Origin of the sequence: Gimesia sp. (genome assembly GCF_048260065.1) — a bacterium.
Taxonomy (GTDB): domain Bacteria; phylum Planctomycetota; class Planctomycetia; order Planctomycetales; family Planctomycetaceae; genus Gimesia.
In genome coordinates, this window is sequence record NZ_JBLXHC010000003.1 from 57,672 (window position 1) to 173,014 (window position 115,343).

The following is a 115,343-nucleotide window of genomic DNA, read 5'->3' on the forward strand; positions in this document are numbered from 1 at the left end:
TGTTTGCTCCCCATCAAGCTGCCGAGACTGAATGACACACCAGGAACAAGATTAAGAGACTGTTGTCCGAGGTAATTCGCAATAGATTCAAATTTAGCTCGTCGACTTGGTCCCGACCTAAAAGAAGCGAGTAATTGTTCAAGTCGGTTCTGAACATGGGGTGCTTGATCGCTATAGGCGAGAGCGATGCAGTCATTGAAGTTAGTCCAACTACGTTCGAGCCAAACCTCGCTTGATGAGACAGTATCTCTATCATGTTCATTAAGGTCTGTTAGAGTCAGGGCGTCTCCTTTGACATGCTCAACCCGCCCAACAAGTGAGAGCTTTGGTCGAATTCGTGAGTCTGAAGCGGGCTTGTGTACTCCAACGTAGCGTCCTATCAGATTTAGACCATCATCAATAAGTAGATTGCAATTACGATCTATTCTCTTCTTCGTCCGAACTCCAATGGCAACGCCTAACAACTGCCTGTCACGTTCAAACCCAAACTTTCTTACCGACAATTCAAATGAAGGACAGACGCCCAACCAATCGGGGCATACGATCCCGTTTGGAGTAGATTGCGCAAGAAAATTCTCTTTTTCAAAATCCGCAAGAAAGCAAAGTGGTTCAAACCGAAAGACCTCTCTCGGTAGTTTAAGAAGCATTTGCAGCAAGGCATTTTGAACAAGATTCGCCGCAAACCAAAGATGTTCACTCAAGCAGATTTCCCGTGTTGAATCACCGAGTGGCTGTTCTCCGTCGATGAAGGGGATCGACCATATCTCAGTTCCACCGGCTCGCCGAAATACGTGCGTATTACTGTATGACGAGCGAAGAGAGGCAAGTTGTTCTCGGTCCTCGTAAGGAAGCACACCAACATTGACTTTGGCGTCATCGAAGATTACAGGCAGTACATTGAGCGATAACTGAGACGTCACTACGATACTCCATCAGAAGGTAGGCGAGCGAATGTGCCTGATGAAATCAGACGTGTGAATTGCTGTTCAACTCTTTTGGGCATCGATCCACCTCGAACTAATGTTCCCAATTCCATGTTGATCGTGAAAGCTTGCTGAGTAAGGTTGGCTGATGACAGAAACAGCCACTCGCCGTCTGCTACGGCGCACTTGACATGCAGGATGCCGGGCTTGTTTTTCTCACTGAGCTTTCGCTTCTCCTTCGGCCAGTAATACACCGAGGAGCAAGCTTCAACTTGTGCCCCCAAGGCTCGTAGGGTGCTGTACTCGTTCTCACCACCCAGTTTGTCTGGCGTTTCGACGATTACGGTGAGCTTCACGCCACGCTGGGCCGCTTTAACAAGAGCCTTGGCTATGTTTGGGATCGAGTAGACGGCGAAGCTGACGAGCGTAATCCTCTCTTGGGCTGAATCCAAAAGTTGTAATATCGCCTGCTCAGTTCGACGGAACGGAATATCACCATCGTCTGGACCAGTCCAAACTAGTTCGACAGTCTGTGAGTCTCGATGCTTCTGCTCCGAAAGAGCCGCTGTCTGTAGGGCAATGGCAACAACACTCTTATCGAGATCAGGAGCCTCGTATTGCCAGCAATCGATAAAGGACAATGCTCGGTCCCGATGTTGATGGTGCGGAATTCGCTTGGTGACTGCCGCCTTCAGGCTCGTTGTGCCGGACGAGAAAATCGCCGCCGCAACGGTTTCAACCGTACTGGTTGGTAAGCTACTCGCAAGAGCCGTTGCAGCTTCAACGATAATATGATGTGAGTTCATAGATTATCCAAAAAAAGCTACGTCTGTTCGTTCCATCGTAGGGGTCAGGGAAGCACGGTCCAGATACTTGTTTCCTCGTTCGCAAGACGTTTCCGGCAGGAATGAACAAGCATGACATGAAGCTCCATGAAGCGTGTCACCTCCACCGACTTCATGCTCGGAACACAATGGGTCAGAGGAACACAAGCTAACTTTCTCCAATGCCCGCTTGATGTGTCTGTTGAGCTTTTCGGGTTCACCCAGGGCACATAGACCACCTAAGGTTCCCTCGCTGTCAGGAGCAGATGTGTAGATCAAAACGCCTGCCATAGCCTCGCCGTCGTCTGGATTGCGAGAGTAAATCCGTTCCGAAATTGACGCTGACGTGTAGCCGCATTCGATGGAAAGCTGACGAATCAGGGCGTGAGCAAAGGAATGCAACAAGACGAAGCGAATACCAGGATACCCACTATCAGGGTTCGGGATATTCTTCGATGCTTTCCAGCCGGTGTGTGCCCGCTCAAACTCACGTTCATACACGTGATTCTTCTTAACCCACTTCCGTATCATCTCCTCACTGAACTGAAAGAAGATACCCTCGCCCCGAGTTTCACTGGCAGGCAACCACGACGGCTTCTTTCGTGAGATATCGGCCCGACGATCTTGAGGGACATCCTTCGGATTATCAAAGTCTCGTGGAGACATCAGCCGTGTGAAACCAACCAACGACCGAACTTCCCGTAGTTTCTCTACTAGAACAATTTTATCGAAGTAGGACGTAAAGTCTTCTGGTGGATCAACCGTGCGAAGCTTGAAGGAACGCCCCTCTTTGGCTTTTGATGGGTTGATGAAGACCTTCCACTCGGGGGCTTTCAAGTCGTCTGGGTCTTCTTCCTCCCTGCCTGTGCCAGCCTTCTTTTCTTCGAGCTTTTGCCAAATCTGCTCATCGGTATATTTGCTGAGATCTTTTAATTGGCCAATGTCTCGAAACGCCTTCAAGACTTCAATGGTAGCTGCCTTCTCTAAGACGGCCCAGTTGTCTTCAATTAAACGTCCCAGATCATCAGCCGCTTGTGGCACCGACAACGCCGAAATCACAACTGGAAACCAGAGGTTGGATGCACCAAGGGCAATGGGTCGCACGCTATCACAATCGCACCCATTCGGGTCGTTATCACGCAGATGAGGACGACGTGCTTTGCAACTAGTCATGTTCTTTGACCCAACCGGCCCGATAGCTTCAGCCATCCTGCGACGACTTTCACACTTATCACAGACAATGGTGACATCGGCCATCTCACCGGATGGCCCAAACTCGAACATTCTCAGCGGCCCATTGCAATCTGTTGTCCCACGATGAACGAACTCCAACCACGGGAAATCATCAAGGTGTCCATGATCACATGTCACCAAAAAGCGTGCAGGAACAACCATCGGAGGACGGCCCTGTGTCGTGCAGTTGTGAACGTAACACGCTTTGTCTGGGCGATAGGGTGGTTGTTTCGGCTCGAATAGTCCTGAACTCAGCGGTGCGAGTAGTCGGCATTGTGACCGAGTACAAACCATCCAGCGTGGGAAAGGTGCGACAGGAACTCCGATCTGACGAGACTCATCAAACCAGTTGGTCTGCGTACCCACAGATTCAGGGCCACGAGGAGGTGTCAGGAATCGAGTGACCTGTGGTCCTAGAATTGACTGTGCGGACCGCAGCAAACGCTCTTCAGCGATTTCGGACGAGTGTGAGATCGGCCAATCGTCCAGTCCCATTACAATCACAGACATATTAGGCAGATCGACCAACGATCCAATACCATAAGTCGTTAGTATTTGACTGGGGCGTACTTCGCCGACTTCCGACCGTCGCATTTGGGATGATATGGTACTCATTGTTCGATCTCCGGTTGGTCGGTAGTTTCAATTTCTTCATTGTCATCAGAGTCACGACCATCAAGTCCTCCATCACTGAGGATGAACTTCACTGGTGGTTCTACTTCACGTAAAGAATTCAAACAAGTAAATTCTTCCCAGCGTTCCAACCCTGGACTGTGGAGCAAGTTGACCGTCGTGCCTTTTTTCGATCCTTCTCCAAAGGGTTCTCGGTAGGTCAAAGTACGACCACCTGTAGTATTCTGAGCTTCAGCTTGCCAGAGGTCCGCTTTCTTCAGAAGTTCTGCTCGACAGAAATCTCCTGTCACAGTTCCATCGCCTATCAATTCAGCTCGTTTGGCAATTGTGTCAATCGCATCCTGAATGTATGGGTTGCTCGTTGTGATTCGAGCTGCTGACTCATTTGGGTTGAACTCTGTCCCACGCAAGCGAACCATCGACACGAGCAGCCCGGCAAGTCCACGTTGTAATGAACCGGGTGAGAATGGAGTTACCGACAATGGCTCTACGTGCTTGTAGAATGTCGAGTGGTAATGCTCGAAGGTTTCATAGTGGGACATATCCCGTGGCCGTGCCCAATTGAAGACGGTGCAAACAAAACCAGGGAAAGCACGACCGACACGACTGGTCGCTTGGATGTACTCGGCTGTCGCCTTGGGCTGACCGCCAACTACCATCAGTCCCAATCGGCTCACGTCCACACCGACCGAGATCATGTTCGTGGCAAGCAGAACATCGAGTGGTTTCTTGGGGACATTTTTATAGTCCTTCTTTTTGAACGCCTGTCTGCGTTGTTCTTCAGCCTCAGGATCAAAGATCGCTTCCAACTTGTCGAGAATCTGAGGGATTTCTTCTGACCGCATTCGACTCGTCAATTCAGCCAGATAGTCACCGCTAAGATACCGCTTAGCCAAGCCTCGTCGATCCTGTTTGCGGGCACGGGTATTGATCGAGTCGTCAACAAGACGCCGCATTCCACCCAGTTCTCGCATCGAATTGAAATATCCCACTACTGTCATCCAGGGATCAACTGCCTTGCCATACTTTTCATATAGGGCCTGTGCGGAGCAAAGCATCGAGACATATACCTGAATCAGTACGGCTTTGAGGCGACGGCCCGGTGAACAGACTCCGATGTATAATCGCCCGAAGTCTTCGTCGGTTGGTTCTCGCTGCACTGAAAAGAAGTTGTCACGCACATCAAGGCCGGGAGGTGGAAAGACGTTAACCGTTCTTAGAAACAGACTGTGTACTTGTACGTCGGCATTCTTAATTGTCGCCGTCGATGCGATTACTTTGGGACGAACCGGCTTGCCATCCACTTCCCAAGTGCAGAGCTTGTCTATGGCCGTCTCGTAAAGGCCGACCAGTGTACCCAGCGGCCCACTGATGAGGTGTAATTCATCCTGGATGATGAGGTCAGGTGGTCGTAGCGGCGTATGCTCCAGCAACTTCGCAGAAGGGAGGCCCGCTTTGGAGCGTGGATGGGAAGTAGAGTCCTCAATCTCGGGTGATTTGAAGCCGTGACGCTCACAGACACCGTTAACCTGACCGAACAACATCTGAACTTCGCCCTTCCACGGCATCTGGGCGAACTTGTCTACAGTGGCGATTAACAGTGTTGGCAAACGCCGATAAATCTCTTCGTCCACCACGACGACCGGCAATCCTTCGTCCGGTGCTTGGCGACGACTGAATAGGCATTGACCGAACTTATCACCGCAGTAGGTCAATGTTCGAGCCGAACCATGCGGATAAGGCTTGGCGTCGAGATGTTTGCCACCTTCGATGGCACTCCCACACCACGGACAAGCAGTCAACTGATATGGCGAACCGATTCCAGCACCGCCGTACTGATTACCACGAAGTTGCTTGATCGCTTCGGCAGCGTCATCAGTACGGTTGGGTGTCGTGCGACGACCGACCCAGAGGCCAATGCGAAATGGTGTCTTGCCCCAACGAGAATCGCCTTTTTCCAACGACTTGCGGCGGATATCCTCACAAGCACAGATCAAAGCTGTGGCTCGTTGGAACTGTTGGATAGTCAAAAGCCGTAGCGTGTACCGCATCAAGACAGCCATACCTTCATCGCCAACTCGTCCTGCAATTGTACCTTGCAGTCTTCGTAGTCCCATTGTGTAGGCAGAGAGGCCGAGGTAGGCTTCTGTCTTACCACCACCTGTGGGAAAGAAGAGTAAGTCGGCGATAGCGTCCGCACCCTCGCCTCGTTCGGTATGGTCGAGTATGGTGACGCCGGGAATGTTCAGCAGGATGAAAGCAATCTGGAAAGTACGCCAGCTTCGATTCCTGGGAATGTCAAAGTCGTCATAATGAGCTTCCGAACCACGACGAACTGCATTGGCAAAAATCGATTTTGTTCGCTGAAGCCACATGGCCCGGTTCATGAATTGGAAGGCTTCAAACGCCTTCTCGTCCTGTTGCAAAAGTTGTAACCCCGCTTCAATCCGCTCCAGCGTCAGACGACAGTTTTTGATAGCAACTTCAGGAGCAACACCGAATTGAGATAAGCCTTCGTCGGGATCGTTCAGTTTCTTCTCTTCACCATCGATCCATTCACGATAAGAAGTGATCAGCGGACCGAGCATCTTCGGCATTTTCTTATTGTCCGCCTCGGCCAGTTCCTTCATGTCGAGAACCAGCCCCTTCAGCTTGCCGAATGCTGAGTTCTTGTCGGCATCATCTTCGGTTGGAGGAGCAGTACGGGGAAGTTCGTGGCGGGGAATGAACTCAGTTCGGATCAGCGTAGCTCGGTCAGCAGATTCATCAGAAACTTCCGCATGAACGCTCACTCCGTGGCCGACAGCAAATTCAACCTGATTCCGGTACAGCATCGCCATCAAGTGCTCTTCGAGGTCATCGTTCGAGCCAACGGTCATCCGCTTGCAGAAAACAGGCTTACTATCGACTCCCTTAACTGTGACGACTGGCTGAAAGATATGGAACTCGTCTTTCGGTTTGCCTTCTTCCTGTGCGTTAATCAGAAACAGCGTGATAACCCAATGCGAATTTCGCTTACGGATTCGTCCTTGCAGATATATATCGTCGAACTGAGCGTCTGGAGCGATTGCTTTGATCGGACCTTCCTTGAGCGAAATTTCTTTCACACCACCCCGAGCATACCGCTGCCAGACTCGAATCGGCTTGCCGGTGCGTTCGTCGATCTGTTCTTCCCGAACCTCCCTTTTGTATTGCCCCCATGAAGCCGAGACTTTGATCGCTTTGGCATCACCCTCAACCGAGAATGTCATGCCGATAGATGGGGGTAGATGACCTGATGGAACGGGCACATCCTTGTCCGTCGTTCCATCGTCAGCAGTGTCGCTCCCACCTTCGGCTAGTTCATCGGGGATGAGGGGAATATCTTCGTCCTCTTCCTCCGATGGTGTGCCAAGGGGCTGATCGCCTGCTCGACTGGGAGCAAGTACGCCGACGATGTAGCGATCACGCACTGTGCGTTCTGTGAGTTCTTCGCTCTCGCCACCGGCAGGGCCGAGTAAATCACCGATAACCATCGCTTCGAGTTCGGCTCGAATTTCACTCTGATTGGGAATTTTGCTTAGGGCTGGTTCAACAGTCATTGTTACACGCCTTGAATCCTATGTGTGGCTAATGAGATCGAGAAGGAATCGCTCTGTGGATTTGATGAGAGTTTCCCAATCTTCAATGTTGAAATCAATTTCGTTCCCTTCATTACCACTACACATGTCAACAAACTCTGAATTCACCTTGCCTTCATTGTGCTTGAAGCAGTTCCCCAGCAGACGAACTCTCGTTACCTGCTCAATCCCCGTAAGATCGTCGCACGAGATTCCGAGATCGGTTTCGAGCCTTTGCCTTTTCTCCCCCCATCCCGCCCGATTGCCCAGCTGAATGTTTCGATCTTCACAGAGTGCGCCGAAGAAATTCTCGACGGACGAAGCTATTGTGACTGCAAGGCTTCCTAGCATAGACTGCTTGGTGACGTGCATCATGTAGGCTTGGTCGTTGAAATGGTCTGCTGCCCAATCCGCCTGCAAATCGCTCATTTGTGTCGTATCGGGCCGACTGGCTTGCCATTCTCGCACGGCAAGGTCTTCCCAGCTTTCAATGGCACTATAAACCGAATGGAGTTTCGAGCATTCGTCACGTACTATACATTGATTGAAAAACTTGTCGTCCATCATTCTCTGTGACATATTTATTCACCTTCTTTCATATCGAAGAGAGTTGGCTGTTCCATCTCTTTACTCTTCACTTCAAGCTGCCTACCAAAAAGAGAGCCATCTCCACTGCTCAATTGATGTAGAGTAATAGATTTACATAGTTTTTTCGGTGGTGATGTAGTTGTGGTAACAATATATTGATATGGGATATCGTCACCAATGCGAGCTTCTTGCATGAGTGAATGAGCAAGCTCCAAAAACTTCTCATAGATGCGATAATTCAAGTCGGCTTCTCGTGGACTGTCATGCAATAGGAATCCTGGGTGAGCGACTTCCGTCCGAGAACTCTCGATCATCAGTGCAATGTCTGCCAACAATACTGCAAGCGTCTCGTATGCTTCCCCAAACAGTAGATTACCTCTGTTGACACGAAAACCGATACTATCTTCTTCGATCAAAACAGCTCCATTGAATTCGGCAGTGATCGCTCCTTGTACAATTTTGTTGAAACGTTGAGCAAATGACTCCGCACGAATCCGCTGTTCTTCGACAACTTTGTGTAAACTTTCCTTCGTCGTCGCAAAATCATCTATTATCTTTTTCTCAGTTTCCTGAAGCGATTCTTGTTCTTCGTACTTAACGGTTCCGCTGAGAATTCCATCCCATTTCAGCAAATCATCAATTACGTTTGGAAGCCGCTTAATCAGTTCATTAAGCACACCACGTCGTTCCAGGAGCTTGTCTCTTTCGGCATTAAATTCTTCGAGTCGCTCACGCATTGAGTCGAGTGGTCTTTGCTGCTTTTCAGCTTTAGCAGTGAGTTCTACAGCCACTTGCTCTCGTTGAATGATCTCTGGGCTGGTCTCGGCTTGGTATTCTTCCAGTTGCTTGTTTAAGTCAGTCAATTTTGCCTTCACAATCGAACAGGCGCCAACCATGATTTGCGCAGGCTTGCACAAAACTCCTTCCATATCCTCAATACGCTGCTTCTGCTTCCTGAACTTGTCCACTTCATCTAGCATAACTTCCGTGCTCTCAGAGGTGACATCGCTTGCTGAAGATGTTTGCTCGCTCATCTCGGACTGCTCGAGATACGATGCAGATGCGAGGCTAATCTTCATGTTCAAGCTAGGAATCCGCTCATTGATTGTGTTGAGTTCGTTATTTAATTCTGCTTGCTTTTGTTTTGCTGATTGTATGAGCCCAAACATCTTCCCAGTATCGATAGGGCTATTGAGCGCATCCTGAACCTCATAAGTGTTTGCAAGGATTTGTCTGATACTATCAATGTAAAACCGTGGTTCGTCTTTCTTTCTCTCAATCTCGGCACGAATTTTAGGAAGATCAGCTTCAAGTTTTTCAAGTACCGCACGCAACTCACGTTCATTCGGATCAAAAAATCCAAGGATCGTTCGCACGCACAGGCCCGCATCAACCTTGGGTTTTGCGAACTTTGGTGTCGATGACTCACTGCGTGAATGTCGCCAATTCCAGAATCGGTCGTAACGACTCTCTTGATCTCGGCTGCACATCGCAAGTAGGTGAAGCCATTGAATTTGCTGCCCATTGGAAAGCACATCTCTCTTCGGCACCTTTTTGAGCAATGCTTCCTCAATTGCCAAAACAAAACTCTCATACTTCGATGTCTTGTCAGACTCGACGAGTTCCTGAATTGTGACGTTCTGCTGAGTAATATGTTTCCGTCGATTCCCCAATGGACGTAGGACTGCCCATTGGGAACCATCAAGTTCAATCAGAGCACCAACATACCCATCAGCAAAACAACTATTCACCTCTTCCATGATGTGAGACTGCCCGAACGTCTTCTCCCCCAAGCAGTAACGAATCAATCGACACAATGTCGTCTTACCAATACCATGACCAGACTCAAAGGCTTGGTCAGAGTCGTTCGATTCCCCCTGAATAATGTTCAACCCCATTGTGAATAGTAGGGGAGGTCGAATCTCCTCAAGAGGATCAATTGTCTTGTACAATCTAATCTCTTTCACCCATACAAGCGGGCGATTTCGATGGTTACTTGATTTTGGGATCGTTATTGAGTTCATGCAGTCCCCCCGACCAGTGTTTTCTGATGTTGCTGATGATCTGCCAACAACGCTTCTTTCTCTGGGGGAATTGGTGTGGCAGATTCCTGAAGCCCTCGTAATTCTGATGCTGCTTTGAGAACTAGCGAAATCAGTTCTCCATTGATGTGTGGATAGTCTTCACGTATGGAATTCCACTCTTCGCCACATTGCAGAGACTTGTTATCCTTTTTTACAATCGCCTTACGCAGTGAAAGCAACTCTATGAGATCATTCCACAGGAGCCGCTCGGGAGCTTGGATTTGCCGATTGGGAACTTGCCGACAAAGCTCAATCAATTTTATATTATCATCCCCAACCAATAGTTTGCTATGTCGCTCGAAGCCGAGAACGATGATGAGTGCGTCAAGATAAGCGGAGAGACGCAGCCCCGATTGTGCGGCGACTAGATCACATAGAAGACCACACAGGAACTTGTCGCTGTCGTTGACTGGAAATGTCGTGTCATCCCCATCCATGTCGAACAGTGTCTTGGCGACAATTGGTGTTGTTTTTTTCTTAGTCTTTTGCTTCCCTTTGGTTGTTCGCTTGGCCTTCTTATTTTTGTCGTGGAGACCCTGATTGACTTCTTCCTCATACCGCTGGTGGTTCAGCATGAGGAGTCTGTGTAACACCTCACGACGAGCTTCTTCGCTGATCGTGAAACGCAGTCCATCCGACGTTTGCACGAATCTATGGTCAAGTTCAATGTCTTGCCATCCGTATAAGGCTCCCATCTCCTCATCTATTCTCACCTGCAATTTACGACATAAACATACATCCCTTGAATTGTCTTTCGGATCGTGGATGCGATTAAGAAATGATGTTAGTCCTTCCATCCTTTCTCTCATGGAACTCTGACGATGTGAGAAATACTCGGACGATATTACAGAAAGCTCCCTGAGCACAGATGGTTCTTCGTAATCCCGCTGTATCGGTGAGATATCAAAAGGGAATGGAAATGTGCCGAATACATCTGCAACAGAGTATGAGATTGTGGTACCCAGTGTGCCACCAAATTGATTTGTCCACGCAAAATGAAAACTTGATGTTAGAACACCGAACACCGAGAACCACTCAAAAGAAATCACGACCGCCTTCTGGTCGAACATGATGTTCGCTCTCTGACGAGCGCAAGCTGCATATTTGCTTGTTTGTGCGATTATCCAAACGTATGATAGATCAGATATCGCTTCATAAAGTGGCTTCGCCTGTGCATCGTATCGCCACCAGAATTGTGCACGTCTTGCGCCAATCGCATTTCGTATGCCAGCCTTCTCCCTAGCAGGTTTTACCTTTACACGTACAATTTCTAGACAATGGGGATATTTCTCAGCCTGTTCCAGAGTCCAATCGAAGAAATTGATTGCCCACCGGTTCGGAGAACAATCGATAGTGCGTGCTATGTCTGCCCCGCCAAGATATGGGAATAGAATTTCGCTATACCTGGAATCACTTTCAATAATTCGATTAGCCTCCTCGGGGGTCATTAAGAATCCAACTCCTTGTAGGGATGTTCCCTTAAAAGCAATACCTCGATTTGAAGCCAATCTATGTGGAGTCCCTAATTCGGCGTGCTCGCTTAGTGTCGTTGTGATCGTCGATACCGTTCTTTCATCTAGCAAATACGATCCATCCCAATTGCCACGATAAAACCAAATGACTGAGACATACAACGACGCTGTTCCCGGCCATTTTTTACTAGCAAACGCCGAACGCAGTGATGCTCCACATAATTCAAGTTGGTCTAATCCTACCTGTCGAGTCTCGCCTTCTGCGATGGTATTTGTGGTTATTAGACCCGCTTGACCACAGCTGAGTAAAAGTGAGGTTGCACGAAGCACGAAATAAGCGCACAGATCAGCACTTCCAGTCTGACCAAGAGCCAGATGCTCGACAATGTGCTGGCGGTAATTCTTAGAAATCACATTTGTAATTTTTTGCCCTCCCATGAATGGAGGATTTCCAAAGAACGCATCGAATCCACCTCGTTTTACGATTACCTCAGGAAATTCAAGTGGCCAGTGAAACATCTTCTGTCCTCTTCGTTCCTTTTCAGCTTTTTCCTCGAACTCCTCGGTTGGTCCAGACTCGACGTAGTGCCCGCAGACATTGGCGTAATGCCGTACTCGCTCTTGTTTGTCCCTTACATCTTCGCCCCAGAACTCGCCAGCAACCAGCAAGTCTGCGGCGCACCGAAGTCGAGTAATTTTGTCTTCGGCTTCTTTAAGCAACTTCTCTTGAGCTTCGACATCCTCGACAGTATTCGACGACATGTCTTCCAACTTGATACGTAGCTCAATCGCCTCGGGTACGCCATCCAACCAAGGCCCAGAGAACAATGGCTCGTCGAGATCGTGTGGCCTCAGACTAAAGTGCCGCAATTGTTCGATGCTGTGCAGGCCAATCAACGAGTCACCGCAACGAATCGCATGATCGAGAAATTCAAAAGGCTTGTCTTTTGCCAGAGTCAGCAACCATAGTGACAACTTCGCCATCTCTATTGCCAGCGGGTTGATGTCCACTCCATACAAACATCGCTGAGCTACGACTCGCATGGCATAGGTAGTACATTCAGCGGGATCATCGGGAATGAAAGATTCGTTAGCTTTCCCGGTCGATGGTTGCCCTTCGGGTGTAATGCCAGGCACATCGGGGAATTCTTCTTTGGCTGCGTCCCAAGACTCCATGAGACGCTCCGACATGTAGCGAGCTGCTTGAACAAGAAACGCTCCCGAACCACATGCCATGTCGCAAATCTTGAGGTCGAGCAGTTCCGCTGCTGACTTCAGCTTCCACATTTCCTTCGGTTTCCCTTCAGCAGGACCAACGTAGACCAGTGGTTCCAACGTGTACCGCACGATAGGTTCGGTCAGGCTGCGAGGCGTATAGTGAGTTCCACTGCTGCGTCGATCAGTCCCTTCCGTGACGAACACACTTCCTTTGGGAATAACAACAGGATAGCCAAAGGTGTCATCTCGCAGTAAGCCTGCAAATGGGGATACTCGCTCAAATAACTCTTCGCTGTTACCACAAGCCGTGCGAAGTCTTCGTTCCTGCTGATCTTCAAGTTCTGTATCGAGATACTTCTCCCACTTTCGAGCGCTGCCGCACTCTTTCTTCAGGAATTCGAAGAATGATTTGTCACCTTTCTCTCGTTCCTGTTCCATAAGTTGTAACGCAACTTCGGGCTCCTTCTTCCCGATCAAGCCAAGCATCGGTTCTGCGGCACGTTTGGCAGTGTGATCGAGCAACCCCTCGTAGACGTGACCAATCTGTTCAATGTCCAGAGCACGGAAGCTTAACCTCCGAGCTTCGGCTGGCCCACCCCCTGGCAGTTTGACTTGTAGTAACTGTAAGGCTTCAAGCAGATGCAGTACCGTGCGATTATTGACCGGAAGCGGAGTTGCCTCCGTATCATTCCAGCTTGTTTTCTGCACCCGCCCTTCGAGAAATGGAAATCGGTCGGGATCGAACAATCGACCACCGTAAGCAGGCATGTAAACGTCGTCGTGAGCCAGTCCGCCATAGACCACACGGAAGGCAGAGAGTAACCTAGGCCAGGCATCATACCGACGTTCCAATAGTTCTTCGCCATGCTGATCGGCAATCTCCCGTAGTTGCTTAGAGATCACTGAGACCGAGTAGTTCTGTTCGTAGACAGGAAATGGCTTGGTTGGGATCAGTTCTCGTTCCTCGGCACAAAACAGGAACACCAGCCGCATCATCACATTGAGGGCCGATTCGTAAAGGACGGCCTCACCGACGCCTTCCAGTAATTCCCGTCCGTGGTCTTGATCGGCCTTGTCGAGAGACTGGATCAATACCTCGACGGCTCGCAGAACCTGAAGACCAAGCTGCTCGGTGACTTCCTGCTGGTTGGACGCACTCTTAGTCAGCAGGGTCTCAATTGTCTCGTCATCGGAGACGCCGAAGAACCGAGTCATTGAAAGCAATGTGCGAATTGCTTGCAGCGTGATCTTCTCTTCTCGCCACAATGAAGCGTACCAAGAGGCGTATCCGGTCGTCTCACCCTTTGGAGCATCCACCAGCATCCAGTGTTCGCCATTGGTGACGAGGCCCAGCCGAACGCCAGTAGCGTGCAGAAGGTCAGTCATTCGAGTATCAGGTGACGCCTTCCACCGAGAACCAGCAACATAGCTGGTGAGGTCTTGCGTGCGAGGATACTTCTTAATTAGCATCCGAGCCTTCTTCGTGGCTGGATCGTTCAGCACAATGTCAGGCTTGAGCAATTCGCCATGCTCAGGCACTTCGATGTGCAGCGTCTGCGGAATCGCCTGACCTTCGGCCAGTACACTTTCGTCAAACTCTAACGTTGTCGTCAGGACAAACTTGACCCAAGCATCGTGAACACTTGGATCAAACGATTTTTTCTGAAAGCTGTCGTCCCACTCCTCATAGGCTAGTCGCAGAAGCCGAGCATGTTCCGCATCGTGCGCAATAAGTCCCTGTGGAAACGCTTCCAACAAGACGGGCAGACTCAGGAATGGGCCTGAGACCGGCACAAGCGAAAGCCATTCTGCGTGATGACGTGCGATGGACATTGTCACTCACTTTCCTTGCCTAACCCGGCGTTGAACTGCTCAATTGTTTCGACCATCTCAACCACAGTGGCTCGTGTATGGGTAACTTCTGAAAGAGTGTCAAGCGAAAGGCCATACCGATGAAAATGAAGCGTTAGTGCAAGAACTACGAATCCCCAAACAGCGTCTTCCTCACCTTTAACTGTTGGCTCCAAAGCAGCCAACAGACGTTTCCATGATGGGGGATGGCTGTCTATCACAAACTTCTCACGAAAGGCCAAAGACGTAAACCATAATAGAGCAATGGCAACACCAAGATGCCGAACCAAGTAATCAAACTCATCTGCGACATCTACGCCGAGTATCCATTCGGCAGCAGTAGCATCAGCATCATATTCTTGCTGGATCGAAAGATCACTCTCAACACCGACATGTCCTAACTGGATATGGGCCAGTTCGTGATGGATGATAAATGCGAGTGCGTTCAAAAAAATCGTTTCAGAGCCAACTTGCACTACATTGGCATTGATATTTTCGAACGGTAAGGGGGCGTCTTTGGGAGCGTCTTTCATCACAACAGGAATACCGCTTCCCCCCTGTAAACGAATCTGGATGTCAGACTCAACTGCCCATTCCAAGAAGTCTCCAGCGACTTGAAGTTGATCACTAGAAAGCCCACTATCTGCTCCAGATTGGCGAACTGCATACTCTGTGAACATGCAGTAATAGGCGTAGCAATGTGCCCATAACCGAGCCTGACACCGCATTGTTACCCGCACGAGCTTCAAATTAGAACTGGCATAGAAGCCAATGCCATCTTCGTTCTCGTCTTTGCGGAATGTTACGCCTTCTGTAAGTATATTGAGTTCATTTGATCTCTGAGGCGTTATCTGCCTGAGTAACTCACGAACTTCTTCACCAAAGTCGTCGGCCATTATCCACCTCCATTCTGCTCAGCGTCTTGGCAACCAGATTGAATGTCCGGCAGCGCTGTTTCAACGAGGACTTGCCTCACGAAATCATCTCTCCGTGCAGTTTGATTCCAAACTTCTACCCAGTCATCATGCCATATTGCAGGAAGCACATAGAAACCCTCATGATCGCCGGACGCACCAAACATGGCTGCCTTACCTGCGAGCATCATCGCTCCTTGGAACCCCGCTACAAATGCGCCGATTAGTTCATGTCGAAGCGACAACGGCTGAGATGCCTGGATTCTTGCCGCTTCTGTCCACACTGATTCGTCAATCGTCACTTCGTTGCCCAGAAGCCGTTGCATTTCGGCGGCGTCTTCGCCAAACGCAGGTTGAGTGCCACCATCTGGATAAGTTGTCTCTGGCGGTTGCCTCACAAAGAGATGCGAGAAGAGCCAGTTATCGATTTGCCGGTAGAAGACAGGTTGACCGTTACTGGGAGATCGAGAAGAGATTCGGTCAAGCGGCGTGAAAAGGGTCTGTGTCAGTTTTGGACATACTTCGACACACATTTTATGTCCTATATCGAGGGCGATTCGATCACCCTCGGCAGGAAAAGTTGGCAACGAAAAACCGACCTGATTTATCGCAGTCAAGAATTCCATGGCCTCGCAATAGAGTAGCCAGCCCTGACGAGGAACTCGAATTGACGATGGCTGTGGCCCCCGTCGCCCATTGCTAAACTGGCCACGAGAAAACCTGGATTCGACTTGCCTTCCAACTGCTGGAAGTTCAGGAATCCGAACAGGAGTGATTGGTGCGTCGAGGGTGAGCAGAGAACTCCGGTCAGATATGTTTGACGGCAAGACTTGGTTCGTGAATGCTTCAAGAGTGCTAGTTTGGGATTCCGCAGCTATGCTGATACACGCTGACTTTGAGTCAAGGCGAGTCTCAAATTGTGCGTAACCAAGTGATTCGCCTTGCGCAGCAAAACCGAAGTCGATCCCAAGGGTTCTAAGAACGAGAGATTTGCTTATCACGCACCTCCCGCAAGTTTCTCAGGTACCAAGAACGTCACTGCAACGGGGAACATCCTTGCCTGTGGATTCGCAAATCTGGTTTTGATTGCCTCGGTCTCACGTTCGATTTCGCCGGGAATCTCCTGCGCCCTTGCTCGCATGGAGTTCTTGTTGCGTTCGAACTGATCCCGTTCAGGATCATCGAACAACTGTAATTGCTGGTAGTCGGGTTCGTTCAACTCTGCTTCAATAGCCTTCTTTAGTTCCGTTAGGATAGCCTTGATGTCTTTAGCTTCTTTCTCCGAACGTTCGTTGAGTCGTTTCTCCAGACCGCTGACACGATCCTTCATTCGGGCTTCTAGTGCGGAAGCCAGCGATGATGTAAGAGACGGATATAGTTCCAACAACTTTTCCGTGACTGAAGCAGAAGGCACTTTCTCTGTTCCCGCTATCAGTGCAGATTCGGTTTGTCCAACATTTAGACGACCACCCCATTTTCCTTCCTTAATGAGTCCACCAGCAGCGATGATCTCTTCATGCAGTCGGTAGCTGTCGCCGCCGATCACCACCAGCCGGGCATGGGCAATCATAGCTGGTGTGTCGAGGATGTCGTTTGGCACTATTCGGGCGGTCACACGCTGAAGCTTTGATCGACCTTTTTCTGCCCAGACTTCAGCACGAAGAAGTCTCAGGCACATCTGAGGCAAACGATGATTGAGGTGTACCAGCACCACATTATCTCGTCCCTTGCTTATTGACTCGCTGAATGTAATGGGGCGAATCTCTTTCGTGTGGGGATGCTCAAGACCTTCAGCACACGCTGCCCAGCTTCCACGCAATGGCGGTAACAGGAAGCACGGCTCGCCGTCTTCAGTCTTGGCTTGAATCAGCGCAGGCTGCCCAGCGAGTTGCAGTGCGACCGTTACAACTTTTTGGATATTTTCTGGTGATAGTCGCAGTTCCCGGCGTGTCTCTCGGTATTGCTCCATGAGAGCCTGTACCTGCTTGTGTAGATCACGCTCAAATCGCAGCATCTTGCGGATCGGTTGAGCGTCACGCTCAGCATCCTCGGTTTGCAGAGTTGATCGATGCCCCAACATCGCCTCTTCCACTTGCTGGGCGATGACGGGGCCGACTTTACCGAGGTCTTCACGAATTGTCTCGATCTTTAAGGCCACCCGCATCAGGAATTCAAGGTCAGCATCCAAGTCCGAAGCATGGCCGCTGAATTGCTGGTTGGCTCGTTCGTTGTAGCCCTTGCCGACGAAGTGATAGACCTGAACTTTGTCGGCCTTCTGTCCGTGACGATCCACACGACCATTCCGCTGCTCCATTCGGTTTGGATTCCATGGAATCTCGTAGTGGATTAACCGGGAGCAGAAGTTCTGGAAGTCGAGACCTTCCGAGGCTGCATCCGTGGCCAACAGAATACGAACAGGACTTTTCTCTGGATCAGTTTGAAAGGCAGCTTTGACCGCTTCTCGTTGGTCACTGTCCATGCCACCGTACATGGTCAGCAGTCGGTCGCCGCCACTGAAGCCCTCGGTGGCCAGCACTTCCTGCAACCAATTCTGAGTAGCCCGGTATTCCGTGAAGATGATGACTCGTTCTTTTGACCATTTACCGCCCGGCTTAATAGTCTCATTGAGCCACTGAATCAGGTGCTCTGTTTTGGAATCACGTTGGGCACGGGCACGATTTGCCCACTTCTTCATCTGCTTCAGTAAGGCAGCTTCCTGCTCATTCAATTCGGTAAATAAGCGAGTTGCAGAATCAAGGGCGTCAGTGGTCGCTTCGTCGTACTCGAAATCGTCGGCGTACTCTTCATCCATGCGGTCGAACTCACGTTGAAGCACGCTCATCCTCGGCTTTGAAACTGCTTTTCGCTTTGCTGACCGTAGTGATTCCTCGTGACGCTCCAGAGTGGTAAGGAAAGCCGCAGGACTGGAAAAGAGACGCTTCTTCAGAATTTTCAGAACGAACTCAGTTGCAAACCGTTCTGTGTTATCCGAAGCTCGTCTGGTTCGAAGATTGGTGTACTCACGGAGCGCTTGATGGCATTCACGTTCTTCGTTCGTGTAGGGAACTTCGATGGATTCGAGGACTCGGGGAGGGAAGCGGGAAGTGCCGTCCCACTTCTTTGCAAAAGTTGGATCAGTCTTCAGTCGCCTCACCATGATCGCTTCAAGTTGCTTGCGATCTGGATCTGTACCACGAGAAAACCGTTGGTTGTCCAACAGTTCCAACAACGCACTGAAGCTTTCACGATAGCCATTATGTGGTGTAGCGGTTAGGAACAGCTTGTGTTCGAAGTGCGGGGCAAGTTCACGAAGTGCCTGTGTCCGAAGTGAATCGGTTGCGTATTTTCCTCGACCAGAGGGAGCGCAGTTGTGGGCTTCATCGCAGATCATTAAATCATACTTACGAGGGTAAATCGCCTCGCCTTGTGCAGGCAGAGTCTCTCGGAACAAACGCAGAGGTCGTTCTCGCTTCAGAAAATCGATGCTGGTAATGAGGCGAGGAAAGTGACTCCACGGATTGGCGTGAATGCCACGGCGTCTTCGCAGGTCTCGCATCAATTCCGAATCCACGATGCGAAACTCAAGTCCAAACTTATCCCGCATTTGATCTCGCCACTGAATCTGAAGCGACGAGGGGACAATAATCAGCATCTTTCTGGCTCGATGCCGAATCATCAGTTCGAGAGCGACCATTCCGGCCTCGATAGTTTTACCCAAACCGACATCGTCTGCAATGAGAAGATTGACCCTCGGCATCTGAATCGCACGAACGACAGGATCAAGCTGGTAGTCCTCAATCTCGATTCCGCTACGGAATGGTGATTGGATATTCTTCAAGTCAGCAGTGGAAGCGGCCCCCCAACGAACAGCATCAAGGAAAGCATCGAGCTTATCAGGAGCGTCGAAGCCGGTTGGTTCTGGAAGAGCAACTTTCTCGATGACACGGGCACCGGGTTCGATCTCCCAAACAACCTGAAGCTCTTCACCGAGTCCGTCGTCTTCTACAGAAGAGAGTGTCAGTAAGTTTTGCGGGCCAGTGAATTCAGGCTTTAAAGCGACCGAGGGAAGGCTGCTGGGCTTGACGTTGTTCACCACCCACTGGCGGGAACGGACCTGCACGAGTTGTCCCTGTTCAGGTACGCTCAGCGTGGTGGATGTCATAATCATTAGCCCAAAGTTCGAATGCAACAAGTTGACCAAAAAGTATGACTACTATACAATAAGCCCGGTAGATGAGCAATCAGGAAGGAGCTTGAAATGCAGTTTGGCGAGAGAGTTCGGGAACTCCGTGAGTCTAAGAAGTTCACTCAAAAAGAGTTGGCTTGCCTACTTGGTGTGAGTATTTCCTACATCAGTAAGGTGGAGAACGAGAAGCTGCACTTCGGCGATTACCCGTCTGAGAAGTTTATCTACAAGCTTGCCACGGAACTTGATGCAGACGAAGATGAGTTGTTGTTGCTGGCCGATAAAATACCAGAGTCGATTCGTAAACGCATTCAGGACAACCCTGAAGCGTTCCGGCTATTGGCCACTATGACTGACAATGCTCTTGAGGCTTTTGTTTTGAGTCATCAAAAGTCAACAAAGCCAGCCAAGCGTTGAGGAAAACGAAGCTGATGCCAACGAAACTTCCGCCACATCTAATCGAGCTTCTTTACGACGCTCTCCTACAGTCATTCTGGCGTAAGAAGCCTATTCTTCGGTGGCTGTCAGCGAGGATTCGTTCTCACGAGGTCCATTCTTGCTTCTCGATGCAAGTCAATTGTATTTCGTGCTTGGAAATCTCGGCACGTTTCCCGATGTTCTGCGTCGAGTTTGGCGTCATTCATCACAAGAAGGAAAGGCATATCTATCTGTGTCCGACTTTGGGAAATGATAACGAAACGGAGTATAAACGGTGGAATATGCTGAGGGCGAATTGATGAAAATCCTCTTCCTTCACGGATGGCATAGCGTACCAGGCGGCGTCAAACCAACTTACCTGATGAGTCCCGGTCACACTGTAATAAATCCTGCCCTGGATGACGACGACTTCGACTTTGCCGTCCAAACTGCTCAAGCGGAGTATGACCAACACCACCCGAATGTGATTGTCGGTTCTTCCCGTGGCGGGGCCATTGCCATGAACATTGATAGTGGTGACACGCCTCTTATATTGCTCTGTCCAGCATGGAAGAATTGGGGGACAGTCACATCCACAAAAAGGAAAACAACGATCCTTCACAGTCGAAACGATGATGTCATTCCTTTCAAAGACAGCGAGGTACTTGCTGAAAATAGCAAACTTCGTGAGGGAGCGTTGATTGAGGTTGGCAACGATCATCGACTGGCTGATCCCAACTCCCTTGAGGCAATGCTGGGGGCGGCAATCGAATCATGTATTCCCTCAAGCACTGATGATCCTGAAGAAATGTTGCAACAAGAATGGGCTGGATTGTGCTACACGGCTTCGGTGCGCTGGGTCACCCGTCCTTTGAATTCTGATTGGGTTCTCGTTCATGGTAAGGTGGGACGAGAATCGGTGAGAAAGCGAGTTGACCATGCATGGTGCGAACTCGACGACCAAGTCGTTGATCTGACAATGTCTTTGGGAAATCGACGGTTCGATCGAGAAGAGTATTACCGAATCTTCGAGCCGGAAATCACCAAGATATATTCGTCCGAAGATGCAATGTGGCTGATTATCAAGAATAGGCATGATGGCCCGTGGGACGAATCTGAGCAATTGGATTAAACATGTACCTATCTGTTTCAAAGCAGATTCTTATGCGATTCTACTCACTTCGAGATAAGCCAAACAGCTTTTTGTGCATCATACTTCTTTGGCAAATCAGGGAACCTCGACAATGCAAAATTGGTAGTGGCGTCTCTACAAAGAGCTAGTCAACCATGCCAGATGCCACACTCTAGATCGTTGTTGAAATAATTCCGAAAAAATACCTTCCGAAAACGTGATTTCTAGAAAAGTGAATATCGGTGCGATACTGCCCTCGGTTATGTTTCTACCCCATAGTCATAACTTTACGCAAATCTATTCCAATCCTTGCTATTAGGCTCGATGAATCTATTGAGGATATTTAAGTACAGCAGAAGTTAAAATATTGCGACATGTTTATGTAGATGCATACTTCTTTGTACCATGCAATGAGGTGTATATCCTTGCTCTTCTAGGCATTTAGAATAGGCATAGTAAAGAACCCCCTTTATTGAATATTTATTGTAAGAATGAACAATAAAGCACGGTCTCATGGAAGCTTTATAACCATTATCCTGAACGTTGGCGGTAAAGAGTTTTATGGGTTTGTTCCACCGTAAACCATCTTCAGAATGAGATATATAAAACCCAGACCTATCTGGTAATGATATCCTGTGATTCTTATTTAATTCATTAAGTGCAAGTGTAACGAAGGTCATAATATAGATATCCCAAATTTCGACATATTGAACATTTGGAAGAGAAAAGTCGCAATCCTCTGGCGCATTATCAAATAATTCAACAAGTGGCGAATCAGGTTCAAGACCTTCGACATCAAAGCAGGCATTTTCTGGATTTCCAGATCGCTTGTACCATTTCAAAGGATCTTCTGGATCGCATTTTGCCATACTAATCACGCATTTACCAGGATTTTCAGAATTATCTGAAACACGAGTTAGGTCTGTGTAGTATGCATATAGTTCGCCAGTACGCATTTTGCATACCGATGGATCTCCAAGACCGAAATGATGGTAGTTATTATTTCGATCGCAAGTTTGTAAAACTACTCCCATTCGATCAAACGTTTTTCCATTACATTTCACAAGTCCTATTTTCCAGTCACGTTGTGAAATCTTTTCTCCTTCATATTCATGTTTCTCGCCATGATATAATCCCCACAGATCATTATGGCCATCTCGAAATATTGTGCTAACTCCAGCATAGTCTCGGTCAAAATCAGTTTCAGAATTAGTTTTTCTGAGAACCTTATTGATTTTGTTAATGCGCCCAATACTGTCACCCCGCATGAGATATGTGTTGTCATTTGCGACCATTAGCCATCTCCATTCAGGCTCTTTCTCAAGTACGACAATAGGCTCATCTGGAAAGTGTTCTAGGTGGGGCAAACCGTTATTAAACACTTTTGAATGTCTCGGAGAAATTACTACATTGAACATTATTTTAGGTTCCGTATACAAGAGGCTGAAAGATGTTAATGATCATGTGGTGGAATCATAGTCATTACATTTAGTGTCTAATCTCTTCTACTGATCCAAAAATGTAAAACGAAATATGTCATTTTTTTTACTTTCTGGATTTACCATCAAAGATCCTCCAGTTGATTTGTCCCTATCATGTTCATAATTCCCTTGAAAGAAACATGTCTTATTCTATTTAAATATTGCAAATAAATGTAATTTATTCTGCTTGCATAGTCTGGTGTCAGTTTCTTCATGCTTGTCACATTAACTGGCGGTTGTGGTTACTTTGAAAACTAGTTGGGGATCGTTCTTGGATTTGGTATTCCGATTGTTATCGCTGTGATTGAATACCACGTTATTGAGTTGTTAACGAAAATTCTGAAATCCAAGTCAGTGGCTCTGTACCTTGTGGGGCAGTTTCAATCACCCGCAAGCAGGAAAGAGACCATGACTGATATCAACGATGTGCAACCAACTTCACTGTCCCACCTGATTGGCCAGGAGCATGCCAAAAAGGTTATCGAAGTTGGGCTAAACTATGCTTTCTCTGAGAATCAACCTTTCCCGACTCCAACGCTGTTACTTGGCCCTCCAGGGATCGGCAAGACAGCATTTGCCAATGTCATTGCCCAAGAAATGTGTTCTTCATTCACAGAGACACTCGCTCAAAGTATTCAGTCGCCAGCCGACATGCATGCTGTTCTGTTGAGAGCCAGGGATAAGGATGTGGTGTTCCTGGATGAGTGTCACGAACTCGACAAGAAACTGCAAACGCTCCTTTATCTGGCGATCGACAAGAGACGGATCGTGGTCAATGGAAGTGGGCAGTCTCCGCAATCTATTCCGATTGCCGACTTCACTCTTCTCTTGGCAACTACTGATCCGCAACGGCTTTTACAGCCTTTGAAGGATCGGGCCAAAGTCATCATCAACTGCGATTACTATAAACCTGAGGAACTGGCGCAAATCGTGTGGCACCGCAGCCGGGCATTGGGGTGGGATGTACATGAAGCGGTCTTGCCGCTCATTGCAAAACGATCACGGGGAACGCCCAGAATTGCACTTCGACTGCTCAATTCGTGCTGGCGTTGTTGCCGGTCGGAAGGTGAAAAGAATGTTGACATCAAACATCTGGAGCAGGCGTGCCAGTTGGAGAAGATCGATGAAATTGGTCTCGACTCCACGGAACGCCGCTACCTGATGGCTCTGGGTAAAGGTCCAACTCGCCTGGGGGTTATCGCTTGCATTCTTGGTCTGGAATCGAGGGCGGTCAGTCACCACGTCGAGCCCTTTCTGCTACGGAGTGGTTTGGTCGTCAAAGATAAGAATGGACTGCGGGAATTGACGCAACAGGGGTATGAATACCTGTCGCATAGTCGTCCTGAAACAGACTGATTTGCGTTCGGTTTGTGTCTGATATTTATCTCAATGTGCCGTCGAATCGGTCTCCCCTATCTGTCCGATTCTTGTCGTCTTTTCCCCTGATCTTTGCTGGAGTTATGTCCGATGACTGACCGAAACATGTCTGATTTCAAGGAGTTTGTGAGCGTTTCCGAGATGGCTGCCCTGTGCGACCTGTCTCGACAGCGGTTTCATGAATTGATCGGGATTGTCTTCCCATATCCTGTCTATTTGCTGTCCAATCGGCGTCCGATTTATGACCGGAAACTGCAAGAAGTCTGTTTGAGAGTTCGCAGTACGGGACGATCAATCAATGGCGAACCTGTCCTCTTCTATCGTCGTCGATCGCAACAACCAACGAGAAAACAGCGAAAAGACACCAAGCCACAAAACGGCAACCATGCCGACCTGATCAAGAGCCTGGGGGCGCTGGGGCTGGCCCCACTCGATGATCGTCAGGTAAGTCAGGCTGTACGGGAGGTCTTTCCACAAGGAACTGCCGAAGTAGCTCCCGGCGAATTGATCCGGCAGGTCTTTCTCAAGCTCAAGTGTGAGAGAGATGTCTGATTTGTGGTGATGGATGTGACCGGAAGTTGTCGTTATTTTGTCAGACGATGATCTGGAATTACTTCCACGCTGTCAATCAGTCACGCCGTACCTTCAAGGCCAGCGAATTCAATTTCGCATAATGGTCAGATCACGAAATTCAAACCGGGTTTTCGATCCCAAGAGGCATTCCCCATGACAGAAAACCGCCCCAATGGCGCATCACAAAACGGAAAAGCGAAATCAAACATCATCTCTCAGATCGTGCGGATCATTCGTAAGGCAGGACTGGATTATGAAGACTGGCGTTATGTAGCCAAGCGAGTCCGGCAGGAATGTGAACTGCGACCTGCCAAGCGAAAGCAGAAATTGCCTAAGGTTTTGAACGCCGATGATTTCAGACGCTTTTACCAAATAGTCGATCGGGCGGACAACGTTGAGCACAGCCTGATGTTGCGGTTGTTATTCTATACCGGCGTGCGGGTCTCGGAATTATGCAGCATGGAAGTTGCTGACTTGGACCTGGAGAACTGCAAAATCAGAATCAACGACGGCAAAGGTTCCAAAGACCGATACGTTCTATTCGGAAAGAGTTTCGCCACCGCACTACGGACTCACATCGCTGCTCATTCAGAGAATCGTTGGCTGTTTCAAAGTAGGCGGAATACGAAGTTCTCGACCAGACGCATTCAGCAAATCGTCAAGGAATATGCGGAGGAAACAGGGGTGAAGGCAACACCACATACATTCCGGCATCAGGCTATCACCTGGCTGACCCGCCATTCCGGCATGGCTGATGCGGAACTTCAGTTGATCACGGGCCACTCTCGACGAGAGACGTTAGCTGTCTATCAACACATCGCTCTGGATGGTGAACTCGAAGAGCGATACCAAAAGGCAATGCGGGATGTGGAGTTGTAAACCCGATCTCAGCATGCCCTGCCCGCCACTGGCGGTCGGGGCTCGATCGATCTGTGCAATATCGAAAATTGTCTTCGACAAAAACAGGAACGGATTGATTCTGCTTTGACGGAACGAGGGAAATGGTCAGTAGTACGTAATAAATATTCAAAGATGGCGTCGTTTTGGTTTATTCATCAGTAGATGAACTTATTAGTTGCATCCCGCATTGCGTCAAGTTCCAGTGTCTCTCGTCTTGGCCAGAGCAATTTACAATCCCGTCACGGGCAAACATCACCATCGTAATATGAATCGAGCTTACAAAGTCCGTTGTATTGGTGCTGTAGCCCATCGACAACACTCGATCTGCGATCTCCATTTCACTCGGATTCTTCACTGTTGATTGATTCATCGCCTAGAGGATGAACTTCGACAACGACTCTGAGTTTCGACATCTTGGCTTGAATTGATGTGTATCATTTCCGAGACTGGTTTCAAGTCGTTCGTCAATTTCAGAAAGCGTCAATGCAAATTCTTTGATTAAACGTTCACGCTCACGCAATAGTTTAATAAGTCGCTCTGTCTAATTTTCGGCCTTTAGATACAATAACATCCCAGCATTTGCTTTCCCCATGTCACACAACTCCTTTCATTGTGTCTCACTTTAGAGTAGAGGATTCTGCTCGCTCTTCTACAGCTAACTTCAACGCACAACCTACTGAGTATTGCACCTCCTGCTTGGTGTGGGTTAACTACAATCCTGGACTGGAAACAAGGCCGCCCGTCGAAAGTTAGCGAGTCTTCATTGGAGAAAGAGGTCCAAACGGTGAATGGAGCATTCGCCCTTTGTGTGACAAGTATGCGGCGTTCATCGGCGTGAAGTTCCATCCGCATCTGCTGCAACACACGATGGATCACCTATATCTCGAATCCAATCCTGGTGATATTGTCAGTCTCGCACAAATTTTCGGACACAGTAATCTAAATACGCCGAAACAAAATATGCAACGCAGTGAAGGCGAGTTGCGAGAAGCGGTTGAATCACCCCATTTTTAGTGTATTTTTATCTGTAGGCACCATAAACCAAGCCGTGTTCTTGTAACTCCGTTAGCGGTTCCTCGGTGACGAGAAAAAATAATGCCCCACTCTGCTGAACACTGCGGCGTACGCCTGGATCAGGATGGTGTTGATTCCCTTCTCTCGCAGTAGCAACAAAATATGCTATCCCTCTTTCACAAAGGCTGGTATCGAAATTGTGTTTCGAGCCGTGATGCGGAGTTGTCATCGTCGAACAGAATGGGAAACGATCTTTGTAATGATTGAGAAACTCTTCACGTCTAATTGCGACTGCCAGGGGGGCATCTCCAGTTGCTATCCATCCGACACGTCCGTGATGGTATTCCCCCAAATGACCCAGCCCATGAAAGCTCTGCGGATTCACACTGCTTCGTCTTGCAACAGCATATTTATTCAAGATATTCAAATGACAACACTCGGTTGCCTCATTGAATGCTGGCCCAGAATAAAGACATAGGGTTGTGTAATTGAGATTTTCAAATGCATTCCGATATACGCCCGCAAGTTTGCCACGCTCTATGTTGTTCCTTAGCACAGGTAGAAGAAGGTCCAAGCGAATACTGATTGACCTTCCATCTTGATACTCGAACTGAGGAAAGACTTGAATCAATGCATCTTTGAACTTTTCGATTCTCTCAAGATCTGGATGAATAAAAGTAAGGAACTCCCAATTCATCATCCGACTATTGGTATTTATCAGATTCAGGGGGGTGGTGTGGGGGAGAAAATATACAACTGGTTGTGTTCTTCCATTTCCTGCGGGTACCGGAGTTTCTATTTCCTCAATGTCTTTAAGAGAAAAGCGAATGCCACGTTTATCCTGTGGATCATTCGCTGTTCGCATACCGTCTGCGGGAGGTGGAGATTCATCCCCTCCCGTCGTAACGAAGATCACACGATTAACGCCACGACTTGCTAACCACTCGACGGGATCTGAAATGAACTGAATTTCATCATAGTTTAGGCAGTTTTCCACCGCCTTTTCAGTTATTAGGAGAATTCTCTCAAAGGGAGAGAGATAGGGGATAATCACCGATTCAACCTGCATGCCAGCAAGTAATTGGTTTAGCCCCTGGACATGATCCTTATGAAAGTGCGAGACAAAAAGTGCATCCAACGCATTCTCGTTTTGTTCCGATTCCAAATAACGAGCAATTTCATAGCGTAGGGGTTGGGGATCATTTGAGCCACAGTCGTAAATGTATCGAAATCTCTCATGCTCAACCCTAACAGAGCCAGAGAAAAATGCACCTTGGCCGATGCTGTGCGTTGCACGTTCGAAGAAAATAGTGTTTTCCATTATTGCGTCTCCCTCGGAAGATTGGCTCGTCTCGTCGTTTTTTCAAATGATCGCAAGACGGATTGGAACCGATATCGGCTTGACGATCCATTTCCTACTTGGGGTCTCATTGAGGAACATTGTACCGCAGGCTCACCGACTATGCATCATATAAAACATCGCAGTCCTTTTTATCGAGCCCCACTCCCCCATGAAATTTGTCGAAGGTACATCTTCACCGACTTTATACCGGAATATTTTCCAAAACGGTAAGCATGACATCAGTCACCCCGTACCTTGCAACTGCGACGGTCGCCGACTGTCGGCAGCCAATCGTAAATATGGCACAGGGAGACAAGACATGCCAGCAAACATTTCTTTTCAGAACAGTAAGGCAGAAGCTTTTACTTCATTGAGACCCGCATGGTGGGATCGCAAAGGTGAGTACGTTGCCGACCAACATCTCACCAGCAAGCAAGTATGGGGCAAGAGGGGCGTGCTTAATTATGAGTATGAACTTCGTTCCATATCTGATGCCAAAACCGGCATGAAACTCGACGGCTATCGTCATTGTATCCGCAAAGATACCGGCGTCACAGTCGGTTGCGGAATGACGGACGGGTACCGTATCGTCCAGCCACGACAGGCGTTCGACTTCTTGGATGACCTCATGCGAGATGGCGGAATGCGATATGCTTCCGCCGGTGTTCTTGGAAAGGGAGAAGAGATATGGATACTCGGTGTCATCCCGAATGACGATCAACCGATTTACGGAGAGACCCACAATCGATACGTCCTTTGGACTGATCGATTTGATGGCGGTGGCACGTTGAAATGCTTCCCATGTGTGACCCGTGTCGAATGTGCGAATACTCTGGCCGTGGCTCTTTCCGAGTGGAACGCCAAGTTATTCAAAGGCATCCGTCACAGCGGCGATATGCAAGCCAAACTCGATGCGGCCCGCCAAACCTTGGTTGAAGTCGAATCTGCATTCCAGAAATATAACGCCGACTGTCAGAAGTTGATTTCCGCCCGGTTCAACCGAGATGATGCTCGACATTTTATTGAGACACTTCTCCCGGTGCTGGATGATGACGCCAGTCAGCACTCAAAGTCAATTCGAGAGAGAAAGGTCCAAGCTGTACGGGAAGCTATGCGAGATGAGACGAACAACCTCGGCGAGATGAAAGGAACCTGGTATCAACTCGCCAATGCCGTCACGTTTGCCATTGATCATGGAAACGTACTCCATTTCCGTGGTGACCAGCGAACCAATCGTTTCCGATCACTAATGATGAATGATGGTGCAAATCTCAAACGCAAGGCATTCGACCTTGCCCTGAATATGGCCAGTTAGTCTCCCTGGCCCGCCCCGTTCGGCTGAACTTTTCAGTCGGACGGGGTTTTCATTTATGGAATCAGTGGCTCTCTACCTTGAGTGGCATGAACCTATTCACATGCCACTCTAACCGGGAAGCCTCTCATGCTATTCAGCATTATTTATTCCGTCGATACTCCGCACGACGTGGACGTCGAACTGTTCGCACCGCCAGACGCCGAAGAACTCTGGAACCAAACCGAAGACGACGATCAATTCGAGTATGACTATCTCGAAGGCCGGTGGGAGAACGGCCACCATCGAAAGTGGTGTGCCATCCTGAACCGTCAGCAGTTCGATGAGTTCATTGAACACTGTACCCTAATTGCCGAAGACGTTGAAACGATGGGCAGTCTTGGTGCTCCTGGCTTCGGTATCGGTTGGGCACCAGCAATCAGTTTCAACGGCGACGATCCCGACGCTTTTCAAAACGCATACGTCACACCGATGCCCGAAACCAAACGGGAACAATGTAGCGAAAGAGACTGGCAGCGTGTGCGAGGTGCGGTGCTCGCTGCCTATGGCTAATCGCTTGAAGCCAACAAGGCATTGAAAGTGTCTCTCCCCGTTCCAACATGCCCGCCCCGCTCTGCGGGGCGGGCTCGCTCAACCCGATCAGTGGCTTTGTACCTTGACGGGCAAACTACTTCTCAATTCTTGGAGACCACTATGACCAAGCAATTCATTCATCCTGATGACGCCACACGGCAGGCCGCAAAGTATGCCCAGCTTGTTCAAAATGGGGTCAATCTCCGTGCGATTGTTGCACAGATGCTGAGAGACATCGATGCAATGAGACAAGCCCAGAATCTTGATGGGAATGCGATCAGCAATCATCCGGTCGTGCTGGCGTATGTCAGTAAGTTGGTCAGCCTGACTCGGCTAACCACGGAGCGGGAAGTCGCTGCCCTGGAAGCAGTTGATCGGCTGGCGAACGGCGATGATGTGGAATCAGAGGTGATCCCGTTATGAGTGATGATCAGGCAAAAGATCTACTGACAGAAATACTTGGACATTACACGACTGGCAGTGTTCTGCATCTGCTTGCCGAGTTGTATCGAGAATCTGCGGAGGATTCCCGGCAAGACGGCGATGAACTGGCGTGCGATCGCTTCAAAATAATTGAGCAGGCTTTGTATGTGGTGGGGTTGGGGGTCGATGCGACGAATCCTTCATCTTGATGGACGCCAGGAATCAATTGGGGAAATTCACCTTTCGCTTCGGTTAGCAACAGAATTCGCTAACCATTAGAGCCATCAGTAGCTCCATACCTTGACTTGCAGATCATCACTCTTTCAATCAACGGAGACCACACATGAAGTCTGCAAAATTCTCTCTTGGGCAAGTCGTTGCCACAGCTGGTGCATTGGAAGCAATCGAAAACGCAAGCCAAACACCGACTGAGTTCCTCGTCCAACATGCAGCGGGACATTGGGGTGAACTCTGTGTCGAGGATCAGGAAGCAAATAATGAAGCTCTGAAGACTGGAGCCAGGTTATTGTCTGTGTATCACTTAGCAGACGACACGAAAATCTGGATCATCACTGAAGCTGCCGATGAGAATGGTCAGCGAGAGGCGACGACGATTTTGTTGCCATCAGAGTATTGATCGGTTTAGCTGGCTCACTCTAGCCATCAGGCTAGAGTGAGCGGGTAGTGACAGTGGCTCTGTACCTTGTTCAGAACAAAACGTGTTACATAATAGAAATTCAATCAATTATTGGCATAAGCCATGAGAACTGTGGCTCCAAGCATGTCGTCTGGAGTGATATGCGGTCAACGTTTTCTTGGGACTCCTTTCATTCACCCATTTGTTCTCTGCCACGCTAAGCGTTCGTCTCCTTGGCTTCCGATCTTATCGAGCAAGTTGTCGAGTTCGCTAAAAACTTCCCACTCTTCGTGGCCAGCCTGAGTGGCAATTTGAAAAATCACTTGCCGTTCAAGTTCTCCGAGACGTTCGCCCTTCCAGACACAGTCGCAGAGAGCGACTAGAAGATCTTCTAGTTGCAATTCTTCGTGTGACCAGGAACCATGCGTTCGGGCAAACCGAGCCAAACTCGGCTCAACCCCATGCTCTTCAAGTAATACCGGTCCATCCTCTTCGTGCTGGTGGCCAGGTCCACTGAGTTCGTTCGGATATTTGAGCTTCCCCATGTCATGACTTGCTGCCCCAAAACAAACAGCGTCTCCGTCGAATATCAGATCAGGGAACTTGCGCCGCAATCCCTCGACAAGATCAATTGCGACATCATGAACGAGTGTCAAATGAGCGAGCAATCGAACTGGGACAGCTAGGTCCGTGCAAAGTCGTTGGGCATCTTCGGGAAGCGGTCGAGGGGTGTAGTTCATAAGCAATCCTCTTACCAAGTATCTTCAAAACGCATGTGATCGGGGCCGCTGGTGAATTTAACTGGTGGAGCAATGGAGTATTCATCGTGATAGACACGGCATTCTTGTTCGAGGATCGGTCGAAGCAGGTAGTCACATGCTCGATCCACTTGAGCCATTGCCCAGAAGAAGAATGTCTCATCCTTGTGGAAGATCGAGTGCCAGCGCTTGAGCCACTGGTAATGGTTATATGAGTCGAGGCAGTGTGGCACACCCAAATCTAAGCCGAGAATGTTCATTCCGACCTCGGCAACGAATTCCCGTACAGGCAGGCAGTGCATCCATCCGGTACGAACTTCAGTCCAGTGCATTATTTCGTGCAACATGACCGAGTAGAAATCAGATTTGAAAGGAAAGTAGCGTTCCGATTGCATCAGGATATAATCGCCGTTTCTGTGGTTCGGATGATCGTGAAAAGGCTCGGGCGAAATGTAACCATTCCAATCGGAACCGAACCTCTCATCTCCGACGTCATAACGAATCTCAGGGGCATGATGCTCCAATAATATTCCCATCAGACTGAAGTCCGCTTCGTCGTTCGCAACAATCGCACCGTCAGTCAGCATGACCTGATATTCATCCGCATCATGAACTTGAATTGCGTTGAAGACCAGACAAGGGTCGATCATGCAACCAGCATCACGATATTGAGCAATTACAGTCGGTTCTTCGCCACTCTTGATGGCAGTACCGACTGACGCCCAATCCTCAGCCGTTCCCCACCATTTGTTGCGATACCCTTTTGTCTGATAGGTATCACATAAGAGCAAAGTGTTGACGCTACGGTATCGACCACCAGTTCGGACGTTGCAGGGCAAACCACAATTCGGATCATGTGACACCGGCACTTTCCAGGGAATCCTGCCACGTTGAAGAGCAACTGTTATCCGCTGACTGATGAAGGTGTTGATATCGGGAACACTGGGTGATCTATCCCAGAACTCATCGGGAAGAATCAGGCGTGGGCGGGGTATACGGGATGTCATCGGTGTCTTGGTCATTGTGTTTCAGTATTGCATCCAATGTGAATTCATTCTTTGTACAATTCAGTATCTTCAAGTCATTACTTCATAAATGGATTGTGGACCCACTTTCCACCCTGACCACCGCAATTGGGACAACGGCGTTCATTTGTTGTGCCGATGTTCTGGAAGCCCTTCCCCCTGCAGGACGGACAGTTATCCCATATGGTTCGGCCTCCACTTCCACCTGACGAGCCATTGCTACCGGCCTCTCCACCGCTGGAATTCGAACCACCGGCTGTAGCCATTCCGCCGAGAGCACATAGACCGATCGCAGCTAGTCCGCCAACGAGCAGCCCCGTAGTTTTAATTGCCTTCCAAGTTCCTTGGGCTACATCGCTGGGAACTGAATTTAAAGTTCCACATTCCACACATTCCTGCTGGCGGCTAACAACAGTGGCAGGATGGTGCTGAAGTATTCCGCACTGGCCACAGTAGAAGTTGATGGTCCTTCCATCCTCTGTTTGAGTAAATTTCTCAATATATGGAACCGCTCTGACGACGAGCGGTTCTTCTGAAAGAATTTCTGTCTCGGGCAATCCTCGTATTCTGACCCAATCGATTTTCGATGGATGATCGCTGTTGTAATCTGGAATCTCACACTCAGAATTCAATCTATGTGCCACCTGAAAGTCTTCGAGTGCCTTGGCAAGCTTATTTGCTGAGGCGCTCGCCCTGGCCCACGATTCATATGTCAGGGCTCGATAATAGATCGGTTGAGCATTTTGGGGTTCGCTCTGTACGGCACGATTCAACAGCACGATTGCTTCTTCAAATCGATTTTGAGTTGTCGCTCTTTCGGCTTGCAGACACAATGTAGGTACATGTTTCGGGGCGAGATGGAGTGACTTCTTCAGGTTCTCACTGGCTTTCTTTTCGTTTCCCAGGCACAAGTAGGTCCAGCCCCGAGAAAAGTATGCGTCAGCACATGTGGGCTCAAGTTCAACTATTCTGTCGAGAAGTATCAGTGTCTTGTCATACTGAGCATTGCCAAAGAGGACATCAGCTTCTTCGAATAGATGCGCCACATTGTTGTTTTCGTCAGTGGAACCGGTCTCATGAAGTAGATCCTCACGCAATTCTTTATAGGTCTTCTGGTCAATCTGTCCTTCGAGCAAAGCTTTTTGTAGTTTGATTAGATGTTGTTCGGACATGTTATACTTCACTTACTACGGATTACATTGATTTTGAATAGTTGATCCTTGAACTGTTCCCAAAAAGATCCTGGTTCAATCTGAATTTCGTAATGTCCCGAAGCATCGAAATGTAATGGATGCACAAAGTTCTTATCGATGCGAAAGAAAAAAGGTGCCGAATCTTTGTTTGTTTCGTTTAGCTTGAGAGTGTGGTGACCAGTTGAAGACTCAAAGTCGATGTGAATTCCTGCGACTTCAGAACCAGTTCCGATTAGTTCATCGTCAAGATAAACATCTATTTTCAATTCAGAGGAACCGCCCTTGCCATTCATACAAATCTTACCAGTCACCCAGGGAGACACCTTAGACTCACTATTAGTTTGGGAGATTTCCTGCACCACTGAGTTGGTGCTGTCAGCATTGGATTGTTTACTGGCGTAAAGCAGATCTTGCTTGAGCATATCATACATCTCTTTGTCGATCTGTCCTTCCAGCAGTTTGTCCTGAAGCTCAGTCAGTTGAGAACTAATAACTGCACTTGAATTGGATGGCATCACTTTTGACAACGGTGGTGGCACAGGCCGTTCATGATTTGAGGCATTGAGCAGCCCATCAACTTTTTCGGCTGGTTCCCACTGGGTCATTCCCTCTCGCCAGACGAGCGTAGTTGAAGAAATCTCTCCTGAAAGAACGAGATCCTGCATCTGATCGGCTGGCACTGGTCCAAGTTGCTCTCCATTGTTACTGAAATACCACTCTGCAGTCATTACGGTTCTCCAACTGGATTCACAGCAATCAATACTAAAAATAAAAATCTCATTACTTCCCTCGCATGTCTTCTTCGGTAGCGGGAAAACTCTTAGTGCGACCGAAAAACACACTTGACCACAATACTCCACCGGTGTGACCAGGAGGTGCTTCACCCCGATGGATCTCGACACGATACTCAAACAGACTCTCGGCTTCATCAGCAAGATGGTTAGGCAATCCAGACATCCTCAAGACATCTTCCCAACGTTCCCGAAACTGATGGAGCGGCCCTCCGCAGAACCAATTCCAGTCTGCAACGTAATAGAGAGGATGGTTGCCACGATCGACCCAGTGCTTGATACGGCGAACAGGTTTATCGGAGATCGGTTCCAGGCCGAGGATGTAGAGCATCATTGAGAAATGAGCGAGCACTCCCTGGTTGACAAGAGGCTCCAAACCAAGTGCATTATTGTCTCTGCTAATTTCATCATATAAATCACGGAACCATTCAGTGCTGAGATATTTCTGTAGCTCAGGTGAGGCCGCACGACGGCCCATGATCTGGTCAAGAAGTTGCTTTGGTGTAACATCGCCAGATTGAATCTGGCCGTTTCTCCAGTATCCCTGTTGCTTCAATGGTCCCAGAAAGTCAAAAAGAGTTTTGTATGCACTGCCGGTGTCATAGCCTTCACGAACCATGTTGCGATAACAGTAGACGGCATTGATACCGAATTGTTTTTTCAAATCGTCTTCAACATCTCTGACATATGCCACAGCTTCAGGAGATGGCAGTCCATCGTCCAGGGGAGGTGGAGGAGCAATCTGCTCAGGCGTGAAAGACATCTGTGGATTTCGAGCGTTCTGCCCACTACCACGATGATTATTCGCAATTGCCCCTGCACCGCACAGTCCCAACGCAATAGCGGCTGGACCGGCAGCAACGCCACCAGCCAGCCACATCAAACCGGTGCCAATGGTCATGTAGGAATAAAAATCATTTGCTGGGCCTTTGGACATCAAGGGTGGTCGGAGTGTCATATCAACTTTCATCCTCAATTGACAGAAATGGAATTAAAGATCGGTAGCCTCAGAATCTGATGAAAAATTCTCTCACCAAGGCACAAGGCCACTGATGACACAAATCGAAGAAAAGCCGATTGATGACGCCAACTTTTATGTCACTACATTCCGTCCCGTTAAGGCAGAATTAAATTCTTGATTACACCAAACTGAAAGACGGCTGTCACCTTGATCTTACCTACTTCTGAATCGACCAAAATTACATCGGCTTCATTTTCGGCGGCGATACAAATATTAGCTTCTGTCACAAAAAAAGAAGCGACAATTTGAAGTGAAAGCCCTCGTAGGAAGTTCTGTGACATTTCATATTGCCATTGTGGTTTGCAGAAAAATGGTTCCAACAGCTTTGCATCTAATTGCCAAGAAAGAGACGGAATGCCTCACAACGATGTAACTAGTATACATACTTTTGTGTGTATTGGCAACTAATATTAGATGTGTTTTGCATCTCCAGTTTCAGACGATTGAATAATGGAGGTGCGCTATGGCCAAGAAAAAAACTCAAATCCGACACGCCGAGATCGTTAGCCTATTTGGCGCACGTCTGCGGGAGTTACGTAGAAGCTGTGGTCTGACACAAGCCCAACTCGCCCTGGATGCTCGTCTCACCCCATCGTACGTGGGGCGGCTCGAAGCTGGTGGTGCTTCACCTGGAATCGATATGGTCCAGCGACTGGCCGACGCTTTACATACAACAGTTCACGATCTGTTACCCACCGAGAAATCGCCCAACACAGAGACGGCTTTGAAAAAACGTGCGAAGGATCTTTTCGACGATCTGATGAAATCTGCTGATCGTGAGACGCTTTTGATGTTAGTGCCACTCCTGGCTAGACTGGGCGAATCGCCGACCAGGCGAAAGTAAAATATCAGTTCCCCTGATAGTCATCATGGACTCGATCTGCTGACTCAATCAGAGTTATGTCAGCTATAGGTTCGATCTCAATCGATATCAATAGTTCATTGAGGGGAGGCAAGACTTTCCCAATCCGCATTCTTATTTGGCGAAGCGCCTCCTCATGCTGTTCTTCATTATACATCTCGTCGAAAGTGTATGAGACAGTATCACGAAGCGTCCGAATCACTTCGTCCGCTGGACGTTGCTCAATCAGATTTACGAGTTTTTTTGTCTTACCCTCGTACTTCACCTTCAATTGCAGGTCGTCAAAACGAGCCAGTATGTATTGAAATACATACGCCTTCGTGTTGGGACCGACTTCACCGGGCGGGGGAACGGGCTTCAAATTCAGTTCTTCAATGGCTTCAGGTATTGTTCTTAGGGCCTCAACACCGATCCGGCGAATTTCCAGCAATGCTTCCTGGAGGCCATCGATAAATGGATTTCTTGGAAATGTAAGCGAGAACGATTTCCGTAAGGCAATCAAAACTTCATCAAATAGTGGACACTGAAGCTCATCCAGCAGATTGTTATCAGAATCACCTTCAGGATCTAGATCCCGATCCTCACCTACCGATGCAAGGATTTCCGCTTCGACGATCAGATAGAGTGGTTTGGTTCTATGGCGTCCCATCACAGTGGCTCCATGCGAAGTCTTTTTTTTGCATTCTCCTCATTCCTTTCTTTCGAATCAACTCTGATTTTATTGGATACTCTTGCTTTCATAGGAGTGCGTACCATTCATCCTGAAAAAATGGGGAATTCAATCCATTGTCGGGTTGTGAGCCTGGGAGTTTCGTGATGACTTCGAGAAAATCATTGAGTGCCGATTGATCACTTCGTGTACTGACCACCGAAGCGACAGTCACTGTTGCAGCTTCCAAGTCGTCTTCCGACGTATCCAACAAACTCGGCATCGAAAGCTTGTCTCCATTCTGCTGTGATTTCCTCCACTACTCCTCACAATGAAGTCACCTTCGTGAAAAACTCTCTGCGGCAGGCTACGAAGACGATCGAAAGCATCTAACAAAAGAGATTGCGGAGCCGAGCAGTTAAGTGAGTTTGTTTCGATTCACGTCTATGCAACGCTCTCCGATCTTGGTCAGTATTGTGCTCACGGTATTGATAAAGTAGTTCGAGCCCAGATCCGCCACCAATCCACCAACAACGAGCTTATTCTTGAGAAGTTACACGGTTATCGGTCGGATGTTCAGAAAACGGTGTCCCCTTCGTAAAGGAGAGATTCGAGGATACCGTGCCCTCTTTTAGCAAGTTTGGGTGAATTGCCGACGAAGAAGCGGGGAGAAATGAATGTGGCTTACTTCTTCTTTAAGTCTGCAATTTCATTCCCTTCGTAGTTACACCCTAATATCAAGAACGCTCAATTAAAGAACTACCCCATCACAATGTATGACAGTGGTAGTTACTTGAAAATAGGATTTTACATGTACCACTTTCAGTCACGACTATAGAATCGTGTACCATGAAGCAGTATGGCTTTCAGGTAGGATGCCAAGTGAGCATCGATAGGATAATTACTCCAGCATTCATGATGGGCGCCCCAAATGCGCACAAATTCGTCCTGTTCATCGCCTGCAAGACGACTAACTTCTAATGCATCATCCTTGTCCTCTTGGTCTACATCTTCACACTTCATCAGTGTCACTGCGACAGAACGTAGAAAGCTCTTGAACTGGCTAAGAGACGGCAATTCCTTCATACACTCCCATTTATGTCTCTGGAGAAACGCAATACAACTCTTGAAGAACTCTGAAGCCTCCTCACCTTTCATGTCGACAATCACTTCAGCAGCGCTCTGCTGCTTGAAGTAACGGCGCAGTTGTTTCCAGAGATCATCTGACTGAAAGTAGCTTAGAATCAGGGATCTTTCTCTATCCAACAAACGCAGTGGTGGACTTGCACCATCAGTATTTTCTACTTCATGACGAATAACATCATAGCAAAGACTGCGCAGGATGGTCCACTTCCCTGTTCGATTGACAAAGTCATTATAGGCTTGCTGTTTTGTCGGATTTCCTTCGTCATCTGCGTTCTGAACATCACCATGCACGAAGTTGCATCTGAAAAGATAAAGCCCTTCAATCCAAGTTGAAAGTCCTGGTAGTTCTCCGTAGATGCGGTTAACCCTCCGCCCGAGTTCTTTGCCAATATCCCTCTGGATACTTTCGATCCCGAGAGCAGCTTCAAGGCATGCACAGAAAGCTGAGAGATCCTGCTCGATTGGTGCGAGAAACAAATCCGAAAATTGTGTTCGGAAAAGATGACGACAAGCAACTGCGATTCTGTCATTCGGGTTTGATCTAAACCGTGCAACCAATAGTGAATTGAAGTTTTCACTGAGGTCAATTGACACCTGCCGGTTATTAATCCCTCGAAGGGTTACTGGTGGGGGCAAGCTGAGAGACCGTTCATCCTCAATCAAAGGTACGTGTTTGGTCATTATCGATACGAGTTCTGCCGGTGTATCGGACGCCCAAAATGGATATGCATGGAAAGCTTCGGCGGGCGTATTCCACCGATCCCTTTTCTGCGCTACCGTGAAGAGGACAGCAAGTGCCGTGATAGCATGCTTTTCAAGCCAGTCGTCGTCATTAGCGACTAGAAGAGTTCCTCGAACGGGCAAAGGCGGCTCGTCTCTGGTCAACGGGCCAAAGTCACAGAAAATGTCGAGCCAATTGGGCCTCGGCTTTTCGACAATGGAAGCCCAATTGGTCTTCTCGTCTGGTATGAAGCTTGCCTCGCCAATACGAATCTCTGTGTCACTCGCAGAAGATGAGGTGAGATTCAGTCGAGGTAGAACGTAGACAAGTCTTTTGGTTTCTTTGCTCTCTGTCATTCTAAATATCTTCCACAACCACGCAACTGTGACTGCAACGGCTACGACAATGCAGATAAATAAGGGAAGAAGGTACGATTCGTCATAAAACCTGCACTCTAAAATTATTCCGATTGTCTCAGACTAGACGATACACTACTTATCTACCTCTGGTTCACTAAAGACAAAGAATAGAAGTCGAAGAATCTGCAACTCAATCAGTATCCGAGGGTGCCCACTCAGCATTTAGCTTAGTTGTCAGAACAAAATATCGAACTACAGAATCTATCAGTTCAGCCAATTGGATAATAACTCTAACAGATCCCCCAGTCTCTGAAACCTAACACTTTTTATTATATAACCACTTATAAAACCACACCGAACAAAAACCACTCACATTAACACACACTGATGTTAACGAAAAAATAGATCTAATAATACAATATGGGAAAGAACATGCACAACTTACTCTAAGTGAACTAGTAAATAATGAGATTTGGTACCAACAACTAAATAGATCGTAGCAATGCTGCTAAGTCCCCAACCCAGCAGATGTAGAACTGGACTTCAATTTGCCAATCTGAGATAATTTTCCACATAAACAGAGGATTGTTATTCCTTTTTATCGGTTTCTTTTTTTGTTGAGCCGATCACCATAAGCGAGAAATACTTGGAGGGTTGTCATTATGAAAAAACGAGTTGCTATCACTCCCTCAGGCAAGAGCAACAGGCTCGATTTTGAGATTGAGGTAGTTCCTGGAAAGACCAAAAACCAGCGAAACGTAAAGTTGGCCCCCCAACAAGACGATGGTAGCGAGGAAGAAATCACAGTCGTTGCGTCGAATGATAACGACGCAATTGAAGCAACAAAGAAACACTTGGAGAAGAAGTACGGTGGGAAAGCTACGGTCGTTTCCTCGATCAAAAAGCCTGATTAGTTTGTCAAAGTTTTTTCCAGATCCTTTTTGCTACTTGATTGCAGAGTGTTATACCACAAGTAGCAAATGCCGAACGCCTGTGTCCATTTCTTCGATACCCTGGACGAAAAGTTCTAACTGATTTCTGAAAAGTCGACTTCACTGACAGAATTTGTCAAACAAAACAACAGCCGGCTGCGGTCTCTTCCGCCCGGCTGTTCCCCGTTATACGCAGGTGCACCAGCGCGTCAACAGGAATCACGCCCCCACACTCAGTCAGCCTGCTGCGTTTTCAACCACTCCACGCTCAGATCAGGAAAGTCTGTGCAGACATCATCCACGCCGGCCTGATTGAATAACGCCTCATGCAGCGCTGCTACTGACGGACAGTGCTTCGGTAAATCATCGCGTCTGACAACCCCCGTGACCACACGCAGACCCGCAGCATGAGCCGCCTCGGTGAATTCACTGCACTCTGCCTGCCCGCTCTTGTCCCAGGTCACTACCCGTGGCAGATTCGGAAAAACGCCATCCACAGTTTCAGACAATTGCTTGAGGCCTGCTGCCGTGGCCAGCGCATCGTAATCAGATCCATCCGGCCCAGGCTTACCGCCGGAGAAAATCATCATCAGATTCCCCTTCCAGCCGAACTCATTGCGGAAACGTTTCAGGGTATTCAGTTCAAAACACTGGATCCAGCAGGCAGATTTTTTATCCGCCCCGTAACCGTAGCGGTTCAGAACGTCGAACACCGCTTTTGCAATGTCTCGTCCTTCAGCCTGATGAAAGCTCGGCTTCTTGACTTCCGTGAACAGTCCCACATTCTGGCCCGTGCTCATATTCAGCCCCTGAATGAAACGAATCTCTTCTTCCAGCGTATGCAGTTGATAAGTATATCCGTCCAGCGGAAAGCGTTCGGCATACACGGGTTTGCCGGTCTTGCGACTGAAACGCTGCGTGGCGTTGAGCTGCTTAATCTCATCCAGCGTGAAATCGATGGCATAGTAACGCCCGTCTTTTCGTTTGCGGTCCGGGAACCGACGAGCCACATCCGTAATTCCATCCAGATGCGTATCATGCAACACCAGCGGCACATTATCTTTTGTCAGCACGACGTCCTGCTCCAGGAAATCTGCTCCCTGAGCATAAGCCATCGCCTTCGCAGGCAGACTGTGCTCAGGCAGATACCCACTCGCACCGCGGTGGGCAAACACGTGAGGTTCCTCAGCCCAGAGTGAAGCAGGTAACATCAGCAGAACAAAACAAAGACAATAATATTTCATATTATTAAGAACCAGAGATAGAAGTGATTGAAATTCAGACAAGTCACACACCGTTCACACAGATCTATTTTGTGAGATTTCGATCCGATGTCTGCAGAATGGTATCACTGCCCTAATACTCGATCAACCAACATATCTGGATTCTGAAAATCAGCTTTAATCTTCATGATACGTTCACAAAATCCTCATTTCCTGTTCGATATTTTCTGAAACGCCATCAATGGTCCTACCCGCGAATCAATCATAAAAGGTCTGCATATTTCCAGTGTAACAATGCGTGAAGCATTGAATCACATCGTATTAGAATTCCGAGACAATTCTCATGATCACCTCCAGTGCCCTTAGACCTCTGCCGAGTGGCTGTTAGAATGGATCTCAATAAAACAGGTTTGCTCCTGAATTAAATTAACAACGCGCTACCAAAATGAATCGAAGTCAAATATCGAAGGTTAATACAATGCAGAAACGCATACTCGGCAACAATCTTGAAGTCTCCGCCCTCGGACTGGGCTGCATGGGACTCAGCTTCGGCTATGGTCCTGCCGTCGAAGACCAGGATGGAATCGCCCTGCTCCGTGCCGCCGTCGACAAGGGTGTCACCTTCTTCGACACCGCCGAAGTCTACGGCGCCTTCACTAACGAAGAACTCCTCGGTAAGGCCCTCTCCCCCATCCGCGACAAGGTCGTCATCGCCACCAAGTTCGGCTTCGCCATCGACGACCAGGGCGTACAAACCGGCCTCGACAGCCGCCCCGCACACATCCGCGACGTCGTCGAAGCCTCGCTCAAACGACTGCAGACCGATTATATCGACCTGCTCTACCAGCACCGCGTCGATCCGGAAGTCCCCATCGAAGAAGTCGCCGGCACCGTCAAAGAACTCATCGCGGAAGGGAAAGTCAAACACTTCGGCCTCTCGGAAGCAGGCGTCGATGTCATCCGCCGCGCCCACGCAGTCCAGCCGGTCGCCGCCCTGCAGAGTGAATACTCCCTCTGGTGGCGCGAACCTGAAGAAGCCATCCTTCCCACACTGGAAGAGCTGGGCATCGGCTTTGTCCCTTTCAGCCCCCTGGGTAAAGGCTTCCTCACCGGCAAGATCGACGCCTCAACCACCTTTGACAGTACCGACTTCCGTAACAAGGTCCCCCGCTTCGCCGAAGAAAATCGCCAGGCCAACCTGGCCCTCGTCGACCTGCTCGGCCGGATCGCAGCGGCGAAAAACGCCACCCCGGCACAGATCGCGCTGGCCTGGATCCTGGCTCAGAAACCGTGGATCGTCCCCATCCCGGGCACCACTAAGCTGCACCGCCTCGAAGAAAATATTGCCGCCGCCGACATCGAACTCACATCAGACGATCTCGCCGAAATCGACAGCGCCCTCTCAGAAATCGATGTCCTGGGCGAACGCTACCCCGAAGCGGCCATGAAAATGATCAATCGCTGAATGATAAAAAAAGGGGCTCGTGCGATTTCTAAATCGCAGGCCCCTTTTGTATCAATCTCGTGTTAATCATCGGCTTTCAATCCAACCGCTTTACCGTCCAGTTGCCACTGTGGTTCGACTTTCCCCAACAGATGAGCCAGCGCAGTTGCCGTTACATCTACCAGATAGGCCTGCTCTTGAATGCGACCTGGTTTTACTGAAGGGCCATGCACGATCAGGAAGACCCGGCGAATTTCCGGCACCTCATGCCCTTTACTGTGACTGCGTTTCAGACCGCCATGATCGGTACAGACGATGGTCAGCCAGTCCTCGTTTTCATAATTGGGCCGAGACTGCATTGCTTTGAGAACCGTATTCACGCACGCATCTATATTCTCAATCGCAGAAATGTATTCCGGAACCTCGGGACTGAATCCGATCCCATGCCCTGTCGCATCGGTCTGATGGAAATAGATAAACATCGCTGCCGGGTCTTCTTCCTTTAAGATGCGTGCAGCCTTGGCTGCGATGATTTTGTCGCGTTCCCCTTCCCGCTCCAGCGAACTGGCATTGCGTGGATCGGGTGGCTGAACATAAACTCGTACGGTATTATTTTGGTGCAATTCCAGATTCAATGCCCCTGCTTTTCCGTCATAATTTCCGAATAGAATATTGCGGCCCTGATCCGTGGTTTTAAAACGGGCTTCGATAGTGAAATCGGAGCGGGTGATCTCACGAAACGGTTCAGTCAGTGCAATTCGTAAGCCATGTGTTTTTGATCCTGCAGCAGGCAGATCGAGAGCCTGTGATTCAGAATCGGCTCCCGACGTCACTTCCGGAAATTCTGCAGCGGGGGAAACTGCTTTCGCCGGAAAAGCATTACCAGCTGTATCCAAAAACTGCCTTTTATTGGAATCGTCCTCAGAAGTGGCTTCAAACGTGTACTCAGCCAGCAACCCTTTACGATCTCTAGACTGATCTGCGTTAGCCTTCCCTTTTGCCGATCGCGTGATTTCTTCAGGCGACAATGCCCGCTTCCAGATACGGACGTCATCCAGTTGGCCATGAAAACAGGTCTGCCCTGCACGGGTATCTCGACCAAGATAGAAAAAGTCTCCCCCGAGTGGAAATTCCAGATCCACTCCCGACAGTGAAGCAACCTGTTTCCCATCGAGATACAACTGTAACTGCCCCTGCTTTCGAACAGCCAGCAGATGATGCCATTTGCCATCCCGTGTCTCGATATCGAACTTCGAAGCCGACACACTCAGATCAGCGGTCTGATTTTTTCCCCGAGGTAACGCCTCGACTCCTGCGATATCTGCTTCAGATAAAATGTGATCATGAATCGGCTCCCACGAGACGAACGATACGGTCTGTGCCTCGGGTCGTTCCCGCTTCAGTCGTTTGAAAAAATGCGGAAACAGTTCGTAGTTCTTACCTTTGAAATCGTTGTCATGCACGCCATGCTTGTCGGCCCAGACGCCAGTCAAAATGCTCGACCAGCCAGGACCACTGATCGTATCATTTTTCTGATAGCGTTTCCCTAAGATCTGTGCCTGATCGGTAAACGCACCTTCACGAATCAGCCTGTCAAACGTGGGAGTTTTCGCCTGCAATAACGCATCCGGTCGTGTCCCGTCCATGCCAATGACTAACACGCGTTTGTTCGTGCGATCCTTGTCGGGTTCAGCCGCCAACAATGGTGTATACAGAACAGTTCCCGAGAGAAGCAGACAAAAAATCCAGAAAATCTGTTTCAGGTTGCTCATTGCAATTCTTTCCAGCAGGCGAGTGATCAGGACTGGCTACCTTAAAAGCCACTTCAGCCAGACAAGACTACAGTATAGCGCGTCCTGATAATAATTCTCAACCAGACTAAGATGAATTTGGGATGAAGTTTCTGCTCAGTCTGGAAAGGCCTGCAATGCCAGATCAGCGACTTCACATAATTGTTTCTTCCCCGCTCCGCCGGCAGCCTGTACGGCGATCCCATAGGAAACCGTCGATACATATTTTGCCAGTTGCTGCGCATTGGAATCAGGAGGCAGATCTCCTTCCTCAATCGCCCGCTCAAACCGCTGACACAACAGTTTTTCACATTTGGACCGGCGTTTGGTCATCTCCTTGCGAATAGACTCCGCGGCATCCCCGCAGGCCAGAGCACTTTGCACCAGAAAACAGCCACGTGGATTTTTTGAGTTTGAAATCAGCTCAATATTGCCACTCCAGAGTTTTTTCACGACTGCCCGGGCCGTCGGTTCATCCAGAGAACTGAGTAGATGGCAGGCACGTATCTCCATATAGCGGTCGATGGCTTTTCGGAATAATTCTTCTTTATTCCCAAAGGCGGCATACAAACTGGGACGATTGATACCCATCGCCTCGGTCAGTTCCAGAATGGACGTACCTTCATACCCGTTCCGCCAGAAAACATCTAACGCATCGTCTAATGCCTGATTTGTATCAAATTCGCGCGGTCGTCCAACTGACATCCTGAAGCTCCTTTTCTTACTGAATAGTACACAATCAGACTTGACTCGCCAAGTCGAATGGTATATTTCTTACCTGTCAGTATATAATTCGATTGTATTCAGATACTTCCCGGTTGGGAATCTATCATATCAACATATAAATATTTTTCATTGCCGTTTGGGAATGATTCAGAAATCAGCGCCCCCAGACTGCATTTTCAGCCTCGGAAATGGTATTTGCTCTTTAAAATGCCGCCAGATACTTCAAAGCCGAACCCGTTACCGAAACAGGGGTCTATCCCCCTGAACCCGAAGTAAAATTTCCGGATTCAAAGTGCTCAAGAGATATTGAGACAGGACCTGATTGCCGAAGCTCATTTCGGTAAGCGTAAGGTTCCTCTAAATTCCAGCCAGACTCCATGGAGAACAACTAATGTCGCGAGTGACATTATTCTTTTTTTTAATTCAGACACTGACTTTCACTGCCTGTAACGAGAATGCCGCGCCGCCGGTTGCTCCACCACCTGCCAAAGTCACCACTGCCCGTCCCCTGGTTTTACCCGTCATCGAATGGGATGAATACACTGGACGCCTGGCAGCCATCGACGCTGTTGAAGTCAGAGCACGTGTCAGCGGATATCTGCAATCGACTCATTTTGAAGAAGGTCAATTAATCAAACAGGGGGATCTGCTGGCGATCATCGACCCTCGTCCGTTTGTCGCAGAATTAAATGCCGCCCAGGCAAGATTAGAAGAAGCTTATGCCAGACTGGCTGAATCGAAATCGCTGTTGAAACAGTCCCAGGCGGAACGAGCAGATGCTGCCGCCCTGTTAACACTGGCGGATCAGCGCGTCAGTCGCATTCAGCAACTGGCACGAAAAAACGCCACGACACAGGATGATGTCGACGTGAGTAAAAGCGAAAAGCTGCAGGCAGAAGCAAATCTGGCCGCAGCTGATGCGATGATCGAATCCTCGAATGCCCGTATCAAAACTTCGGAAGCGGCCATCGAAACTGCAAAAGCAAATCTGGAAGCAGCGCAGTTAAATATTCAGTACACGCAGATCCGGGCTCCCATCAGCGGTCGTATCAGTCGGCGTTATGTGACAGAAGGGAACCTGATCAGTGGGGGTTCAGAACAGTCGACGCTCTTAACAAATATCGTGTCGGTTAATCCCATCCATTGTTACTTTGATGCAGACGAACAGGCCTTCCTCAAATACGCCCGACTTTCACGGGAAGGAAAGCGTAAAAGTTCTCGCGATGTGAAAAACCCCGTCTATATGAGATTGATCGATGAAAAGGGATTCCCCCATATCGGTCATATGGATTTCGTAGACAACCGCATTGACCCTAATACAGGGACCATGCGTGGACGGGCCATCTTCCCGAACGATGATGACAGTCTGACTCCCGGTCTGTTCGCGGAAGTCCGTCTGCCGGGAAGCGGTCGTCACGATTCCATACTCATTCCCGATAGTGCTATCGGCAGTGACCAGTCAGAGAAATATGTGTACCTGGTCGATACAAAAAAGCAGATCACACGAAAGGCCGTGGAATTAGGCCCCATCGTCAAAGGGTTAAGAGTGATACGCTCCGGCCTGGACGGATCGGAACTGATCGTGACACATGGGCTGCAGCGTATCTTTCCCGGCAGCACCGTCGATCCTTCTCTGGAAACACTCAAAGCAACCGCTGAATCCGGTCTGCCTGATGATTATCAACCGGTACCGCCAGACAAATGGCTCTCGCGACGCTCTGCACCTGCGCCACCTGGAATTTCATCCAATATTCACCAGGCGGGTGCGCGGACATCGGCTCGCCGGAACGGGGGGCAATAAACGATGAAGTTCCCTCATTTCTTTATCGATCGTCCCATTTTTGCCTCCGTACTCTCGATGGTGGTGCTACTGGTTGGAAGTCTGGCTTACTTCCTGTTACCGGTTGCGCAGTATCCCGAAGTGGCGCTCCCCACAGTGGTCGTCCGCGCCAGCTATCCGGGAGCGACGCCTGATACCATTTCTAAAACAGTCGCCACTCCCCTGGAACAGGAAATTAACGGCGTTGATAATATGGTTTACATGGATTCGCAGGCGACAACTGACGGCTCCATGACCCTGACAGTTTCATTTGCTCTGGGAACCGACGTCGACCAGGCCCAGGTACTCGTACAGAATCGTGTTGCCATTGCCGAGCCAAGTCTTCCTGCCGAAGTACGGCAGATCGGTGTCACCACGCGCAAAAGTTCGCCTGACCTGATGATGGTGATTCACCTCTACTCTCCCGACGATTCTCGGGATCAACTTTATATCAGTAATTATGCCTACCTGCAGATTCGTGATGTCCTGTCACGCCTGGATGGTGTGGGAGACATTCAGGTTTTTGGAGGCACACAATACAGCATGCGAGTCTGGCTGGATGTAGAACGTCTGGCAGCACTCGACCTGACTCCCGGCGATGCCGTACAGGCGATGCGACAGCAGAACATTCAGGTTGCAGCGGGCGTCATCGGACAACCTCCACTTCCTGATACCAAAGAAGCATTCCAGGTGAATGTGAACACTCTCGGACGGTTACAGACCGCTGACGAATTTGGCGAAATCATTCTCAAGACAGGCGAGGATGGCCGTCTCGTGCGGCTCAATGACGTCGCGAGAATTGAGCTGGGTGCCACCGACTATTCCGTACGCAGCTATCTGGGCGACAAAAACGCGGTCGCCCTCGCCATGTTTCAACGCCCCGGTTCCAACGCAGTCGCGACGGCGGAACGCATCATCAATAAAGTGGAAGAACTTGCACAACAGTTTCCCCCCGGACTGAAACACGAAGTCATCTACAACCCGACCGCCTTCGTGGAGGATTCGATCGACGAGGTCTTTTCCACGCTCTGGCAGGCGGGTCTGCTGGTAACGCTCACTGTTTTTGTCTTTCTGCAAAACTGGCGTTCCACCATTGTACCCACGATCGCCATCCCGATTTCTCTGGTCGGCACTTTTGCTGTCATGCAAGCTATCGGCTTCAGCCTGAATAACCTGTCACTGTTTGGACTGGTCCTCGCCATCGGTATCGTCGTGGATGATGCCATCGTGGTCGTAGAGAATGTCGAACGACTGATTGCGACCGGTTTGTCACCACGGGATGCGACCCGCAAGGCAATGGACGAAGTCGGTTCCGCTTTGATCGCTACCACGCTGGTTTTGATTGCGGTCTTCGTACCCACGGCTTTTATCGCTGGAATCAGTGGTCAGTTCTATCGACAGTTCGCGATCACAATTGCAGTTTCAACAGCAATTTCCACGTTTGTCTCTTTAACACTCACACCCGCGATGTGTGCTCTGTTATTACGCCCTCCGAAACAGGCTGCTGACAAAGCAGCTTCCGCCAGCCGCTACCGCTTGATTCGTGGTCTGGTCTATCTGCGAGAACTTCCTTTCTCCCTGTTTAATAAAGTTTTTGATTTCACCAGCGAACTTTATGCAGGCATCGTGGCACGCGTATTACGCTTGAGCTTCCTGATGCTGATTGTGTATGTCGGTCTGCTGGGCTTGACCTGGTTCGGTTTTACAAAAGTTCCCAGTGGTTTTATTCCGGCACAGGATCAGGGTTATCTGATTATTGCTATTCAATTACCTCCCGGTGCCAGCCTGAATCGAACTGATAAGGTTACACGACAGATTACAGATATGGCGCTGGAAGTACCTGGTGTTTCCAATGCGGTTTCGTTTGTCGGATTCTCGGGAGCTACTCGCGCCAACAGTTCCAACTCAGCCGCGATTTTCCCTGTACTCGAAGACGCCAAGCTCCGGGCAACGAAAGGACAATCGGTCGAAACCATTCTGGCAGAACTCCGCAAGCGGGTCAGTGTCATTGAAGACGCCAACGTATTCGTCATCCCTCCACCTCCTGTCCGCGGGATTGGAACCGGAGGCGGGTTCAAAATGCAGATTCAGGATAAGTCCGGCGCCGGTATGATTGCATTACAGGATGCCACGAATGCCGTGATCAACCAGGCCAGACAGGAACCCGGACTGGTCCAGGTTTTTTCAAACTTTACGATCGGGACACCTCAGTATTATGCTGATATTGACCGTACTAAAGTCCGGATGCTTGATGTTCCCATCAGTAATGTATTCGACGCCCTGCAGATTTACCTCGGTTCTTCTTATGTGAACGACTTCAACTTCCTGGGACGTACCTATCGCGTGACGGCACAGGCAGACTATCACTATCGTGATGAACGCGAAGACATTGCCCGGTTGCGCACCCGCAGCAGCACCGGTGCGATAGTTCCACTCGGGTCGATGGTCACACTTCGTGAAACGACGGCCCCCGACCGCATCGTCCGCTACAATCTTTACCCGGCAGCTGACATCAATGGAGATACCAAGACCGGTTTTAGTTCCGGGCAATCCATCGCCGCCATGGAACGCATTGCCCGGGAAACATTACCGCCGGGATTTGGCTTCGAATGGACCGATATCGCGTACCAGCAGAAAGCTGCGGGAAATACCATCGTTTATATCTTCCCGTTATGTGTGCTGTTTGTATTTCTGGCGCTGGCCGCTCAGTACGAAAGCTGGATCCTGCCACTTGCGGTGATCCTCATCGTGCCCCTCTGTCTGCTGTGCGCCATCTTTGGGATCTGGCTGCGAGAGATGGACAATAACATCCTGGTGCAGATTGGCTTTATCGTGTTGATTGGTCTCGCCTGTAAGAATGCGATTTTGATCGTCGAATTTGCCAAAGCGGAAGAGGATGCAGGCAAAAGTCCGTTTCAGGCAGCCGTCGATGCCTGTCGGCTGCGTTTACGGCCGATTCTGATGACCGCCTTTTCCTTTATTCTGGGTGTGATTCCACTCGTGATTGCCACTGGCGCCGGTTCGGAAATGCGACAGGCACTGGGAACGGCAGTCTTCAGCGGCATGCTGGGAGTCACTCTCTTTGGGCTCTTTCTGACCCCTGTGTTTTACGTCGTGCTCCGAAAAATGGTCGCCCGTCGAAATCAGGCCAGACCGGAACAGGAAAGCCTCGATGTAGTTTCTCAGCCTGTACTTGAGAACCAGTCATAAAAGAAAACCTCGGCATCGATGAAGTTTCAATGCCGAGGTTTTTGCGTTTTGCATATCGCTTTTGATCAGGCGACAGTCACTTCCAGAGTGATGTCAGCGTTGAAGAGTTTAGAAACGGGACAGCCGGCTTTCGCCATGCCGGCCAGTTCTTCCACCTTCGCAGCATCGGCACCGGGAACACTGGCTTTCAGGGTCAGGTGAACGGCATTAATCGCAAAACCGCCTTCAACCTGATTCAACGAAACTTGAGCTGACGTTTCCAGCTTATCGGCTGTGAAACCGGCGTCACCCAGAATCTTCGAGAGGGCCATTGAGAAGCAGCCCGCATGCGCTGCTCCCAGCAGCTCTTCAGGATTCGTTCCCTGCTCACCTTCGAAGCGGCTGGAAAAACCATAAGGGAGTTCGCTTAATGCCCCGCTCTCGGTAGAGACGGTCCCTTTGCCATCCTTAAGTCCCCCCTGCCAGACTGCAGAACCTGTTCTTTTAATTGTCATGATCAACTCCTTTATTTTAAATTGAGACTATTAACAACACAGTCTGTTCAGCTTAATCGATTCACCACGGAATGTCACCCATCACCTGATGAGCACATTCGCTCTCTGAATTGAATGGTCAAAATCAACGAGAGGAAGATTCCCACCATTGCCAGTCCCCCGACTGAATGATTACAATCTATCATTCTAAAGAACTTACTAATATCTGATTATCAGAATCAGGCTGAGAGCGAGGGGTATTTATTCATGAATCACTACAAATCATATTCTTATCTATTTGTATTATTTTGTATTTTTAACCTGATTCTCTGCACTGGCGCTCCTGCGGAATCCCGGGTTCCATTAAAACCGGACACTCCGTATCGCGCGAAAAAAAGTGATCCTGTCACTCATGACGTCGAGTTCTCGGTCATTGTGACTCCCCCCTATCATTGCAAAGTGCTCAAAGTCTGGGTTCCGGTTCCTCAATCTGATGCAGCGCAGGAAATTGAAGGCAGTCAATTCACTACATTTCCAGCTCAGGTGAAGCCGCAGCTCTCCAGTGAACCGATCTATGGAAACCGTTTCGCTTATTTTGAATTTCACGATCCTCACGGCGCCCAGATCATCACTCATCGCTTTCAGGCAAAGGTCAGTAATCTGAACTGGGAACTCCAACCGGAAGCCGTCGAACCGGTTTCCAACTGGCCCGATCAGTTTGCTCCTTACCTGAAGCCTCAAACCATCCAGGACCAGCAACAGTTTCAGCAGGTACTGAAGCAGATCGGAAAAGCAACCGAAAACAAAAATCCGGGACTGATGCAGGCAATGAACTGGATCGATCAGAATCTGACCTACGATCACATCAACGCGTCGTTACAGGCAGATGCTAACCATGCCCTGAGTCAACGACGCGGCCACTGCAGTGATTACCATGGTTTATGTGCGACGTTGGGACGAGCCATGGGCTATCCGACACGCGTCACCTATGGGCTGGGCCTTTACCCCAAGAACTCCCCCTCGCATTGTAAAATGGAAGCATTCCTGCCCCCGTACGGCTGGGTCAGTTTTGATATTTCGGAAACACAGAAACTGGTCAAGTCGATTCAGTCTTCGAGCGATTTAGCACCACAGCAAAAACAGAATCTCACTACCGCCGCTCGTCAACGACTCCGTTCCGGATTTCGCGAGAACAGCTGGCTCCTGCTGACAAAAGGCACCGACTACGAGCTTGCGCCTCCCGCCTCAAAACCTGTGCGCATCGTTCGCACTGCCTATGTCGAAGCAGACGGCGTCTCGCTGCCTGAACCCGATCCCGCCAACATCAATCAGCGCGAATTCTCCTGGATGACTGCTCACCGTTATACAGCTGATAAAGCCTTTAAGAAACCATTCAAAGATCTCTCAACACTCAACAGTGATTAACTGATCTGGAATCACTGACATCAGCAATTTCGGATCAACGGTCATTTCAGTGATCGGAAGGGTATCAGCTTCCACAAACGTTTGTCGCGCAGAAACAGACTGAGCCAGACCAGTACGCCAAGTCCCGCCTGAACGACAAAGGGGTCGCCGACCCGCCAATGGATGCAGATGGCCCCTCCCAGATACCCGGTCAATAAAATCGCTCCCAGTACCGACGTCCAGGGAATCAGGTACAGCAGCAGACACGTCAGTTCCAGAATTGCCAGCGGAAAGACGATCGAATCAGGCAGTCCCAGATGGGCCATGCCTTCAGCGAGTTCCGGTCCACCTTTGAGTTTCATCACACCACTCATTCCAAACAGGAATGCCATGGCGGCAGCGATCATACGACCAATCCACAGCAGTGCGGTGTGGGGGCGTTGATCTGGTGTGGAAACAGCGTCGTTCATATTCAGTTCCTTGTTTTGATTCCGAAAGAGAACCGTTACAGCATCAGTATTTTTTCATTATTTCTAACAGCATCAAATCAGTTTAAGATCGAGATGAATCCTCACTCTGCTGCTGCAGGATCCATATAGAATACTTCCCAGATATGACCATCCGGATCCTGGAAGCCATGTCCATACATAAAGCCATGGTCCTGAGGCTCATTATAAGTACTTCCCCCCGCAGCGACAGCTTTCTTTACCATTTCGTCAACCTGCTCTCGATTCTCACAGGATAGCGCCACCAGGACTTCTGTACTTTTTGTAGCATCACAGATCTCCTTGGGAGTAAACATCTGAAACTTGGGATAAGTCAGCAGCATGGCATAAATTTCCTCGCTGATCACCACACTCGCTGCCGTCTCGTCTGTCCATTTTTCGTTAATCGAATACCCGAGCGCCTTATAGAATGTCATCGACTTTTCGAGGTCTTTGACCGGCAGGTTTATGAATACTTTTTTCGACATCTCAACTCCAGAATCCAATGTGAGTACTAATTATTTTCTCGTTCGCTGAAATACAAATCTCGGGAACCTCAAAATTATCCAGTCGAGTTTAATCGTTCTGCGGCTTCCCGGATACGATCTTCCTGTGCCTGCAATTCCGGAGTAAATTCTTCGCCAAAATCTTCTGGCCCAAAGATGGGACGAATTTCTATATCTGACTCCTCAGACATCGGATTGGGGCAACGCTTCACCCACTCGATCGCTTCTTCCATGGATTCCACCTGCCAGATCCAGAACCCGGCGATCAACTCTTTGGTCTCTGCAAACGGGCCATCGATCACAGTACGGCTGGTACCGGAAAATCGAACGCGGGCACCGCGCGAACTGGGGTGCAGGCCATCTCCGGCCAGCATGATCCCGGCTTTCACCAGTTCCTCATTGAAGTTTCCCATGTCTGTCAGTAACTGTTCGCTCGGCATTTCCCCGGCTTCTGAACTGGGAGTCGCTTTGACGATTACCATGACTTTCATTTGCTTATCCTTATCTAATGACTTCTGTACTGCTGTAAAATCCCGCCTGCTGCCAATTGTCGAACAGGCATTGCTGGACTCGACAATGCGGCTTATTTTTTGACGGGAATTTCCGGTAACTCAAAAACGGGGCGAATTTCCACAGTCCCTTTTTTTGCCGGTGGAATTCGACTGGCAATCGCAATCGCTTCGTCCAGATGATCAACGTCGATAATATAGTATCCCCCCAGTTGTTCGGTGGTCTCTGCAAAGGGACCATCGGTGACGATCCGGCGATCCTCCCGAACCCGCACACTGGTGGCCGTCGAAACAGGATGCAAAGGGGAAGCGGCAAGAAACTGTCCCTTCTCATTCAGCTCATGGCAAATCTGCGTTGATTTTTCCATGCAGGTTGACCGCTCCTCTTCTGTCCAGTTTCCTTCCTCACTATAAATAAGCAGCATATATTTCATCGGTTTCACCTTTAATGCTTTATTTAAAAATCAGTAAACCAAGTCAAATTGAATCGTGTATTATGATTTTGATTCAGGGAGATTATCGAGTTCGACTATCGGACGCACCTCAACCGTACCGACTCTCGCTCCGGGAATGCGACGTGCGACCGCAATTGCAGCCTCAATATTATCCACATCCACTAAAAAATAGCCTCCCAGATGTTCCGTCGTTTCTGCAAAGGGACCATCGGTAATGAATGCTTCGCCTTCGCGAACGCGCACACTGACAGAAGTCGTCACCGGCTGAAGAGGGGCAGCGGAACAATACTCGCCTTCTGCGTCCAGTTCGTAACACAATGCAATAGACTCTTTCATCGCCTGCTTGCGTGCCTCTGCTTCCCAGGCATCCGCTTCTGCATAAACCAGTAACATAAATTTCATAACCAGACTGCTCCCGTTAAGTTTTCCGACGGTAGTGGGAAGTCACAATCTGCTGCCAGTTCCCCTCATCGGTCAGGATTTCACTATTGAGGATCCAATGTGAATCATCGACCAGTTGAATGATGTCCTTATAAAACGTCATGCCTTCTCCGTGAAAATTCGGCCCCTCAGTCTCCAGGATCAGCTTCTTACCTTCCGAAACCACGCCCTTCCTGTAGTACCAGAGATGCGTCATCATGGACCCGACGAACGTTCCCGTGTAACAACTCTTTTTCGAATCGTAGCCTAAAGTCATCAACGTCGACCAGTGTCCCCCCTCGGGTTCCTCTCCACTCCCTTCCAGCAGATACCACATTCCTTCCATCGAGCGACATGTAGTTTCGCCCGTTGATTTATGAATTGGCTCGTCAGGTCCCATCTGACATTCCGCATCCATTATCCAGTCTCCCAGCAATGGTTCCAGCCAGCTGTGTTCCGCTTGGGGTTTCTCAAACATTGACTTTTCCTTTTTTATCAGAAAGAGAATTCTACTGTATCCAGTTTTACTGTAGCGTCTCCAGGGCCATTGGGGCCGAGCATATTAGATTGAGCGATGCTATGGTAAAATGTGTTGCGCTCAAGAACACTGTTTCAGTGACTCATGAATTCTTGACGGCGGCATCACGAGCTTTGATCAGAGCGTTGATTTCGTCGTTTACCGGTCGAATTTCAAATGGACCGAAACGAACTCCTGGATGCTTCGACATCAGCGCGATCGCATGATTCAAATCCCGGGCTTCCAGGAACAGTAAGCCACCAATCTGTTCTTTCGTTTCCGCAAAGGGTCCATCGGTCACATCAACCTGCCCCCCCTTCATCCGCAGAGTTACCGCAGCTTCCGCACGCTGTAATGCTTCGCCTCCCACAAAATGTCCGCCACGTCGCAATTCATCATCGTAGACGAAACATTCTTCCATGAAGCCTGCCATTTCCGCTTCGGTTTTTCCTTCCATTGTTGCATCATCGTAGTAGCCTAGACAGACAAATTTCATCTTTCGCTCCTCAAAATGTATATGATCTGGTTTTGATATAAGTTGAATTACTCACCAGCTGCTGCCCGCTGCAGGCGTGCGATATCCAGTTTGGTCATCTGCATCAATTCCTGCATCACGCGTCCGGGGACTGCCGGATCGGGATCTGACATCAACACAGGCAGTATACTCGGCACAATCTGCCAGGAAAGTCCGAATTGATCTTTCAACCAGCCACACTGTCCCGGCTCTCCATCTGCAGATAATTTTTCCCAGAGCTCATCAATTTCGTCCTGGGTTTCACAGTTCACTGCAAATGAGATCGCTTCATTAAATTGAAACATGGGGCCGCCATTCAACGCCAGAAATTCCTGGCCTTCCAGTTCAAAAGCGGCGATCATCACCGATCCCTCTGGAGCGGGGGCTCCTGCACCATACCGGTTCACTTTCAGTTTCTTCGAGTTTTGAAATACCGACAGATAAAAATCCATCGCCTGCTCGGCATTATCATCAAACCAGAGAAACGGAGTAATTTTATTTCTCTTCGACATGTTCTTGATCTCTTTAGACTTGAGTATTGGAACAGCAAGAAGCAGACAGAAAAGTGAATCAGCACTGGCCAAACATCGCCTGCATGCCTTCCTGAATTTCTTCCATACTCAGATCACGCACATGTGTCGCAATGGCCCAGCAATGTCCGAATGGATCTACCACTTGCCCGTAACGATCACCCCAGAACATATCGGTCACCGGCATTTTCAATGTGGCTCCCGCAGCAACCGCTTGCTCAACCAACGCGTCTACGTCTTCCACCTGCAGATGCAGTGTCACGGGGGAACCGCTCAATTCTTTGGGCCCTTGAATGCCACAATCACTGTTTGCATCCACCAGCATCACTTGTGAGTCACCAATTTTAATACAGCCATGCATCAGTCTTCCATTGGGACCGGGCAGTCTCATCTGTTCGACGGCACCAAAAGCCTTTTCATAAAAGGCGATCGCATCAGCCGCTCCGTCACAGACCAGATGCGGTGTGACCGTGTGCATGCCTTCGGGAACGGGTTTGATATCTGTGTTCTGCTTTGCTGAATTCATGAGTTCGCTCCACTGAGAAATTGAAGAGTAAGAAACGGTATCTGCTTCTGCTGACAACCAGATACCTTATTTACTCTGTAGTCGAACCTGACCCGGCAGAATCGACACCAAGTCAGAAATATTTTTCATTTTGCGGAACACAAACTTGCCCGCTGAAAAGAGCCCCCACATAAGCCTTGTAACAGAAGATACTTACGCAAGAACATTCTTAGCGAGATTGAGCCTGAATCTGTGCCAGTTCCTGCAGACGTTTTTCCAGAAATCGAGATTCTGCGGTCTGATTCGTCAGGGAGAGCGCTTTCTCATAGGCAGATCGTGCATCCTCAATCTGCCCCAGTCGTCTGCAGAGATCGGCTCGTGCTGCATAGATCAGATGGTACTCCTTGAGGTCCCCGCGAGTCAGAATCGCATCAATGAGCTGCAACCCGGCTTCTGCTCCGTCACGCATGGCAATCGCCACAGCACGATTCAATTCAATGATCGGCGTCGGGTTGGCCTGCAGCAGCAGATTGTACCAGGATATGATTCGGGACCAGTCCGTGTCTGCACCGCGTTGGGCTCCCGCATGGACCGCAGCGATCGCCGCCTGAATCGTAAAACTGCCCACTTCCCCAGATGCAATCGCCTGCTCCACCAGTTCTGTGCCCTCTCTGATCTTCTCCTGATCCCATAACGCACGATCCTGATCCTCCAGTAGAATCAGGTCACCGTCTGCGGTCGAACGGGCTTCACGACGCGATTCGTGAATCAGCATCAAGGCCAGCAGGCCTTTCACTTCCGGATCATCCAGCAGATCCAGCAACAGGCGTCCCAGACGTATTGCTTCTTCCGATAAATCTTTCCGCGTCAATGAATCGCCTGATGAAGCGGAATACCCTTCATTGAACACCAGGTACACGACCGTCAATACCGCATCCAGCCGCTCAGGCAGATCTGCCCGATCGGGAACGACATAGGGAATGCCTGCATCACGAATCTTTGACTTTCCCCGCACAATTCGCTGTGCCATGGTGGAAGGCGAAGTCAGAAACGCGCTTGCGATTTCTTCCGTAGACAAGCCACACACTTCGCGTAAAGTCAGTGGAATCTGTACCTGGGGTGCAATCGCCGGGTGACAGCAGGTAAAAATCAACCTCAGGCGGTCATCCTCGACCTCGCTGTCCGACCTGTCGGCATTCAGTCCGGCGATGCCTTCCAGTCTCTGTGACACTTCAAGTTGTGCCTCATCAAAGCGAACACGCCGACGAATATGATCAATGGCTTTGAAACGCCCCGTTGAAACCAGCCACGACCGGGGATTCGCGGGGATTCCATCACGGTGCCACTGTTCTACTGCTGCAGCAAAGGCTTCATGCATCGCCTCCTCAGCCAGATCGAAATCACCAATCAATCGGATTAACGTCGCGAAAACACGACGCGATTCGGTTCGGTAAACTTCGTCTACTTTCTCTCGAATTTCTGCAGAGGAAATCTCACTCATCTGACTTCTTCTTTGTTATCTCAGACAGCAACAGCGTCCTTGAAAATTTAATAGAAACGGCGAGTCAGTAAAGACGGACCGGAACTATTTTTCCTTGATGATCTTACTCAAGATCGGATGATTATCCCGAATATGATAGGATAATGCCTTGCGAGCCGACCGCCAGTCTTTCATGATCAAAGCGGTCAGAATGTCGCGATGCTGCCTGACCGTTTCGATAGCGGTTTCCCGATCCTGATCTTCCCAGTCAAACAGGATATCATAGTACCTGCCCTGTCGCTGAAAAAAGTCCTTGATGTAATAATTGCCCGCTTTTTCGATCAGATATTCATGTAAAGAATTATCGATCTGGACGGCTTCTTTCTCAGACTTTGGAATAATATTGCCGTCCAGAATCTTCTGCAGATCTGCTTCTTTGAGATGAGGTTTCGCCAGCTCCAGCGCTTTCAGCTCCAGCAGTTCCCGGACTTCGAGAAAGGCCTGCATGTCTTCCTGGCGGAACGGCCGGAGTCGCCAGCCACGCCGTGGAATATGATCCAGAATGCCGGTCCCTGCCAGGCGATTTAAGATAATCCGTAGCGAAGAACGACTGATCTTGTATCGCCGCGCCGTCACTTCTTCACGGATATCGATCGGCTCTCCCTTCAGACTGAGCTTCACAAAATCGTTTGTGATCACTTCAAACATGTCTGCCGGCGGCTCAGGCAACTCGGAAGTCTGCCCCTGCTTGAGAGGCTTGATCTGCTCCTCATTGCGAACCAGTCTGCGGTTCGCCCCTTTCTGTAACAGACCTTCCTCGACCAGCTCTGCCAATGCGATTCGCACCGGTGAGAAACTGACCTGGTAATGTTCCGCCAGTGATTCGAGGGTCAACTGGGCCGGCAGTTCCTGACCGCTCCGCAAGCGAATTTCCAGGTCATTCTTGATGTAATTCTTAAGAGACATGACGCGATTCTGAGACCAACCGTCTTTAGCTGTGAAGTGTTTAAGACAAGGCGGAACCTGTAATACTGGAACGAAAGAATACGGGCTCTCCTTCCGATCCAGTTTACAAATCATGCATTCGGTATGAAAGTCTACATCTTCATAAAAGCATAAATGCCAGTCTCAGAATACTGATCTCAGGTTCTCTTGTTTATACGCCCAGCTCTTCCCAGGGACCGGTTATCGCAAAGGTCACGCCTGGATGCTGAATATTGACAAACAGCCATTCCCCATCCGGGCTGAAGCAGGCCCCCGCCCATTCACCATCACTGAAATCTCCCGCCAGTGAGCCGTGCTGACCTGGCTTCAACTGTATGTTATTGACGGCGACCGTCTTCAATTCCCCTTTACGCGACAGGGCATGCAGACGCAGAGGTTTCAGGTCAGCATCTTCACACAGGATCAGTCCGCCTCGGGGACTGACTGTTAAATTGTCGGGACTGTCGAGGATCTCATGACTCGGCGATTGAAACACGAGTTCCAATGTGTGATCTTTGGGTGAGTAGGACCAGACCTGTCCCAGCCCCGCATCACCACCGTTGGTGCAGTTAAAGTACACAACTCCATCGCCAAACCAGCAGCCTTCCAGGCGACCGAACGTGGTTGCCCCTTTTTCTTTTCCTTGTGAATAAACGCCGAGCCCGTCTTCTTTTCCCGGGGTATTCCGACGCAGTGGATCTACAATATTAACCCACTCTGCTTCATAACGAATGCCGCGTCGGGCACCGGTCCGCAGATCGTCTTTGCCTTTGATCTTAATCATCTGCAGTCGGCCCCCTTTGGACAGAACTTCCGGTTCGTTCGGCAGGAAACGATAAAAGCCGGCAGTATCTCGGTCTTCAGTTTCGTAGATTGTTCCGTCAGCGGGATCAATGGCCAGCGCTTCGTGAACGAAACGCCCCAAAGCCATCAATGGTTCCACAGAGGCCTTCCCTTCTGCGGGAACTTCAAAGACCCAGCCATGATGCTTTTCATGCTCGTACTGGACATCCCGGAAACTCTCTTTCGGGCCAATCACCGTTTCCTCACAAGAGAGCCAGGTTCCCCAGGGAGTCGGTCCGCCGGCACAGTTCTGCACGGTTCCCGCCAGACTCGTCCAGCTCCTCAACCACTTGCCGGATTTGACATTGAACTGCAGATTGGCACAACCACCGCCTGCTTTGGGATCGAAGGTTAATTCAGCGGGTCCAAAACTTTTCGAACCTTTAATCTCGTGATTACGGCAAATCGTCACCACATCGCCGGTCTGGGAAATCACACCCATCCCGTCATGGCCTTCTGGCGTAATCACACCATCAGACATCACGTCCCCCACCCAACCGTAAGACTGGTACCGAAACCCTTCGGGCAGTTTTAATAAAGGCAATCCGGTGGTTTCATCTCGAACCGGGCTGAGACCGGAATCACTTTTCTCGATCCCCTTGGCTTCGACGGCAGACAGGAAACGGGAAAAGACAGTACCTGCTGCCGGAGCAGCAATCGCTGATTTAAGAAATAGACGCCGCGATGAGGATGTGCGCACGAGTCCCTCTGTGAAACTGAAAAGCAGGACATTGTGTCAGATTGTGGTTCCAACCAGAGAACCCGGGGATGAACTGGCACTTTTGCAAAATAATACAAGCAATTGTTAAGTTTTAATGAACAAACAATGAAGATCTCTGAATCCGTTCTTCTTATTCACATAACCAGAACTTCTTGAACAGATGCAGAGCTTCTTTGGGGGTCCCCTTTTCAGTAACTCAAATGCCCAGTAAGGCGTAATTTCTGCTGAAAACATTCAACTTGACCCGCTTCTGGCTTCCAGCATACTTCCCCTGTTTAATGCGTCGCGCGCGTTGGCCGTTTTTTCACAAAGGGAGAATGTATTCATGTCTGCTGTTTCTTCACCAATCAGGTCCCTGAAAATAAGGCCTTTTCGAAAAAGCGGCTCACCTCAGTCAGCATCCATTCACTCAATTTCTGTCGAATTCGTACCATTTTGCACCCTTTCTGGACCACTTTTACGCCAGATACGCGCCAGGTTACGCCAACCTGAGGACAATTTCGCACCTGCCTGATACAACCGGCCTGAAACTCAGCAATGAAATTCCAGTCTTTTTTCTGCAGGGAGAGGCTCAGCTGTCTGTTGAGCAGCACATCCGCTCCCCACGTATTTTCAGCCTGGGGAAATTCACGTCATTTTACCAGTTGCGCAGCAGCTGACGGAGATGAAAAACCGGAAGTACTATCAGAGCATCAAGCCAACTCTATCAGGGAGTAGCTAACTGAAATGCGGGCCTGTCTAGGGGCCTTTCGATGAAGGAAACGAGAACCCGGACTGGCGGACTCGTGAAGGTTGCTGCTGAGGTTGATCCCCGGCGTCCTTCAGCCCCGAACTTCCTTTCATGGCACCACTCACACCCAGTACTTCGGGATGGCGGGCAATCTTGTCGCTGAAAATGCGAATATCCCGGGCGATTGGCTCCAGATTATTCAGTAACACGGTCAGAGAACTGGCAGAACGGTTCATATTCCGATAGAGCTCCGGATCTGAGATGAATTTTTTCAGCGACCCATCTCCCTCGTTTAACGCACGTGAGAAGGAATTCAGTTCAGCCAGAATCGCGTCCAGTCGGGTCAGACTGCGATCCATTTTCACCACCATCGACTGACTGTGTTTGGCCAGCGGGTCGGTTACCTGGGAAAGATTATCCAGATTCTGCCCGGCCTTCTGCACTGCAATTTCGACAGAAGCAATCGTGCGTTGCGTACTTTCAATCATTGCCGGCATGGCTGCCATGGAACGTTTCAGGTTCTCCTGCTGCACGGGGTCAGCCACCAGCTGATTCACACTGGTCATCATCTGGTTCATCTTACGCATCGCCAGCGAAAATTCTTCCAGGGAAGTCGCAGCCCGTTCGATGACGACATCCAGATTGCCCTCTTTGGTCTCCATCAGGCGATTCATATTATTCGCTACCTTTTCCCATTCCTGGCTGGTCGCAGAAAAGGCATCGAGAGTTTTGGTCACCTGCTGTTCCATCCGATACACCATCTCCATCGGATCACTGGACTCCCGCCCGACCAGCCGATCCCCGGGGTTCAGGAAATCAGGACTGACACCAGGTTCAACCACGATTTTCGAGTCCCCCATGATGGAACTGACGATCTGCGGTCTGGCATCTTTGCGCAAGTGCTGTGATTCATTAATCGTTACCAGCAGCATGACTCCCGGCTTACTGTCGCTGGTGATTATCTTATCGACTTCACCAATCCGGATTCCATGCCGTACAACCGGGGTCCCCCGATGCACGCCGGAGATGGATTCGAACCGCATGGCAATCGTGTATTTTTTCTTCCACAGAGTTTCCAGCTGTCCGAACTGAAAAATCATCCCGGCTCCGGTGATCATTGCAGAAATCACAAACAGGCCTACGCGAAATTGAATCTGGCGGTCCGTCATTATTAACCTCTATTTCGATCTCGTCCTTGAGATCAATGTCTCTAGTCTGAATTTAAAACTACTTTTCCAGCTCGAAAGGGGACCGATCAACCGGCCTCAGCCATTTCCCGAATCCGATCACCCGCTTCACCATACACAAACTGGTGCACCCGTGGCGACTCAGACTGAAATGCTTCCTCTGCCGTCCCTTCAAAGACAATCTGTTCTTCGGTCGCGTTCAAGCGTGCCAGTGGATACAGCATGATAATCCGATCCGCAACTTTTTTAACGGTGCTCATATCGTGTGTCACCACGATACTCGTCACCGGGCGACTGGCACGCGTCTGCAGTATCAGTTCGTTAATCACATCTGTCATCACCGGGTCGAGCCCCGTCGTGGGTTCATCATACAGCATGACTTCCGGTGTCATTGCCAGTGCCCGTGCCAGTCCAACCCGTTTCTTCATACCGCCGGACAGTTGAGCCGGTTTTTTCTGGCTGATATTTTCTGACAAGCCGACTTCTCTTAACCGTTCGACGACGATCTGATCAATCTCTTCTTTTTTCAGGCGGGTATTCTGCTTCAATCCGAAGGCCACATTTTCGTAAACGGAAAGACTGTCAAATAATGCAGCCCCCTGAAACAGATAGCCGATACGCAAACGGTCACGATGCAGTTCACGAGGACTGCGATCCGCGATCGAGCGTCCATTCCACAGAACATCGCCTTCGGTAGGCTGCAGCAGGTTCATGATCATTTTCATGGTCACGCTCTTGCCACATCCACTCTCGCCGATCACGACCAGCGTTTCGCCCCGACGCACGCCGAATGAAACATCGCGCAACACCTGATGTGTCCCGAACTGGCGGGAAACATTCCGCAGTTCAATCACATAACCATCGCTGGCGACTCGTTCACTCATAATCAACTTTTCTCTGTTCGTAGTCGAATTGTTACGTTAGCGGATCACACCCGGATAAACGGTCTGCATGAAGTGATAGAAATTCACGATCGTCACCCCCAGCAGGAAGTCCAGAATCATGATCACAATGAAGGAGTACACAAAAGCTTCCGTCGCTGCCTTACCTACTCCCTCTGCACCGGCACCACAGTGGAAGCCTCGATGACAGGAAATCAGCGAAATCGCTGCTCCAAAAAAGAAACTTTTGAAAATGCCCCCCAGGACATCGTAGGCAAAAACAAACTGCTCGGAATAATGCCAGTAATAAAACGAATCCACGCCCAGGATCTGAGTACTGAAAAACCAGCCCCCCAAAATTCCGACCGCGTCGGCCACAATCGTTAAGAGCGGAATCAGCAGACAGCAGGACAGAAAGCGAGGCACCACGAGATAATGAATCGGGTCAGCCCCCAGTGCGCGCAACGCGTCGATCTGCTCGGTAACCCGCATTGTTCCCAGTTCCGCTGACATCGAAGTCCCCACGCGCCCCGCCAGCATGATCGCCGCAAGCACCGGCCCCAGTTCTTCTACGAGCGAAATGGCGATTACGGCACCAATCTGATTTTCCAGATGCATTAATTTAAACTGATCATACGACTGGACTGCCAGCACCATGCCGATGAATCCCCCGGTGATCAGAATCACGGGAATGCTCTGGATCCCGATATGGTACATGCACGACCAGAGATTGCTTCGGGGAGGCAGACGGGTAATGATCCAGCCCAGCATCTCCCAGCCAAACAGAAACAGATCACCCAGCAGACAGACCGTATTAATCACTCCACGTCCCAGACCATGGATCAGGGTGTCTCGAGGGACTGAAGGAGAAGCCGAAGACATTAATTCTTTCCAGTTCAGACTTTAGACTGTGTCCAGTTTTCCTGTAGCGTCTCCAGGTCCATTTGGACCGAGTATATTAGATTGATAGACGCTATGGTTAAATGTGATGCGTTCTAGCATTCACTTGCAACAAAATTCCGCGAGCCGGAGGTTACTGGATTTTGGGATTTGAATCGAGACCATTTCTTCATTGCCGGCTCAATTCACAAACGGAGCGATTTTCTGGTGGAAGGACACATTTTTGGAGTTGAGTCTTTCCGTCTGACCTTTTCTCCTGATAAAATGCATCAAGATCAGTTGAATTGATAAATTGGGGTGTATCTCCAAGCCACATATTGATTTAATGCACGTCAGTCTCACGAGATGCCGGTCGAACCGGTCCCTCTGACGAGGATGTGCTGCCCACTTTGACACCAAATCCGATGAACAACAGAGAAAGTAAGGATAGGTAAAATGAGATTTTTTTCTGTCGCGCTGATTTCCGTTATCTCGCTCACCCAGGTTGCAGACCTGTCAGCCGAGGATAAAAAAACCAACCCCGCCACTGAGCAGGCTAAAGCCAAAATCATCGCCGCGGGTGGTTCCGTCCTGGAACTGGCGCAAAATGATGACCGACTCGAAATCGCCTTTCATCTGTCAGACCAGAAGATTACTGATGAGACCCTGAAAACTCTCGCGGGGCTTTCCAATGTCGCCTCACTCAATCTGCGAGGTACCGAAGTGACTTCCGCCGGTCTGGCACAGCTGCAGCATCTGAAAGACCTGACACATCTGCATCTGGAAAAAACAAAAATCAATGACGCGGGTCTCAAGCATCTGCAGCAGCTCCCCAACCTGGAATATCTGAACCTGTATGGCACGGATATCACCGACGCGGGACTTTCCCAGTTGAGTTCACTGAAAAAACTCAAACGACTTTATGTCTGGCAGACGAAAGTCACACGTCCTGCCGGCCTGGCACTGCAGGAACAGATTACCGGCCTGGAAGTCATCGGTATGCCGGAAGAACCCAAACCGGTGGCTGCTGAAAAACCAGAACTTCCCAAACCGGTAGAAAAGAAACCTGAAGAAAAGAAACCCGCTGAGAAAAAGCCAGCCGAGAAAAAACCGGAACCCAAAAAAGAAAAGAAAGAAGAGCCCAAACCGGCTGAAAAGAAAGCGGAGAAAAAGTCCGCTGAAAAACCAGCAGAAAAAAAAGAAACTCCCAAACAACCTGAGAAAAAAGAAAAATAAGCAATCTGAATTACCAGACAGAAAAACGCAGGACTTTGACAGTTCTGCGTTTTTTTGGCTTCACACTTTGAGAAGTACACATACGTTACGAGCAACATGCTCACTTCTTCTTTTATTTTTCCTTTTTGAATGAGTTCCAATGAAACAAGCAGCACAAAATCCTGATCTTCCCTGGCCACTCAATCAGAACACGGAATTGATCGGTCTGATCTCCAGCATCTCGGGAGAGCATAAAAAAACTGTCACATCGAAGCTGCTTCAGGAAGAAAAATGCCTGGGATGGAATGTGAGAACAGAGCTTAAGAAAAGTCAATTAACTCCTCATACCTGGAGTGAGGGACTCATTCAGTTCTATGCAACAACGAATGCATTTCTTTATGAAACTTCCGTCTGGAATCGCAGACCACTCAAGCAGGAAATCAGGAACTGGATCTGTGATTACCTGAAATCCAGCTTTCCCCAGCCACTGAAAATACTTGCCTTTGGGGATGGACTGGGATTCGACAGCCTGCAATGGTCGAGTACGAATCATGATGTTACTTACTTCGAAGTTTCAGCGGACTGCATTTCTTACGCACAGCAAGTCTTCCAGAACAATTCAGCTGAAATCAATATGATCCAGTCGCTGGCAGAACTCGAACCGGATTCTTTCGATGTGATTATCTGCCTGGATGTGCTCGAACATGTCCCTGAACCGAGTGAAATCCTCGCTGATTTCACAAAGTGGCTCAAAGTTGATGGCCTGTTAATTGCGAACTCTCCTTTTTTCCTGGTACACCCTAATTATTCAACCCATCTGAAATCCAACCAGAAATTCAGTGGTTGTTTGAAGCTGTATACTCAACTCGGATTCCAACCTGTCTGCAGCCGTCTGTTCTGGGATCCCATTGTGCTGAAAAATACCAGAGACACTTCAATTAAGCCGAAAATCCCCTGGGGTGTCAGACTGGGAGGCAGGCTTCTCGCCAGCGGGCGAGGCAACGCTGGAAAAATCCACTCTTATATAGCACGACTAAAGTCTCGGGGTGAATCACACTGGGTCGATGATTTGAATCAACTGCTGGCACTGGAAGAAGCAGGTTCGCTGGAATAGTTGCCTGCATGAAATCAACCAGTCGTTGAGACGAGTTCAGACAATTGATGAATTCTGCTGTCTAATCTGTTTCTCGTTGTGAACAGTGACCTGGTAAGGCTCATAGTGCACAATCTGAATCTGAAACGGCGCGGTCGCATTATAGACGACGCCTCGCCAGCGAATGCGTTCTGTTCTTCTGGCTGCTAACAAAGCCGCACAATACACGAGTAATGTCGGTATCAGGAAAAATACAGCGACAATCGGCAGGCGATCCACTTTCGTTCCCCGTTGCGCGATCAATTGTCTGATCTGCAAATCCAGACGGAATACCGCATAACCTACAGACCCGCTGGCAAAAGCAACGACGCCGAGAATGATCCCCACCCAGAGCAGATTACCCTCATACACAAACATCACCAGTTGCGCAATCAGGATCATCTCAGCGACTGCTGACAGCAAACCGAGGGCACTAATAAACAACCAGCGGGAATGATAAAACCGGGCATTCATTAACTGCCGGGTCATGAATTGAAAACAGGATTTCAGAGACGTCGATTCTTCATTGACCATCGTAACAGCCGGAACAAACTCCACCTGCTGATCAAGTTGCGCCGCCAGCGTGTTCAAACACGTATCTTCCCACATCATCTTCGACCAGGACTCTGCCAGCCGGGGGCTGCGAAAAATACGACCGCTGATCGCGACAGAACCTCCCCAGACAATCTCTACCGCCAGCATCTGAATTACGGCTGCGGAATTCCAGATATACCGCACCAGGGTTCCCACATTCGCTTCGCGAGGCGCGTACCATCTGATCCCGGAAGCAACGCCAACCTGCTCGTCCTGCAGAGGCTGTACCAGATCCCGCAGCCAGGTCCGGTGAGGAACTACATCGGCATCCAGCCAGGCGACCACTTCGATATCATCCGAGAGATCTGATAAGCCCTGGAGCAATGACTGATTTTTCAACCCGCAGTCCTCTCTGCGTGAATTGAGCACACTGACCTGACAATGAGGATGACTGTGTGATTCCAGATACTGATTCACAAACTCAAAAACAGGATCTTCCGCATGGTCCACAATGATTTTCACTGAATATGCCGGATACTCCTGATTGAGCAGCCCTTCCAGGCAATTGATTAAAAACGGGTCATTCCCCCTCAATGGGAGAAGCACGACGGCGGGAGGCTGATATGAATTCGCTTCGGTACTGGCTTGATTCTGCTCATAAAACCGGAGACAACTCCGTCCCCAGTAAAGATACATGACACCAAAGTACACGAGAATCAGGAGGCATGGGATTGCCAGAAATTGCATTCAATTGGCCCTTGAAAGTTTAACTGCCAGCACAATTACGGAACGAATCGGATTCGTCAGGAGAGAGGCTCTACTCAGCCAGGAATTGCGCTATTACTGACAGGACAGAGGGCGGGACCCGTGTTCACTCAGCATCCTACATCGCCCTGTAAGACATTGCAATCAGCAACTGGCGGAACGGTGGTCAGGATACTGAAACCCGTTTTCTCAGGCGGCAAAACCGGATCTTTATCGGGAACGCTCTCCTGCCAGATCATGTCTGCCTGCCCTGAACTGCCGTCAGGACACCGATTTCCTGCAAACCAGTTTGCGCAAAATTTTTAATCCGATCAACAGCTTGATCACACCTGCAGAAAAAGCATGCTACAATACGGCCTGAGCTACGACTGGAATTTCACCAGTAATATTGATGAGCAACTTAAGATTCCATTCCCAAATGATAAGTCAGGTTCAACCGGGGAGAGGGCTGCATTGGAAATTACACACCATCAGGAAATCGTCGCACCGATTGAAATCGTTTTCAGCTATCTTAATGATGACGAGAAAATGAAACTCTGGATGGAAGGTCTGGAATCGATTGACTATCCCAAGGGAAAAAAAACAGAAAAGCGTGTGGGAAATAAATTCATCCATACCATTAAAGAAGGGCTGAATACCCAGACTTACAAGGGAATTATCACGGCATATGAACCACCGTCGCTGCTCGCTGTGAAACTGGCTCATCCCGCGCATCGAATGGAAGTCACCTATGAACTGACGGCATACGGCAGAAAAACGGAACTGGACTATCACTGTGAACTGGTTTTTCCATCCTTGTTCCATCGCCTCATGGGAGTCTCATTCAGCTGGTTCACAAAGCGAATTCTGAAGTCACAGATGGCAAAACTCAAGCAGCTCGCAGAACAGGAATCGGTCCGGCGTGCCCCTCCTGCAGTTTAATCACTTTTTCTTCTTGTCCTTGCCTTTAGTTCTGGCTGCCAGCTCTGCAGGAGTTTCGGGCCCCAGGTGATACAGTCGCGCTGTCTTGTCAAAGCAGGCCACACACATCCGTAAACCATCAGGATGGAAATCCAGATCGTAAGGCACACTTTTAACCTTTTCCGAGGCGAAGGGCTTGTCTTCTCCTGGTTTCCAGAACCAGATCATCCCCGATGAATTTCCACCAACGGCTGCGATGAAATCATTTTCGGGATGAAAGCGGACACCCCAGCAGGTCCCTTTAAAATTATCATCAGGTGTCATCACCGCCAGTCGCTTGCCGGTCACCCAGTCAAACAGAATGACGGTCGGTATTCCGATGCCGGCAAAAGCATTTGAAACTTCACCGATTCCACAGATGGCAAAATATTTTCCATCCCGGCTGATATCCATTCCACGGACCCCGCCGATATGTCCATGAAATGTCGTATCATATTTATAAATCGCACTTCCGTCGAAATTGCGCACCAGTTCACCGGTTTCGACATCCCACTGTTTCAGATTCCCCCGTAAATCCCCTGAAATCAGCCAGCGGCCACTCGGGTGAAATTTCACGTTATAGACTTGATATTCATGGCCTGCAAAAGTCTTGATCAGCTTCGCCGTATTGACCGACCAGAGTTTCACCAGACAGTCATTTCCCCCTGTCGCGACCAGCGATCCATCGGGGCTGATGGTCACTCCGCGTACGTAACCTTTATGAGCTGCAACCAGATGTTGTGGCTGGGGATGTTCCGCCTCAAGATCCCACCAGGCGATCTTTCCTTCATAGGCGCCCGTGATCAACAAGGGGTTAGAATGGCTGATATCAAATCGACGCACCCAGCTCTGATGTCCCAGCAGTTCCGTATTCTCGGCACTCACCAGGTCCCAGCGATTAAAGGCCGATCCCTGTGCTCCTGCGAGCAGGTAATTTCCACTGGAGTCAATCTTACAGGAATACAAAGGACGCGAATGGGTAAACGCAGCCACTTCACGAATTCGTGACGGATCTGCAGCAGGCGGCTGCTCGCGAAAAAGTTTGACGAATTCCTGAAACCGACTCTCGTTCGTCTTCTGTTCCGCCAGTTTTTTTTCGGCGGCGGTAAGCTGCTTTTTCAACTCTGCCTGTTGCTTCTGCTTCTCAGGCAGCGACTGTTCCAGCATCTTTACCTGCTGTTCCAGTTGCTTCAGTTCCTGCGACACGGTATCCGCTTTCAGTTTCGCGGCTTCAGCCGATTCATCTGATTGATCGTCGGTCTTTTTGTCGTCTGATTTCTTCTCGGAAATCGCTTTCAGTTGCTGTTGCAGCAGTTTTAAGGCATCCGTTTCGGTTTTGATCTGCTGCTTTGCTTTTTGAATACCGGTCTGAATCTGACTGACTTCTGAGTCTGCCTGCTTCAGACTTTCGGCGATCTGATTCACGGCGTTCGCTTGAGTTTCAGAAAGTTTTGCTGCTTTGGCCGCATCCAGTTCCGCAAATTTCGAAGCGGCCGGCAAACGCGTCGGTCCATGATTGAGAATTGGCTTGACTGCCTGCACTGGTGATTCGTTGGCAGCCGTTTTATCAGCAGGTTTATCTGCCGCCAATAGCAGCGAAGCCGAACAACACAGTACCGCCACTGCCTGCAAAGATATGTTTTGAAACCGCCGCACTGGTAATCCACTCACGCCAGAATCTCCTTGATTGCTTCCGTCTTGGGATCGGCTTTCGCAATTGGTTGACCGTTGGGATAAAATTCTTCCGAGGAATCCAGTCCGACCGCCTGATAGTAAGTGTGGAACAGATGCCCGCCATTGACTTCACGATCGATCACTTTAGTGCCGGTTTCATTGGTCTTGCCGGAAACCGCTCCCCCTTTGATCCCGGCCCCGCCGACTGCGATGGACCAGGCTGTTCCCCAGTGGTCTCGGCCGATACGTGAATTAATTCTGGGAGTGCGGCCAAATTCGCACATGCAGATAATCAGGGTATGCTCCAGCAAACCACGATCATAGAGATCTGAGATAAACGTCGCGAAAGGACGATCGAATTCACCCAGTTGCTCGATATGAAAATTGAAATTCTCGGAATGAGTGTCGTAGTTCGTATGACCGACTTTGACAAATGTCACTCCTTTCTCAATCAACTGTCGCGCCATCAGACAGTGTTGACCGAAATCATGCTTGCCGTAACGTTCCACGTCTTTGTCAGAAAAATGACTGAAGTCAAAAATATCCCGCCGGGACATCAACGCCGCTGCCTGATCGAACGATTCATTATAGACTTCGGTATGTGCCGTCTTGCGTTTCTGCTCAAATCGCTGACTGACCTTACTCCGCAGATTACGTCTGAGCACATCCCGCTCTGCCGTCATGGAAGAATGCATTTCCAGATTCGCCGGTGCCCTCCCACCTGACAGCACCAGTGGTGCATGACGGGGTCCCAGGAACGTAGCTTCCTTCGAAGAGCCCCCCGCCCCCACTGAGATATATCCCGGCAACGGACTGTCGGGGGGTGACAGATGGCTGGAAAATGAAGAACCCAGATAGGGATAGGCAAAACCAGGCTGTTCTTTCCGCCCGGTCTGCATGATGTAGGCCCCTTTGCCATGGTTATTTTCTTTGGTGTTGATTCCCCGGACCAGTGCCAGATGATGCATCTGCTGTGCTGTATAAGGCAACAGTTCGCTGATCTGCACTCCAGGCGCAGAGGTGGAGATCGCCTGGAAAGGGCCTCCCGTTTCCGTGCCCGGCTTGGGATCCCAGGTCTCCAGTTGACTGACTCCACCGGAGAGCCAGAACACCACCACCTGCTTTTGCTGAGCAGCCAGTTTTTTTGCTGCCTGAACCTGGGTCATTCCTCCAAAGCCAAGCATGCTTAATGCACCAGCGGCTGAGCCCCCGATAAAAGAGCGACGCGTCAGTGATTCATGTGATCCACAAGCATAGTTACAACGCATTGTCACATCCTCTTCCTGAATTCCTTAAGACTGACTGAAGTTGAATCAACCCGATCAGTGATTAAACCGAAACTCTGACGACATTAATAACGCCCAGACCAGATCGGTAATGATCTCAGCCCGATCCTTGCCTGTTTTTCCTGACAGCAGGCCCGTCACTTCCTCAGTTTCGGCCTGGAGTGGATGTCTCGTTAAGACACTGAGGTACAATTCCTCTGACAGCTGAGCGGATTGATCCACTGGGATTTTCATGAGTCGATCGGCTAAATTTCCCGTCCGCGCCGGCAGGATTACCTGAATCCGCTGATCGTTAGACAGATATAAAATCTGATCTGCAGTTGCCTCGAATTCTTTAACAGTTTCGCCCGGCACGCCGCCGAACAGGGAGACAAACTGGCGTTCATAACCCAGCAGATTTTTTCGTAGTGTTGCTTCACTCAACTTCTTATTCAGACTGTTCCGATGCACTTCTGCCAGCCCGGTTGCTTCCATGACTGCCCAGGCATACTGTTCCGGGTTCAAAGGCTTCAGCAACGCGTGAGTGAATTGCGCATCGGACAGATCTTTTGCAGATTTATCCTGAAACAGCTCGTTGGCACTCGACCGCTGATAGGTTTCACTCAAAACAATTTCGCGCAGATACCATTTCAGATCATAGTCGTGTGTTAACAGTTGATCGGTCAGTACATCCAGCAGTTCCGGATGCGAGGGAGGATTATCTGAATGGTCCGCATCGAGCGGATGTACAATTCCCCTTCCCAGCAGCATCGCCCATAACCGATTCGCCATTGTCCGCGCGAAGCGGCGATTCTCTTTTGTAATCGCATCTCCCAGTTGAGCACGACGACTGTATTTGGGAATCGGTCGTACGTCTTTGGCTGGTTTGACTTTGTACTCTTCTCCCTTTTTGAATGCGGGTTCAGGAATCTTTTTGCCCTCAAACACCGCAGGCAGTGTCGTCTCAGGACCTTTGGATGTCTTATCGCGAACCTCAAACACCGATTCAAATTTGACTTCGCCTTCTGCTTTCTCTGCAAAGATCGTCTGCTTTTTCTTTTTGTCGGTAAACACAAAACTGCGAACCAGAAATGCCGAAATCCCGTAGTAATGATCCTGCTTCCAGTCTTCTACTTCCGGGTGATCGTGACATTGAGCACATGTCAGATCTGCTCCCAGAAAGATGCGACTGATATCACGCGTCAGCTCGTCTACCTCGCCGCTGCGAGCCAGATAAAATCGGGCCTCCGCCTGATGCGCTTTATCAGAGCCATCCGCAGCAAGGATTTCGCGTACCAGTTGATCCAGAGGTTTGTTCTCAGCGACGGAAGACCGCAAGTATTCTTCCCACGCGCCGACGTCAATATACTTTTTATTCATCCGCTGCATCAGCATCACGTCCAGACGCTGTGACACAAAGCGGGCGTACTCGGCAGAGTTCAACAGTTGATCAACCAATACCACACGCTTATCGGGACGCTGATCATTCAAAAAAGCCCGCGTCTGTTCGATGGTGGGTATCCGCCCTGTCAGATCGAGATAAATCCGTCGCAGAAATTCAGCATCATCACTTAAAGGAGAGGCCAGCTGCGTGTAGTCTGCGGTTTGACTCTGGATGAGTCTGTCAATCGTCTCATGCAATGGTGGGCCTGCAGGCAGACTCGGCTTTTTTGCGACCAGTGGTTCAATCGCAGGTTGAGACAGTTCTGCAGCCAGGACGGAAATAGAACGTGCCGGGAGGAAGAATACTAACAGCAGCAAAACGTAAACTCGCATGTTCGCGCGAAACATGGGGCTCCTTTCTTCCGTTCTCTGCAATGTCTTTCAGATAGACTGGCTATCTGAGGCGGGACGTAGCAAAACTGATTCAGTTTCAATACGTTGTGGGAAGTCTTAACACATAGGTGGGTGTTTATTTATCGTCTATTGTGGCCCCGTGGCTCCACTCCGTCAAGTACAATCCGCAGATCTTACTCAGCTTTACCCATTCCCGGAAAAGAGATGAACGCACGAAAACGGTGCCTGACAGCACGTTTCTAACGATCCGTTGCTTCGGCTGGCAGAGTTTCTGAGACCGGTGAAAGATCAAAACAGGCAGCCATTTCGCTGTTTCGTACAAACAGTTTCCCCTGGGCCAGAGCAGGATGATTCCAGGTCTGGCCGCTGAGTGCCTGCAGTTTCGCAACCTGCGAATACGCCTCCAGATCCGCTTTGACCAGTTCCACACTGCCATCTTCAGCCAGAATCAGCAGCATCGAGCCTGCCAGCAGCATCTGACCATAACCATAACGCCCTTTTTTCCACTTGCGTTTGCCGTTTTCCAGATTCAGGCAGGTGAGAATCCCTTCATCCAGCCCATACACGTAACCAGCATGCATTACGGAGGAATTGAATTTCAGTTTAGGACTCTTACTCGCCCAGACCTGAGTCACTTCCCACTCATCACCGGTTTTCTTGATTGACAGTCGCGCCGAACCAAGCCCATATCCGGAACCAATAAAAACTGAGGACTCATCAATCACAATGGGCTGGGCGGCGTTGACACCCGCCTGGTTTTTCCAGGGGAAGAACCACAATGACAGTCCGTCTGCCGGCGTAAAACTTTCCAGCCCTTCCGCATGAAACACCAGGATCTGAGGCACTCCCTGTAATTCTGCCAGTTGAGGAGAACTATAACTCGATTTCCGGCTGCCACTCGTCCAGACCTGCTCGCCGGTCTGTTTATTAAAGGCAATGATCGAACGAGGATCCAGTTCAGAGGAATCCACGGCGAGCCCCTGGTTGACGATGACCAGGTTTTCCCAGATCAAGGGAGAACCGGACATCCCCCACTGCAGATTGTTCTGATTCTGTTCTTTGAGCAGATCATGGGTCCAAACGACGCTCCCGGTGGCTGCTTCGAAACAATGCAGCACTCCCGTGCCTCCCACTGTGTAGAGAAATCCCTGATCAAAAGTCGGCGTCGCCCGTGGTCCGACTCCCCCCAGTGCCTCTTCAAAGCGTACTTTATCTTCAGAAACCCAGACTTGATTTCCAGTCAACGCGTCATAGCAGACGACGACTTCGACATCGCCTCGCTGCTCCTGCGTAAAAGCCCGGTCGCCGACAATGCAGAAAGAGCCCCAGCCTGCGCCGACAGGATGTTTCCAGAGCAGTTCCGGCGGCTGCTGCTTCCAGTCGGTTCGAATTGACTGTGCGTCGGCAATTCCATCCCGGTTCATTCCCCGATAGCCGGGCCAGTCACCAGGTACGACTTCCAGAGCCCGCGTCGTGGTATTCGATTTTTTATTGGAGCTGTTTTCGATCTGATTGAAATACGCTTTCGCCCGCTCTTCAAGAGTCGGCGAGAACCGGAATTGAAAGCGGGGGACCATATCCCCTTCAAAACTTTCTACGCGTAACAGTCCAAAAAACAGAACGAATACCAAAGCAGCGCCGCCGAGCCCCTGGAACCGTCTCTTCCAGGCAATTCCCGAAAAAAACAGCCACCAGATGATTAAGCCCACAAAGATATTACGAATCCCTTCATAGACCGAGAACACCTGATAAGTCCGGTCTGGTGCCAGTCGAAACCAGTTAAAAAAAATCGCAGCGATTCCGAGCAGCAGAATCGCCAGTCCCCACTTCCAACGAAATTTCTGTCGGGGAGTCTCAACATTGGTTGCCTGAACCGTTTCAGTTTCGGGAGGCGGCCCGCTCTCAGTCATTGATCAGTCCCGTTATTTTTTAAACAGGCCCACATAGGCTTTGACAATACTGGAGGCTGGCTCAAGATCGGATTTCACAATCCGCGCCAGTGGTGCATAGATGACTTTCACAGATCGGGAAAAGGGAGGAAACTTCATCTTCCCTTCGATCCAGACCAGTGGTCCCGCCAGTAAGAAATACAGCATCAGGAATGCAGCGGCGCACATTGAGGCCACACCTGCTTTTTGCAGGATGGTGGTCTTTTCCGTATCGGAAACCGGTGTCAGGCTCGAATTCACTGGCGCATTCATCGTTCAACTCGAAATTGAGATTAACTCCATAACAGTCTTACCCGAAACCCGCATGAGGCGTTTCAGGAAATACCTGAAATGAATCAGAGCCGACTATTTTTTACGGAAGGCAGGCAGTTGCTGACCGGTCTCCCGATCAAATTCATCCGGTCGGCGGGTGCGCGGCAGTCGGTCATGAGTTTCTTCCTGCCATTGATCGAGGGCCGTGCGCAATTCCTGTTGAACTTCCGCATACTCCGGATTCCCCGCCAGATTGTGTAATTCATGGGGATCTGCTTCTACGTCATAAAGTTCCACTTCCTGTCGGGGGACCTGAAAACAGCTTTGCTGATCTTCGTTCAGTTTCCCGGCTTCTCGCAACTTCAGCATTTTGACGTAGGTATCACTGCGGACGGCATCAGCAGGAGGGGTTCCCGGAATGTCTGTGTAGAAATTCCGAATATACTTATAGCGCGGCGATCGAACGGCGCGACCAAAGTCTTCAAAGTCATGCCAGTTGTGTTCCGCAAAAATCAGTCCGCGAGTCGTTGCTTCCGGATTCTTTAACAGTTTGCGGAAACTTTTTCCCTGATAGGTTTCCCCGAGTGGCAGACCCGCCAGTTCCAGGACGGTCGGCGCGAGATCAACCGAGCTGACCAATGAATTACAGACGCTCCCCGCTTTCACTTCAGCGGGCCAGGTAACAATGAAGGGAGTTCGAATTCCACTGTCATACACGGTTGTTTTGCAACGGGGAAAAGGCCGCCCGTTATCACTCAGAAAAACAATCACCGTGTTGGAAGCCACCTTCTGGGCGTTCAGCTCTTTGCGTACATTGCCGACGACGCCATCCAGCCGCGTAATCTCGTCATAGTATAAAGCCAGATCACCGCGCACCTCCGGGGTGTCAGGCAGATAAGGGGGCACGATGACTTCGTCATTGGTATGCGGTCGGTCAATAATATTCCGCTGATAAGGACGATGCGGATCAGTGAAGGCAAACCACATGAAAAATGGTTTGTCTTTCGGCCTCTGCTGCAGCGTCGATACCCACTCGTTCAACTTCGTCGTCACCAGATCGAACTTGCTTTCCGTGGGAGTTCCCAGATGCCACTTCCCGGCAGAAGCAGTATAGTATCCGGCTTCTTTCAGTTTCTCGACAAACGTCACCTGGCTGGCGGGGAGAGGCAGATGCAGCTGGTGCGCTCCCGTGCTATGGGGATAGCGGCCGGTAATGATGCTGGCGCGACTCGGGCTGCAGGAACTGCAGGTTAGATAGGCATGATTAAACTTCATGCCATCTTTAGCCAGCTGATTCAGATTGGGCGTCTGAATTTTGGGATGACCATAGGCACCGCAGTCATCCCAGGCCATGTCATCCGCAATAAAGACAATAAAATTGGGTTTTGCCGTCGGCTGCGTTTGCGCTGAAACTTCCCCCTTCCACCCCATGAATACCAGTACTGTCATCAGGAAGCATTTCAACGGCATCAGTCGCATATCGGTCTCTTTATCAACTTAAAATGGATTCGTTCAAGGCAGGATACGAGCACGTTCTTCAGGGGTTGGCATCCGGCAGGTTTCATGTTTTCCAAACAGACGATAGCGCACACTCGCAATCAGTCGGTACCCCAGGTTCCGGATCGGAAGTGGAATACACCACAACAGCCAACCATAGAGATTCCAGGGAAATCCCAGCAGCCATAACAGCCTGACGACTGCCGCTGATCGACGATAACAGCGAGCCCCATCCACGGTCCGGAAGACAACGGTATCGACACTGGCCAGATCCTGCTCACTCAGTAATTCCCGAGCAGTCTCCCCCTGCAGCGGTGCATAATACAGACGGGCCTGCCGATCCCGCGCCATCGCAAAATCGACGCTGGAATTACATAAACCACACACGCCATCAAAAAACAGAATCGGCTTCTCGGTCAAACCGGATGCCCCCGTCTCTTCCGTCTGGAAGTCTGCAGCAACACGGGAGATCGGACTGTTCGAATCGATCGTGGTCACTGTTTTTTTCATGTGATTTCGTTTCTCAATCTGAAACACGGTCCAGCCTGCCGAAAAAACGTACTTCACCTGTAATATTATACGTTATAAGCATTTATCTCCAGTCGTATTTTACCGCATTCAGCGGAATCCCTGCAAAACACTCAGCCTGCTACCTGGCTTACGTCCCGTTGACTCAGAATCATTGAATACTTCTGTCGTTTCCTCAAAATGAACGCTAAAATTAAGGCAGTCATCCTGCCGATTCAAAATAGAGAAGGTTTTCCACACATTGATTCCGGTTAAGAGTTCCATGCAGCAACAATCCCCCCATTCCGATTCGCAGACTCACTGGAATCAGGGACTGGGTGTCTCCACGCTGGTTCATCTTTTAATCATCGGCAGTCTTTCCCTGTTCTTCGAACATCAGCTGGGAACGCGGTTTCCGGCGGAATCCGATGTCATCCAGACGCGCTGGGCGCCACCACAAAAGCAGCTCGAATCAGAATCCCTGGAACTGATCCCGGTCACGAAACGCAAAGAAAGCGCCAGCAATTCAGCCCTGCTATCGAAATTACCCCCCATCACAGAGCGTAGATCCGCGCCTGATACGGAATCAAAATCGTCTTATTTACAGGGTCCACTCCCCCAGGTGACACAGTATGAAGAGTCGCTGACGACAAAATACGGTTCCGAAGTGGTCGGCGCACTTTTGACATCGACAGCCCTTGGAAATGCAGCTGATGGTTCCGGGGCGGGAAATGGGAACGGGAAATTCTTCGGGATTAATCCCCAGAGTAAAAAAATCGTTTATGTGGTCGATTCCTCCAACAGCATGAATTTTCCCCATGAAAGTGAGGGAAAAACCAGACTGGGACGTGTCAAAATCGAACTGGCCCGCGCCATTCACTCCCTGAACGAAGACCAGGAGTTTTTTGTGATCTTCTTCAGTGACGTGGCCATCCCCATGCCCGCACGGAAGTTGCAACCCGCTACGAAGGAGGCAAAACAGAGATACCTCAACTGGGTTGCCCGAGTACCCGGCATCGGCATGACGGAACCATACCAGGCATTGCTGCTGGCTCTGAAATTACAGCCAGATACGATTTACTTTCTGACGGACGGTCAGTTTGACCCTGTGATCGTGAAGTCCTTCAATAAACTGGCGACACAGAAATACCGCAATCAAAGGATTACGGTGAATGGCATTTGCTTTGGCAGCCTGGAAGGAGAACAGGCCATCCGGGAACTGGCTGAGAATCATTCGGGAACATTCACCTTTATTCCCTGATTTCACAGGCAAGTCGGAACAGGCATACACTAGCCCACGCCTCTCGTAGATTCTTTAGAGCCATTCAATATCTAAGTCTTTACAGATAAATACTTTTTGGAATAGTATGCCCCTTGCTTTTCTATCACACTGTTTTTTCGCGTGATATTTTCAGTCCCACTTCGCCTTCTTGAGAAGTGAGCACTTTGATTGCTTTTCTTTCAATTAAGTTTCCCGCGCCTGTTAACCGAATCAGCCTGATTGAGTATCAGACGATTTCAACAAGCCGTTAGAATATCTGGATCGCTCAACAACATGAATTCTACGATCACCGCAAAAACGGAACCCCATAAACGCGGTGTACGCAAAGGGACACTGAACTCCCCTTCCTTTCTGGCTCTACTGGGAACTCAGTTTCTGGGAGCGATGAACGACAATATGTTTCGCTGGTTCATCATTCCCATTGCCAAACCGGAGATTGGTGATGCGAATGCCCTTTCTCTGGGACTGGCCTGCTTCACACTCCCTTATCTGCTGCTCGCCAGTGTCGCCGGTTATCTGGCAGACCGTTTCAGCAAACGCACGGTGATCATTGCCTGTAAAGTCGCAGAAATCATCATCATGATTGCAGGAGTCGGCGCTGTTCTGATTGGCAATATCTATCTGCTGTTTTTTATTGTGGCCCTCATGGGCTGTCAAAGTGCGCTCTTTGGACCTGCCAAATTCGGCAGCATTCCCGAAATGCTGCGCGATAATCGTCTCTCGCGCGGCAACGGGATCATGGGTCTGACGACCGTTGTCTCATCAGCCATGGGATTCATCGCCGGCAATTATCTCTACCATATTACTCAACCCAGTCTGTCTGCTCCCGGTACGTTTGGCGATATCAGCTTCGCTGCTTTTACACTGGTCGGAGTTGCTGTACTGGGAACTCTCACCAGTCTGAAAATCAGGAAACTGGAACCGGCTGCCCCTGATCGAGGCTTTCCCTTTAACCCTGCCAAAGAGACCTGGCATCAGATGCAGTTGCTCACCAGCAGTACTCCTCTGCTGAGAACTGCTTTAGGTGTCGCTTTTTTCTGGATGCTGGCTTCGCTGGCACAGATGAACGTCGACACGTACGGCATCAACGAACTGAATCTGACACAAAAAGATATCGGCCCGCTGCTGGGGATCCTCGTCTTTGGTGTGGCACTGGGCAGCATGCTGGCGGGTATCTGGTCTTCCGGACGGATCGAACTGGGAATTGTGCCACTGGGAGCCGCGGGCATCGTCGTGACATCGCTGTTACTCTACTTTACTGGAAACAGCGTCATCCCCGGATCTGAGTCGAACTCACAACTGCTCTACGGCCTCTCTCTGTTGTGGCTGTTTCTGCTGGGGGTCAGTTCCGGACTGTTTGATATTCCGCTGGAAACATTTCTGCAGCACCGCAGCGACGTTGAAACGCGGGGCAGCATTCTGGCGGCTGCCAACTTCCTGGCATTCCTGTTTATCCTGATCGCATCCTTTGGCTTCTGGGTGATGCAGGCCAAACTCGAAATGACGGCCAGCCAGATCTTCATGGTGCTGGGGCTGCTCACCATTCCCGTTGGCATTTATATTTTCAAGCTGCTTCCCAACGCCACCATCCGCTTTATGGTCTGGCTGGTCAGTTGTACGATTTATAAACTGCGCGTGAAGGGACTCAAAAACCTGCCTCCCAAAGGGGGAGCCCTGCTGGTTGCCAACCATGTCTCCTGGCTGGACGGCGTGTTCCTGATTCTGACATCCTCTCGCCCGGTCCGCATGATTGCTTATTCCACTTACGTCCAGGGCCCCTGGGTCTCCTGGCTTACAAAGCTGTATAATACGATCCCCATCAATGTGGAAGATGGTCCGAAAGCATTAATGCACTCCATCAAAACCGCCCGAACTGCCATTGAAAATGGAGAATTAGTCTGTATCTTTGCGGAAGGAAAATTGACCCGTTCGGGATATCTGCAGCCATTTCAATCGGGTCTGATGAAAATTATTAAAGGCACCGGCGCTCCGGTGATACCCGTTTATATTGATGAACTCTGGGGGAGTATCTTTAGTTTTCACGGCGGAAAATTTTTCTGGAAAAAACCGCGCAGGTGGCCATATCCCGTTTCGATCAGGTTCGGCAAGCCCATTCTTCATCCGGAGAATGAAAAGCACGTTCGTAAAGTCGTACAAAACCTGGGAGTCGAATCTGCCAATTTTCGAAAGACATATCAAATGATAGCGCCAAGATTGTTTCTGAGAAAATGTAAGAGTCAACGATTCCAGCAAAAAGTGGCTGACTCGACCGGGGTTGAACTGACCGGCGGAAAATTACTGACCGGCGCGCTGATGATGAGGCGGCTGCTCAATAAATACGTTCTCAAGCAGGATGAAAAAATGGTCGGCGTCCTGCTGCCCCCCTCTGTAGGCGGGTCTGTTGTGAATGCCAGCCTTGCGATCTCAGGCCGCGTCCCCATCAATCTGAACTACACGCTGTCTGACAGTGATATCAATTACTGTATCCGGGAAGCAGGCATCAAAACCGTTTTGACCAGCAGTAAGTTCCTGGAGAAAAAACCTTTCGATCTGGAAGCGAATGTGGTCCTGGTCGACGAACTCAAACTCAAAGCCTCACTGGCTGACAAACTCATCAGCCTGTTCATGGCGTTCATTGTCCCGGCCTGGTTAATTGAACGCATCATCGGCCTGACCCGGGTCAGCTCTGACGACCTGAGTACGGTCATCTTCACATCTGGTTCAACGGGTCGTCCCAAGGGAGTCATGCTGACCCATCATAATATTATTTCCAATATCAACTCGGCCGATGACCTGCTGCAGCTTGCTCCCCGCGACTGCATCCTGGGAATCCTGCCTTTCTTTCATTCATTCGGTTACACGATTGCGCTCTGGATGCCTTTCGCCAGAAACATGCGATCCTGTTATCACTTTAATCCCACCGATGCCCGCACCGTGGGGAAAATGATTGAGAAATATAAAGTCACGCTCTTCACGTCGACACCTACATTCCTCAGACACTATCTGAAGCGCTGCACGCGGGAACAATTCCAGTCACTGGACATCGTCATTACCGGTGCAGAAAAACTGCCTCAAAGTCTGGCAAAAGAGTTTGAAGAGAAATTCGGGCTCTTTCCGACCGAAGGTTACGGCACGACAGAACTGTCTCCAGTCGCTGCGGTCAACGTCCCACCGACACGACAGCTGGATCCGACGGAAGTCAGTGCCAAACCGGGAACGGTAGGCCGTCCCATTCCCTGTGTCATGGCAAAAACGGTTGACCCCGAGACCAAAGAGGATCTCCCTGACGGCGAAGAAGGTCTGCTGTTTATCAAGGGGCCTAATGTCATGAAAGGCTACCTCAATAATCCTGAAAAAACCGCAGAGGTCATTTTCGACGGCTGGTACAATACCGGCGACTTTGCCACCATCGATGAAGAGGGTTTTATCACCATCACCGGCAGGCAGACCCGCTTCTCCAAAATCGGTGGAGAAATGGTGCCGCACCTCCGGATCGAAGAACTCATCATCGACATCGTCAGCAACCCGGATGAAGACGAACCCGAAGTCCAGGTCGCAGTGACGTCAGTTCCTGATCCTAAAAAAGGCGAACGCCTGATCGTCCTGCATAAACCGCTGCAGATTTCTGTCGACGAAATTCTCAAAAGACTTGCCAGCGAAAATCTGCCCAATCTCTGGATGCCTTCCAGCGACAGTTTTCTGGAAGTCGAAACAATTCCTTTATTGGGTACAGGTAAACTCGATCTGGCAAAAATCAAGCAGGTCGCCTGTGATGCCTTTGCAGCCGAAGTCACCAGCTGATATTATAGGATATACTTTACATGCTTTAGCGATTTGCATCCCTTTCAACTTTCGCTTTCGCAATAACTTACGCAGATTCTTCGAAAACTGCGTTAGGTTCCCGGGGCTCAAGAGTCCATTAGTGTAAAGAACGGGCCATTGTATAGTGAAATTCACTTTATTAGTGAAATCATTATGTTGTATCCGTTTAGCGATTGAGTAAGTGAGAAGGAAGCAGGCATGATAAACCAAAATGTCAAATTGACGGAGCGGCAGCTGGCAATCTATCAATTTCTGAAAGACAAAATTGTCAACCGTGGTTATGGCCCTACAGTCAGAGAAATCGGTGATGCATTTGATATCCGATCTCCCAATGGTGTCATGGGACACTTGAAAGCCCTTGAACGTAAAGGGTTAATTAAACGCAAATCCCATATTTCGCGATCCATTCAACTCTGTGACAATGCTCAAAAACCGGCAAATGTAACGTTTTCCGGTTCACTGCAGGCGGGAACACCAATTATTCCACCGGCGGCAGATGATACACAGGTTGATTTCAGTGCCCTGTTTGAAAGTGGCGACAATTTCTGCCTGAAAGTCAAAGGCAACTCCATGATTGAAGCACAGATTCAAGATGGAGATTTTGTCGTGATTAAAAAACAGGACACCTGTCAGCAGGGAGAGATCGTTGTTGCACTGGTTGATAATCAGGAAGCCACATTAAAACGCTTCTACCAGGAAGCAGATCGTGTCAGACTGGAACCTGCCAACTCGACCATGTCACCCATTTATTCCACCGACGTCCAGGTGCTTGGCGTGGTGAAAGGTGTCATTCGCAAATTCAGCTGAATGATTCATTCAGGTCGGCTGATCCAGGTCGGTCTGTGATGCCATTTGAGTTCGCGCCAGGGTAATCAACATCGTTGCCGGCAGCGTTACTACGTCAAGTTGTCGCAGCATGTTGACGACTTGCGCTGTGGTGTATTGCGCGTGCGTACAAACATGTAACAGAATGTCCTCACGACGCGTCTGATGAATTCGTCCTTTGCCACTGCTCGTGCTGAGTTTACAGACCAGGTCATCCAGCCTTTCTGCAGACAGCTGATCCAGATACTCAATCCACCTCTGTTCCTGTGCGTTCCATTTCTGCTTCAGTTCTTCCAGAGACCTGATCCCCCCTTCTCCCTGCTGATTGCCCGGCAGTGCCTCTGCCAGATCGCCGGGCAAAACGGGAGACTCGTTCCCCTGTAACGCTTCCAGCCAGACATACTCAGCCGCATACAGATGCACCAGCGACCGCCAGATTGATCCCTGACCGATGGAAAAACTCTGATGGAGCTGTGTTTCCGAAAGCGCCTCTGCCGCGTCCAGCAAACCCTGGTTGACCCAGCGACGGTGTTCATGCAATCGAGCTATCGTGTGAACGGCCATAAAAAACCTCTGATGTTTAAGTAAACTTCCCGAAAATCCAGCCAGTCTGAGATGATCGGCTCCTGTTCATTCTCTTGGAGTGGAATAGCACGCCCGGGGTTCACTGTTCAGATGTAAAATCGCCTAAACCATCACAGCGTTTCCACTTGGAACAACCCGTTTTTGTTTTTTCAGCACGATTTTTGATCGTTTTTTTATTTAGATTGTTTCTCAGCTCTTGAATTGCCGAAACTATTTTCTATCCTTAGCCTTAGATTCAGCAGGAATCAACATCATTCTGGGGGATTAGCTCAGTTGGGAGAGCGTTTGGCTGGCAGCCAAAAGGTCACCGGTTCGAGCCCGGTATCCTCCACTCAAAGCCACTTGCATAGTTTTGCAGGTGGCTTTTTTTGTTGCATCGTCACCCACTATCGAAACGCGTCTGCCCGTCGCATCTCTCAGTCCGCAAACGCACAATTGTTCATTCACATTGTTTCATTGCATTGGTAATATCAGATCATGCAACACTGTCTGCAAGCATCTCACTTCAAACTGATTACCTGTCCCTATGAAATTCCGAGAAATTGAAGTTGAAATTCGTTACCTGACAACCGAAGAGGGTGGTCGCAAACAGGGTATGTTTAGTGGCTATCGAGGGCAGTTTCACTACAACGGAGATGATTTCGATGGCGCACAGTTCTTTCCAGATCTCCCCGAAGGAGTACTCCTTGAGCTGGGAATGACCGTTCGGGCCCTGGTTCGATTTCCGCAACATCGCTGGGATGAATTTCATTCGAAACACATCAGGCCAGGTATGGATTTCCAGATTCGAGAAGGTGCCAAAGTGGTAGGACATGGGGTCGTGAAAACAGTCTGAGTTTGTCCTGATCCGTCTGGTTGCAGCTGCAGACTTCCGGCTTAAGGAAATATGGGAATGAATGAATCAGAATCAATCGAAGCAATTCAAAAATACCACTACAGAAAACTCAGCGGTCCCGACGACTATGCCACCCTTTCAAAAGCGGCCAGAGACGCCTACCAGAGGCTGACAAACGATGAGGTTGAATTCCTGGTCCTGATGGCACTCACGGATGATAAGAAATGTCAAAATATTCTGGCTTGTCTGGCCTGTCTGAATCCGGGCTGCCTCAAAGATTTTCACCAGACGTTGCTCGAACAGGAAACTTTCCAGCCGTCTGAGATCTATTTTGATGCCAGCCAGGATGTGACAACAACACTCATCAGACTCGTGAACGAGTCGAACGAGATGATGCAGCGGAGCAGTTTACTAACCTGCCTGGCATGGGCCGGTAATAAAGTGGTACAAAAACAGTTTTCCGACTGGAGACAGGTCCCTCCCGACTGGATCTCTACACTTTACATACCACCGCATCAATATGCCGGCCAGGCTGGCTGGGAACTGTTACCTGATGGCTCACGCAGAGACCTTTTCTTTGAAACCACATTACCACTCGTCACACCGGATCAGGCAACGGTGAATTTAAACGCGGTTCAAACAGGGATTCCGGCGGAACAATCTTGCCCCTGGTGTGAGCGGCAACTGGTTTCCTTAATGGAGTTAGATCTGACCAGCGAAGAAACTTCTTTTTTGAACCTGGAAGGGGAATCGCTGCACTTTACGACTTGTGATGTCTGTGCCTGCTACGGGACACTCTTCTCCAAAGTCGATCGACAGGGAAAATCTTCCTGGCATACAGCGAATTTACGCCCTGGTTATTTACCCGATGATACTTCCGACTGGGGTACATTTCCCACAAAACCACTCGTACTTTCAGGCAGCAAACGGCACTATATGGAATCTGCCGAATCGCTCCATTTGCCGGCGGTCAGATTCTCTCAAATTGGTGGACTGCCAGCGTGGATTCAAGATGCCTGCTATCCCGACTGTCCGGAATGTTCCAGGAAAATGAAATTCATCGGCCAGATCAGCAACGCAGATTTCATCAAATCCATGGAAGGGATTTACTATCTGCTCTTATGCTGCGATTGCAATGTAACGGCCACAGTGTATCAGTAAAGCTGAATTGAAACGGTTCTAATGTGAATTGATCTACGGTAAGCATAAAAAGGTCGGCCAGTTCTTTCATCGGAAAGACTGACCGACCTTTGGCTACCACATGCCCGGTCTGGTGGGTCCCGCGGGTAAAGCGCCCCGGCGAGCCCACATCTTATTATTTCTGTTGTACATTCGGTGTGGGTGATGGTTGTGGTTCAGGGATCACCTTCTCTTCTCCGGGCACACAACCCGGACAGTCCAGATCGGGACCTTCGATCACCTCTTCCTGAATGGTACCTGGTTTACAGATCTCACATGGCTGATCTACTACCTCTGGCTCCAGCACCAGATCACGGGAATAACTGCCTTGAGTCCCACCATAGTAGCCACCATAAGAGCCACCATTACCTGCAACATTGCAGCTGTTGTACCCCAGAACCGCACCGCCGCGCGGATAATTGAAATAACACGATCCAGAATAGAAGGCTTTAAATTTCCCGAAGTAACTGCGCGAATAATATCCACTGTAAGCATAGCTCTGATTCAATGAAGAAATCGCGGTCCCGATATCGGAAAACTCACTGACGACTGCCGTCTGGACATAACTTAAGCCAACGATCATCGCCAGGACCGCTACGGTCAGGATGATAACCAGTTCAGCCGAGAGAACGAATCCACCTTCATCGTTCCAGAATTGTTTTACAAATTGATGCATGGGAAGCTCCTTTTTTAGCTTGATGTAACACGTTTTTGATTGAGTAGCCTGCATGGTCAGCGCTGGACAATCACTCCAGCGCGTTGCGGAATCAACAGCACAATCAACCGGCCTGTTGACCGGGTTGATTACTGCTGTTGCACGATTAGTTGTTTTTCTCTCAGGGACATTTCCCTGTCACTGACACTGTTGTTCGATTGAAAAACGCCGATTGGCTAAAGCGGGAGAGGAAAGTTTCTCAGGCTTTCCTTTTCTGGTTTTCGAGGCGGAACTCAATTACCTCACTCACCATAAAACCAGGGTTAATACCAGAAGTTCTCTCCGCTTCAGTCAATCAGTCATCGGTGGTCTCTCAGGTCACCGATTTGTGTAACGGTCTCTCAGGTCGTCACACACTCTCTCTATGCGATTGATCTCTCCTGTCGCGTCAGACAGGAGCAGTTATCTGTTGTATTAAACAACCGGCATATCCGGCCTTTTCAGTAACACCGGAATAACCGGCATGCTTGTTACATTAGGCAATATGCGTGCCATGCATAAATTCGTTTTCAGAATCAAAACCAGGACAATCGACATAAACCATACAATAGAAATAACTTATAAATTCGGAATAAAACTACTTCCCCCAGTCTGAGCACAACGAAATTAGAGAACAGCCCTGGAATGTTCAGTTTGCTTTACAACGGCTTTAACGTTTTTGATAAGAACTCTGATCGTATCGATTATGACGATCGGGTGGGATAAGCAGCAGAAAGGCTCAGTTTGAGGATCGTGGATGGGGAATTGAGCTGCTGGATTAGACTGTGTCCAGTTTTACTGCAGCGTCTCCAGGTCAATTTGGACCGAGTATATTAGATTGACAGACGCTATAGTGAAATGTGATACGCTCTAGAAATGCGAGTCAACTCAACGACTTACAGCTCATATCAATCGTGAAGCATAAAACCTGGTAGCCAGGTCAGGAATTCGATTTCAATTCTGGAGCTGCCTGAGAGCCTCAGCTCATTCCACCTTAATTCATTAAAACTTTCACAGCACCCATCTTGTTCATCTTTACATGAGCGGGGGTCCATGACCAAAATAGGGATCGGGTCCATTTCAATTGAACTGGTCTGGCGCTATATGTAGCAGTTGAGAAAAGAGAACCATGAAGAATCAGAAGCCAATTAAGTATTCAGCAGTAGTGCTCCTGTCACTGGTCTGTCTGGCGAGTTCATGTCAAAAGTCTGAACGAGACTTAGTGATTGGTCGCTGGCAGAACTCCGGTGGGCCTAACATGATTTTCAATAAGGATGGGTCCGTCTACAGCATACATCAGGGGAAACGGCGGAAGGGCGCCTTTTATCTTGATACAGAATCGGAACCGCAGCAAATGGTCCTCGATATGCGAAATACCGAGATCAATGCTGTTTTATTCTTTGATTTCAACGCCTTCTCCGAAAAACACATTGAGTTGACTCCTACGTATGTGCAGAGAACAGGCAGTAAGAAAAAAAAATCGGACCTGAAACGAAAATTACTGTTCCAGAAAATCGACCCGAACGATCCCTTGATGGGAGTCAATCGTTTTTCTGCAACTGCCACCCCGGAAGAAAACCAGTAGCACAGTCGTTCCCCTGGATTAATTTAAGATACAGGTGCGCATAAAAAAAGCAGCAGACGCCAACTGACGTCTGCTGCTTTTATATCTGGTATTCTCTGATCCTATTCGGCACTGCGAACGTTTGTCACAGATTCCGAACTTTGAACCGTTTCGAGAAACGTGTTATCAACTGAAGGAATGTAATCGTCATTGCTGATGTGCAATGGAGGTTCGAACCCCTGAATTGGAAGTTCCTGAACAGCAGAAATCTGTGCAACAGGTTGTTCCATTGTTCCGATCACTTCTGCGTCGGCTTCTGTGATGATCCGGAATTCTGATTCAGCTGCTTCAGAAACATTCTGAGTCTGAACAGCCTCTTCTGTTACAGTCACGACTTCAGACACGAGTGAGTCTGATTCGACTGATTCCGTGACAGGAGCCTGTGCAATCTGAACTTCGGGTTGAGACATGGTTTTTTGCTGCTGCTTTTTCTGCAGTTGTGCAACCTGCACCACGGCTTCTTTGATCGAATCCAGATCCGGATTGATTTCTAATGCACGGTGATAGTGACGGGCAGCATCATCCAGGTTTCCTCTCTGCAGGCAGATGTATCCCAGATTGGCATGAGCTTCTTCAGCACTCATTACAGAACGGGCCACCTGATATGCCTCATCCATCCGCCCCTGATGCCCTAATACCAGGCTCAAGTTGTTAAAGGAACGTTTGGTACTGGGATCACGCTTGATCGATTCTTCCAGAGCAATCTCAGCAGCCGGAAGATCATTCTGCAGATACAGGGCATAACCCAGGTCGGTCAGATATTTGGGGTTTTCTGGCTGAACCTTAACTGCTTCCATCAGATATTTTGTCGCTACATCGTGTCGACCCATTTTTGAGTTGACGATCCCCATCCGATGCAAGGCGACAGAGTTCTGGGGGTTCCGTTGCAGCATGACACGATAAGTCTGCTCTGCCTTCACGAACTGGCCTTTTTCTTCAGCCTGTCGTGCCATCACCATTTGGGGAGACTCATCCATCGGCAACTTCAGACCTGATCCCACCACGTTATGAGAGTGAGAACATCCCGTTGTCAATAGAGCGGCCACTCCGGAAAAGAGGACCATTGTCCACATTGTTGAGTTTCGCATTCCATTACCTCACAAAATTTAATTGTGATTTTTCACTATCCATTGTGAGAAACACTCAGACCATCCTGGGCAGACACAAGTATTTAAACAGGTATTACTGACCTGAAAGTGACTCGAAATTGAATCCGTTCTAAATTTAGTCCCCGGTGAGAACAGTTATTAGGTAGCTTCTGCCTACGAAACACCAGGGCTCCTTTTCAGTTATCGACCATCATAATAGCGTAAGATGAAAGAACTCGTGGAATCCCGGAACTCTTCTCGAATTCCCATCTGGAGCAGACCCTATATGTTCACATTCAGTCAACGATCGGCAAAATCTGCCGATTGAAACTGGTCAGAACCATCAAAATCACAAAACATCAATAGAATCTGATCCGATCCCCACTTCTGGATCGTGGGGATTAGACAGGCAGAAAATGAAAGGCAGACTGACCTGTTACGAATCAGATTCGTCAGAGTCCGCTTCTTGATACTCGGGCAACACTTCAAAACCCAATAGTGTTTCCACCTGCTCTGCCAGCAGGCAGAGACGACCCAGAACACGATGATTCAATCCCATCAGATTTTCGAACAGGGCCTCTGAGGCCCCCAGAAGTTCTCCTGGATGATTCGATTCCGGAATCTTTGCCAGTGCAAATTCAGCAATCGTGATATCGACACGAGAATGTTCAAACGGATACAGCAGACGTTTAAAACGATTGTAGATCGAATTCAGCAGCGTATCCATTTTCTCCATTTCCGAGAGTACGACTTCACAATATTTATCATCGGTTCGTAAATCATCAAAAAAACGTAACAACACCTGCAGGGCAACCGAATTCATGTGCAGTTCCCATAAACGACTGATCTGAGAATTGGTCGCCTCCAGCGCCAGCAGCAGATCAGGTAAGTCTCGTTCCCAGAGCGCAGCATCTTCGATCTGAGTCTGCACCTTAGGAACCATAAACAGTTGCAGGCTTCGTTCGAGTCGTTTAACGACCAGCGTTTCATATTTTTCCAGTTCGCCGCGTGTATCGCTTTTCTTCCGTTCGAGCCCATGCTTTGCATTGACGATTTTGTCGTAGTTCGTCAATGACTTGAAAAAACGATCATCAACATCCAGTTTGAGCCGCGCACGTACTGCCACCTCAGCCATACAGACACTCATCGATTTTGATTCAAACTCACGATACTCTTCGATGAAAGATTTATACTTTTCCCGGTACTTCAACTGTTTCTCTCGATAGCTTTTCAGTTCCTGTGCACACTGCTTTGCATCTGCCGGAGCCTGAACCGCAGACTCGGAAAACAGCAGAGGCCGGTTCGGGTAAATTGCCCCCTGATAAAACCGTTGCACCGCTTTATGCGACTCATTTTCTGCTTCCAGACGGACCTGAAGTTCATCCACCGAATGCAGATCTTCGCGGGGAATCTTCTTGCCGAATACCCCATAATAAAAATCGCGCGTGACAAATTTTGCTTCGCGGTTGAAATCACTGAATAAAACCGTCGCTGGTGATTTTAACCGGAAAATCCCCTCTGGATCCTCATCTTCAATATTGGCAATTCGTTCCAGTGTTGCAGGATGAGTATCAAACCAGCCGGTCTGCTCCTCCCTGATATGCCGGTTCATAGCCTGCTTTACCTCTTCCGGCAGCTTATTCAGATTGATATTGATCAACGCGGGAAAATTATCCACCAGTCGCCCCTCTGAGTAAAACTGTCCCAGATCACTCAACGCCCCCTGGTTTGCCACTCCCAGTAATGCCAGCCGTTTACTGGTCGCAGCGAAACAGCGACTTCCCGCCAGACGTGCCTCATAACGGTCTGCATCAAACTCCATCTGTCGCATCAGGAATCCACTCACCAGATGCCCCACCATCATCAGCAACCACAGCACTTTCCGTGTGATCCAGACAAACAGTCTTGCCAGATAGAGGACCCAGCTGATGCGCAAATCAATGGACTGTGACAGATACTCCAGACGTTCATCCCAGGCATCACGTTCGTAAACCACTCGCATAAACCACATATTGATACTGCGAATAATAAACGACAGCCGCATGCCGGCCCCTTGTGAGAAATGGCCAAACTCATGTGCCAGCACTCCGGAAAACTGTCTCAATGACAAACTGGCAACCAGAGGCATGCCGATCGTCAGCACCAGATCATTCCCCAGCATACTCAACCAGCCCCTCCGGAAACCGGCAGACGCATTGACCTGAATATCAAGGTTGATCTGCACAGGTTGCGGTGCTCCGACGGCGTCACACACCTGATCAACAAACATAAACAGTAACGGTTCTTTCTCCCGTTTAAGTGCACGAAAAGCGGAAGAATGCGAAGGACGCGAAAAGAGGGGTTTCAGCATGAATATAATCAGAATCACGCCCACTACGATCGGTGCCAGATAGACCAGCAGCAGGAGAATCATCCCCTTGCCTCGATTGCGTGTGGAGGTACTCGAACTGCCTGCCTCGAACAGAGCGAGTGAATGGACGGCGTGGAAATAGACACCCCAGATCACGCCACCAATCATCGCGACATAAATCAGCGGCAGTAAAACCATCACGAAACTGACCAGCAGGGCACATAAACGATACATCAGCGTCGGCGTGACGGGTTCGATCGTTCCCTCAAAAGCCTGCATGATTATACCGGGCGTCAGTTCCTTCGTCTCACGACTGGCCCGTTTCCGCGATTTTGAAGAAGACCTGTCGGTCTTAGCAGGGGTCTGAACAGACCGTTTCGTTCGACGGGGGGGAGAATCACTCATCACGGTTCCTGTCTCAATCTTGCCACCGTGAAGACTTCCCGGAGCCCCCACATGATCTAACGAACAGAACTTTTACTCAACATATAGTAAGTAGTCTGATCCGTAAAATCTATCAACAATTCTGGCACATTAAGACAATTTTAACTCAATACTGTCGTGCAGGATCCTGACGATAAAACATGCGCAACGTTTCATAGAGATCGAGAGAATATTCCTGCATGAGTCGTGGCTGTTCAAAAAAATGTTCGGAACAGACGGCAAAGAATTCCGCAGGATTGGTCGAACCATACGGATCGATGAATGTTTCCTGTCCATGCTGTACCTGTGAAACCAGCCTCTGATATTCTCTGGTCATCACTTCATTCCAGCGCCGATATTCTTCGGGATCACTCAAGAGCGGCGTTCCATTAAATTGCCGGTCAATCGCATCGTAATAATGGGCGAATTCATGGATCACGACGTTCCGCCCGTCATCGGGAATCTGCCCCCCTTCCCGAATACTCTCCCATGACAATACGATGGGCCCCTGCCCCCAGGATTCCCCCAGACGGAAGGAGGTCCCTTCCGTCAATACGCCAATTGAGTTGAGCATTTCTTCACGTGCCACATACGTATCCGGATAGACCAGCACCGTCTGCAGACGGTCAAAGCAGTCAGTCGCAAACCCCAAAGTCAGCAGACAGGCCTGCCCGGCGATCGTCAATTTGACTTCTTCCGTAATTTCAAAACCGTTGCAACCTTCCCAGTATTTTTCTTTGACGAAGATCTGCACACGCTGATACAGCAGTGTCCGTTGCGCCTCGGTCAAACGGGACAGCTGAGAGACATTCTGATTCAGAATCGCTGCCCAGTGGTCTGGCATCGGCGCAGCCAGTATCTTCTTGCGTCTGCGGTTCCTCCACCAGGTAAATAACATGGATCTTAATCCTCGTTCATGAATCTGAAATCGTATGCTTGACGTTCGTTGATGAATTCAGGAGCATTATAGTATCAGTGAACTCAAAGCATAGTCCACGAACTTTTTTCTGATGCATCTAATACGATCGAAAGCAGTCATGAAATATCTCGCCCGATTCACACTCATTGCCGTATCACTCTGTTTCCTGAAACCCGATCTGACAACAGCTGCTGCTGCACCTGAAAAGCCTAACATTGTCTTCATCCTGGCGGACGACCTCGGCTATGGTGATCTGGGCTGTTACGGACAGAAAAAAATCAAAACGCCCCGCATTGATCAGATGGCAGCTGAAGGCATGAAATTCAGTCAGATGTATGCGGGCTGTACTGTCTGTGCCCCTTCTCGCTGCGTGCTGATGACGGGCCTGCACATGGGCCATTGCCGCGTCAGAGGTAATACGCGTGTGAAAGAAAATCAATCACTCAAACCCGAAGATGTGACGGTTGCCGAAATCCTGAAACAGGCAGGTTACCAAACCGCATTGACGGGAAAATGGGGTGTAGGTGAAGAAGGCACTCAGGGGCTGCCCAACCTGCAGGGTTTCGATTATTTTTATGGCTACCTGAACCAGCATAATGCCCACAACTATTATCCCGGTTTCCTCTGGAAGAACGGTAAAAAAGTTTCACTGAATAATATCGTCGATCCAGCCACGATCAATTCTGACGGGCTGGGAGGGGTGGCGACAAAAAAAGTCGACTACTCACATGATCTGGTCATGCAGGAGGCGCTCGACTTTATTGACCGGAGTGCCAGAGATCCGTTTTTCCTGTATGTCGCACTCACCATCCCGCACGCCAACAATGAAGCAGGACGTAAAGTAGGTGACGGACAGGAAGTTCCCGATTACGGCATCTATGAAAACACCGACTGGAAGAAACAGAACAAAGGCCAGGCCGCCATGGTGACCCGCATGGATACCGGCGTCGGACAGATTCTGGATAAACTCAAAGCTTTAAATATTGATAAAAAAACGCTGGTCATTTTCAGTTCGGATAATGGACACCACCGCGAAGGAGGTAACGATCCTGAATTCTTTGATGCGAACGGTCCTCTCAGAGGCATGAAACGTGATCTGTATGAAGGTGGCATCCGCGTCCCCTTCATTGCATACTGGCCCGGTACAACTCCTGCCGATTCGGTTTCGAACCACATCGGCTATTTCGGTGACCTGATGGCGACTGCGGCAGACCTGGCAGATGTCCCCTGCCCTCCCGGGCTGGACAGTGTCAGCATCGCTCCCACGCTCACGGGGCATCCTGAACAGCAGAAGCAGCACGACTTCCTGTATTGGGAATTCTACGAACAGGGGAGCAAGCAGGCAGTTCGGGCAGGAAAATGGAAAGCCGTCCGGATGCCCATGCTGACCGGCAAAACGGAGCTGTATAATCTTGACAATGACCTGGGTGAAAGCAAAAACATAGCAGATCAACATCCGGAGCTGGTCAAACAGCTGGAGACCATGATGCAGCAGGCTCACTCGGATGATCCACTCTGGCAACCCGGAGGAAAGGCTCCTAAAAAACAACCCGCGCCCGGTGATGGAAAACCACGGTTTTAACCATTTGTTTCCTGTCATCCAGATTGCTCCAGAAACAGACTGAATTCTCAGTCTGTTTTTTTTACTGATATGGTTTTAATTCCAGATAGATCTCAATTCTACTGTTTTTTAATTCGTACCTGTTACTTCGACGACGTAATACATTCAGTAGAAACAGAGCGGCACGAATCAGTTCCGGATTAGAAACCAATATCTTTTAAGGAGACAGAAAGATGTGTTACACCATTGATCAGGTGGAAGAACCAGAACAGCGCTCAAATTCAAAAGGAACTGCTTCAAACTGACTTTAAAATACCTGGTGATTTTAAAGTAATTGAGCAGGCAGGAATTCTTTCGGTGCACTGCCAGGCAGCAGCATCAGGGAAAGATGAAGTTGCTGACATTCACGGTTGCGGTCCGATTGGTATTGCAATCGTAATACGCAACAGATGAAGCAGACACGTTAAAGAAAGTGACGCCAAACAGAGAGCTGCAATAGCCTTGCACTGGTACGGTAGCCTGTGCTAAGACAGCAGGATAGCCCCCAGCTGCACCACCTGCAAAAGTTGCCTCTGAAGTATTGCCTGCTGGAACATTCACAAACACAGCTGAAGCAGTTGAAGTCTGATTGGTAATCGTATTGCGGAAAGTAATCTCTGCTGTAACCCCAAATTCTCCCCACGAGTCTCCAACATTACCTTGAGGGGGAGAATATCCGGGTGGTTTTAAATTATTGGTAGAAACTCCAAAGTTTAAAAAATCAGTCTCAGTGAAGGAATTTCCGTCAAAATTGATTCTTACCGTTTGATATTGGTTAGCCGCTAACAGATTCTCAAATGTAAAACAAATGTCACCATTTCCATTGGGGCAATCCCAGTCGGGAACTCCAGAATTCGTGGGATTAACGTCCAAACCATTGAAAGGAGGGTAAGGAAGCGCTCCCCCAGGCGTTAATACCTGTGGGGGATTCGCAGCATCAAAGTATGCGAATGCATTAGCGGGGCCACCAGTCTTGGTTGGAAGAGTAAATGCAACTGATTCAATAGCTAGATTTGTTCCCGCATCAAAGCTCAAGAGGATCGAATTTGGGTCTACACTACCGCCATTACTAATATCTGTAATCCTGATTGTAACGTCACCGGCTGCACAACTGACGTCTGCATTTCCATTGAATGTAACAGGGTCCGTTGTCGTATCGATTGCACCAAATACAAAATTTCCGTTATTCGAGGCATTCGCGTTGGGATTACCAGCGCCCACAGTGCCTAAATTGGTTTGTGGTGTGTATACATCACCCAGAATGGGATTAGAAACGGTGTAAGCGACGCCAACGTTTCTAGGGATATCAGTCGGACCAACTCCGCTGACGCCCCAGTCTCTTGCAGCAGCCAGTGCTGCGGAGTCCATCGCATTGTTGATCTCCACCTGTGCCTGCCACAGAGTAGAAACTTCCAGCACAACACAGAAAAACACCATCAGAAATGAGCCCCATAGAATTAACCACAGGATCGCAATACCGCGACGGTTCTCCTGAAATTTATTATTCGAATGAATTCGCATCATAAGTCTGAAATCAGTCTAATCAAATTACATCAAAAACTGTTTAGCAATTTGTGGCAATCAGAGTTCGTAGAGATAGGTTGTCGACTCTTCCACAACGAAATCTGCCACGGAAAACCCGAAGGTTGACAGAAAGTCGGGAATGTTATCCCCCAGTCGTACACAGACCGTAGTGCGAACGGATTCATCTACAGACGAACCTGGGACCTGGGGTAATACGGTTGCAGGAGGATCACAGTTACAGTTCATTGCCGCCGGATCGGGATCGGCAATTGTCAATTCGACTCCTCCATTATCCACGTTGTGCTCTAAAATGACGCGACAGCTCCCCTGTGGTAACCCTCCCACCCGTAATACACTGTCGATCGTTGATTTGAGGGAACCAGTATTTATAGTATTGATACTGGCAGCAGATGTTTCTGAAGCAATTTTGGCAGCATAGCGGCTGGCATAGGCGGTCTGTTCGATCGCGACATAAATCAGAGAAATCTGCACGACCGCCAGCATAATGATCAGAAACGCGGGCAATGTCAGGATTAATTCCAGTACAACTACCCCCGCGCGGGTTGCGATCGTTCCCTTAACCTGTTGCCTGTTTATCTGCACAGTCAGATCCCATTTTCTGTTGCGAGTCAAATCTTGTATGAATTTCAGCAAACTATTTGCTGCAATACTAGTTTGGCAAGCAATTTGCGTTCCCTAGATTCCGGTCACCTGAGTTACGGCCATAAACTGCAGAGATTCAGGCTGACATCTGTAATTCCAGCTCTGTTGATTTACTGAAAATCTCAAATTCAGTAAATCAGTCCCGGGCAACGATAACCTTACTTAGCATGTGTGAAGCAAATGTCTCCATTTGTTAACACATGCATAATCCAAAGTACGTAATATGCAAATAAGCCGGTCACAGTCCTTGTCGAACTGCAGGTACAGACGGTTTACCAGCAAAGCTGGAAACGGGGGGCGTTCGGGTTCAGTACTCCTGGAATTCATCCTGGCCTTCCCCATCATTCTGATCGTTTCCCTGGCAGTGATTCAATTCGGTTTTTTTGCGCTGCTGCAACAGACAGTCACAATCGCCACGATTGAAGGCTCACGCAAAGCAGCTCAAGTAGGCTCAACCACCAATTCTGTGGGGAACTTAATTCAACAGTACGTTGCCCTTAACTCTTTGGATTTGCAGGTTGTCTCTCCGGCTACGTCGAATACAGGAAACGTTTTAGTCACCATTGAAACGGGCCCTGTTCCCGTTACCACAGTCACGATTGGCAACAGCGATATCCCCTGTACGCCAGTCGGTCCCGCGCCTGGTACAGGGGAAGTGAAGGTCACAGTCTGTACGAATTTAACCGATTCGAACGGTACTTCCCCCATTCCCAACCTCTTATCTACATTTGGTTTCACGCTTTCGGGAAAACAGCTTGAAATCAGCGCTATGACCGGATTAGAGTAACAGCTGTCTGGTTATCTCTTTCACACTTCATTGAGTTCTCGACTGATCTCGGCATTCAGTCGGAACGGCAAGTTTCCCTGCACATGAACGAAATTGCGACAGGAATTTTCATCTGGCTGCTGAAGATACTGGGCGCGTATCTCGGAATACTGATCGTACTGACCCTCGTTCTTTCCCGCTGGAAAAAAAAGTCAGCCCAGGAAACCGAAGAGATCGCCGACCAGAAAAAGCAGCAGAAAAAACGCTGAACTTCAGGAACTTCTCTACTGAGCAAATAGCAGTGGAATCGGTTTCTGTGTTTGGTTACTGGTTTGTGCAGGTTGAGGCCAGCGACCGGTGGCATTACCAGCCGGTCTGCCCCGCATCACATTATTGAGAAATGTCTTCAGAGAACCGTCCAGGAGCGGATTCGATTTGATATCCACGATCGGACTGGAAGTCGTTCCCCGCAACTCAACCCGGATCCAGCCACTGGTGGCGTGTCCGATCAACTGGGTGATCGCCGGCAGAGGCAACTGGCGACGGGTGAGCTGAGAAAACAGATCGACTTTTAACCGGCCGTCAAAATGCGCTTCTCCCGCCTGTCCATACAGACTGATGGCGTTGCCTTTGAGCTCGATATACTTCAGATGAAAGGTTTCGTTGGAAACCGTAAAATCGCAGAAAGCAGAATCAAAGGCGGTTTTATCGGGCTGTGCCAGACGTACAACTTTGAAAATCTGGGCAATGGGTGGTAATTCATAAATGGCAGCAGGACTGATCTGTAACTGCCCCTGTCCTTTCAGATCGGACTTACTCGAACCACGTCCCCAGAGCTGAATCCAGCCATTCATGACTCCACGCAACTGGGACTGCCCGGGCATATACCGTGCTGCATACTCTTCCAGCAACCCGCGGTTCAATTCGATCTGCATATTGTAAGTAGGGATCGCCGTCAGTTCAATATCCCCCATACAGGTCAGCACACCGCGGATGGCCTTGGCGGTAATCGGCTGCATGGAATTCAGCTGAGGCAGACTGACCGACTGGAACTGTTCACGCTGGATCTGCCTTGAACCGACGGTTAATTTTTGATCATGAATTTCAAATGGTCCTTTGATTTCAGTCAGATGGTAATCCAGAATCACCGCCGAATCTAAATCCAGATTTCCCTTCAAATGGAGATGACTTCCATCCCAGGTCCCTTCTGAATGAACCTTACCGTAAACTTTAGTAATATCCACGCCGGTCGTCAGCGTATTCTCAGCGAGATACGAATTCATGTCCCAGTAGGCGGTGATGGCTGTTCCCGGCTGTTGCGAGCCTCGAAATTCGATCTTGCCGTTCGCAGAAATCGGCCGCTGGATATTGAGCGTATTCAACGCCGACGCCATCGCTTCTGGCAGTGCTTTCTGAAAGGCGCGATCCGTGGAGAGATCATCAATGGTCATATTGTCCAGTTGAACCCACCAGTCTCCCCGCGCAGTGACTCCGGCGAATGCCTGCGCAATGCGGATTTTTGTCTCATCATGATTCCCGGCGATCCCTGACATGCGAACTTCGTTGACCCCGGTTTCCGGGTTGACCCGATAACTCCCATGCGCTTCCAGATTATCCAGAGGGTAAGGAAAGCCTTTCAGGCTCATGCTGCCATCATACCAGTCTACGCGAGGAATACTGACCTGCACCGGCTTGCCACGCTCCCAGACGATATGCGTATCCAGGCCGAGCTTTCCGGTAGGAGAGAATTCTTTCCAGAGTTCCTGCAACGAATCAGGTAATGCCAGTTTGAGACTGGAATCGCAGGACGCATTTTCAGCTGAGACTTTCAAATCCAGTTTTCCATCATTGGCAAAACGGGCATAAGAACCATCAGCTGTCAGAATTGCGCTCCCATGCATGCCTTTCAGTTGTTCAAACCGGGTCACTCCCGTTTTACTGAAATACGAGACACGCCCTTTGAGATCACTGATTCGATAGGGAAAATCCTGAAACTGTAATGATCCATGATTCATTTCTGCCAGGAAGTTCAAATGAATCGGCTGATTTAACAATGGTTCCCGTGTGAGCCTGAGAGTGGCATCGGCAGTCCCCTGCAGATCAATCTGATCCAGTACATTTCTGACAGCTTCCGGAGAGGCAGCCCGCAGTGCCGCATCAATCGTCACCTGTTTGACCTGGACCCAGACCTCGATCTCTGAAGCAGGTCCCGGATGCCTGACGTGGCCTTTTGCTACGACGCGTCTCTGACCGGCTGTCCCGTCAAATTCCAGTTCCAGTTTATCTCCCTCCGTTTGTTTCATCTGACCTTTAATATGCGAAACACGATAAGGGAAATGTACCGGAATCACTTCAGCATCATAGGTCGAAACGTTAAGGTTCTGAATCTGCCACTTGCCGGTGCCGGGATGATTTAAATCGACTTCCAGATCAACATTGCCGCTGGGGCGCAACGTATCGAAAGTGCGGGCCAGGCCGCCGGACAACCGGCTCCGCAGACGTTCATCGACGGGCAGTTTTCGCGCGTGAAAGGAAAAAGCACTCCTATATTTAAGAGGTCCGTGCACGACCGCATACTCAGAAAAGCGATGCGTGCCTTCCAGTTCAAAACTGGTTTCTCCATTGAAGGCCTGTAAATTCTGAATTTCCAGTTTCTGATTATTCACCAGAACTTTTCCGGCAATGTTACGCAGGGGAAAAGGTAATATGGGATGCTTCAGTTTACCTTCACGTAAATGTGTCAGCACCTGAAACTGGGGTGACTCGTTCTGACTGCTGCGCGCGAGACTGAATTGAATATCCATCTGGGCACTCACTCCCAGATCATACATCCCGGTCACAGGATCGGGATTCAATTGTAGAGACGGCAAGGCTGTTTTTAACTGCGCTATCAGTTCCGGGGAAATTCCCGTTGCCATTCGCACCAGATTCGGTCCGAACTCCAGTTGACTCCATGAGCCTGTGATCGACCCCAGTTTGGAATTGATATCCCAATACCCCGAGATCTCCAGTTTGCCGGCCTGGGGAATCGATGTGTGTCCTTCGATTTCATAGCGGCTGGTTCCGGAAGGGATCAGGCGTAGATCCAGATTCTGAAACGTCATTGCCGTGGGAATCCCCTGGGCTCCCCGTTCAAATCTCAAAGACAGACTGCCCCGCTCAATCACCAGCTCAGGCAACGGATTATCACTTTTGACCGGCTCAGGCAGTCCTTCCCAGTTCCAGGTCCCGTCTGCCATACGGACCAGCACGAGTTGAGGACGATTCAGCACGACTTTCTGGACATCGATGATCTGGTGCCGCGCGATCTTTTCCTGGTTCAAGGTCACAACGACCTCGGGTAAGTCAATGATCGTATCAGGATGATTCACCACGTTCACCCGGCAGCCTTCAATCCGCACACGACGCCGAAAATCAAACTGGGCCCGATCCATGTCGAGCATCAGTCCTGGAACATGGTTTGTAATCTTATCCAGGATGGCCGCTTTCAACATTTCATCACTGTGCATCCACCAATAATACCCGTAGCCTCCGCCGGTAAGGACCAGCGAAATCAGGATTAATAGACACCATTGAAAAGTTTTACGAACAACCATAGTTTTACTTAACCGATTGAGCTCTCACTCAGATCTCGGATGGATTTCTTTCTTTTGTAACCGGGAAACATACAACTGGCAGAGACCAACGGCTGACAGAATGTACAAACTGTATTCCGCCGGAAGTCGATACCGCAGCGAACTGACAAACACCAGATGAATCAGTGAAAAATAGAGGATCGGTCCTGCCGTTATCAGCAACAACAGACATTGATCACGGGAAACCCAGGCACCATATACGGCAAACAGCATCACGGGAACAAACACTACCGAAACCGCCAGCATCATCCACCACGACTGAAACTGGGCCGCATTGGGCCACGGCTTCCAGTATCGCAGCAGCTTCGCAACCATTAACTGCAATACATGCCCTGGATGCTGCTTCGCATATGCGACAGCCCGTTGTGTGTAGTGTTGATTCATTTCGTATTCGCTCATGGAATCCAACACATGTTCCTGATCAAAAAAAGTCATATCACTGTCACCGGTTGCCCGTGGATTCAAACCATCGTACAGGCTCGGCCCCGCCCAGAGCGTGGTCGGAATAATATGTCCTGTTACCTGATAGTTTCTTACAACCCAGGGCAACAGCATCAAAGTAAATCCTGTCAGCAGTACCAGTGCTCTCTGCACCGCTGCCTTGCGATGCCCCTTCGCGCTGAAAATATAAATCGCAATAACCAGGGGAACGACCAGCAGCCAGCTGGGCCTCACGTAATAAGCCAGAGCCAGCGATACTCCTGCCAGCAGTGACCAGACCATTCCCCGGTTCCGATCTGTTTGCTCCCATTTGATTTTTGATAATTTGACAAGCACCCATAATGAAATCAGCATCGCGAGTGCAAATACGGTCTCACTTAAAATCAATACACTGAAGCCCGCCATCACCGGAGAGACCGCTGTCAGCCCTGCTGCCAGCACTCCCACCGTTTCATTCACCAGTTCCGTTCCCAGTAAATAAACGACAAAACAGGTCACCACTCCCAGCAAAGCCAGCACCAGTCGCACCCGCGCATGCGATTCACCGACCACTGACATTGCTCCCGCCAGAACCAGCGGAAAACCGGGCATTCGCAGTACACGTCTTGGTGGCGTGTAAATTGAATAGGGTTCCCCCTGTTTGATCGTCTGAGCCAGCTTCCAGTAACCCTCCGCATCTCCTTCAATCACATAGGTTCGTCCAGGCTGGCGCTCCAGTTGGCGCTGCACGTACACCGCCACGCCGCACCTGAGAAGTGCAGATATCAATAAAACCAACAATAATAAATACTTAAGCCGTTTAGTCTGCGGCATATTTTTCCCTGCCACTTTTGAAATGTGGGAATAGTACGACTACTCGACTATCAGGGTCAATTCCAATATAGCTGCCCCTGATTCGCAGGTATAAATCATCTCCGATTTGAGGTCGGTATTTCCCAAATAGTCAACATCGCTACTGAACAAACTACGTAATAACAGGAATCGATAAATCGGAAGTTGTCTCATCCAATCCACCCATCTTGACACAAAATCGATGATGGGTTAGTCTTCCGCTCCTCATCTCTCAAGACGCATCACCTCCAAACTCATCTCACTCTTTTCACGAAGCCCCCTTTTTAGGCTGAGGGAAACTATGCGCTATTTCAAATTTTCCATTCTCTCTGGTATTGCCCTGTTCGCAGTCGCCATGTTTTTTCTTTCCCGTACGATCGATGGCTTTCTGGGTGCCAGAAACAACTCAGAACAGGTCGCGATTGAATCTGAGCTGGAATTATCATTATCAGAACCTGGCGAGTTTCCCGATTTAAACCTGGACTTCCCGGCGGGAGCGTCTGAGAGCTCAGAAAAAACAGAAGCAGACTCTGATGCTGCCATCAGCCAGACATCTGGCAAATTGACAGCACCCAAAGCGCCGGGACAGATTTCAGGAAAGTCAAAAGCGCGACTGTTAACCGCGAGCTCAAATCAGACAGGGGCAGTCCCCGAACTGAATCTTCTCTTAGTCGCTCAAACCACCAGAGAACAACGCACGACATTACTGGAAGAACTCATTCGCCTGGATGCAGATCTGGTACGTCAAGTGACAATCGCCGCCGGAATTCAGCAGGAACAGCCAGCCAACGGGCGTCAGATGGTACAGCAGATTTCGCATTCCGGCGGCACGACAAGACAGACTATTTCAGCGGGATACGCACGCAGTCAAAATCCAGCCTTACGAGATCCATTCCTGGTAGAACAGCAACAGCCAACTCAAATTGTGGCTTCCTATCGTGGAATCACGGTTAAGTTACCTGGAACTGCCCTGCAAAATGGTCGACTGCATCAGAAGATTAAAGTCGTCCCCGCCAATTCCAATACACTGATGCCTGCCACTGTTTTAAGCCAGAATCTGGTTGCCCTCGATCTGCCCCCACAACTTTCTCAAGCCACCAGCAGTCAGTCAGTGACGGCAGTCAAACTGTCTGAACTCGGGGAATTCCAGCCGGCGGAAATCGTAAAGCTGACAGGTGCGGGCCTGGTGATCGGCTTGAATGGGACAGGTGACCGAAATATCTCCGCAGAAGCAATCCGGGCACTCAAGTCTTCCATGCAGGCCATGAACATTGATCAGCGAAATATTAAAACACCCATTCAGACTGGGAATCTGGCCAATGTTTCAATCGTTGTCTACATCCCCAACCAGGGAGTGGCCCGTGGAAAACAGTTGGAATGTTTCATTACCGCTGCCAGCCCGAACGTCGATCTGACCGGCGGATACCTGCTGCCAACAACGCTGAATATTTCCGGTTCCCAAAACTCAAAAGCGGACGCGATGGCAATGGGCTCCATTCAGACCGATCAGAGCAAACAGAAATCCCAGGCCATGATTGCCAGAGGCGCGCAACTCCTGACCGATGTCAATCCCCGCCTGGTTTCTGGTCAGGGGATCCCCCATCTCAAATTCTTTCTGAATGCGGATGCACATGCACCACAAATCAGCACACTCATCACGCGCCAGATCAATCAGTTTCTCCAGGCGGAAAAACATCTGAATTCCAAAGCCATGCTCCAGTCATCCAGCCTGATCATGATCTCACTTCCGCATAATGACCCGCTGCAGGCACATCACCTCGCGACACAATTACTTGCACTCTCCCTCCCTTTGCAGACATCCGCTCCTTCAGCACAACAACCACAAGTCATCATCGAAAGCAGGACTGGCAAACTTGAAACCAGAGGCAATGTTCTGTTGCAACCTGCATTCGTGAACCAGCAGGATCTGGTCCTGGAAATTGGAGCTTCAACCCAAAACGCTGCTCCAAACGGTGCAGATTTAGTTGCCCTGTTGCAGCACCTGCAGATTCCCCAACAGACTCAAATTCAACTCCTGCTGCAACTTCAACAACAGGGTAAAATCAATGCCCCACTGCTCAGGCAGTAAGCCCCCTTGTTGTTGCCTGGAGTATCTGGGAAACTATGGGACTGCCTGAGTCATTGTAGTCCCGTTACTCATTGAGCTGATCCTTCCATGTTTTCCGAACTGACAGGTTTGCAACTGCTTTACCTCGCACAGCGACTCGTTCCCGTGATTCTGCTGGGACTGTTCTGGAGTTGGGAAAGCTGGGCGGCCTTTAAACCGTATGACAGACAGATCCGCTACCGGCATGCTTTTCATAATCTGCTGCTGGCAGTTCTGAATGTTCTGTTCCTCGGACTGTTGTTCGGTACGGCTGTGGAATTCATGTCTCAATGGTCCCGGGAACACAACTGGGGACTGCTGCATCAACTACCACTGGGAGTCACCGGGAAAACAATTCTGGCTGTGATCATCCTGGATGCGTGGATGTACTGCTGGCACTGGCTGAATCATCGCGTCCCCTTCTTCTGGAGATTTCACAGGATGCATCACAGCGATCCCCACATGGATGTCTCCACTGCCACACGATTCCATTGGGGGGAACTGACCTTCTCCACCCTGTTTCGACTGCTGCTTATCCCGCTACTCGGTTTACAGAGCTGGCAGCTCATCCTGTACGGGATGCTGGTTTTTCTATCCACACAGTTTCATCACGCCAATATCTCAATCGGCAAAGCAGATCACGTATTGCGCTGGCTGTTTGTCACTCCTGACATGCATAAAATCCACCATTCACGCCTGCATCAGGAATTTAATTCCAATTATTCAACGGTCTTTTCCTGCTGGGATCGCCTGGCACGGACGTATCAGATGCGATCTCACCTGGAAACCATTGATTTCGGGCTGCCTGAATTTGATGATCCTGGCAGACAGACAGTGCTGGGCATGTGGAAAACTCCGTTTTGTGCCCCGGCTCCTCGACCGAACCCGCAGTACCGGAAAAGACCTCCCGAATAACCTGTCCGGACTGCTTTTGCAGACGAAAACGATGCTGTTGCCGCTACTTGAAGGGGGAATCTGAATTATATGTCTTGGCAAAGCTGCTTCACCGGGGTATACTTTGCTGAGTGCCTGAGTATTTTATATCAATTTCAGGACGATCTGGTTGGAACAAGCGAGTAACGTTATCTCTGGAATGAATACGTTTTCCGACCTGAAAGGGTGTTTTGCAGAGCTGGATCCTCATGTGGCCCTTTCTACTTGTGCAGCTGGTTTGCTGCACATCCCTGCTCACTGCCAACGGTTGTGTTGACCGCTGACTGAAGCATCCGCGTCGTTGTGGACGCATTGAATTCTGTGATTTTCTTGTTTATCCAGAGTTCCCACAGAAGCGACGTTTGCTTTTGGTCAAGCTGGTCCCACCTGCTTTACCCAAGTGAAATCCTGAAGCGTCAGGTGAACGATTCTCCTGATCTCGTGCACTTTCCAGTGTACTGTTGCAACCAGACGGAACCGATGAAACTCACCCGAAAGTGAATCAGCGCCCTCCGCTCTGTCTCTGAAAACGAATCGAATTACAAACAATATCAGTCTTGTCCTCTGTGTCGATTCACAGAATTGATCCTGCATGATCAAGCCGGAGTTCGGCAGACAGGACCCGTAAAAACATTAAGGCAAAACATTGAATACGTTTCAAGAACTCAAATTAATCGCACCAGTCCAAAAAGCGCTGGTCGAAGAAAACTACAAAATCCCCACCCCCATCCAGGCACAGACCATTCCCGCCGCATTGGAGGGAAGGGATGTTCTGGGTTGTGCCCAGACCGGGACCGGTAAAACGGCCGCTCTGGCTTTACCGATTTTACATCAACTGGGGAAAAACAGTCGAAAATCAATACCACACCACCCGCTGGCCCTGGTGCTGGCGCCGACACGCGAACTCGCCATTCAGATTGGTGACAGCTTCGACGCGTATGGCAGACATCTCAAACTGCGACAGGTTCTGATTTACGGCGGTGTCGGTCAAGGCAATCAAGTGAAAGCCTTAAAACGGGGAGCTCATATTCTGGTCGCGACTCCAGGACGTCTGCTCGACCTGATGAACCAGGGACACATTAAGCTGAATCACCTGGAAGTCTTTGTACTTGATGAAGCAGACCGCATGCTCGACATGGGATTTCTCCCCGACCTCAAGCGGATCATCAGCCAGTTACCGACGCAGCGACAGTCATTATTCTTTTCAGCCACACTGGCACCAAAGATCACAGAACTCGCACAAAGTCTGTTAACCAGACCCGTCACAGTGAATGTGACTCCCAAAACAACCAGCGTCAAAAAAATTCAGCAGCAGCTCATGTATGTGGAACGCAACCTGAAACAGCCTCTCCTGCAGAAAATCCTGGGCGGGGATGAAGTCGAACGGGCACTGGTTTTCACAAAAACAAAACGCACCGCCAACACACTCTCACAACGCCTGGTACGCAGTGGATTCAAAGCCACCGCGATTCACGGTAATAAGTCACAGGGAGCACGTCAGCAGGCACTGGAAGCATTCCGACGCAAACAGGTTCAGGTGCTGGTTGCCACTGATGTCGCAGCACGGGGTATTGACATTGATGGCATCACGCATGTCATTAACTTCGACCTCCCCGTTGAACCCGAAGCCTACGTGCACCGCATTGGTCGTACAGGACGTGCCGGAGCGGAAGGCATTGCCATTTCATTCTGCAGCCAGAGTGAACGCAAGGAATTACGCTCGATTGAAAAGCTGATTGGCCAGAAAGTCCCTGTCTCTAAAGAGCATTCACAGGCAGGTCTCAAAGCAGACAAGCCCGAACCGGAACCGAGTAGAGGCAGACAGGCGGCCAGTGTCAGAAGCCAGGCGGCCAATGGTGCGCGGCCTCCGCGGCGCAGAAACCGTCGTGCGGCGGAAGCGGCTACTGAAGCCAATCGAGCGAAGTCTGGTTCGAAAAAGCCGAAGTGGCGACACATCAAAGCACGCTCTCAACAAACCAGTTAGTTTGAAAACGATTTTCAACAGCCGCATTCAATCACATGACTGTGGCTGTTGAATCAGAACCTTTCATTCTATTTCAGTCGGGTTAATCCGCCGGGAGATGCTACAGTCAACCTGGTCACAGCCTAAAACCTTGATCTTTTTCAGGAGAGATATTATCGCTAAAAACCAGAATACTTTTGCCAAACGTCAGCGCGAAGCAGATAAGAAAGCAAAAGCCGAGGCTAAGCGAGTCCGTCGCAACAATATTAAACAGGGAATCGAAGTTCGTCCCCCCTATCAGCAGGATCGGGAACCAGGCATCCATAACGAACCAGAGGACGAATCGTCCCCGTAAGCTGGAATCAATAAAAGAAAAGACCGTAAATCAGTTTGACTTACGGTCTTTTCTGTTTGTCTTCAGATGCACTCGCATGGAGTGACGTCGTTAGAGTGAATTAGACTGTGTCCAGTTTTACTGTAGCGTCTCCAGGTCCATTGGGACCGAGTATATTAGATTGACAGACGCTATGGTTAAATATGATGCGTACTAGAATTCACCCAGTACCTGACCATCCTGTTTATCACCCAGATGCTGGAAGGTTGGACGATCAATGTTGGATGAAATAAAACGGACTGCTCCGTCAGCCAGTAATGCATGCACGCCTCCCACGTGATAACTGCGGGCATAATTATATTTCGTACCGGTATTCACCACACAGGGAGCATTAGGCCATGTCGTTGATTTACAGGCATAGTTCTGATCGGGTACGGGGGTATTTGGAACTTCCCGCGTTGAGAAAGTCATCTCGCCATGAGCGCCGCCGATTCCATAACAACCGGGACACCCCCAATAAGTCGTTGTAGCGGCATTACCACGGATGATGATTTCCGAAACCATGATTGTGTTGGATGAACCATCCTTCAGATCTCGAATTTTGGTTTTAGAGTTCTCAGAAAAGATACCGTTCAGGTTTGCACCAGTTGTAACCGCGACGTTGCCAGCGGATCCGATATAACTGCCCTGTGAGCGGCCTGCAGAATCTGCATTTCCGGGTGTCGAAGGATCGGAAGGGCAGAGATAAACGGGAACAACTGCTTTATAAATGGTTGGATCAGTTACCAGATGCACATGTGTCGCTGAATTGGCCGAATATTTATTGTATAAGGGTGCCTGATCGACAAAAGGTAAAATCTGATGAGCCCAGGTATCACGCCAGAGATGTGTCCCATAAGGTGAAGAAGAATTGTAATTCCCGGGCTGAACTTCCATATGACCGTAAGGCAATGTTGCGTGGGTATCATGATAGTTATGCAGCGCGATGCCGATCTGCTTCAGATTATTTTTACAGGTGGAACGTCGTGCGGCTTCTCGAGCCTGTTGCACTGCGGGCAAAAGTAGAGCAATCAGGATTGCGATAATGGCAATTACAACTAACAACTCAATGAGCGTAAAACCTCGCTTGTGAGATGCGAACATTAGAACTCCTCTTACTTGATAAGAAATAATTGAGAAACTGCAGGAGGGAATTAGTCAGAGCAGGTAACTCTGCCAGGCAGGATGTTTCAGGAAAACAATGGCAGGGGTAGGCACTTCTGATTACTTACTTATCCTAAGTATCGAGCAGATCTGGCCCTCTGACAATATGCAACATTCGCGGAATCAGGATGTTTCATAATTCTTTTGTACACATTCCGTCGTCATAATTGACTGAAATGCAGAGTTTGAATCATGTTTTTGAGCGAGATGCTTCCGTCGCACGTAAACAACAGTCAACCGGGCAGACGTCGTGGCTTGCCCCCATATTTCCCAGCGCGGGACGCTCTTCCGTACCACTGATCCGCTCTTCGATCAGCTCTCTGATCATCGTGATAAACCGGGGATGCACGCCTACTGTCTTCGCGCGCACCATGTTGATTCCCAGTTCCTGACTCACATCCTTTGCTTCGGTATCAAGATCAAACAATACTTCCATGTGATCGGAAACAAAGCCAATCGGAACAATCACAAGATCTTTGACCTCTCCTTTCGCTCCCAGTTCTCTGATAAAATCACAGATATCCGGTTCCAGCCAGGGCTGATGAGGCGGACCGCTGCGACTCTGATAGACCAGATGCCAGGGATGAGTTCCCAGCCGTTCACTCACCAGGCGGGCTGATTCCTGGAGTTGAACCTCATATCGGCAGCCGGCTGCCATCACAAGGGGAATACTATGCGCCGAGTAGAGAATTGTGGCCTGTCCCCGTCGCTCCTCCGGGATCTGGTCCAGCGCTTCCTGCGTTCGGGAAACCGTGGCTTCAATAAATCCCGGGTGATTGAAGAAGACACGTAGTTTATCAACGTCGGGTGCCCCTGCTCCTACTTCCTCCCGGGCACGTTGAATGTCTTCCCGATACTGTCGGCAGCCGGAATAAGAACTGAATGTCGAAGTAAAAAAGGCCAATGCCCGTTTGATCCCATCGGCTTTCATCTGGGAGAGAGTGTCAACCAGCAGGGGATCCCAGTTACGGTTTCCCCAATAGATGGGGAGTTGCGGGCCATGCTCTGCCAGTTCCTGTTCCAGAGCCCGGATCAGAGCCCGATTCTGTTCATTAATCGGACTGACTCCCCCGAAATGCTGATAATGCTCGGCAACTTCCAGCATCCGTTCGCGAGGCACATTCTTGCCACGCAAAACATTTTCCAGGAAGGGAATCACATCGTCAGGACCTTCCGGCCCCCCAAACGAAACGACGATAATGGCATCATACGTATTACTCATCAACGACTTTACTTTCCTGCCCTGTTCTCCAGGCGACCGTTTACATCGATTTTGAAAAACTGAACACTAATCCGAACCAGTGAGTGTAGCTTTCATATCATTTTGTAGCCCTTGACTGCAAAAATACCACTCCAAACAAAAAAATATTTTCCGATCTCACGATTTACATTGATGTGCCACAGAAAATGAACTCCCGTTCTCAAAACTGGTTTCACACTGTCCTTCAAGTCGCCCATTGCCTAGAATACCCTCGGCGTTCTTCGAACACTGAACTTTAGCTGGCATACACAATGAGGGATAAAAGTGTCATGACGATTTCACAATTACCACTTCTGCTTTTCATTGGTTTATCGTTCACCGCACTCTTCACTATCATCAGCGGTTGTGAGAAATCCATTTCCATGGAAGACCGCCCGGTCGCTATTGCCGACGAGCAGCCTCAATCACAGGTTACTCCGGTTGCACAGGAAAATGACGTCCTGGAAGTGGTCACGCTGGGCTCAGGTTGTTTCTGGTGTACTGAAGCCGTCTTTCGTGAGCTGAAAGGGGTCAAATCAGCGGTTTCGGGATACTCAGGCGGCAAACTCGATAACCCAACCTACAAAGCCGTCTGTAGCGGTACGACAGGGCATGCTGAAGTCATTCAGGTCACGTTTGATCCACAGCAGATCGCCTTCACCGACATCCTCAAAGCCTTCTGGGAAACACACGATCCGACCACGTTAAATCGCCAGGGAGCTGATGTGGGAACGCAGTACCGTTCTGCGATTTTTTATCACAATGAAAAGCAGAAAGAAGAAGCCACCGCCTATAAAAAACAGCTGGATGAATCAGGCCAGTTCAAAAGCCCCATTGTGACGGAAATCACTGAGTTCGATAAATTCTATCCTGCTGAAAATTATCACCAGGACTACTTCAAACTCAATCCGGAAAACCAGTACTGTCAGTATGTCATCCGTCCCAAGCTGGAAAAATTCCGCAGCAAATTTGCTGGCAAACTGAAGTCTGCAGAACCTGATAATAAATGAGATTTGATTCCGCGATTGCAGAGTTCTTTACTGTAAAACAGTTTTCATCCAGCCGTTCGCTTGAGCTACCGAAGCATTAACGCCAGGTTGCTGAGAATTTCGAATAATCGGTGACTGTTCCCTGATCCGTCGACTCATTAGCAAACCGGTCGCGATACCAGTCAGCAAACTGGTGACTGAGTTGCATCAGTTTGGCGGTGACGGAAGTCGCAGAATAATGCACGTAGCGGTAACTGTTTTCGACAGACGTGTACCAGTTCTTTTTCGCAGCAAGTGACCCGGGACCGATATCCAGAATGCGATCGCCGCGCTGCATACTGTCGCGAATCATTCGTCCCATCAGTACACAACCGGCACCTTTGATGGAAACACGGGGATCAAAGCCCATCCGCAGCGAGTAAACGAGTCCTTCATGGACATAGTTATAATTGAACGCAGCCGGGCGACCTGCCACGTATAACATATTCAAATCGACGGTGCCTGCCTGGGCAGCCCGTTCATGTGCATCACGGAAAAACGGTGCGACGCTCGCATGCGACAACGTCGTTCCCGTAGTTGATCTCCCCTGCCAGCTCTGACGGGCAATCTCTTCACACTGATCGTATAAATCCCAGCGCGGATCCCCCTCGCCATTCTCTGCTCCAGCAGGCCGATATCTGAGATATTTCACTTTTCCTTCCTGCTGAACCCGTTTTTCAGAACACAGGTACGTCTTGCGTGCTCTGGATGAACGGGAGCGTAGATACTGATCCCAGTCCTGTTTCAGATCAACGTAGGCAGTCTGGCACCACAGAAGCGTTTCAAATGAAATTTTCTCTGAGTGAAGTGCCTGTTCTGTTTCCCCACCATCGAATCCGGCACTGTCCACACAGCGCAGGTCGATCAGGTCCCAGTCGCGCCGGGAATGCAGGATATAATTGAAAGCCGCACAGAGCGTCGTTTTCTGACTGGCGGAGACCGGACCATAAAAACTGCCCCAGTCATCGAAAGGGAAAGTTAAAATCCGACACAGACCATATTTTGATTTAATACGACGCACGCAGAGAGGAACAATTCCTGTGACCTCTCCCCTGTCGACTACGATCAACACTCTCAATTTCTGATCTGCTGCAAAATGCTTCCAGTAAACCTGCAACCATTCCAGCGACCGGAAAAAAGATCCCCCCGGAGTGACTTTGAGTAACCGCTGCCAGTCCGCCTGATAGTCAGCAAGGGCTTCAATCTCGTTCAACTCAATCACGTCTGACATCAGTTTTATGTTCCTGCTACGCCGTTCCGTTCAAAATCGACTCGACATGAAACTTGACAGCTGCAGCAAAACGGAATCCGGTCATCGAGATTCCCATCCTGATCGCAGACTGAATTTCATATGCTGCTGAAACTTAGCTTGCGTACACCGGGATTTGAGATGTTTCTCTGCAAGGATATTGTTTGCAAGCGAAATCTATCTGGTGATGTCGAGATATTCCGGTTATAGCGAAAAAACTCTTTGATCGGAGAAGACTGACAGATTCTTTCATTCAATGCTTGAGCCAGAGTGCAAAGTTGCGATGTCGTTCCTTTCGCACAATCTGAATTCAGAGTTCATTCAGAACCTTAAGATTGTTTCGCTGGCTCTTTCTGCCCCCGTGTATCCTGCAGCAGACCGGTATCACTGCTGCCAAATCGGTCGCGAAACCAGGATGCCACCTGATGACTCAGACGTAAGACATTTGCGATCGCAGATACAGGCGAGTAATACACGTAGCGATAGCTGTTTTCGACCGAGGTATACCAGTATTTCTTGGCATCCACGGCCCCAGTTCCCACATCCAGAAGCAGATCCCCCCGGTCCATGCTGTCATGCAGGATGCGTCCTATCAGCAGTCGCCCCAGTCCCTGATCAGAGACTTCAGGATCATAGCCCATACGCAAGCCGTTGATCAGACCGTTCTGGATATAATTATAACTGAACGCTGCCGGCTGACCGGAGAGAAAGATCAGGTTCAAATCGAATGCACCGGCGCGTACCGCGCTTTCATACGTATCTCGAAAAAACTGACACACTTTATCATGAGTGATCGTATTTCCGGTTGTGGAAGATCCCTGCCAGCTTTTTTCAGCAATCTGTTCGCACATCTGATAGAGGTCCCAGCGAGGATCACTTTCACCAAACGCTTCGCCACGGGGGCGATACCGCAGATGTTCAATCTCCCCCTGCGCCTGCAGGTTTCGCTCAGCCCGTGTATAAGTCTGTCGGGCTTTTCGAGGTCGGGCTTTCAGATACTCTTCCCACGACTGGCTCAGATCCACATACATGGCCTGTTCCCACAGGAACTTTTCAAACTCCATATTTTCTGCCTGGAATGCCCGCTCGGTCGCCCCGCCATCAAAGCCATCTGTCTCGATACACCGCAGATCAATCAGATCCCAGTCACGACGGGAGTTCAACAGGTATTGAAACGCAGCGCGCAGTGTCGATTCCTGATCGGGTGAGACCGGTCCATAGAAACTCCCCCAGTCATCAAAGGGAAAGGTTAATATACGACAGGAACCAAATTTCGATTTGATCTTTTTCCAGCAGAGAGGCAGGATGCCCGTGACTTCACCATTCTCACGCACGATCAACACTCGCAATTTCTGATCAGCCTCAAAATGTTTCCAGTAGACCTGCAGCCATTCCCGGGAACGGAAAAACGTCCCTCCCGGCGTGACGGACAGCAGCCTGGCCCAGTCACTCTGGAAATCATTTAACGCTTCAATCTCATTCAGTTCAATCACATCAGTCATGGCGGGCTTGTCTTATTTTCAATTAGAAATCATATCTGGCAGTCAGGACGTCATATCGCAGTCTCTCTGTACTTCACTGAAGCTTAGGTTACGTTCACTGATTTCCAAATTTATCTGAGTAAAGGAGGGAAATCTTAACGTCGGCCTGTAACAGATTTCAGGATTGAATCGAAACTGCGGACTGCATCACTGAGAGAATGGGGACACGCGCATCAGACATGAAAAACGGTAGAATCGACTCAAGCGGACTTTGAACGGAATCCGCCCTCAATGCCCCCTTGAATCGTCGGAGAATGCCTGCAAAAGGTCTGGGAGTTGATGCGCACAATTCCAAAGCAGTAAGATAGATTCAAGAACGGCACTCCTCGTTCCGTTTCAGAACTTGATTCGATTCACAGATCGCAAAGGACACCGACAGAAATGAAATATTTAATACTTATCGCAATTCTGGTTACTGGTTGTGCAGAGAATGCACCTGAAAAGGAAGCAGAAAAGACAGAGACTGCCATTGACCTCGGGAAAGCAGGTCTCCCCGTCCCGGAAAACTTACAGGTCGACTCCGCGGCTCTGGAACAGATCAAAGCAAAGCTGGACTGCATGGAGTGCGGCATCAAACGAGACGACAACTACGAAAGCATAACCGGTATCCGTTATTTTGTTGACTGTGACACACTCAAGTATGTTGTGACTTATGATCCAGAAAAAAATGAAGTAATGGAGTCAGAGCTGATCGAGAGCAAATGAAGCGGAAATAAGAGTGCCGAATAATCTGCT

95 protein-coding genes and 1 tRNA gene (1 of these 96 only partly in view) are annotated in these 115,343 nt (G+C 49.4%); 35 read left to right on the forward strand and 61 right to left on the reverse strand.

Going from position 1 to position 115,343, the window contains the following annotated elements; all coding sequences use genetic code 11:
* From ACN0YN_RS06390 to drmD, 10 genes are all read right to left on the reverse strand, one after another.
* Positions 1-701 carry the beginning of an argonaute/piwi family protein gene (locus ACN0YN_RS06390; RefSeq protein WP_417384167.1) on the reverse strand. The gene continues 1,387 nt to the left of window position 1, outside the view, so only the first 701 of its 2,088 coding nucleotides appear in the window; the start codon lies at positions 699-701; its stop codon lies beyond the left edge, outside the window.
* A gap of 218 nt (positions 702-919) precedes the next feature.
* Positions 920-1,729 carry a DISARM system phospholipase D-like protein DrmC gene (gene drmC, locus ACN0YN_RS06395; RefSeq protein WP_417384168.1) on the reverse strand — a complete coding sequence of 270 codons (810 nt, stop codon included), beginning with the start codon at positions 1,727-1,729 and terminating at the stop codon, positions 920-922.
* 3 nt (positions 1,730-1,732) lie between these two features.
* Entirely contained in the window at positions 1,733-3,595 is a 1,863-nt protein-coding gene (gene drmB, locus ACN0YN_RS06400) for a DrmB family protein (RefSeq protein WP_417384169.1), read from the reverse strand.
* The gene (drmA, locus tag ACN0YN_RS06405) at positions 3,592-7,194 is read right to left on the reverse strand and encodes a DISARM system helicase DrmA (RefSeq protein ID WP_417384170.1); all 3,603 of its coding nucleotides are present in this window, start codon (positions 7,192-7,194) and stop codon (positions 3,592-3,594) included. Before drmA ends, drmB begins: the two co-directional genes overlap by 4 nt.
* 18 nt (positions 7,195-7,212) lie before the next feature.
* On the reverse strand, positions 7,213-7,791 hold the full coding sequence (locus tag ACN0YN_RS06410) for a hypothetical protein (RefSeq protein WP_417384171.1): 579 nt from the start codon (positions 7,789-7,791) through the stop codon (positions 7,213-7,215).
* A gap of 2 nt (positions 7,792-7,793) precedes the next feature.
* A complete protein-coding gene (locus ACN0YN_RS06415) occupies positions 7,794-9,824 on the reverse strand; it encodes a hypothetical protein (protein ID WP_417384172.1) in 2,031 nt (676 codons plus the stop codon).
* Positions 9,821-14,407, reverse strand: coding sequence for an Eco57I restriction-modification methylase domain-containing protein (locus ACN0YN_RS06420; protein ID WP_417384173.1), 4,587 nt, complete (start codon positions 14,405-14,407; stop codon positions 9,821-9,823). The genes ACN0YN_RS06415 and ACN0YN_RS06420 overlap by 4 nt, the downstream gene beginning before the upstream one ends.
* A 2-nt stretch (positions 14,408-14,409) precedes the next feature.
* The gene (locus ACN0YN_RS06425) at positions 14,410-15,321 is read right to left on the reverse strand and encodes a phage exclusion protein Lit family protein (protein ID WP_417384174.1); all 912 of its coding nucleotides are present in this window, start codon (positions 15,319-15,321) and stop codon (positions 14,410-14,412) included.
* Positions 15,321-15,965 carry a hypothetical protein gene (locus ACN0YN_RS06430; protein ID WP_417384175.1) on the reverse strand — a complete coding sequence of 215 codons (645 nt, stop codon included), beginning with the start codon at positions 15,963-15,965 and terminating at the stop codon, positions 15,321-15,323. Before ACN0YN_RS06430 ends, ACN0YN_RS06425 begins: the two co-directional genes overlap by 1 nt.
* 371 nt (positions 15,966-16,336) lie before the next feature.
* On the reverse strand, positions 16,337-19,501 hold the full coding sequence (gene drmD / locus ACN0YN_RS06435) for a DISARM system SNF2-like helicase DrmD (protein ID WP_417384176.1): 3,165 nt from the start codon (positions 19,499-19,501) through the stop codon (positions 16,337-16,339).
* A gap of 96 nt (positions 19,502-19,597) precedes the next feature.
* Between drmD and ACN0YN_RS06440 the strand changes: the two genes are divergently transcribed.
* Complete coding sequence (locus ACN0YN_RS06440; RefSeq protein ID WP_417384177.1) at positions 19,598-19,942, forward strand: helix-turn-helix domain-containing protein; 345 nt, start codon at positions 19,598-19,600, stop codon at positions 19,940-19,942.
* A gap of 295 nt (positions 19,943-20,237) precedes the next feature.
* Positions 20,238-21,074 (forward strand): alpha/beta hydrolase, encoded by an 837-nt coding sequence (locus tag ACN0YN_RS06445; protein ID WP_417384178.1) that lies wholly within the window; start codon positions 20,238-20,240, stop codon positions 21,072-21,074.
* A gap of 359 nt (positions 21,075-21,433) precedes the next feature.
* On the opposite strand, the gene ACN0YN_RS06450 is transcribed toward ACN0YN_RS06445, so the two are convergent.
* The gene (locus ACN0YN_RS06450; protein WP_417384179.1) at positions 21,434-22,492 is read right to left on the reverse strand and encodes a hypothetical protein; all 1,059 of its coding nucleotides are present in this window, start codon (positions 22,490-22,492) and stop codon (positions 21,434-21,436) included.
* Between the two features lie 471 nt (positions 22,493-22,963).
* Here ACN0YN_RS06450 and ACN0YN_RS06455 point away from each other — a divergent pair, with 471 nt between their 5' ends.
* From ACN0YN_RS06455 to ACN0YN_RS06465, 3 genes are all read left to right on the forward strand, one after another.
* The gene (locus tag ACN0YN_RS06455) at positions 22,964-23,911 is read left to right on the forward strand and encodes a Holliday junction DNA helicase RuvB C-terminal domain-containing protein (protein ID WP_417384180.1); all 948 of its coding nucleotides are present in this window, start codon (positions 22,964-22,966) and stop codon (positions 23,909-23,911) included.
* A 111-nt stretch (positions 23,912-24,022) separates the two neighbouring features.
* Positions 24,023-24,484: a hypothetical protein gene (locus ACN0YN_RS06460; protein ID WP_417384181.1), complete on the forward strand. Its 462-nt coding sequence runs from the start codon at positions 24,023-24,025 to the stop codon at positions 24,482-24,484.
* Positions 24,485-24,658: 174 nt separating this feature from the next.
* A complete protein-coding gene (locus ACN0YN_RS06465) occupies positions 24,659-25,384 on the forward strand; it encodes a tyrosine-type recombinase/integrase (protein ID WP_417384182.1) in 726 nt (241 codons plus the stop codon).
* A 1,042-nt stretch (positions 25,385-26,426) separates the two neighbouring features.
* On the opposite strand, the gene ACN0YN_RS06470 is transcribed toward ACN0YN_RS06465, so the two are convergent.
* Positions 26,427-27,740 carry an MBL fold metallo-hydrolase gene (locus ACN0YN_RS06470; RefSeq protein ID WP_417384183.1) on the reverse strand — a complete coding sequence of 438 codons (1,314 nt, stop codon included), beginning with the start codon at positions 27,738-27,740 and terminating at the stop codon, positions 26,427-26,429.
* A gap of 340 nt (positions 27,741-28,080) precedes the next feature.
* On the opposite strand from ACN0YN_RS06470, the gene ACN0YN_RS06475 reads away from it, so the two are divergent.
* From ACN0YN_RS06475 to ACN0YN_RS06495, 5 genes are all read left to right on the forward strand, one after another.
* Positions 28,081-29,076, forward strand: a complete 996-nt coding sequence (locus ACN0YN_RS06475; protein ID WP_417384184.1) for a DUF932 domain-containing protein — start codon at positions 28,081-28,083, stop codon at positions 29,074-29,076.
* 126 nt (positions 29,077-29,202) lie between these two features.
* Positions 29,203-29,625, forward strand: coding sequence for a hypothetical protein (locus ACN0YN_RS06480; protein ID WP_417384185.1), 423 nt, complete (start codon positions 29,203-29,205; stop codon positions 29,623-29,625).
* Positions 29,626-29,766: 141 nt separating this feature from the next.
* The gene (locus ACN0YN_RS06485) at positions 29,767-30,069 is read left to right on the forward strand and encodes a hypothetical protein (protein ID WP_417384186.1); all 303 of its coding nucleotides are present in this window, start codon (positions 29,767-29,769) and stop codon (positions 30,067-30,069) included.
* The gene (locus tag ACN0YN_RS06490; protein ID WP_417384187.1) at positions 30,066-30,278 is read left to right on the forward strand and encodes a hypothetical protein; all 213 of its coding nucleotides are present in this window, start codon (positions 30,066-30,068) and stop codon (positions 30,276-30,278) included. The genes ACN0YN_RS06485 and ACN0YN_RS06490 overlap by 4 nt, the downstream gene beginning before the upstream one ends.
* A gap of 134 nt (positions 30,279-30,412) precedes the next feature.
* A complete protein-coding gene (locus tag ACN0YN_RS06495) occupies positions 30,413-30,706 on the forward strand; it encodes a hypothetical protein (RefSeq protein ID WP_417384188.1) in 294 nt (97 codons plus the stop codon).
* Between the two features lie 194 nt (positions 30,707-30,900).
* On the opposite strand, the gene ACN0YN_RS06500 is transcribed toward ACN0YN_RS06495, so the two are convergent.
* The 6 genes from ACN0YN_RS06500 to ACN0YN_RS06525 all read right to left on the reverse strand — a co-directional run bounded on the left by ACN0YN_RS06500 (position 30,901) and on the right by ACN0YN_RS06525 (position 35,775).
* Entirely contained in the window at positions 30,901-31,446 is a 546-nt protein-coding gene (locus tag ACN0YN_RS06500; protein ID WP_417384189.1) for a phosphohydrolase, read from the reverse strand.
* A gap of 11 nt (positions 31,447-31,457) precedes the next feature.
* A complete protein-coding gene (locus tag ACN0YN_RS06505; protein ID WP_417384190.1) occupies positions 31,458-32,486 on the reverse strand; it encodes an ArdC-like ssDNA-binding domain-containing protein in 1,029 nt (342 codons plus the stop codon).
* A gap of 62 nt (positions 32,487-32,548) precedes the next feature.
* Positions 32,549-33,661, reverse strand: coding sequence for a tetratricopeptide repeat protein (locus ACN0YN_RS06510; RefSeq protein WP_417384191.1), 1,113 nt, complete (start codon positions 33,659-33,661; stop codon positions 32,549-32,551).
* Between the two features lie 8 nt (positions 33,662-33,669).
* Positions 33,670-34,410, reverse strand: coding sequence for a DUF4339 domain-containing protein (locus ACN0YN_RS06515; RefSeq protein ID WP_417384192.1), 741 nt, complete (start codon positions 34,408-34,410; stop codon positions 33,670-33,672).
* Positions 34,411-34,462: 52 nt separating this feature from the next.
* Positions 34,463-35,431, reverse strand: coding sequence for a hypothetical protein (locus ACN0YN_RS06520; RefSeq protein WP_417384193.1), 969 nt, complete (start codon positions 35,429-35,431; stop codon positions 34,463-34,465).
* A 158-nt stretch (positions 35,432-35,589) separates the two neighbouring features.
* On the reverse strand, positions 35,590-35,775 hold the full coding sequence (locus ACN0YN_RS06525) for a hypothetical protein (protein ID WP_417384194.1): 186 nt from the start codon (positions 35,773-35,775) through the stop codon (positions 35,590-35,592).
* 182 nt (positions 35,776-35,957) lie between these two features.
* On the opposite strand from ACN0YN_RS06525, the gene ACN0YN_RS06530 reads away from it, so the two are divergent.
* Complete coding sequence (locus tag ACN0YN_RS06530; RefSeq protein WP_417384195.1) at positions 35,958-36,338, forward strand: helix-turn-helix domain-containing protein; 381 nt, start codon at positions 35,958-35,960, stop codon at positions 36,336-36,338.
* A 4-nt stretch (positions 36,339-36,342) separates the two neighbouring features.
* On the opposite strand, the gene ACN0YN_RS06535 is transcribed toward ACN0YN_RS06530, so the two are convergent.
* The 3 genes from ACN0YN_RS06535 to ACN0YN_RS06545 all read right to left on the reverse strand — a co-directional run bounded on the left by ACN0YN_RS06535 (position 36,343) and on the right by ACN0YN_RS06545 (position 39,228).
* A complete protein-coding gene (locus tag ACN0YN_RS06535; RefSeq protein WP_417384196.1) occupies positions 36,343-37,008 on the reverse strand; it encodes a hypothetical protein in 666 nt (221 codons plus the stop codon).
* Positions 37,009-37,093: 85 nt separating this feature from the next.
* Entirely contained in the window at positions 37,094-37,288 is a 195-nt protein-coding gene (locus ACN0YN_RS06540; RefSeq protein ID WP_417384197.1) for a hypothetical protein, read from the reverse strand.
* Positions 37,289-37,827: 539 nt separating this feature from the next.
* Positions 37,828-39,228, reverse strand: coding sequence for a hypothetical protein (locus tag ACN0YN_RS06545; protein WP_417384198.1), 1,401 nt, complete (start codon positions 39,226-39,228; stop codon positions 37,828-37,830).
* Positions 39,229-39,893: 665 nt separating this feature from the next.
* Here ACN0YN_RS06545 and ACN0YN_RS06550 point away from each other — a divergent pair.
* Positions 39,894-40,145: a hypothetical protein gene (locus ACN0YN_RS06550; protein WP_417384199.1), complete on the forward strand. Its 252-nt coding sequence runs from the start codon at positions 39,894-39,896 to the stop codon at positions 40,143-40,145.
* A gap of 251 nt (positions 40,146-40,396) precedes the next feature.
* Here the strand turns inward: ACN0YN_RS06550 and glpQ are convergent, their stop codons facing one another.
* Positions 40,397-41,407, reverse strand: coding sequence for a glycerophosphodiester phosphodiesterase (gene glpQ / locus ACN0YN_RS06555; RefSeq protein WP_417384200.1), 1,011 nt, complete (start codon positions 41,405-41,407; stop codon positions 40,397-40,399).
* 457 nt (positions 41,408-41,864) lie between these two features.
* Between glpQ and ACN0YN_RS06560 the strand changes: the two genes are divergently transcribed.
* Entirely contained in the window at positions 41,865-42,851 is a 987-nt protein-coding gene (locus tag ACN0YN_RS06560; RefSeq protein WP_417384201.1) for an aldo/keto reductase, read from the forward strand.
* A gap of 62 nt (positions 42,852-42,913) precedes the next feature.
* Here ACN0YN_RS06560 and ACN0YN_RS06565 read toward each other — a convergent pair whose 3' ends face one another.
* A complete protein-coding gene (locus ACN0YN_RS06565; protein WP_417384202.1) occupies positions 42,914-44,602 on the reverse strand; it encodes a LamG-like jellyroll fold domain-containing protein in 1,689 nt (562 codons plus the stop codon).
* 135 nt (positions 44,603-44,737) lie between these two features.
* Entirely contained in the window at positions 44,738-45,325 is a 588-nt protein-coding gene (locus ACN0YN_RS06570) for a TetR/AcrR family transcriptional regulator (RefSeq protein WP_417384203.1), read from the reverse strand.
* Between the two features lie 412 nt (positions 45,326-45,737).
* Between ACN0YN_RS06570 and ACN0YN_RS06575 the strand changes: the two genes are divergently transcribed.
* Both ACN0YN_RS06575 and ACN0YN_RS06580 read left to right on the forward strand, forming a co-directional pair.
* Positions 45,738-47,147 carry an efflux RND transporter periplasmic adaptor subunit gene (locus tag ACN0YN_RS06575; RefSeq protein WP_417384204.1) on the forward strand — a complete coding sequence of 470 codons (1,410 nt, stop codon included), beginning with the start codon at positions 45,738-45,740 and terminating at the stop codon, positions 47,145-47,147.
* A 3-nt stretch (positions 47,148-47,150) separates the two neighbouring features.
* The gene (locus tag ACN0YN_RS06580; protein ID WP_417384205.1) at positions 47,151-50,375 is read left to right on the forward strand and encodes an efflux RND transporter permease subunit; all 3,225 of its coding nucleotides are present in this window, start codon (positions 47,151-47,153) and stop codon (positions 50,373-50,375) included.
* A gap of 65 nt (positions 50,376-50,440) precedes the next feature.
* Here ACN0YN_RS06580 and ACN0YN_RS06585 read toward each other — a convergent pair whose 3' ends face one another.
* On the reverse strand, positions 50,441-50,869 hold the full coding sequence (locus ACN0YN_RS06585) for an OsmC family protein (protein ID WP_417384206.1): 429 nt from the start codon (positions 50,867-50,869) through the stop codon (positions 50,441-50,443).
* 246 nt (positions 50,870-51,115) lie between these two features.
* Between ACN0YN_RS06585 and ACN0YN_RS06590 the strand changes: the two genes are divergently transcribed.
* Complete coding sequence (locus ACN0YN_RS06590) at positions 51,116-52,273, forward strand: transglutaminase-like domain-containing protein (protein WP_417384207.1); 1,158 nt, start codon at positions 51,116-51,118, stop codon at positions 52,271-52,273.
* A gap of 41 nt (positions 52,274-52,314) precedes the next feature.
* Here the strand turns inward: ACN0YN_RS06590 and ACN0YN_RS06595 are convergent, their stop codons facing one another.
* The 15 genes from ACN0YN_RS06595 to ACN0YN_RS06665 all read right to left on the reverse strand — a co-directional run bounded on the left by ACN0YN_RS06595 (position 52,315) and on the right by ACN0YN_RS06665 (position 64,401).
* Positions 52,315-52,722 carry a DoxX family protein gene (locus ACN0YN_RS06595; RefSeq protein WP_417384208.1) on the reverse strand — a complete coding sequence of 136 codons (408 nt, stop codon included), beginning with the start codon at positions 52,720-52,722 and terminating at the stop codon, positions 52,315-52,317.
* A gap of 101 nt (positions 52,723-52,823) precedes the next feature.
* Positions 52,824-53,225 (reverse strand): VOC family protein, encoded by a 402-nt coding sequence (locus ACN0YN_RS06600; RefSeq protein ID WP_417384209.1) that lies wholly within the window; start codon positions 53,223-53,225, stop codon positions 52,824-52,826.
* Positions 53,226-53,299: 74 nt separating this feature from the next.
* Positions 53,300-53,734 carry a YciI family protein gene (locus tag ACN0YN_RS06605; RefSeq protein ID WP_417384210.1) on the reverse strand — a complete coding sequence of 145 codons (435 nt, stop codon included), beginning with the start codon at positions 53,732-53,734 and terminating at the stop codon, positions 53,300-53,302.
* Positions 53,735-53,826: 92 nt separating this feature from the next.
* Positions 53,827-54,186: a YciI family protein gene (locus ACN0YN_RS06610; RefSeq protein ID WP_417384211.1), complete on the reverse strand. Its 360-nt coding sequence runs from the start codon at positions 54,184-54,186 to the stop codon at positions 53,827-53,829.
* 60 nt (positions 54,187-54,246) lie between these two features.
* Positions 54,247-54,609 (reverse strand): YciI family protein, encoded by a 363-nt coding sequence (locus tag ACN0YN_RS06615; RefSeq protein WP_417384212.1) that lies wholly within the window; start codon positions 54,607-54,609, stop codon positions 54,247-54,249.
* 16 nt (positions 54,610-54,625) lie between these two features.
* Positions 54,626-55,105: a DUF1579 domain-containing protein gene (locus tag ACN0YN_RS06620; protein WP_417384213.1), complete on the reverse strand. Its 480-nt coding sequence runs from the start codon at positions 55,103-55,105 to the stop codon at positions 54,626-54,628.
* 142 nt (positions 55,106-55,247) lie between these two features.
* On the reverse strand, positions 55,248-55,640 hold the full coding sequence (locus ACN0YN_RS06625) for a YciI family protein (protein ID WP_417384214.1): 393 nt from the start codon (positions 55,638-55,640) through the stop codon (positions 55,248-55,250).
* A gap of 47 nt (positions 55,641-55,687) precedes the next feature.
* Entirely contained in the window at positions 55,688-56,170 is a 483-nt protein-coding gene (locus ACN0YN_RS06630; protein WP_417384215.1) for a VOC family protein, read from the reverse strand.
* Positions 56,171-56,228: 58 nt separating this feature from the next.
* Entirely contained in the window at positions 56,229-56,714 is a 486-nt protein-coding gene (locus ACN0YN_RS06635) for a VOC family protein (protein WP_417384216.1), read from the reverse strand.
* 208 nt (positions 56,715-56,922) lie between these two features.
* Positions 56,923-58,194 (reverse strand): RNA polymerase sigma factor, encoded by a 1,272-nt coding sequence (locus tag ACN0YN_RS06640; RefSeq protein WP_417384217.1) that lies wholly within the window; start codon positions 58,192-58,194, stop codon positions 56,923-56,925.
* Positions 58,195-58,278: 84 nt separating this feature from the next.
* Entirely contained in the window at positions 58,279-59,139 is an 861-nt protein-coding gene (locus tag ACN0YN_RS06645; RefSeq protein ID WP_417384218.1) for an FCD domain-containing protein, read from the reverse strand.
* Between the two features lie 190 nt (positions 59,140-59,329).
* Entirely contained in the window at positions 59,330-60,700 is a 1,371-nt protein-coding gene (locus ACN0YN_RS06650) for an alkaline phosphatase PhoX (protein WP_417384219.1), read from the reverse strand.
* A gap of 759 nt (positions 60,701-61,459) precedes the next feature.
* Complete coding sequence (locus tag ACN0YN_RS06655; RefSeq protein WP_417384220.1) at positions 61,460-62,620, reverse strand: MlaD family protein; 1,161 nt, start codon at positions 62,618-62,620, stop codon at positions 61,460-61,462.
* A gap of 86 nt (positions 62,621-62,706) precedes the next feature.
* Entirely contained in the window at positions 62,707-63,522 is an 816-nt protein-coding gene (locus ACN0YN_RS06660; RefSeq protein WP_417384221.1) for an ABC transporter ATP-binding protein, read from the reverse strand.
* A gap of 36 nt (positions 63,523-63,558) precedes the next feature.
* The gene (locus ACN0YN_RS06665) at positions 63,559-64,401 is read right to left on the reverse strand and encodes an MlaE family ABC transporter permease (protein WP_417384222.1); all 843 of its coding nucleotides are present in this window, start codon (positions 64,399-64,401) and stop codon (positions 63,559-63,561) included.
* A 453-nt stretch (positions 64,402-64,854) separates the two neighbouring features.
* On the opposite strand from ACN0YN_RS06665, the gene ACN0YN_RS06670 reads away from it, so the two are divergent.
* Positions 64,855-65,634 (forward strand): hypothetical protein, encoded by a 780-nt coding sequence (locus ACN0YN_RS06670; protein ID WP_417384223.1) that lies wholly within the window; start codon positions 64,855-64,857, stop codon positions 65,632-65,634.
* 139 nt (positions 65,635-65,773) lie between these two features.
* Positions 65,774-66,727 (forward strand): class I SAM-dependent methyltransferase, encoded by a 954-nt coding sequence (locus ACN0YN_RS06675; protein WP_417384224.1) that lies wholly within the window; start codon positions 65,774-65,776, stop codon positions 66,725-66,727.
* 36 nt (positions 66,728-66,763) lie between these two features.
* Here the strand turns inward: ACN0YN_RS06675 and ACN0YN_RS06680 are convergent, their stop codons facing one another.
* Positions 66,764-68,026 carry a glycosyltransferase gene (locus ACN0YN_RS06680; protein WP_417384225.1) on the reverse strand — a complete coding sequence of 421 codons (1,263 nt, stop codon included), beginning with the start codon at positions 68,024-68,026 and terminating at the stop codon, positions 66,764-66,766.
* A gap of 471 nt (positions 68,027-68,497) precedes the next feature.
* Here ACN0YN_RS06680 and ACN0YN_RS06685 point away from each other — a divergent pair, with 471 nt between their 5' ends.
* Positions 68,498-68,965, forward strand: a complete 468-nt coding sequence (locus tag ACN0YN_RS06685) for an SRPBCC family protein (protein WP_417384226.1) — start codon at positions 68,498-68,500, stop codon at positions 68,963-68,965.
* On the opposite strand, the gene ACN0YN_RS06690 is transcribed toward ACN0YN_RS06685, so the two are convergent.
* The 7 genes from ACN0YN_RS06690 to ACN0YN_RS06720 form a co-directional block, all read right to left on the reverse strand.
* On the reverse strand, positions 68,966-70,654 hold the full coding sequence (locus ACN0YN_RS06690) for a hypothetical protein (protein ID WP_417384227.1): 1,689 nt from the start codon (positions 70,652-70,654) through the stop codon (positions 68,966-68,968).
* Positions 70,651-71,925, reverse strand: coding sequence for a DUF1501 domain-containing protein (locus ACN0YN_RS06695; protein WP_417384228.1), 1,275 nt, complete (start codon positions 71,923-71,925; stop codon positions 70,651-70,653). Before ACN0YN_RS06695 ends, ACN0YN_RS06690 begins: the two co-directional genes overlap by 4 nt.
* 54 nt (positions 71,926-71,979) lie before the next feature.
* The gene (locus ACN0YN_RS06700) at positions 71,980-73,713 is read right to left on the reverse strand and encodes a DUF1549 domain-containing protein (RefSeq protein WP_417384229.1); all 1,734 of its coding nucleotides are present in this window, start codon (positions 73,711-73,713) and stop codon (positions 71,980-71,982) included.
* 245 nt (positions 73,714-73,958) lie between these two features.
* Positions 73,959-75,629 carry a PQQ-binding-like beta-propeller repeat protein gene (locus tag ACN0YN_RS06705; RefSeq protein WP_417384230.1) on the reverse strand — a complete coding sequence of 557 codons (1,671 nt, stop codon included), beginning with the start codon at positions 75,627-75,629 and terminating at the stop codon, positions 73,959-73,961.
* Positions 75,630-75,641: 12 nt separating this feature from the next.
* On the reverse strand, positions 75,642-75,908 hold the full coding sequence (locus ACN0YN_RS06710) for a hypothetical protein (RefSeq protein ID WP_417384231.1): 267 nt from the start codon (positions 75,906-75,908) through the stop codon (positions 75,642-75,644).
* A gap of 105 nt (positions 75,909-76,013) precedes the next feature.
* Positions 76,014-77,399: a sulfatase gene (locus tag ACN0YN_RS06715; RefSeq protein WP_417384232.1), complete on the reverse strand. Its 1,386-nt coding sequence runs from the start codon at positions 77,397-77,399 to the stop codon at positions 76,014-76,016.
* Positions 77,400-77,432: 33 nt separating this feature from the next.
* Entirely contained in the window at positions 77,433-77,927 is a 495-nt protein-coding gene (locus ACN0YN_RS06720; RefSeq protein ID WP_417384233.1) for a thiol-disulfide oxidoreductase DCC family protein, read from the reverse strand.
* Between the two features lie 280 nt (positions 77,928-78,207).
* Between ACN0YN_RS06720 and ACN0YN_RS06725 the strand changes: the two genes are divergently transcribed.
* The 3 genes from ACN0YN_RS06725 (at position 78,208) to lexA (ending at position 83,835) form a co-directional block, all read left to right on the forward strand.
* On the forward strand, positions 78,208-79,185 hold the full coding sequence (locus ACN0YN_RS06725; protein ID WP_417384234.1) for a VWA domain-containing protein: 978 nt from the start codon (positions 78,208-78,210) through the stop codon (positions 79,183-79,185).
* A gap of 294 nt (positions 79,186-79,479) precedes the next feature.
* Positions 79,480-83,007 (forward strand): acyl-[ACP]--phospholipid O-acyltransferase, encoded by a 3,528-nt coding sequence (locus tag ACN0YN_RS06730; protein ID WP_417384235.1) that lies wholly within the window; start codon positions 79,480-79,482, stop codon positions 83,005-83,007.
* A gap of 219 nt (positions 83,008-83,226) precedes the next feature.
* Positions 83,227-83,835 (forward strand): transcriptional repressor LexA, encoded by a 609-nt coding sequence (gene lexA, locus ACN0YN_RS06735; RefSeq protein WP_417384236.1) that lies wholly within the window; start codon positions 83,227-83,229, stop codon positions 83,833-83,835.
* 9 nt (positions 83,836-83,844) lie between these two features.
* Here lexA and ACN0YN_RS06740 read toward each other — a convergent pair whose 3' ends face one another.
* A complete protein-coding gene (locus tag ACN0YN_RS06740; RefSeq protein ID WP_417384237.1) occupies positions 83,845-84,417 on the reverse strand; it encodes a DinB family protein in 573 nt (190 codons plus the stop codon).
* A gap of 279 nt (positions 84,418-84,696) precedes the next feature.
* Between ACN0YN_RS06740 and ACN0YN_RS06745 the strand changes: the two genes are divergently transcribed.
* The 3 genes from ACN0YN_RS06745 (at position 84,697) to ACN0YN_RS06755 (ending at position 86,434) form a co-directional block, all read left to right on the forward strand.
* Positions 84,697-84,769: transfer RNA gene (locus ACN0YN_RS06745), tRNA-Ala, on the forward strand.
* Positions 84,770-84,964: 195 nt separating this feature from the next.
* Positions 84,965-85,273, forward strand: coding sequence for an elongation factor Tu (locus tag ACN0YN_RS06750; protein ID WP_417384238.1), 309 nt, complete (start codon positions 84,965-84,967; stop codon positions 85,271-85,273).
* A gap of 57 nt (positions 85,274-85,330) precedes the next feature.
* Entirely contained in the window at positions 85,331-86,434 is a 1,104-nt protein-coding gene (locus ACN0YN_RS06755; RefSeq protein WP_417384239.1) for a hypothetical protein, read from the forward strand.
* Between the two features lie 154 nt (positions 86,435-86,588).
* On the opposite strand, the gene ACN0YN_RS06760 is transcribed toward ACN0YN_RS06755, so the two are convergent.
* On the reverse strand, positions 86,589-87,128 hold the full coding sequence (locus ACN0YN_RS06760; RefSeq protein ID WP_417384240.1) for a Flp family type IVb pilin: 540 nt from the start codon (positions 87,126-87,128) through the stop codon (positions 86,589-86,591).
* Between the two features lie 1,276 nt (positions 87,129-88,404).
* Here ACN0YN_RS06760 and ACN0YN_RS06765 point away from each other — a divergent pair.
* Complete coding sequence (locus tag ACN0YN_RS06765; protein ID WP_417384241.1) at positions 88,405-88,731, forward strand: hypothetical protein; 327 nt, start codon at positions 88,405-88,407, stop codon at positions 88,729-88,731.
* 101 nt (positions 88,732-88,832) lie between these two features.
* On the opposite strand, the gene ACN0YN_RS06770 is transcribed toward ACN0YN_RS06765, so the two are convergent.
* The 3 genes from ACN0YN_RS06770 to ACN0YN_RS06780 form a co-directional block, all read right to left on the reverse strand.
* On the reverse strand, positions 88,833-89,858 hold the full coding sequence (locus ACN0YN_RS06770) for a tetratricopeptide repeat protein (protein WP_417384242.1): 1,026 nt from the start codon (positions 89,856-89,858) through the stop codon (positions 88,833-88,835).
* Between the two features lie 436 nt (positions 89,859-90,294).
* Complete coding sequence (locus tag ACN0YN_RS06775) at positions 90,295-92,613, reverse strand: M48 family metallopeptidase (RefSeq protein ID WP_417384243.1); 2,319 nt, start codon at positions 92,611-92,613, stop codon at positions 90,295-90,297.
* 145 nt (positions 92,614-92,758) lie between these two features.
* Positions 92,759-93,529, reverse strand: a complete 771-nt coding sequence (locus ACN0YN_RS06780; RefSeq protein ID WP_417384244.1) for a zinc-dependent peptidase — start codon at positions 93,527-93,529, stop codon at positions 92,759-92,761.
* Positions 93,530-93,668: 139 nt separating this feature from the next.
* Between ACN0YN_RS06780 and ACN0YN_RS06785 the strand changes: the two genes are divergently transcribed.
* Positions 93,669-95,132, forward strand: a complete 1,464-nt coding sequence (locus ACN0YN_RS06785) for an arylsulfatase (protein ID WP_417384245.1) — start codon at positions 93,669-93,671, stop codon at positions 95,130-95,132.
* A 357-nt stretch (positions 95,133-95,489) separates the two neighbouring features.
* Here the strand turns inward: ACN0YN_RS06785 and ACN0YN_RS06790 are convergent, their stop codons facing one another.
* Positions 95,490-96,674, reverse strand: coding sequence for a pilus assembly protein TadG-related protein (locus ACN0YN_RS06790; RefSeq protein WP_417384246.1), 1,185 nt, complete (start codon positions 96,672-96,674; stop codon positions 95,490-95,492).
* A 57-nt stretch (positions 96,675-96,731) separates the two neighbouring features.
* The gene (locus ACN0YN_RS06795) at positions 96,732-97,277 is read right to left on the reverse strand and encodes a TadE/TadG family type IV pilus assembly protein (RefSeq protein WP_417384247.1); all 546 of its coding nucleotides are present in this window, start codon (positions 97,275-97,277) and stop codon (positions 96,732-96,734) included.
* A 307-nt stretch (positions 97,278-97,584) separates the two neighbouring features.
* On the opposite strand from ACN0YN_RS06795, the gene ACN0YN_RS06800 reads away from it, so the two are divergent.
* Complete coding sequence (locus ACN0YN_RS06800; RefSeq protein ID WP_417384248.1) at positions 97,585-98,124, forward strand: TadE/TadG family type IV pilus assembly protein; 540 nt, start codon at positions 97,585-97,587, stop codon at positions 98,122-98,124.
* 83 nt (positions 98,125-98,207) lie between these two features.
* Positions 98,208-98,372 carry a hypothetical protein gene (locus tag ACN0YN_RS06805; RefSeq protein ID WP_417384249.1) on the forward strand — a complete coding sequence of 55 codons (165 nt, stop codon included), beginning with the start codon at positions 98,208-98,210 and terminating at the stop codon, positions 98,370-98,372.
* A 15-nt stretch (positions 98,373-98,387) separates the two neighbouring features.
* Here the strand turns inward: ACN0YN_RS06805 and ACN0YN_RS06810 are convergent, their stop codons facing one another.
* Positions 98,388-101,699, reverse strand: a complete 3,312-nt coding sequence (locus tag ACN0YN_RS06810) for a hypothetical protein (protein WP_417384250.1) — start codon at positions 101,697-101,699, stop codon at positions 98,388-98,390.
* Positions 101,700-101,723: 24 nt separating this feature from the next.
* Positions 101,724-102,914, reverse strand: a complete 1,191-nt coding sequence (locus ACN0YN_RS06815) for an ArnT family glycosyltransferase (protein WP_417384251.1) — start codon at positions 102,912-102,914, stop codon at positions 101,724-101,726.
* Between the two features lie 397 nt (positions 102,915-103,311).
* Between ACN0YN_RS06815 and ACN0YN_RS06820 the strand changes: the two genes are divergently transcribed.
* The 4 genes from ACN0YN_RS06820 (at position 103,312) to ACN0YN_RS06835 (ending at position 108,368) form a co-directional block, all read left to right on the forward strand.
* Positions 103,312-105,099, forward strand: a complete 1,788-nt coding sequence (locus tag ACN0YN_RS06820) for a flagellar basal body P-ring protein FlgI (RefSeq protein WP_417384252.1) — start codon at positions 103,312-103,314, stop codon at positions 105,097-105,099.
* A gap of 87 nt (positions 105,100-105,186) precedes the next feature.
* Positions 105,187-106,032: a sterol desaturase family protein gene (locus ACN0YN_RS06825; RefSeq protein ID WP_417384253.1), complete on the forward strand. Its 846-nt coding sequence runs from the start codon at positions 105,187-105,189 to the stop codon at positions 106,030-106,032.
* A gap of 664 nt (positions 106,033-106,696) precedes the next feature.
* A complete protein-coding gene (locus ACN0YN_RS06830) occupies positions 106,697-108,034 on the forward strand; it encodes a DEAD/DEAH box helicase (protein WP_417384254.1) in 1,338 nt (445 codons plus the stop codon).
* A 97-nt stretch (positions 108,035-108,131) separates the two neighbouring features.
* Positions 108,132-108,368, forward strand: a complete 237-nt coding sequence (locus ACN0YN_RS06835) for a hypothetical protein (protein WP_417384255.1) — start codon at positions 108,132-108,134, stop codon at positions 108,366-108,368.
* Positions 108,369-108,560: 192 nt separating this feature from the next.
* Here the strand turns inward: ACN0YN_RS06835 and ACN0YN_RS06840 are convergent, their stop codons facing one another.
* Positions 108,561-109,490: a DUF1559 domain-containing protein gene (locus ACN0YN_RS06840; RefSeq protein ID WP_417384256.1), complete on the reverse strand. Its 930-nt coding sequence runs from the start codon at positions 109,488-109,490 to the stop codon at positions 108,561-108,563.
* A gap of 250 nt (positions 109,491-109,740) precedes the next feature.
* Positions 109,741-110,772, reverse strand: a complete 1,032-nt coding sequence (locus tag ACN0YN_RS06845; RefSeq protein WP_417384257.1) for a ferrochelatase — start codon at positions 110,770-110,772, stop codon at positions 109,741-109,743.
* Positions 110,773-111,080: 308 nt separating this feature from the next.
* Between ACN0YN_RS06845 and msrA the strand changes: the two genes are divergently transcribed.
* Positions 111,081-111,800 (forward strand): peptide-methionine (S)-S-oxide reductase MsrA, encoded by a 720-nt coding sequence (gene msrA / locus ACN0YN_RS06850; protein WP_417384258.1) that lies wholly within the window; start codon positions 111,081-111,083, stop codon positions 111,798-111,800.
* A 76-nt stretch (positions 111,801-111,876) separates the two neighbouring features.
* Here the strand turns inward: msrA and ACN0YN_RS06855 are convergent, their stop codons facing one another.
* On the reverse strand, positions 111,877-113,049 hold the full coding sequence (locus tag ACN0YN_RS06855; RefSeq protein ID WP_417384259.1) for a GNAT family N-acetyltransferase: 1,173 nt from the start codon (positions 113,047-113,049) through the stop codon (positions 111,877-111,879).
* Positions 113,050-113,396: 347 nt separating this feature from the next.
* Positions 113,397-114,569 (reverse strand): GNAT family N-acetyltransferase, encoded by a 1,173-nt coding sequence (locus ACN0YN_RS06860; RefSeq protein ID WP_417384260.1) that lies wholly within the window; start codon positions 114,567-114,569, stop codon positions 113,397-113,399.
* A gap of 420 nt (positions 114,570-114,989) precedes the next feature.
* On the opposite strand from ACN0YN_RS06860, the gene ACN0YN_RS06865 reads away from it, so the two are divergent.
* Positions 114,990-115,313: a hypothetical protein gene (locus tag ACN0YN_RS06865; protein WP_417384261.1), complete on the forward strand. Its 324-nt coding sequence runs from the start codon at positions 114,990-114,992 to the stop codon at positions 115,311-115,313.
* The last annotated feature ends 30 nt before the right edge of the window (positions 115,314-115,343 follow it).

What these genes read in the sequence shown, in the direction of transcription:
- drmC (WP_417384168.1), bottom strand. Translation starts at nt 1,729, where the DNA reads ATGAACTCACATCATATTATCGTTGAAGCTGCAACGGCTCTTGCGAGT.
- drmB (WP_417384169.1), bottom strand. Translation starts at nt 3,595, where the DNA reads ATGAGTACCATATCATCCCAAATGCGACGGTCGGAAGTCGGCGAAGTA.
- drmA (WP_417384170.1), bottom strand. Translation starts at nt 7,194, where the DNA reads ATGACTGTTGAACCAGCCCTAAGCAAAATTCCCAATCAGAGTGAAATT.
- ACN0YN_RS06410 (WP_417384171.1), bottom strand. Translation starts at nt 7,791, where the DNA reads ATGTCACAGAGAATGATGGACGACAAGTTTTTCAATCAATGTATAGTA.
- ACN0YN_RS06415 (WP_417384172.1), bottom strand. Translation starts at nt 9,824, where the DNA reads ATGAACTCAATAACGATCCCAAAATCAAGTAACCATCGAAATCGCCCG.
- ACN0YN_RS06420 (WP_417384173.1), bottom strand. Translation starts at nt 14,407, where the DNA reads ATGTCCATCGCACGTCATCACGCAGAATGGCTTTCGCTTGTGCCGGTC.
- ACN0YN_RS06425 (WP_417384174.1), bottom strand. Translation starts at nt 15,321, where the DNA reads ATGGCCGACGACTTTGGTGAAGAAGTTCGTGAGTTACTCAGGCAGATA.
- ACN0YN_RS06430 (WP_417384175.1), bottom strand. Translation starts at nt 15,965, where the DNA reads ATGGAATTCTTGACTGCGATAAATCAGGTCGGTTTTTCGTTGCCAACT.
- drmD (WP_417384176.1), bottom strand. Translation starts at nt 19,501, where the DNA reads ATGACATCCACCACGCTGAGCGTACCTGAACAGGGACAACTCGTGCAG.
- ACN0YN_RS06440 (WP_417384177.1), top strand. Translation starts at nt 19,598, where the DNA reads ATGCAGTTTGGCGAGAGAGTTCGGGAACTCCGTGAGTCTAAGAAGTTC.
- ACN0YN_RS06450 (WP_417384179.1), bottom strand. Translation starts at nt 22,492, where the DNA reads ATGTTCAATGTAGTAATTTCTCCGAGACATTCAAAAGTGTTTAATAAC.
- ACN0YN_RS06455 (WP_417384180.1), top strand. Translation starts at nt 22,964, where the DNA reads ATGACTGATATCAACGATGTGCAACCAACTTCACTGTCCCACCTGATT.
- ACN0YN_RS06460 (WP_417384181.1), top strand. Translation starts at nt 24,023, where the DNA reads ATGACTGACCGAAACATGTCTGATTTCAAGGAGTTTGTGAGCGTTTCC.
- ACN0YN_RS06465 (WP_417384182.1), top strand. Translation starts at nt 24,659, where the DNA reads ATGACAGAAAACCGCCCCAATGGCGCATCACAAAACGGAAAAGCGAAA.
- ACN0YN_RS06470 (WP_417384183.1), bottom strand. Translation starts at nt 27,740, where the DNA reads ATGGAAAACACTATTTTCTTCGAACGTGCAACGCACAGCATCGGCCAA.
- ACN0YN_RS06475 (WP_417384184.1), top strand. Translation starts at nt 28,081, where the DNA reads ATGCCAGCAAACATTTCTTTTCAGAACAGTAAGGCAGAAGCTTTTACT.
- ACN0YN_RS06480 (WP_417384185.1), top strand. Translation starts at nt 29,203, where the DNA reads ATGCTATTCAGCATTATTTATTCCGTCGATACTCCGCACGACGTGGAC.
- ACN0YN_RS06485 (WP_417384186.1), top strand. Translation starts at nt 29,767, where the DNA reads ATGACCAAGCAATTCATTCATCCTGATGACGCCACACGGCAGGCCGCA.
- ACN0YN_RS06490 (WP_417384187.1), top strand. Translation starts at nt 30,066, where the DNA reads ATGAGTGATGATCAGGCAAAAGATCTACTGACAGAAATACTTGGACAT.
- ACN0YN_RS06495 (WP_417384188.1), top strand. Translation starts at nt 30,413, where the DNA reads ATGAAGTCTGCAAAATTCTCTCTTGGGCAAGTCGTTGCCACAGCTGGT.
- ACN0YN_RS06500 (WP_417384189.1), bottom strand. Translation starts at nt 31,446, where the DNA reads ATGAACTACACCCCTCGACCGCTTCCCGAAGATGCCCAACGACTTTGC.
- ACN0YN_RS06505 (WP_417384190.1), bottom strand. Translation starts at nt 32,486, where the DNA reads ATGACCAAGACACCGATGACATCCCGTATACCCCGCCCACGCCTGATT.
- ACN0YN_RS06510 (WP_417384191.1), bottom strand. Translation starts at nt 33,661, where the DNA reads ATGTCCGAACAACATCTAATCAAACTACAAAAAGCTTTGCTCGAAGGA.
- ACN0YN_RS06515 (WP_417384192.1), bottom strand. Translation starts at nt 34,410, where the DNA reads ATGACTGCAGAGTGGTATTTCAGTAACAATGGAGAGCAACTTGGACCA.
- ACN0YN_RS06520 (WP_417384193.1), bottom strand. Translation starts at nt 35,431, where the DNA reads ATGACACTCCGACCACCCTTGATGTCCAAAGGCCCAGCAAATGATTTT.
- ACN0YN_RS06525 (WP_417384194.1), bottom strand. Translation starts at nt 35,775, where the DNA reads ATGTCACAGAACTTCCTACGAGGGCTTTCACTTCAAATTGTCGCTTCT.
- ACN0YN_RS06530 (WP_417384195.1), top strand. Translation starts at nt 35,958, where the DNA reads ATGGCCAAGAAAAAAACTCAAATCCGACACGCCGAGATCGTTAGCCTA.
- ACN0YN_RS06540 (WP_417384197.1), bottom strand. Translation starts at nt 37,288, where the DNA reads ATGCCGAGTTTGTTGGATACGTCGGAAGACGACTTGGAAGCTGCAACA.
- ACN0YN_RS06545 (WP_417384198.1), bottom strand. Translation starts at nt 39,228, where the DNA reads ATGACAGAGAGCAAAGAAACCAAAAGACTTGTCTACGTTCTACCTCGA.
- ACN0YN_RS06550 (WP_417384199.1), top strand. Translation starts at nt 39,894, where the DNA reads ATGAAAAAACGAGTTGCTATCACTCCCTCAGGCAAGAGCAACAGGCTC.
- glpQ (WP_417384200.1), bottom strand. Translation starts at nt 41,407, where the DNA reads ATGAAATATTATTGTCTTTGTTTTGTTCTGCTGATGTTACCTGCTTCA.
- ACN0YN_RS06560 (WP_417384201.1), top strand. Translation starts at nt 41,865, where the DNA reads ATGCAGAAACGCATACTCGGCAACAATCTTGAAGTCTCCGCCCTCGGA.
- ACN0YN_RS06565 (WP_417384202.1), bottom strand. Translation starts at nt 44,602, where the DNA reads ATGAGCAACCTGAAACAGATTTTCTGGATTTTTTGTCTGCTTCTCTCG.
- ACN0YN_RS06570 (WP_417384203.1), bottom strand. Translation starts at nt 45,325, where the DNA reads ATGTCAGTTGGACGACCGCGCGAATTTGATACAAATCAGGCATTAGAC.
- ACN0YN_RS06575 (WP_417384204.1), top strand. Translation starts at nt 45,738, where the DNA reads ATGTCGCGAGTGACATTATTCTTTTTTTTAATTCAGACACTGACTTTC.
- ACN0YN_RS06580 (WP_417384205.1), top strand. Translation starts at nt 47,151, where the DNA reads ATGAAGTTCCCTCATTTCTTTATCGATCGTCCCATTTTTGCCTCCGTA.
- ACN0YN_RS06585 (WP_417384206.1), bottom strand. Translation starts at nt 50,869, where the DNA reads ATGACAATTAAAAGAACAGGTTCTGCAGTCTGGCAGGGGGGACTTAAG.
- ACN0YN_RS06590 (WP_417384207.1), top strand. Translation starts at nt 51,116, where the DNA reads ATGAATCACTACAAATCATATTCTTATCTATTTGTATTATTTTGTATT.
- ACN0YN_RS06595 (WP_417384208.1), bottom strand. Translation starts at nt 52,722, where the DNA reads ATGAACGACGCTGTTTCCACACCAGATCAACGCCCCCACACCGCACTG.
- ACN0YN_RS06600 (WP_417384209.1), bottom strand. Translation starts at nt 53,225, where the DNA reads ATGTCGAAAAAAGTATTCATAAACCTGCCGGTCAAAGACCTCGAAAAG.
- ACN0YN_RS06605 (WP_417384210.1), bottom strand. Translation starts at nt 53,734, where the DNA reads ATGAAAGTCATGGTAATCGTCAAAGCGACTCCCAGTTCAGAAGCCGGG.
- ACN0YN_RS06610 (WP_417384211.1), bottom strand. Translation starts at nt 54,186, where the DNA reads ATGAAATATATGCTGCTTATTTATAGTGAGGAAGGAAACTGGACAGAA.
- ACN0YN_RS06615 (WP_417384212.1), bottom strand. Translation starts at nt 54,609, where the DNA reads ATGAAATTTATGTTACTGGTTTATGCAGAAGCGGATGCCTGGGAAGCA.
- ACN0YN_RS06620 (WP_417384213.1), bottom strand. Translation starts at nt 55,105, where the DNA reads ATGTTTGAGAAACCCCAAGCGGAACACAGCTGGCTGGAACCATTGCTG.
- ACN0YN_RS06625 (WP_417384214.1), bottom strand. Translation starts at nt 55,640, where the DNA reads ATGAAATTTGTCTGTCTAGGCTACTACGATGATGCAACAATGGAAGGA.
- ACN0YN_RS06630 (WP_417384215.1), bottom strand. Translation starts at nt 56,170, where the DNA reads ATGTCGAAGAGAAATAAAATTACTCCGTTTCTCTGGTTTGATGATAAT.
- ACN0YN_RS06635 (WP_417384216.1), bottom strand. Translation starts at nt 56,714, where the DNA reads ATGAATTCAGCAAAGCAGAACACAGATATCAAACCCGTTCCCGAAGGC.
- ACN0YN_RS06640 (WP_417384217.1), bottom strand. Translation starts at nt 58,194, where the DNA reads ATGAGTGAGATTTCCTCTGCAGAAATTCGAGAGAAAGTAGACGAAGTT.
- ACN0YN_RS06645 (WP_417384218.1), bottom strand. Translation starts at nt 59,139, where the DNA reads ATGTCTCTTAAGAATTACATCAAGAATGACCTGGAAATTCGCTTGCGG.
- ACN0YN_RS06655 (WP_417384220.1), bottom strand. Translation starts at nt 62,620, where the DNA reads ATGACGGACCGCCAGATTCAATTTCGCGTAGGCCTGTTTGTGATTTCT.
- ACN0YN_RS06660 (WP_417384221.1), bottom strand. Translation starts at nt 63,522, where the DNA reads ATGAGTGAACGAGTCGCCAGCGATGGTTATGTGATTGAACTGCGGAAT.
- ACN0YN_RS06665 (WP_417384222.1), bottom strand. Translation starts at nt 64,401, where the DNA reads ATGTCTTCGGCTTCTCCTTCAGTCCCTCGAGACACCCTGATCCATGGT.
- ACN0YN_RS06670 (WP_417384223.1), top strand. Translation starts at nt 64,855, where the DNA reads ATGAGATTTTTTTCTGTCGCGCTGATTTCCGTTATCTCGCTCACCCAG.
- ACN0YN_RS06675 (WP_417384224.1), top strand. Translation starts at nt 65,774, where the DNA reads ATGAAACAAGCAGCACAAAATCCTGATCTTCCCTGGCCACTCAATCAG.
- ACN0YN_RS06680 (WP_417384225.1), bottom strand. Translation starts at nt 68,026, where the DNA reads ATGCAATTTCTGGCAATCCCATGCCTCCTGATTCTCGTGTACTTTGGT.
- ACN0YN_RS06695 (WP_417384228.1), bottom strand. Translation starts at nt 71,925, where the DNA reads ATGCGTTGTAACTATGCTTGTGGATCACATGAATCACTGACGCGTCGC.
- ACN0YN_RS06700 (WP_417384229.1), bottom strand. Translation starts at nt 73,713, where the DNA reads ATGTTTCGCGCGAACATGCGAGTTTACGTTTTGCTGCTGTTAGTATTC.
- ACN0YN_RS06705 (WP_417384230.1), bottom strand. Translation starts at nt 75,629, where the DNA reads ATGACTGAGAGCGGGCCGCCTCCCGAAACTGAAACGGTTCAGGCAACC.
- ACN0YN_RS06715 (WP_417384232.1), bottom strand. Translation starts at nt 77,399, where the DNA reads ATGCGACTGATGCCGTTGAAATGCTTCCTGATGACAGTACTGGTATTC.
- ACN0YN_RS06720 (WP_417384233.1), bottom strand. Translation starts at nt 77,927, where the DNA reads ATGAAAAAAACAGTGACCACGATCGATTCGAACAGTCCGATCTCCCGT.
- ACN0YN_RS06725 (WP_417384234.1), top strand. Translation starts at nt 78,208, where the DNA reads ATGCAGCAACAATCCCCCCATTCCGATTCGCAGACTCACTGGAATCAG.
- ACN0YN_RS06730 (WP_417384235.1), top strand. Translation starts at nt 79,480, where the DNA reads ATGAATTCTACGATCACCGCAAAAACGGAACCCCATAAACGCGGTGTA.
- lexA (WP_417384236.1), top strand. Translation starts at nt 83,227, where the DNA reads ATGATAAACCAAAATGTCAAATTGACGGAGCGGCAGCTGGCAATCTAT.
- ACN0YN_RS06740 (WP_417384237.1), bottom strand. Translation starts at nt 84,417, where the DNA reads ATGGCCGTTCACACGATAGCTCGATTGCATGAACACCGTCGCTGGGTC.
- ACN0YN_RS06750 (WP_417384238.1), top strand. Translation starts at nt 84,965, where the DNA reads ATGAAATTCCGAGAAATTGAAGTTGAAATTCGTTACCTGACAACCGAA.
- ACN0YN_RS06755 (WP_417384239.1), top strand. Translation starts at nt 85,331, where the DNA reads ATGAATGAATCAGAATCAATCGAAGCAATTCAAAAATACCACTACAGA.
- ACN0YN_RS06760 (WP_417384240.1), bottom strand. Translation starts at nt 87,128, where the DNA reads ATGCATCAATTTGTAAAACAATTCTGGAACGATGAAGGTGGATTCGTT.
- ACN0YN_RS06765 (WP_417384241.1), top strand. Translation starts at nt 88,405, where the DNA reads ATGATTTTCAATAAGGATGGGTCCGTCTACAGCATACATCAGGGGAAA.
- ACN0YN_RS06770 (WP_417384242.1), bottom strand. Translation starts at nt 89,858, where the DNA reads ATGCGAAACTCAACAATGTGGACAATGGTCCTCTTTTCCGGAGTGGCC.
- ACN0YN_RS06775 (WP_417384243.1), bottom strand. Translation starts at nt 92,613, where the DNA reads ATGAGTGATTCTCCCCCCCGTCGAACGAAACGGTCTGTTCAGACCCCT.
- ACN0YN_RS06780 (WP_417384244.1), bottom strand. Translation starts at nt 93,529, where the DNA reads ATGTTATTTACCTGGTGGAGGAACCGCAGACGCAAGAAGATACTGGCT.
- ACN0YN_RS06785 (WP_417384245.1), top strand. Translation starts at nt 93,669, where the DNA reads ATGAAATATCTCGCCCGATTCACACTCATTGCCGTATCACTCTGTTTC.
- ACN0YN_RS06790 (WP_417384246.1), bottom strand. Translation starts at nt 96,674, where the DNA reads ATGATGCGAATTCATTCGAATAATAAATTTCAGGAGAACCGTCGCGGT.
- ACN0YN_RS06805 (WP_417384249.1), top strand. Translation starts at nt 98,208, where the DNA reads ATGAACGAAATTGCGACAGGAATTTTCATCTGGCTGCTGAAGATACTG.
- ACN0YN_RS06810 (WP_417384250.1), bottom strand. Translation starts at nt 101,699, where the DNA reads ATGGTTGTTCGTAAAACTTTTCAATGGTGTCTATTAATCCTGATTTCG.
- ACN0YN_RS06820 (WP_417384252.1), top strand. Translation starts at nt 103,312, where the DNA reads ATGCGCTATTTCAAATTTTCCATTCTCTCTGGTATTGCCCTGTTCGCA.
- ACN0YN_RS06825 (WP_417384253.1), top strand. Translation starts at nt 105,187, where the DNA reads ATGTTTTCCGAACTGACAGGTTTGCAACTGCTTTACCTCGCACAGCGA.
- ACN0YN_RS06835 (WP_417384255.1), top strand. Translation starts at nt 108,132, where the DNA reads ATGCTACAGTCAACCTGGTCACAGCCTAAAACCTTGATCTTTTTCAGG.
- ACN0YN_RS06840 (WP_417384256.1), bottom strand. Translation starts at nt 109,490, where the DNA reads ATGTTCGCATCTCACAAGCGAGGTTTTACGCTCATTGAGTTGTTAGTT.
- ACN0YN_RS06845 (WP_417384257.1), bottom strand. Translation starts at nt 110,772, where the DNA reads ATGAGTAATACGTATGATGCCATTATCGTCGTTTCGTTTGGGGGGCCG.
- msrA (WP_417384258.1), top strand. Translation starts at nt 111,081, where the DNA reads ATGACGATTTCACAATTACCACTTCTGCTTTTCATTGGTTTATCGTTC.
- ACN0YN_RS06855 (WP_417384259.1), bottom strand. Translation starts at nt 113,049, where the DNA reads ATGTCAGACGTGATTGAGTTGAACGAGATTGAAGCCCTTGCTGACTAT.
- ACN0YN_RS06860 (WP_417384260.1), bottom strand. Translation starts at nt 114,569, where the DNA reads ATGACTGATGTGATTGAACTGAATGAGATTGAAGCGTTAAATGATTTC.
- ACN0YN_RS06865 (WP_417384261.1), top strand. Translation starts at nt 114,990, where the DNA reads ATGAAATATTTAATACTTATCGCAATTCTGGTTACTGGTTGTGCAGAG.